The organism is Mesorhizobium sp. PUT5, from assembly GCF_052216645.1.
GTDB lineage: Bacteria > Pseudomonadota > Alphaproteobacteria > Rhizobiales > Rhizobiaceae > Mesorhizobium.
The window spans coordinates 4020001-4132770 of sequence record NZ_JBQOSO010000003.1 but is presented as its reverse complement, the minus strand read 5'-3'; the positions used below and the strand labels follow the sequence as shown (position 1 = coordinate 4132770).

Below are 112770 nucleotides of genomic sequence, written 5' to 3'. Positions count from 1 at the left end.
TTCTTGTTTCGCCCCGGCGAAAGGATCATAGATCGGCACGATGAAGCCGTATCCGAAATATTTCGAGAAAATCCGCGTGCGCCCGGACCCCGACGCGGAGGTGAAGTCGCACGCGCCGGTCTGCCAGTGGGACGGCTGCAACCAGCCCGGCACGCACCGCGCGCCGGTGGGGCGCATGAAGGAAGGCGAATATTTCCGCTTCTGCTTCGACCACGTGCGCGAATACAACAAGGGCTTCAACTATTTCTCCGGCCTCGCCGAGGGCGACATCGCCCGCTTCCAGAAGGAGGCGCTGACCGGGCACCGCCCGACCTGGAAGATGGGCACCGCCTCGAGCACGCGCTCTTCGCCGGACTTCGCCCAGTACCGGTCGGGCCGGGCCGGCTACTACCGGAGCATGGGCGACCCCTTCAACCTGTTCGGCGACGACCAGCCCGCGCCGCGCCAGCGCAAGGCCAAGCCCCTTGAGGCCAAGGCGCTGGAAACGCTTGGCCTTGACGCGAAGGCGACTGGCCAGGACATCAAGGCACGCTATAAGGAACTAGTGAAGCGCCACCACCCCGACGCCAATGGCGGCGACAGGGGCTCGGAGGACCGGTTCCGCGACGTGCTGCAGGCCTACCGGGTGCTCAAGCAGGCCGGTTTGTGCTGAGCCGGCCATGACCCGGGCTTTTTTCCAACTTTCATCCGGTTGGAAAAGGTCTTAAAGACCGCCCCGGACACATTCGATTGCAGGCGAGGCTTCCGCTTCGCCCCGGAGACGTTGAGACGCATGAACAAGGTCGAACGCGATATCGCCAATCTGCCCGACACGACCGTGTCGGTGAAGGAGACCTTCGGCTTCGAGTCGAAGATGGTCGTGCCCGCCTATTCCGTGGCCACCGAGCATGTGCCGGACATCGATCCGGACTATCTGTTCGACCAGCACACGACGATGGCGATCCTGGCCGGCTTTGCCTACAACCGCCGCGTCATGGTGTCGGGCTATCACGGCACCGGCAAGTCCACCCATATCGAGCAGGTGGCCGCGCGCCTCAACTGGCCCTGCGTGCGCGTCAACCTCGACAGCCATGTCAGCCGCATCGACCTCGTCGGCAAGGACGCCATCGTGGTCAAGGAGGGCATGCAGGTCACCGAATTCCGCGACGGCATCCTGCCCTGGGCGTACCAGCGCAACGTCGCGCTCTGCTTCGACGAGTACGACGCCGGCCGCCCGGACGTGATGTTCGTCATCCAGCGCGTGCTGGAATCGTCCGGCCGGCTCACCCTGCTGGACCAGAGCCGCGTCATCCGCCCGCACCCGGCGTTCCGCCTTTTCGCCACCGCCAACACGGTGGGCCTGGGCGACACCACCGGCCTCTATCACGGCACGCAGCAGATCAACCAGGCGCAGATGGACCGCTGGTCCATCGTCACCACGCTGAACTACCTGCCGCACGACAACGAGGTGGCCATCGTTCTGGCCAAGGCCAAGCACTATCGCGACGCCAAGGGCAAGGAGATCGTCAACAGGATGGTGCGGGTGGCCGACATGACCCGGCAGGCCTTCATCAACGGCGACCTGTCCACCGTCATGAGCCCGCGCACGGTCATCACCTGGGCCGAGAACGCCGAGATCTTCAGCGATGTCGGCGTGGCCTTCCGGCTGACCTTCCTCAACAAGTGCGACGAGCTGGAGCGTCCGCTGGTGGCCGAATTCTACCAGCGCGCCTTCGGCGAGGATCTGCCCGAGAGCGCGGTCAACGTGGTGCTGGGCTGAACAGGAGAAAAGCGTGCGCTATCAGGGCGGCTGCCATTGCGGGAAGGTTCGTTTCAGCGTCGAGGTCGACCTGTCGAGCCCCATCACCTGCAATTGCTCCTACTGCGCCAAGCGGGGCAGCATCCTTGCCTTCACGCCGGCCGAGAACTTCGCGCTGGCGAGCGGGGCGCATGATCTGAGCGAATACCGCTTCAACTCCAGGACCATCGAGCACCTGTTCTGCTCCGGCTGCGGGATGGAATCCTTCGCGCGCGGCACGAAGCCGGACGGCACCAGCATGGTCGCGGTGAACGTGCGCTGCCTCGACGGCGTCGACCTCGATGCGCTGCGGCCGCATCAGGTGGACGGTCGCTCGCGCTGACGGCTGACAGGCAGGCATCATGGCAGGTCCCGGCGACAACACGCGCAACAGGCAAAAGACGGGCTCGGAAGCCGACAGCTTCAAGCGCGCCCTGACGGTCGCCATGCGCGCCATCTCCGGCGACAAGGAGCTGGAGGTCGGCTTCGCCAAGGACAAGCCGGCGCTGGCCGGCAGCCGCGCCCGCCTGCCCGAACTGCCGAAGAAGGCGACGAGGGCGGACGTGGCCGTTTCGCGCGGCATCGGCGATTCCATGGCGCTGAAGCGCGCCTGCCACGACATGCGCATCCACGCCCGGCTGGCGCCGGAGGGCCGGCAGGCGCGCGCCGTGTTCGATGCGGTCGAGCAGGCCCGCGTCGAGGCGATCGGCTCGCGCGCCATGGCCGGCATCGCCGACAATATCGGCTCCATGCTGGAGGACAAATACGCCCGCGCCAACCTGGCCGAGGTGCGCGAGCAGGAGGAAGCCCCGCTGGAAGAGGCGCTGGCGCTGATCGTGCGCGAGAAGCTGACCGGCCGCCCGGTGCCCAAGAGCGGCGAGAGGCTGGTCGAGCTGTGGCGCCCCTTCATCGAGGAGAAGGCCGGCGCGGGGCTGTCGCACCTGGCCGAGAACCTGACCGACCAGAATGCCTTCGCCCGCGTCGTGCGCGACATGCTGGCCTCCATGGAGATGGCCGAGGAACTGGGCGACGACCAGGATACCGAAGAGACCGAAGACGAGGAGAACCAGCCGCAGGGCGAGGAGCAGAGCGAGGACGGCGGCGAGGACGATTCCGGCTCCGACCAGGCCCAGCCCGAGGACGCCGAGGCTTCCGACGACGACCAGACCCAGGCCGAGGCGGAAGCCGCAGACGCCACCTCCGAGGACATTTCCGACGAGGAGGCCGACGACGCCGAGACGCCCGGCGAGGCCAAGCGCAACGACAACCCCTTCGCCAACCTGGCCAGGGACGTCGACTACAAGATCTACACCACCGCCTTCGACGAGACGGTCGGCGCCGAAGACCTATGCGAGGAGGAGGAGCTGGACCGGCTGCGCGCCTTCCTCGACAAGCAGCTCGCCAATCTCTCGGGCGTCGTGGGCCGGCTGGCCAATCGCCTGCAGCGCCGCCTGATGGCGCAGCAGAACCGCTCCTGGGACTTCGATCTGGAGGAAGGCTATCTCGATCCGGCCCGTCTGGTGCGCGTCATCATCGACCCGATGCAGCCGCTGTCGTTCAAGCAGGAGCGCGACACCAAGTTCCGCGATACGGTGGTGACCCTGGTGCTCGACAATTCGGGCTCCATGCGCGGCCGTCCGATCACGGTGGCGGCCACCTGCGCCGACATTCTGGCGCGCACGCTGGAACGCTGCGGCGTCTCGGTCGAGATCCTCGGCTTCACTACCCGCGCCTGGAAGGGCGGGCAGGCGCGCGAGAAATGGCTGAAGGACGGCAAGCCGCCCAATCCCGGCCGGCTCAACGATCTGCGCCACATCATCTACAAGAGCGCCGACATGCCCTGGCGCCGCGCCCGCCGCAATCTCGGCCTGATGATGCGCGAAGGGCTGCTGAAGGAAAACATCGACGGCGAGGCGCTGTTGTGGGCGCACCAGCGCCTGATCGCGCGGCCCGAGCAGCGCAAGATCCTGATGATGATCTCGGACGGCGCGCCGGTCGACGACTCCACGCTGTCGGTCAATCCGGGCAACTATCTGGAGCGGCACCTGCGCGCGGTCATCGACCTGGTCGAGACGCGCTCGCCGGTGGAGCTTCTGGCCATCGGCATCGGCCACGACGTCACCCGCTACTATCGCCGCGCGGTCACCATCGTGGACGCCGAGGAGCTTGCCGGCGCCATGACCGAGCAGCTCGCCTCGCTGTTCGGCGAGGAAACGGCCCGCGACCTGCGCCGCGGCGGCCTCAGGCGCGCATCGTAAGCCGCAGGCCGCTGGCAGCCCCGGGAAAAACCCCGGACAGGAAGCGGGTTCCGGCCGGCCCTTCCGCCACGGCGGTGCGACGGCTTTGATGTTGTCGATCGGCCTGCGGGCAGGTATGGCCTGCAACGAGTCATCAATCGGGACGGCAGCCGCCCATCCCCTTCGAAGCGCCGGCACGGGCCGGTGCAGCAAACCACGATTCCGCAAAGGAGACCGCAATGACGACGCTGCACAAGAACCTCATCGACGGGGAGTGGGTCGGCTCGGACGGGTCGCAGAACGTCAACCCCTCGGACGTTTCGGACATAGTCGGCCTCTACGCCCGCGCCACGGCCGCCGACACGCTTCAGGCGATCGCGGCGGCCAAGGCCGCGTTTCCGGCGTGGTCGCGCTCCGGCATCCTGGAACGGCACGCCATCCTGCGCAAGGCCGCCGACGAGATCCTGGCGCGCAAGGCCGAACTGGGCGAGCTTCTGAGCCGCGAGGAGGGCAAGACGCTGGCCGAGGGCATCGGCGAGGCCACCCGCGCCGGCCAGATCTTCGACTTCTTCGCCGGCGAGGTGCTGCGCCTGTCGGGCGAGCTTGTGCCCAGCGTGCGGCCCGGCGTCGGCGTGGAGATCACGCGCGAGCCGGTCGGCGTGGTCGGCATCATCACCCCGTGGAACTTCCCCATCGCCATCCCGGCCTGGAAGATCGCCCCGGCGCTGGCCTACGGCAACACGGTGGTCGTCAAGCCGGCCGACCTGGTGCCGGGATCGACCTGGGCTATCGTCGACATCCTCGTGCGCGCCGGCCTGCCCAAGGGCGTGCTGAACCTGGTCATGGGCAGGGGCTCCGTCGTCGGCCAGACCCTGCTCGACAGCAAGGACGTCAACGCCATCTCGTTCACCGGCTCAGTCGCCACCGGCAAGCGGGTCGCCGCCGCCTCGATCGAGCACAACCGCAAGTTCCAGCTCGAGATGGGCGGCAAGAACCCGGTGGTGGTGCTGGACGATGCGGACCTGGACGTCGCGGTCTCGACCATCGCCCAGTCGGCCTTCTTCTCGACCGGCCAGCGCTGCACGGCCTCCTCGCGCATCATCGTCACCGAAGGCATCCATGACAAGTTCGTGGAGGCGCTGGCGCAGAAGACGAAGAGCCTGAAGGTCGGCCACGCCCTCGACAAGGCGACCGAGATCGGCCCGGTGGTCGATGCCGGCCAGTTGAAGCAGGACACCGACTACATCGCCATCGGCAAGGCCGAGGGCGCGAAGCTGGTGGCCGGCGGAGAGTTGCTGAAGAAGGACACGGAAGGCTTCTACCTGCAGCCGACGCTGTTCACCGAGGCGACCAACGACATGCGCATCAGCCGTGAGGAAATCTTCGGGCCGGTGGCCAGCGTCATCCGCGTCAGGGACTACGACGAGGCGCTTTCCGTGGCCAACGACACCGAGTTCGGGCTTTCGGCCGGCATCATCACCCAGTCGCTGAAGCACGCAACGCATTTCAAGCGCAATGCGGAAGCCGGCATGGTGATGGTCAACCTGCCGACCGCGGGCGTCGATTTCCACGTGCCGTTCGGCGGGCGCAAGGGTTCCAGCTACGGCCCGCGCGAGCAGGGCAGGTACGCGGCCGAGTTCTTCACCGTCGTCAAGACTGCCTACACCGCCGCGTAGCTTTCCTCTGCCGGGGCGGATCGCTTCCGCCCCGGCTCCTATCGGATCGGCCGAGAGCCGGAACCGCTACTTGCCGAGGCAGGTGGCGGCGTTGTCCCAGTCGCAACTGTCGAGCCCGGTATGGATCACCGGGTCGACCTTCTGGCCTTCGGCCAGCTTCATCATGGTCATGGCCGCCTCATAGCCCATCTGCTCGGGGCGCTGGCCGACCAGCGCGTTGACCTGATGGTCCTTCAGCGCCTGCATCTCCGGCGCCAGCGTGTCGGCCGAGACGATGACGAATTTTCCGCTGGCGATCTTGTCCTTGATCGGGGCGATCACCTGGGCATAGGCCTGCGGCGCGAAGAGCGGCCATCCGCCTTCCAGCACGAAGGCGTCGAGGTCGCTGTTGGCCGTCACCGTGTCGGCCATCATCTGGTTTGCCTTGGCTGCATCGTCGTTCGAATAGAGCGGACATCCACTGATCTCGGTCCAGCCATTCTGTCCGGTCAGCTTTTCGGTCCCCTTCTTGCCGGAAAGTTCGTCGCGGGTGCCGGCGGCGCGTTCGTTGATGTTGGCGGCGGCGGGATTGCCGAGCATGAGGCAGATCTTGCCGCCCTTGGGCATGCGCTTCTTCAGTTCCTGGGCAAGCTTCACGCCCAGTTCGCGGTTGTCGGTGCCGACGAACGCCTTGCGCAGGTCGGCGTCCTGCTGCAGGAGGTCCGCGTCGGCAGTGATGATCGGGATCGTCGGCTTGCGCCGCCGGATGACCTGCGCGATGGCCGGGGCGTTGGACGGCGAGATGGCGATCGCGGCCACCCCCTTGGTCAGCAGATCGTCGACGATCTGCACTTCGGCGCTCTCGTCGGCAGCCGTCGCGGGGCCGGTATAGTAGCACTCGTAGCCCTTCGGCTGGAGTTCCTTGTTGGCGCGCTCGCAGCCTTGATGCATCAAGTCGAAATACGGATTATCGAGTCCCTTGACCACAAGGGCCAGGGTCTTCGTGTCCGCCGCCGTGCCGCTGCCGCAGGTCAGCGCCAGAAGAGCGAGAGCCGCGGCACCTGACAGGAATTTCTTCATGATTTTCCTCCCATGAGTGATGACGGTGCGAAGATTCCGATCCTGTCGGACCGGTGCTCACATCGGGCTATATTTGCAAGTTTCCTTCCGAAGGCGTCGAAACGTCCTTTCAGCACGCAATCGGGAAAGTCGACAATTGCGCAGATGGCCGTGATTTAACGGGCCATCGGCCTTTGGTGTCAATTGCGATCGATCACGCTCACAGTATGTTTATCCGGCGTTCGATTGAAACAGCATCATTATGTCTAGATACTGTGTGGTGACGCCGCCGACGTTTACTTCCGTTGTGCTGATGAATTTCAGGGTAATCTAATATAGAGATCGACCGCGGGCCACCCTCTGCGCGATTTCACGCCCGCACGAAAGAGCCGATGCGGGGTTGCCGGATGCGTTGACCGTGATTGGCGAACATGGCAGCTTTTCACGGTTCGGCCGGCAAACGGCGGCGGCACAAGGGCTCGGCTCGGGAGGAGATCGACCTTGTCAGTGCTGGAACTTGAAGGCGTCTCGAAGCATTTCGGCGCGATAAGGGCGCTGGATGACGTGTCGCTGTCGCTTCAGGCCGGAGAGGTGCTGGGGCTGATGGGCGACAACGGCGCCGGCAAGTCGACGCTGGTCAAGATCATCGCCGGCAATTTCCCGCCGTCGCATGGCGAGATCCGCGTGGACGGCAGGCAGGTGCATTTCCATCGCCCGCTGGATGCCCGCCACAGCGGAATAGAGGTCGTCTACCAGGACCTTGCGCTTTGCGACAACCTGACGGCGGCCGCCAATGTCTATCTGGGGCGCGAATTGCGCAAGGGCGTCTGGCCCCTCCGCATCCTCGACTACAACGCCATGTACCAGCGCTCGCGCGAGCTTTTCGCCGAGCTGAAGTCGGAGACGCGGCCGCGCGATCTCGTGCGCCAGATGTCCGGCGGCCAGCGCCAGGCCGTGGCGATCGCCCGCACGCGGCTGTCGAATGCGCGCATCGTGCTGATGGACGAGCCGACGGCCGCCATCAGCGTGCGGCAGGTGGCGGAGGTCCTGCAACTGATCGAGCGGCTGCGCGAGCAGGGCATCGCCGTCATCCTGGTCAGCCACCGCATGCCCGACGTCTTCGACGTCGCCGACCGCATCGCCGTGATGCGGCGGGGCCGCAAGGTCGCGGACAAGAAAATAGCGGCCTCCTCGCCCGAGGAAGTCACGGCGTTGATCACAGGAGCGATCGAGGCGGCGTGACCCAGGGACAACGAACGATGCTTCTCGTCAAGCCGGATGCCATGGTCGAGCGGAGCCACACGCGATGGTCGGCGCTTTTGTCCAGCCAGGTGTTCTGGGTGGTGGTGGCCACCGTGGTCGCCTGCGTCGGGCTTTCATTGGCCACCACCTCGTTCGCGACCTCGCAGAACCTCTTCAACGTGACGCGCAACTTCGCCTTCGTGGCGATCGTGGCGCTGGGCATGATGGCGGTCATCATCACCGGCGGCATCGACCTGTCGGTAGGCTCGACCATCGGCGTCAGCGGCATCGTGCTGTCCGTCGTCATGCATGCCGGCTATTCCATCTGGGCCGGCGTGGGCATGGCCCTGTTGACCTCCGTCGCCGTCGGGGCGGTCAACGGCTTCTTCATTGCCTATCTCGGCATGCAGCCCTTCGTGGTGACGCTCGGCATGCTCAGCATCGGCCGCAGCCTGGCCATGGTGATCTCGCAGAACCGCACGATCTTCGAATTCGGCCCGGACGGCTCGACCCTGCTGGCGATCGGCGGCGGCTCGACCTTCGGCGTCGCCAATCCGGTGCTCGTGCTCATCGTCCTGGCACTGGTCTTCGGATTCGTCTTCCGCTGGACGCGCTGGGGGCGCTATGTCTACGCCATCGGCGGCAACGAGCACGCCGCCAATCTGACCGGCGTTCCGGTCCGGCGCATAAAGTGCTCGGTCTATGCGGTCGCCGGGCTGATGTGCGGCGTTGCAGCCGTGCTGGAGGTCGGCTGGCTCGGCGCGGTGACGACAGGCCTCGGCACGGGCGACGAATTGCGCGTCATCGCCGGCGCCGTCATCGGCGGCGCCAACCTCATGGGCGGCGTCGGCAGCGCTTTCGGGGCGGTCATCGGCTCGGCGCTCATCGAGGTCATCCGCAACAGCCTCATCCTGCTCGGCGTCGACTCGTTCTGGCAGGGCACGTTCGTGGGCTCGTTCATCATCGTCGCCGTACTCTTCAATCGCCTGAGCGGCGAGCGCAGGGAGTGACGACGACCGCGCGCCGCCCACCAGGCTTGCCGGCGTCGCCGCCGCTGGGCGCCAAAAACACGAAAGCCGCGGAATTCCGCGGCTTTCCTGTTTGTCCGGGGCGGCCGGAGCGTCTTCGCATTTCTCCGAAACACGAAGACGCTGCGCCTTTCGGCTTGCAGACGATTCCGGATGGGAAGCGTGTTCCCGCTTTTCCGGTATCGCTCCGGATCAGTCGATCTGGAAGTAGTTGTACTTGCCGTCGTCGCCCTTCTTCCACTGGTAGATGACGTAGTCGGCGTCGGTGCGGTCGCCCTTCTCGTTGAAGGAAAGCTCGCCCAGAACGGTCTTGAACGGACCCTTTTCCTTGATGGCCTTGGCCACTTCCTGCGGATCGTTGGTGCCGGCGGCGGCGGCCGCCTGCGCGATCACCTGCGTGGCCGCATAGGAGTAGAGCGTGTAGGCTTCCGGCTCGAAGCCGGAGGCGCGGAACTTCTCCACCACTTCCTTGGCGGCCGGGTTCTTGCGCGGATCGGGGCCGAAGGTGTTGTAGGTGCCGGCAACGGCGTCGCCCGCGATGGAGGCCAGTTCGTTGGACACGATGCCGTCGCCCGAGAACAGCGGCGCCTTCAGGCCCTGGTCGGCCGACTGGCGGATGATGAGGCCGGCTTCGGTGTGCAGGCCGCCCCAGTAGATCAGGGTGACGCCGGCTTCCTTCATCTTGGCGATGAGGGCCGAGAAGTCCTTGTCGCCGACATTGACGCCTTCATACATGACTTCCTTCATGCCATGGTCGTTCAGCGCCTTCTTGGTGGCGTCGGCGAGGCCCTGGCCATAGGGGGTCTTGTCATGGATGACGGCGATCTTGGCGTCCTTGAAATGCTCGGAGATGTAGGCGCCGGCGACGTCGCCCTGCTGGTCGTCGCGACCGCAGACGCGGATGGTGTTCCACAGGCCCGCATCGGTGAACTGCGGGTTGGTGGCGGCCGGCGTCACTTCCAGGATGCCGTTCTCGGCATAGACCTCGGAGGCCGGGATCGACACGCCCGAGTTGAAGTGGCCGACCACGAACTTGACGCCGTCGGCGACGAACTTGTTGGCCACCGAAATGCCCTGCTTCGGGTCGGACTGGTCGTCGCCGATCGAGAGCTTGATCTGCTCGCCGTTCATGCCGCCGGCCGCGTTGATATCGGCCACGGCCTGCTCCGCGCCCTTCTGCAACTGCGCGCCGAAGGCGGCGTTAGGACCAGTGATCGGGGCGCCCACACCCATCAGAACGTCGGCCCAGGCCGAACCGCTGAACGCCAGGATGGCCGTCAGGGCCACAGCCGACAAAAGTGACTTTCTCATTGAACACTCCCATTTACGAGTGGGCCGGAGGTTGCCTTCGTGCGATGCCCACCCATCTCGCAGAAGGCGTAGTTTGCCCATTTTCGGGACCTTGTCACGCCGATTCCGACTCCGGCGCCGCGTCCGCCCGCCTCAGCTTTTCGGTTTCCAGCTCAGCGGGGACGTCTTTTCGTAGAGCCAGTTGTACTGCGTCACCATCTGCCTGGTGCGGGTGTACTGGAAGCCGAGGAAGCCCAGCACCATCAGCACGATCGTGTCCACCGCATAGTATTGCAGCGAAAACATCGTGCCGTTGAACAGGGCGTGATGGATGAAGCGCACGCCGATGCCGAGCCCCAGCAGATAGAAAAACAGGGTGGTCGGCGGCCGCCAGGTCTGGGCGCAGGCCCGGCCCGTCATCCAGGCCGCCCAGCCGCCCAGCAGGCAGGTGACGAAGAAGAACTGCCAGATCGAGGGTTCTTCGTGGAGAATGCCTTGCATGGATAAGACTCCCGATATCAGTGGTGGCCGCCTTCGAGATAGGCGGCGCGCACTTCCGGATTGGCCAGCAGCTCCTTGCCGGTGCCGCTCATGGTGATGTTGCCGTTGACCATGACGTAACCGCGCGTGGCCAGCTTGAGCGCGCCGAAGGCGTTCTGCTCGACCAGGAAGACGGTCAGCCCCTGCGTGCGGTTCAGCTCGCGGATGGCGTCGAAGATCTGCTTGACGATGAGCGGAGCGAGGCCGAGCGACGGCTCGTCCAGCAGAAGCAGCTTCGGCCGCGCCATCAGCGCGCGCCCGATGGAGAGCATCTGCTGCTCGCCGCCGGAAAGCGTGCCGCCGCGCTGGCCGATGCGCTCCTTGAGCCGCGGAAACAGCGCGAACACCTTCTCGACGTCCTCGTCGAAATGCTTGAGGTTGTCGAGGCTGGCGCCCATCTGCAGGTTTTCCATCACCGTCATGCGCGGGAAGATGCGCCGGCCTTCCGGCGACTGCGCGATGCGCATGCGCGCGATCTGGTGCGTGGGCAGGCGGGTAATGTCGACACCGCCGAAATGGATGGTGCCGGAACGTGCGCGCGGCGCGCCGAAGATGGTCATCATCAGCGTCGACTTGCCGGCGCCGTTGGCGCCGATCAGGGTGACGATCTCACCCTCGTTGACGCTGACATTGACGCCGTTCAGCGCCCGGATGTTGCCGTAGTAGGTGTGGACGCTCTTGATGTCGAGCAAGGCTGCACCGGTCATCACTTGCCCTCCCCACGCTTGCCGGAAGCCGGCCGGGCCGTTCTTTTCGGCGCCGTCTCAGGTGCTGCCTTGGGCGCGGCCGAGCTGTGGCTGGACGCGACCTTGCCCGCGTCCACCCGGCGCGAGAATTCGGTTTCCTTGCCCTTGGCGAGCAGCCTGGCCTGCTTGATCCATTCCTCGCGGGCGATGCGCCCGTCGAAGGCCAGATAGGCTTCGACAGCCGCCACGTCCGCCTTCTTCCAGGCGGCGATCTGGTCGAAATGGAAGATGCCGTGCTCGTTGAGCTTCTTCTCGTTCACCGTTCCGATGCCCTTGACGCGGGTGAGATTGTCGGGACGGCCGCCGCGCGGGGCCGGGAGACGGTTGGAGATGCCGGCGGACTGGCCGCCGGAAGTCCTGCCCTTGCCGGCGGCATCGGCCTGCGCGGGCGCGGCCTTTGCGGAAGCGGACCTCGCAGGGGCGGGCTTGGTAGAGGCGGCCTTGGCGGCGGGCGCGCGCTTCGCCCGCGGGGCAGAAGCGGGTTCGGCCGGGCCCGTCCGGGCCTGCGTGCGCATGCGCGCCTCAACCTGATCGGCTTTCGAAGCGCCCCTGGACACGGTGACCCGCTCGCCCTCGTCGCCATGGCCGATCGTCTCGCCGATCGGACCGGCTAGCATGGAGGCGGAAGGCTCCGGCCCCTGGTCGGCAGCGGGCCCGGTGTCGAGCTGCTCGATGACGTCCTCGTCGCCGACCGCCGTCAGCACCTCTTCCACCTCCTCGTCGTCGACGCCCAGATAGGCGGCGATGACGCGCGGATCGGTGCGCACCGCCTCGGGGTTGCCGTCGGAGATCTTGCGGCCGTATTCCAGCACCACGATATGGTCGGAGATCTGCATGACAACCGACATGTCGTGTTCGATCAGCAGGATCGAGGTGCCGGTGTTGTTCTTGATGTCCATCAAGAGCGTGTTGAGCGCCAGCGATTCCTTCGGGTTCAGGCCAGCGGCGGGTTCGTCGAGGCACAGAAGCTCCGGGCCGGTGCACATGGCGCGCGCGATCTCCAGCCGCCGCTGCGCGCCGTAGGGCAGGTCGCCGGCGGGATCGTCGGCGCGCTCGGTGAGGTCGGCCTTGTCCAGCCAGTATTTGGCAAGCTCGATGGATTCGGCCGACGCCTTGCGGTAGCCGCTGAAGCCGAGCAGGCCGAGGAAGGTGTAGCCCGAGGCCTTCATGAGCTTGTTGTGCTGGGCCACCAGCAGGTTCTCCAGCACCGTCATGCCCGAGAACAGGCGGATGTTCTGGAAGGTGCGGGCCACCTTGGCCCTGGCGGTGATCTGGAAGTCGGGCAGGCGCTCCAGCAGGAACTCCTGGCCGCCGCTGTTGGTGAAGCGGATCATGCCCTCGGAGGGCTTGTAGAAGCCGGTGATGCAGTTGAACACCGTGGTCTTGCCGGCGCCGTTGGGGCCGATCAGTGCGGTGATCTCGCCGCGCTTCGCCTCGAAGGACAGGTCGCCGATGGCCACGAGGCCGCCGAACTTCATCGACAGGTGCTCGACCTGGAGCAATGCGTTGTTCATGGTGGTGTTCGCGTCCATCAGCCGTGGCCCTCCTTGGTGAAGGAGCCGGCAACGGCCTTGCGTTCTTTCAGGAATGCGGTGGGTTGTCGGCTGGCCACGAAGCCGCGCGGTTTCCAGACCATGACGATGACCATGGCCAGGCCGAACAGCAGCATGCGGTAGAGTTCCGGCGTGAAGTCCGGCCCGAACACGGCTTTCAGGAAGCTCAGCTCGCGCAGGATCTCGGTGCCCCCGATCATCACCACGGCCGCGACCGCGATGCCGCCGAGCGAGCCCATGCCGCCCAGCACCACGATGGCCAGGATGATGGCCGATTCCAGGAACACGAAGGATTCGGGGCTGACGAAGCCCTGGCGGGCGGCGAAGAACGAGCCGGCGAAGCCGCCGAACATGGCGCCGGTGGCGAAGGCCGTCAGCTTGGTGGTGGTGGTGTTGATGCCGAGCGAGCGGCAGGCGATCTCGTCCTCGCGCAGCGCCTCCCAGGCGCGGCCGACGGGCATGGCCCGCAGCCGCATGGTGACGAAGGCCGTCAGCAGGCACAGAAGCACTGCCAGATAGTAGAGGAAGATCTTGTAGTAGGCGCCCGACTGCGCGATGCCGAACACCTTGGAGATATAGTTCGGGTCGGAGACGTTGAACGATATCAGCCCGAAGAAGCTGACCTTGGGAATGCCGGAAATGCCGGCCGAGCCGTTGGTCACCTCACGCCAGTTGATCAGCACCAGGCGGATGATCTCGCCGAAGGCGAGCGTGACGATCGCCAGATAGTCGCCGCGCAGGCGCAGCACCGGGAAGCCGAGCAGGATGCCCCAGAAGGCGGCCATGCAGCCGGCGGCCGGCAGCAGGATCCAGAAGGACAGGCCGTAATGCGTGCCGAGCAGCGCATAGGCATAGGCCCCCACCGCATAGAAGGCGACATAGCCCAGGTCGAGCAGCCCGGCCAGGCCGACGACGATGTTGAGGCCCCAGGCCAGCATCACGTAGATGAGAATCTGGATGCCGAAATTGTCGACCCATTTCAGCGAGCCCTGGAAACCGACCAGCGAGACGATGACGACGGGATAGAGGAACAGGATCGCGATGCCGATCTTGTTGGCGTTGCGGCGGATGAAGCCGGCTTCGGCGACCGTGACGGGCTTGGTCGCCTTGGTGGCGCGGGCGCGCGCCATGGCCGGCTGCAGAAAGCCGACATAGGCGAAGCGCCCGGCCATGGTGATCGCCACCACGATGGCGAGAAGGCCCCAGCGCTGGACCAGGATCAGTTCGTTGTGGATGTTCTGGTCGGTCTTGAGGCCGATGAACAGGACGAACAGGCCGAAGGAGATGACGCCGGCATAGAGCGCCTCGCGCACGGCCCGGGTGACCAGGCTCGCCTCCGAGGCGGCGCCTTGGGTGGATGCGGTAACGGCCATGGCGTCAGACCTTTTCGACTTCTGGCCGGCCGAGGATGCCGGAGGGCAGGAAGATCAGCACGATCGCCAGGATGGAGAAGGCGGCGACGTCCTTGTAGTCGATCGAGAAATAGGCCGACCACATCGATTCGATGAAGCCGATCATCAGCCCGCCGATCACCGCGCCGGGGATCGAGCCGATGCCGCCGAGCACCGCGGCGGTGAATGCCTTCACGCCGGGCACGAAGCCGTCGGAGAACACCACGACGCCGTAATACATCAGGAACAGCGTGCCGGCGACGGCGGCCAGTGCCGCGCCCATGATGAAGGTCAGCGACACCGTGCGGTCCACGTCGATGCCGAGCAGGGCCGCCATCTTCTGGTCCTGCTCGCAGGCGCGCTGCGCGCGGCCGAGCGAGGTGCGGTTGACCACGTACCAGAAGATCGCCAGCAAGGCCGCCGTGACGATGACGATGACGATCTGCTTCAGCGAAATCGAGATGCCGTAGATGTTGTAGACCTGGCTGACCATGGGCGGGATCGGCTTGTTGCGCGGCCCCTGCGTGACCTGCACGAAGTTCGACAGCGCGATCGACATGCCGATGGCGGTGATCAGCGGCGCCAGGCGGAAGGAGCCGCGCAGCGGGCGATAGGCCACCTTCTCGATCACCCAGTTGTAGAGGCCGGTGAGCAGCATGGCCACGATCATCATGATGAGCAGCGCCACCACGACCGGCACGGAATAGAACAGCGCTCCGAGAAGCAGGAAGACGATCAGCGCGGTGAAGGCGCCGACCATGAAGATGTCGCCATGGGCGAAGTTGATCATGCCGATGATGCCGTAGACCATCGTGTAGCCGATCGCGATCAGCCCATAGATCGATCCCAGCGTCAGCCCGTTGATCACTTGCTGAACGAAGTATTGCATATTTGCGAGGCTCCCCTGAGGCGTCGCCCCAAGAGCGCGCCTCTTTTCGTATTTCCCCTAGTGGTACGGCTTTGAGACCGGATTGCAATGCGTTTTTCGTATCAGGCCGGGCGTTTCCCGCTTGCCGGTTCCCGGCCTCTGCTTCATGCCATCCGCTCTATGGATCATGGCGGAACCTATCATTGGCCCAACGCAATGTCTTTGACGATTGCGGTCGATAATGCGCCCTTCTTCGAAGATTTCCCGGTCAAAAGAATTTGATGAGACGGATCGTTGCGTCAGCGATGGTGAATGTTTCGCGCAAAATTCCTCCCGCAGCCCGTCCCGCGGCTATTTGACGACGAAGCCGTGGGCGAACGGGTCGCGCTCGTCGATGAAGATGGTGTTCAGGCCCGTCATGCGCGCCCAGCCGCCGATCGAAGGCACGATCGCCGGCTTGCCGGCCACCGTCGTCTCCTTTTCCACCCGGCCCTTGAACAGCGAGCCGATGATCGATTCATGCACGAAATCGTCGCCGGCCTTGAGCCTGCCCTTGGCGTGGAGCTGGGCCATGCGCGCCGAGGTGCCGGTGCCGCAGGGGCTGCGGTCGATGGCCTTGTCGCCGTAGAAGACGGCATTGCGCGCATGGGCCTGCGCGTCGCGGGGCGCGCCGGTCCACAGCATGTGCGACAGCCGGTTGATGTCCGGGTTCTCCGGATGCACGAAGGAATATTTCTCGTTGAGCCGCTGGCGCACCACCGGGCTCCAGGCGATCAGGTCGCCGGCCGAATGATCGGCCATGTCGGAAAAGTTCTCCTGCGGTTCGACGATGGCGTAGAAATTGCCGCCATAGGCGACATCCACCCGGATCTCGCCGAGCTGCGGGCACTCCACCGTCAGCCCCTCGGCATAGAGGAAGGACGGCACGTTGGTGATGCGCACCTCCTCGACATATTCGCCGACCTGCCTGTATTCGGCCACCACCAGCCCGGCCGGCGTGTCGAGCCGCAGCACGCCCGGCGTCTTCGGCTTCACCAGTCCCTGCTCGATCGCCATGGTCACGGTGCCGATGGTGCCGTGGCCGCACATGGGCAGGCAGCCCGAGGTCTCGATGAACAGGATCGCCACGTCGCAGTCCGGCCGCGTCGGCGGATACAGGATCGAGCCCGACATGACGTCGTGGCCGCGCGGCTCGAACATCAGGCCGGTGCGGATCCAGTCGTACTCGGCCAGGAAATGCGCGCGCCGCTCCATCATGGTCGCACCTTCGAGCCGGGGGCCGCCGCCCGCCACCAGTCGCACCGGATTGCCGCAGGTGTGGCCGTCGATGCAGAAGAAGGATTTTTTTGCCATGATGGCCTCCGGTGATCAGAAACGCTTGGGGCTGAAGGGAGAAAGATCGGTCGCGGGAGCGTGGCCCGCAACCAGATCGCGGATCAGGCGTCCGGTGGCCGCCGCCTGGGTAAGCCCGAGATGGCCGTGACCGAACGCATAGAAGACGCCGGATGTGCGGGCGCTGCCGATGACGGGCAAAGAATCGGGCAGGGACGGACGGAAGCCCATCCACTCGCGGCCGCCGGACGCGTCGAGCCCCGGCAGGAATTGTCTCGCTTTCGCCAGCATCGCTTTCGAGCGCCTATAATCGGGCGGCCGGTCCAGTCCGGCAAGCTCCACGGCGCCGCCGACGCGCAGGCCAGTCGACAGCGGCGTGACGACGAAGCCGTGGCCCGAGAAGATGAGCTGCCGCTTCACGTCGAACGCGCCTGCAGGCAGCGTGGTATTGTAGCCGCGCTCGGTCTCCAGCGGGATCCTGTCGCCCAGCGCGGCGGCGAGCCTGTGGGACCATGCGCCGGCGGCGACGATCACCTGCCTGGCGCGGACCGTCCTGGAGCCGGAGCCGCCGACGACTTCGAGATTGAAGCCGGACGGGCCGTCGGCGCCGATGTTGCGCACGGTCGCCGGTTCGAAGCGCGCGCCCTTGCGCTCGGCATAGGCCCATACCGCCTTGCCCAGCAGCTTGGGGTCGGCGACCGTTTTCCAGCCCGGCACGAAGGTGCCCTTGACGAAGCGCGGCGACAGGCCGGGCTGGAGGGCGGCCAGCTCCTGCCCCTCGACATGGCGGTAGGCGATGCCGAAACGGTCGCGCGCGGCCCAGCCGGGCAGGGCGGCGGAAAATTCGGCAGCGCTTTCGTAGAGTTCCAGCGAGCCGTCCTCGCGCAGCATCGTTGCGGTTCCGGAACGGTCCATCAGGCCGGCCCATTCGCTTTCGGCCAGCTTCATCAGCTCCGCCTGCGCGGCCAGGGCGCCCTCATACCTTCCGGGTGCACCGGCGCGCCAGAAGCGATAGAGCCAGGGCAGCAGCCGCGGCAGATAGGCCGGCGGGATCGCCAGCGGCCCGAGCGGGTCGGCCAGCCATTTCGGCAAGTTCTTCATCATGCCCTTCTGGGCGAGCGGCAGCACGTCGGAAAAGGCGAAGGCGGCGGCGTTGCCGGAACTCGTTTCCTCGCAGATGCCGGTGCGGTCGAAGACGGCGACGTCGTGCCCCGCCTCGGCCAGATAGGCCGCCGCGCAGATGCCGACGATGCCGCCGCCGACGATGGCGATGTCCGGCGCGGATGCTGCTGTCATGGATGGCCTCGTCCCTGCCGTCGGCTTCGGCCGATCTGGTTGCGGCGACCTGGGATGCGATCGGCGCAGGTCTCCACAGGCTGATATATCAGGCATATATCTTGGCGCGAAAGCGGTTGTCAATCGGCTTTTCGGCTTGATATATCAAAGCCAAATCAATGGGGAACGCTGATATTGGACAAGAGCGGCAACGAGAGGCAGCGTGTCGAGCAGCCGGTCGAGCCGGTCAGCCTCAAGGCCTATCACGCCCTGGAGAGGATGATCGTCACGCTGGAACTGGCGCCGGGCGGCGTCACCACCGAGCGCGCTTTGATCGAGAAGCTTTCGCTCGGCCGCACGCCGGTGCGCGAGGCCATCCAGCGGCTTGCGTGGGAGGGGCTGATTTTCGTGCGCCCGCGCGCGGGCCTGGAAATCGCGCCGCTGCTGGCGGCCGACTGGCTGCGCGTGCTGGATGCGCGGCGCGGCGTCGAGATCGTGCTTGCCTGCTCGGCGGCGCGCGCCCTTACCCCCGAGACGGCGGCGCTTTTCCATGCCAACGCCGTGGCCATTCACGAGGCCGTTCTGGCCAAGGACGTGCTGGGTTTCCTGGCGGCGGACAAGGCGCTGGACGAGGCGCTCGCCCGCGCCGCCGACAATGAATACGCCGCGCGGGTCGCCGCGCCCCTGCAGACGCACAGCCGCCGTTTCTGGTTCCGCTTCCAGAGCGGCACGGGGCTGGCCGAATCGGCCGGCAATCACGTCGCGCTGATCCGCGCCATCCTCGAGCGCGACGAGGCGCAGGCGGGCGAGGAGGCTGACCGGCTGATGTCGCTGCTGCGCCTGCATGCCCAGGCCGCAGCCATGCGGTAGCTGCCGGAATTGATGCCGCTAGCTTATGCCGCCAGGGCGGGCTGGCTCCAGCGCGCGGCGATCAGCCGGTAGGGGATCAGCGCGAAGACGGCGATGGCGAGCTTGACCGAAAGGTCGCCCAGCGCCCACGACACCCAGCGCATCGTCTCCACGGGCGCCACCCCCATCAAGGGCGCGGCCTCCAGCGCGAAGGGTTCGTTCGGGCCGGCAAAGGCGAAGGCGGCGGAAAAGGCGATGGAGAAGAACACCGCCGTGTCGAACACCGAGCCGACGAGCGTGCCGAAGATCGGCGCGCGCCACCAGCTCTGCCGGCGCAGCCGGTTGAACACGGTGACGTCGAGGAGCTGTGCGGTCAGGAAGGCGGCGCCCGAGGCCATGGCGATGCGCGCCAGCCTCGCGGCCTGCGTCTCGAAGCCGACCAGGCCTGCGCGGAACAGCAGGGGCGGCACCACGATCGAGCACACCACCGCCGTCATGAAGCCGATGAAGACGATCCGGCGCGCGACGGCCGGCCCGTAGCGGCGGTTGGCGAGATCGGTGACGAGGAAGGAGAAGGGATAGGTGAAGGCGCCCCAGGTCAGGATATCGGCCAGCGAGAGACCGCCGACCGTGCCATGCATGGGAAATTGCACCAGCACGTTGGAGGCCACGACGACGATCGCCATGGCCGCCACGAAGGGCATGTATCTTTTCAGGAAATTCATTTTTTTAACCTGGGTGATGGAACCAGTGAAACGCCCTGGAGGGCGCTCCGGCAAGGCGGTCGTCCCCCGCCTGTATTTCCTAAGGCTTCAGGCCGCGGCCTGCTCGGCCAGCTTCTTGGCGATCTGCTTCTTGAGCAGGCGCGCGCGCGGCGACAGCTCGTCGGCGTCGGCCTTGGCCAGGAAGCCGTCGAGGCCGCCGCGATGCTCGACCGAGCGCAGCGCCGCCGCCGAGATGCGCAGGCGCACGTTCTGGTTCAGCGCTTCCGAGATCAGCGTGACGTTGACGAGGTTGGGCAGGAAGCGGCGACGCGACTTGTTGTTGGCGTGGCTGACATTGTTGCCGCTCATGACCGCCTTGGCGGTGAGTTCGCAGGTGCGGGACATTTTGCTACCTTCAGGTCTGCGGCCAAAACCTTCGTGCCCGCGCTGGACGGCGCGCGAATGGCGGAAGCGGCCTCATGGAAAAGTCGGGGGTTCCATAGTGGCATTTCTCGCAAGCGTCAAGCGCAAGCTGCCCGCAGCGGACGGCGATACCATATTAACGCCGGAATCGGGCCGGATGGAACCGCCGAGGGACATGGAAGGCCGCGTCGGCCGCAAAGATGCGCCGACGGCCGCAGACAGGGATTGCTTTCACGAATGTTCCTCCGCCGTTTCCTGATCGCGGCCCTGGCCGCCGCCGCCCTGCCCGGCGGTGCCCGCGCCGCCGGCCCCGAAGCCTTCCGCGGCGACTACACCGTGTCCTTCCTCGGCCTCACGGTGGCCCGCGCGAATTTTTCCAGCCGCTATGAGGGCGCCGGCTACGCCATTTCGGGCAGCGTCGCGGCCGCCGGGCTGGCGCGCATCTTCGACGACACCGAGGGCACGGTCACGGCTTCGGGGCGTCTGACCGGCAAGGGGCTGGAGCCGCGCGCCTTCCGCGCCGACTACACGTCGGGAAAAAAGTCTTCACTGGTCGCCATCCAGTTTTCGCGCGGCGCGGTCGCCTCCACCAAGGTGCTGCCGCCGCCGAAGAAGCGCGGCGACGACTGGCTGCCGCTCGGTGCCGGCGACCTGAAGGGGGTGACCGACCCGATCGCGGCCACCGTGGTGCGCGCGGCAAGCCTGGACGAGGTCTGCGGCCGCACCGTGAAGATGTATGACGGCGAGATGCGCGCCAACCTCAACCTTTCCTTCGTCGAGAAGGGGGCCATCGCGGTGACGGGTTATCGCGGCCCCACAGTCACCTGCCGGCTCGCCTTCCAGCCGGTGTCCGGCTATGCGCGGGAGCGCAAGGCGCTGAAATTCCTGCGCGACCGCAGCCGCATCATGGTGACGTTTGCGCCGGTCGGGCAAAGCGGGGTATATGCGCCCGTCCGCGCCACCATCGGCACCGAGATCGGCACCGTCACGGTCCGGGCGCGGCTGTTCGAGGCACTGGAATAGGCGCGAGGCGCGCCGGCAGGAGGAAAGCTTGGCGCGCGCGACCCTCATCGGCTTCTCGGCAGTGGCGATGTGGGCGCTGCTGGCGCTTTTCACCGACGCCTCCGGCACCATGCCGCCCTTCCAGCTCTCGGCCATGACCTTTGCCATCGGCACCTGCGTGGGGCTTGCCGCGCGCCTGTTCGTGCCGGCCGCGGCCGCACCGCAGAAGATTCCGCCGCAGGTGTGGGCGATCGGCATTCTGGGCCTGTTCGGCTACCACTTCTTCTACTTCACCGCGCTGCGCAACGCGCCGCCGGTGGAGGCGAGCCTGATCGCCTATCTGTGGCCGCTGCTGATCGTGCTGGGATCGGCGCTGATGCCGGGCGAGCGGCTGGCCTGGAACCATGTCGCCGGCGCGCTGCTGGGCCTGGCCGGCACCTTCCTGATCGTCACCAAGGGCGGCGTGCTCGCCTTCGACGCGCGCTACGGCTTCGGCTACGCCATGGCGGCGGTGTGCGCGCTGGTGTGGTCTTCCTATTCGCTGCTGTCGCGGCGCTTCCCCTCCGTGCCGACCACGATCGTCACCTGGTTCTGCCTGGCCACCTCGGTGCTGTCGCTGGCCTGCCATCTCGTGCTGGAGGAAACCGTCTGGCCCGGTTCGGCCGGGCAATGGCTGGCGGTGCTGGGCCTGGGCCTGATGCCGGTGGGCGCGGCCTTCTATGCCTGGGACATCGGCGTCAAGCGCGGCAACATCCAGGTGCTGGGCGCGGCAAGCTATGCGGCGCCGCTCCTGTCGACGCTGGTGCTGATAGCCTTCGGCTTCGCCGAGCCGTCCTGGCGCATCCTGGCCGCCTGCGTGCTGATCACCGGCGGCGCCGTGCTGGCGGCGAAGTCGCTGCTGTTCGCCCGCCGCCGCAGCGTGCCGGGCGAGGCCGGCGCGTGAGGCGCCGCCCCCCTCAAGCGTCCTTGTATTTGACGCCGGGCAGCACGCACAGCATCTCGTAGAGCAGGTTGGCGGCGGTGATGGCCGTGGTGCCGGTGGTGTCGAAGGGCGGGCTCACTTCGACCAGGTCGCAGCCGACCAGGTCGAGGCCGCGGCAGCCGCGGATCAGCTCGATGCCCTGGATGACGGTCAGCCCGCCGATCTCCGGCGTGCCGGTGCCGGGTGCATAGGCCGGGTCGAGGCTGTCGATGTCGAAGGACAGATAGGTCTTGTGGTTGCCGATGCGCTTCCTGATGTCGGCGATCAGCGGCGCCAGCGACTTGTGCCAGCACTCCTCCGCCGGCACGACGGTGAAGCCCTTGTCGCGCGACCAGTCGAAATCCTCGGCCGTGTAGCCGGTGCCGCGCAGGCCGATCTGGAACACCAGGTCGGGTTTCAGGCAGCCGTCCTCGTAGGCGCGGCGGAAGGGCGTGCCATGGGCGATCTTCTCGCCGAACATGGTGTCGTTGATGTCGGCATGGGCATCGACATGGATCAGCGCCACCGGCCCGTGTTTTGCGGCCATGGCCTGCAACACCGGATAGGTCAGCGTGTGGTCGCCGCCGATGGTCAGCGGGATGCAGTCATGCGCCAGGATGCGGGCGATGCCCTCGCGGATCAGGCCGACGGTGGCGGGCAGGTTGAAGGTGTTGATGGCGATGTCGCCGACATCGGCCACCTGCAGGCTCTCGAAGGGAGCGGCGCGGGTGGCCATGTTGTAGGGGCGGATCATCACCGATTCGGCGCGCACCTGGCGCGGGCCGTAGCGGGTGCCGGAGCGGTTGGAAGCGCCGATGTCCATGGGGATGCCGACGAAGCAGGCGTCCAGGCCCGCGGCGGTGGCCGCCTGCGGCAGCCGCATCATCGTGCCCGGGCCGCCGAAGCGGGGCATCTCGTTGCCGCCCATGGGCTGGTTGAACTGCCTGTCTGCCATGTCGGTCTCCCTGCGGCGCCGTCCGGGCGCCGAACAATTCACTACCCCTGTCGTCCCGGCGCGTCCATCGAACGCGCAGGAACGGCAGGCAAGAATCAGAAATTATCCTTGCGCTTGCGGATCTCGGCAAAGACCTCGGCGTCCGTGGCGTTCTCCATGCCGAGATTGCGGCGGATCGCCGGATCGGCCCAGCGCAGGAACGGATTGGTGGCCAGTTCCTCGCCGATCGTGGTCGGCAGCGTCGGCTTGTCGTCGGCCCGCAGCGCCTCGATCTTCCTGGCGCGCGCCTGCAGGGCGGCGTTGTCGGGGTCGATGGTCAGGGCGAACCTGGCGTTGGACAGCGTGTATTCGTGGCCGCAATAGACCGTGGTGTCGGCGGGCAGCGCGGCAAGCTTCTTCAGCGAATCGTGCATCACCTCGGGCGGCGCCTCGAACAGCCGCCCGCAGCCCAGCGCAAACAGCGTGTCGGCGGTGAACACCACCTTCGACCCGGGGAAGTGATAGGACACGTGGCCCGCCGTATGGCCGGGCGTGGAAATGACCTCCACCGTCTCGGAGCCGAACGGCACCGTCGAGCCCTGCCCGACCGTCTCGTCGATGCCGGGAATCTTGTCCTTCTCCGCCTCGGGGCCGACGATGCGCAGGCCGAAGCGCTGCTTGAGCGCCAGATTGGCCTCGACATGGTCGACATGATGATGCGTGGTGAAGATCAGCTTCGGCGTCCAGCCCGTGCGCTTGACCGCGGCGAGGATCGGAGCCTCCTCGGGGGCGTCGACCAGCGCGACGTCGCCCGTCGCCGGATCGCGCAGCAGCACGCCGAAATTGTCGCTCAGGCACATGAACTGTTCGACCTGGATCGCCATACTGAAACTCCTTGTCCGGTTGTCTTTTGCGGCAGACATAGGATGGCGGACGGTGGATGTCACGCGTCGGGGCGCAAGAACGCCCGCGGCCCTTTGCTGCGCCGCGGGCGATGCCCCGTGCCGCAGGGCGGGACCGTCAGGTCGAGATCATCTTCTTCTCGATGCCGACGCCGGCGGCGACCGCGCGCTCGTATTCCAGCGGCACCGTCGCCGAATCCTGCAGCGCTATGCCCGTGGAATCGAACAGGGTGATGTCGTCGTCGGAGGTGCGCCCCTTCTTGCGGCCGGTGATGACTTCGCCGATCTCGCCGGCGACGTCGTCTTCCGTGATGAAGCCTTCCGAAAGCGGCACGTTGATCTCGCCGTCCGTGCGGCACTGGCGGATGTCGTCGACGAAGATGCGGGCGCGCTTGAGGATCTCGCGCTCCAGCTCCTGGTCGCCCTTCTTGTCGGCGCCGACGGCGGCGATGTGGGTGCCCGGCGCGATCCATTCGTTCTTGACGATGGGACCGCGCGCCGGGGTGATGGTGACGACAACGTCGGCGCCGCGAACGGTCTCTTCCAGGTTTGTCGAGGGCCTGATCTCGAAGCTGTCGTATTTCGGCTGCTGCTCCTTGACGAAATGGTCGAGCGTGTCCTGGCCGCGGCTCCAGATGCGCACCTCCTTCCAGGGCCGCACGACATTGCATGTCGCCAGCGCGCCCTCGGCCATGTGGCCGGCGCCGACGATGGCCAGCGTGCGCGCATCCTCGCGGGCCATCCATTTGGTGGACACGGCGGCCGCGGCCCCGGTGCGCATGACGGTGTGGTAGCTGCCGTCGACGATCGCCAGCGGAAAGCCGGTCTCAGGATGCGTGTAGATCAGGATGGAGAACACCGTCGGCAGATTGAAGCGCTCGCGGTTCCACTCGCGTATGGAAACCCATTTGCAGGCGGCGGCGTGGGGCTCTTCGATGTAGGAAGGCATGGCTTCCCATTCGCCCGGGAAGCGGTCCAGCACGATATGCCCCTTCGGGTCCATGTAGTAGCGGCCCTCGCCATGCATGCGATAGGCCTGCTCGACGCAATCGTTGTATTCCTTCGGCGTCACGAGCCCGATCATCTCGCTGCGGCCGAGAATCAAGGTCTTTCGGTTGGCCCAGTTCTCCATCTGTACTTCCTCCCTGTTGGCAAGATGGTTCCCGGTCGAAGCCGGGGTTCAGTTGATCATGTAGCTCTTGCCCACCTGCATGCTGGTGTTGATGAAGCGCTGCATGGGCGCGGACAGGCTGGAGCGGCGCCAGGCCAGATGGGTTTCCACCAAAAGGTCCGTGGCGATGGGGCGGGCGACCACCGAGCCGCCGCCGCAGAAGCGCGGCAGGCCGCAGAACACGGTGACGCCGACGCCCGCCGTCACCAGCCCGAGAAGGCCGGTGAGGCTGGAGGCCTCCTGGCCGACGGTCATCATGCGGCCGTTGCGCTGGAAGAGATCGGTCATGATGCGCCGGAAGGTGGGCCACTCCGAGGTGGTGCCCATGACCAGCTCCTCGCCGGCCAGGTCCTCGACGGTGACCTCGGCCCTGGCGGCGAGCGGATGGTCCACCGGCATGAGCGCGACGAGACGGTGCTGGGCCACGGCGCGGGACTCGATTTCGGAACTGTTGAACGAGCCCTCGATGAAGCCCAGGTCGATCTCGCCCTGCAGGATGCGGTCGCGCTGCATGGGCGCGGTCATGTAGGTGAGCTCCAGCCGCACGTCCGGATCGGAGCCGCGGAATTCCCGCGTGATGTCGGGCACCAGCGAATGTCCGGTGATGGTCGTGTATCCCACCCGCAGGATGGCCTTCATGCCCGAGGCGAGAAGCTGCACGGTGTTCTCGGCCACGTCGATGCGGCCGAGGATCTCCTGCGCCTCCTCCAGCATGTAGCGGCCGCATTCGGTCAGCCGCACCTTGCGCGTGGTCCGCTCCAGCAGTTGCACCCCCAGCCGGTCCTCCAGTTCCAGGACGATGCGGCTGACGGCTGGCTGCGCCATGGCGAGGCGTGCGGCGGCACGGTGAAAATTGAGTTCCTCGGCTACGGCCACGAATGTGGCGAGATGCTTCACATCCGATTTCATCTTTAATGCCAATTCTATATCAAAATAGTAAGCAATAATTATTTCACAATCATTGGCTGAATGTCTAGCACATATGGCTATTGAGAGATTTCCCCTTGACGGGCGATGTTCTCTACGGATTAATGTAGGCGAAACAGGGCGGGACGGCGTGGTTTTCGGCGTCGTGCCCTGCTGGCGGAACCGCAGCTCGGGAGGCGGCGCAATCGCGCCGGACGCGCGGCGGAGTTTGGTATAGTGCCCTGCGTCCGGGGCGGTGCCAATCCGGTTTCGCCTGCATTTCGGTTCATGCCAGGCACTGGAGGGTGCCGCTGAATTCAGGGAGGATTGATGAGATCGAGGATCGTAGCGATGTAGGCGGCCCGTGGCCGGCCGCGGCCTGCAAAGGCCGTGCCCGGACGGTGCGTGTCCGTCGCTCGTGACGCTGGTTTTTGGCAGTGGTTCGTTCCGGTCGCCTTGGCGCGGCCCGGGGAGCTGTTTCCGTCACGGGCCTTCATGGGATTTGCGGCCGGCCTGCGGCCGCCGCGCGTTCCCGGCATAGACACCGTCCATATCCGGCGCGTACGCTCCCGGTTCGATACGATCAGCATGGTTCGAGGGAGGTCGGGCCGATCGGTGGCGACGGGCGCCGCCCGGCTCTCCCGCACTCAGGTTGCCGAACCGGTATCGGCAGATGGCCGGACCGTCGGGTCAACGCATATGCGGAAGGCTGCAAAAAATGGGAGAGAGAAAATGACGAAATCATCCGGGACTATTTCTGACAGGAAAGTAACGCGCAGGTCCGTGCTCAAGGGCGGCGCGGCGCTGACCGGCATCACCGCGGTCACCGGCTTCCCGATGGTCTGGGCGCAGAACCTGAAGGACATCACGCTCAACCACACGGGCATGTCCTATTCCACCATCGCCGACATCGCCCGCCAGGCGAGCCAGGACCTGGGCTTCAAGGTGGAGATGTCGGTCGTCGACCATCCGGGCCTGCTCAACCGCATGGTCAACGACCCGAAGTCGATCGACATCGCCGACATGGAAATCTGGCAGAGCAAGGCGGCCGTGCCGCAGGGCGTCACCCAGGCCGTCGAGATCGCCAAGATCAAGAACTGGGGCCAGTTGACGCCGCTCTATACCGAGGGAACCTTCGACGGCAAGGAAGTGTCGCGCGAAGGCGACGCGCCGATCGAGTTCATCTACCGCGACGCGATCGACTCCACGACCTTCGCCAGCGGCAAGACCGATTTCGCCTCCTTCGTGCCGAGCGTCTTCAACGCCGACACGCTGGGCATCCGCCCCGACCTGGTCGGCCGCGACATCACCACCTGGGCCGACCTGATCTCGCCGGATTTCAAGGGCAAGGCCGCGATCCAGAACATTCCCACCAACGGCATCATGGACGCCATGATGGCGCTGGAGGCGGCCGGCGAGGTCAAATACGGCGACAAGGGCAACCCCACGCAGGACGAGATCAGCCAGACCATCGCCCGGCTGATCGAGCTGAAGAAGGCCGGTCACTTCCGCGCCCTGTGGAGCACGTTCGACGAAAGCGTGAACCTGATGGCCGCCGGCGAGGTCGTCATCCAGTCGATGTGGTCGCCGGCGGTCACCGCGGTTCAGACCCAGGGCATCAAATGCACCTACCAGCCGCTCAAGGAAGGCTACCGCGCCTGGGGCAACGGCCTGGCGCTGATGTCGCATCTGGACGGGCTGCGCCGCGACGCGGCCTACGAATATCTGAACTGGTTCAACTCCGGCTGGGTCGGCGGCTTCATCGCCAAGCAGGGCTACTACAGCGCCAATGTCGAGACGGCGAAGGCGGCCCTGTCCGAAAACGAGCGCGGCTTCTTCTACGAGGGCAAGGCGGCCACGGCCGACATCACCAGCCCGACCGGCGAGAAGACCAACTCCAAGGGCGACGTGCGCGACGGCGGCTCGTTCGAGGATCGCTTCTCCAAGGTGGCCGTGTGGAACAACCTCATGGACGAGGCCGAGTTCCTCTACGCGAAGTGGAACGAGTTCAACGCCGCCTGAGCAGGCGCGGTCTCGCAAGAAACATCCGGCGGCCACGGCCGCCGGATCCCTCCGGCGGAAACAGGAAAATGGCCACAAGCGGCAGTTCTAACAACAGCAAGGTCGGCTTGCTGACATATCTCCAGGTGGCGCCACTGACCGTGGTGCTGGCCCTGTTCTTCGTGGTGCCGATCGCGCTCGTGGTGACGGTGAGCTTCTTCCGTTACCAGATGCTGGTCGGGATCGTGCCGACCTTCACGCTGAAGAACTACATCGACATCATCAACAACCCGACCAGCTGGACGCTGTATCTGTCGACGCTGAAGTTCACGCTGATCGTGCTGGCCATCACCTTCGTGCTGGGCTTCTGGATCTCCTACTTCCTGGTCTTCCATGTACGCAGCCTCATGGTGGCGATCGGGCTGTTCCTGGTCTGCACGGTGCCGTTCTGGACCTCCAACATCATCCGCATGATCTCGTGGCGGCCGGTGCTGGGCAAGGAAGGGCTGATCAACAGCGCCCTCATCAATGCTGGGGTCATCGACCAGCCCTATACCTGGCTGCTCTATTCGGACTTCTCGGTGGTGGTGGCCTATGTGCACCTGTTCACGCTGTTCATGATCGTGCCGATCTTCAATTCGATGGCCCGCATCGACAAGTCGCTCCTGGAAGCGGCGGTGGACGCCGGCGCCAGCCGCTGGGGCACCGTGTGGAACGTGGTGCTGCCGCTGTGCAAGACCGGCATCGCGCTCGGCTCCCTCTTCGTGGTGACGCTGGTCATGGGCGACTTCTTCGTCGTCACGGTGATGAGCGGCGGCCTCTCCGGCTCGGTCACGTCGGGCATGTTCAACGACCTGCAATTCCTCAACTACCCGCGTGCGGCCGCCAATGCGGTGATCCTGCTGATCGTGGTGCTTCTGATAGCGACCGCGATCTTCCGGCTGGTCGACGTGCGCAAGGAACTGGTGAGATAAGATGTCGGCTTCTCCTTCCTACGGCAGCCGGCCGTGGACCTTCTACGTGCTGGCCCTGCTGTTCACGCTCTTCGTGATATTCCTCTACGGGCCGATGCTGTCGGTCCTGATCCTGTCGTTCCAGGGGCCGTCGGCGTCGCTGGTCTTCCCGCTGCGCGATCCTTCGCTGATGTGGTTCGACGAGCTGTTCAGCCCGCGCCGGACCGGCGACGTGGTGGGGGCCTTCAACCGCTCGCTGCCGCTGGCGCTGATCGTCATGGTGGCGACGGTGCTGATCTCGGTGACGGCGGGCTTCGGCTTCCGCCGCCGCTTCCGCGGCTCGTCGGTCATCTTCTATGCGGCGATCGCCAGCCTGATCGTGCCGGGCCTGGTGCTGTCCATCGGCATCCTGGTGACCTTCCGCTATCTCGGCCTGCCGGCGAGCTGGTACGGCTCGGCGCTCGGCGCGCATCTGAGCTGGTCGCTGCCGTTCGGGCTGCTCATCATGTTCTCGGTGCTGGGCCGGCTCAATCCCTCCTACGAGGAGGCTGCCTTCGACCTGGGCGCGACCAAGTGGCAGGCGGTGAAGAACGTCGTCGTGCCCATCGTGTTCCCGGGCATGATCGCGGTGGCGCTGTTCGGGTTCACGCTCTCCTATGACGAGTTCCCGCGCAGCTGGCTGACGGTCGGCACCAAGAACACGCTGCCCCTCGAGATCTGGACGATGACGACCAACGTCACCTCGCCCGCGCTCTATGCGCTGGGAACGGTGACCACCGTGGTCTCCTTCATCGTCATCGCGCTGGCCCTCGGGTCGATCCTCTTCATCCAACGCAAACGGTCCCGATAATGAACATGACGAACACCAACCCCAGCGCGACCGCGAGCCGTTCCTCCCAGCAGGGAACGGGCGAGATCCGCCTCGTCAACGTCGCCAAGAAGTTCGGGGCCTTCGACGCGGTCAAGAACATCAACCTGACCATCCCGCACGGCTCCTATTGCTGCCTGCTCGGCCCCTCGGGCTGCGGCAAGACGACGATCCTGCGGATGATCGCCGGCCACGAATCCCCCTCCTCGGGCGAAATCTACATCGGCGACGACATGGTCGTGGGCAAGGCGCCGGTGGAACGGGGCACGGCGATGATGTTCCAGAGCTATGCGCTCTTCCCGCATCTGTCGATCCTCGACAACGTCGCCTTCTACCTCAAGATGCGCGGCGTCGGCAAAACCGAGCGGCGCCAGCGCTCGCTGGAGATGCTGCAGCGCGTGCAGCTCGACCACCTGAAGGACCGCATGCCGGCGCAGCTCTCGGGCGGCCAGCAGCAGCGCGTGGCGCTGGCGCGCTCGCTCATCACCAACCCGAAGGTGCTGCTGCTGGACGAGCCGCTGTCGGCGCTGGACGAGTTCCTGCGCCTGAAGATGCGCGGCGAGCTGAAAAGCCTGCAATCCGAACTCGGCATCACCTTCGTCCACGTCACCCATACGCAGCCCGAGGCCATCGCGCTGGCCGATCTGGTGGTGGTCATGGACACCGGCCGCATCGACCAGGCGGCCTCGGCCAGCGAGATCTTCAACCGGCCGACCACGCCCTATGTGGCGCGCTTCATGGGCGGACAGAACGTGCTTACCGGCAGGGTTTCCGGCGACGGTGCGGGAGGGCTGGCGCTCTCGAGCGCGGAAGGCTGGGTATTCCGGGCGAACGCCGATGGCGGGACGCACCGCAAGGACACGCCGCTTTCGATCACGGTGCGGCGCGACCGGGTGGCGCTGACCAGGGCAAACGGCCAGCCGGCCGGCTCCGCCGTCAACACCATCGACGGGGTGGTCGAGGCGACCGAATATCAGGGCAGCTACGTCAAGGTCACCATCGACATCGGGCCGAGCGGCCCGTTCGTGGCCCATGTCTCGGACGCCGCCTATTTCGCCGAGCCCGTCGGTCCCGGCGACCGGGTGTCGGTGAGCTGGGACGCCAACGACGTGCATCTGCTGAGTGAAGTCGATGCCGCCACCGGCAAGGATCGCTACACGGCTTCTCCGCATTGAGCGCGCATTGACGGGAAGCGGGCGCGAGCTAAACCAGGCATTCCGCTGCCGCATCGCTGACGGGCAACCGATGGCGATGCGGGGTGGGACCGGGTCCGACCGACCGCCGGAGCGGGCGGCAAGGCGGGGTGTCCTGCGTCGGGACCGGGCGTGATGGCCGCGGGATTGCGCCCGCATCAAAGACAGGTTGGACGTAACGTGACGGACATAGACAAGATCGCGGACCAGACCGCCGCCGAGATCGGCCTGGCGTACCGGGCCGGCAAGGCCGATCCGGTCGCGGTGACCGAATGTTTCCTCGACCGCATCGAGCGGCACTGGAGCGGCAACGCCTTCATCTCGCTGTCCCGCGACCGCGCCCTGGCGGAGGCGCGCGAGGCCGCAGCCCGCTATCGCGACGGCAGGCCGCTCTCGCCGCTGGACGGCGTGCCGATCGCCTGGAAGGACAATATCGACGTGGCCGGCACGCGCACCACGGCCGGCTCCGACCTGCTGCGCGACAGCGGGATCAAGCGCCAGGACGCGCCCTGCGTGGCCAATGCCACGGCGGCTGGCATGGTCAGCCTGGGCAAGCTGAACATGACCGAGTTCGCCTATTCGGGCCTCGGGCTCAACCCGCATTTCGGCACGCCGGCCAATCCGAACGACCCCAAGGTGGAGCGCGCGCCGGGCGGGTCGTCGTCGGGGGCGGGCGTGGCGGTGGCCGCAAGGCTTGCGCCCTGCGCGATCGGCTCCGACACGGGCGGTTCCGTGCGCGTGCCGGCCGCCTTCAACGGCATCGTGGGTTTCAAGACCAGCGAAGGGCGCATCGACAAGACCGGCGTCGTGGCGCTGTCGCGCACGCTCGACACGGTCGGGCCGCTGGCGCGCTCCGTGGGCGACTGCGTGCTGCTGGACGCGGCCCTGCGCGGCAAGCCTGCCAGCGATGTGCGCCGCGCCGGCCTGGAAGGGCTGACGATGGTCGCTCCCGACGAGATCGTGCTCGACGAGGCCGAGCCGGCGGTGCTGGCCAACTTCGAGCGTTCGCTCGATGCGCTGCGCGAGGCGGGCGTCGCCATCGTGCGCCGCAATCCCGCAGCCCTTGCCGGGGTGGCGGCGCTCGCCGCCCGCTACGGCACGCTGACTGCGGCCGAATCGTTCCACGACTTCCGCAAGCTGGTCGAGAGCGACGACGTGAAGCGCATGGACCGCCGCGTGGTCTCGCGCATCATGGGCGGCCGCAACATGACGGCCGATGCGGTGCTTGCCCTCCAGTCGGGCCGGCGGGAACTGGCCGCGCAACTGACGCAGGACCTGGACGGCGCGCTGCTGGTCATGCCGACGACGGCGATCGTGGCGCCCGAGGTGGCGCCGCTGGATGCAGACGATGCGCTCTTCTACCGCATCAACCTTCTGACGCTGCGCAACACCATGTTCGGCAACGTCCTCAACCTGTGCGGCCTGGCATTGCCGAACGGCAGCGACGGCAACGGCATGCCGACCAGCATCCTGTTCTCCGCGACCGGCGGCGAAGACGAGCGCCTGCTCGGCTACGGCCTCGAAATAGAGCGCGTGCTGACCGAAGCCGGCGCGTGAAAGTCCCGACCGCCTGCCGGTCCGAAACAAGGAAGACGAACATGTCGAGCAGCCGCCCCAGATCGGAAAAATTCGAACGCGGCGTCGTCACGCGCAAGGCGGTGCTCGGTTCGGACTATGTCGAGCGCTCGATCGACCAGGCCGACGACTTCAATTGGCCGATGCAGCAGCTCACCACCGAATGGTGCTGGGACGAGATCTGGAACCGGCCGGGCCTCGACCGCCGCAGCCGCAGCATCCTCAATCTCGGCATGCTGTCGGCGGCGAACCGGCCGCACGAGCTGAAGCTGCACATCCGCGGCGCGCTGAACAACGGTTTGAGCAAGGACGAGCTGAAGGAGATATTCCTCCAGGTGGCGGTGTATTGCGGCGTGCCGGCGGGCATAGACTGCTTCCGCACGGCGCGGGAAGTGTTCAAGGAGATGGGCATTGACTGACGCACCGGCTCCGGTCGCGTTCATCGGCCTCGGCATGATGGGGCTGCCGATGGCCGCGCGGCTGGTGCAGGCCGGCTTCGAGGTGCGCGGCTGCGACCCTTCGGGACAGGCGCGTGCGGCTTTCGAGGCGCGCGGCGGCAAGGCGTTCGCCAGCGCGGCCGAGGCGGCGGCCGGCGCGGGATATGCCGTCGCCATGCTGCCCAATAGCGACGTGGTGCGCCGGGCGCTGCTCGGGCCGGACGGCGCCGCCGCAGCGCTTGCGCCGGGGGCACTGGTCATCGACATGAGCTCGTCCGCGCCGCTGGCGACCCGCGCGCTCGGCGCGGAGCTGGAAGGGCTCGGCCTTGCCATGATCGATGCGCCGGTGTCCGGCGGCGTGCGCAAGGCGGCCGACGGCTCGCTTTCCATCATCGCCGGCGGCGATCCGCGCGACATAGAGCGTGCGCGGCCGCTGCTTGCCGCCATGGGCACGACGATCTTCGAGGTGGGTGCCGTCGGCGCCGGCCACGCGGTGAAGGCCCTCAACAATTTCGTCTCGGCCGCCGGACTTGCGGCCGCCTGCGAGGCGCTGATCGTCGGCGAGGCCTTCGGCGTCGAGCCGGGCGTGCTGGTGGACGTTCTCAACGCCTCCACCGGGCGGAACAATTCCACCGAGGTCAAGCTCAAGCCGTTCGTCCTGTCCGGCAGCTTCGCCTCCGGCTTCTCCATGGAGCTGATGGCCAAGGACCTGGCCACGGCGGCCGACCTCGTGGCGTCGCTGGATGTGGACCTGGCCGGCCCGGGCCGGGCGGCCGCGCTGTGGAAGGAGGCTTCGGCCAGCCTCGGCAAGGGCGCCGACCATACCGAAATCCATCGTTTTCTCGGCGGAGGGAAGGCGACGGCATGAGGCCTCTCCCGGGGCCCGCTCCGGGAAGGACCGCGAAATCGAGGCGCTGCAAGGCCGCCATCCGGCAGGCTCGCGCCGTTCCGAAGAGGAGGAGGAAAAACCATGTCCCGCATCGTGAAAGCGGCGTCCGCGCAAATGGGGCCGATCCCCAAGTCGCAGACCCGCAAGGATACCGTCGCCCGCCTGATCGCCATGATGCGCGAGGCCAAGGGCAGGGGCGCCGAGCTGGTGGTGTTCCCGGAACTCGCCTTCACCACCTTCTTCCCGCGCTGGCTGATCGAGGACGAGGCCGAGCTGGACAGCTATTACGAGAAGGAGATGCCCGGCCCGGAGACCATCGCCCTGTTCGAGGAGGCCAGGAAGCTGGGCGTCGGCTTCAACGTCAGCTATGCCGAGATGGTCATGGAGGGCGGCAGGAAGCGGCGCTTCAACACCTCCATCATCGTGGAACGCAACGGCGACATCGTCGGCAAGTACCGCAAGGTGCACCTGCCCGGCCATTCCGAGCCGCAGCCGGGCCGCACCCACCAGCATCTGGAAAAGCGCTATTTCGAGCCGGGCAATCTCGGCTTCGGCGTCTGGCGCGCCTTCGGCGGCGTCATGGGCATGTGCATCTGCAACGACCGGCGCTGGCCCGAGACCTATCGCGTCATGGGCCTGCAGGGGGTCGAGATGGTCATGCTGGGCTACAACACGCCCTTCGACCATACGGGCCATCCCGACATCGACGGGTTGACCAGCTTCCACAATCATCTTTCCATGCAGGCGGGCGCCTACCAGAACGGCACCTGGGTGATCGGCACCGCGAAATGCGGCAAGGAGGAAGGCTCCAGCATGGTCGGGCAGAGCGTGATCGTGGCGCCGTCGGGCGAGATCGTGGCCATGGCCGCCACGCTCGAAGACGAGGTCATCACGGCCAATTGCGATCTCGACATGGGCAAGCGCTACCGGCAGACCATCTTCGACTTCGCCCGGCACCGCGAGCCGGAGGCATACCGGCTGATCGTGGAGCGCAAGGGCGCGGTCCCGCCGCCGGAGAATTGAACGCCACGGGAGCGGGCGGGCCGTCCGCTCCCTTTTCCACCATCCACGCAAGTTGACAGGGAGAGGCAGCAGCATGTCGAAGGTTATCAAGGGCGGCACGATCGTCGCCGCGGATCGCAGCTACGAGGCGGATGTGCTGATCGAGGGCGAGACGATCGCCGCGATCGGGGAAAATCTTTCGGGCGACACGGTGATCGACGCCGAGGGCGCGCTGATCATTCCCGGCGGCATCGATCCGCACACCCACCTCGAAATGCCGTTCATGGGCACCACGACGGCCGAAACCTGGGAAAGCGGCACCTATGCCGCGCTGTCGGGCGGCACGACCCTGGTGGTCGATTTCGTCATTCCGGGCGAGGACGGCATGGTGAAGGCGCTCGATGTGTGGGAGGAACGGGCGGCGCGGCAAGCCTGCGGCGACTATTCCTTCCACGTCTCCATCACCGGCTGGTCGAAGCAGATCTTCGACGACATGGAAAAGGTGATCGGCCGCGGCGTCAACACCTTCAAGCACTTCATGGCCTACAAGGGCGCGCTGATGGTGAACGACGACGAGATGTTCGCCTCCTTCCAGCGCTGCGCCGCGCTCGGCGCGCTGCCGCTGGTGCATGCCGAGAACGGCGACCTCGTCGCGGCGCTGCAGCAGAAATACATGTCGTCGGGGATTTCCGGCCCGGAGGCGCATGCCTATTCGCGCCCGCCGGAGGTGGAGGGCGAGGCGGTCAACCGCGCCATCACCATCGCCGACGCCGCGGGCGTGCCGGTCTATATCGTGCATGTCTCGTGCGAACAGGCGCATGAGGCGATCCGGCGCGCGCGGCAGAAGGGCATGCGCGTCTTCGGCGAACCTCTGGTCCAGCACCTCACGCTCGACGAGGGCGAGTATTTCAACCAGGAATGGGACCATGCCGCCCGGCGGGTGATGAGCCCGCCCTTCCGCGACGCCGCACACCAGGCCTCGCTGTGGGCGGGGCTGCAGTCCGGCTCGCTGCAGGTGGTGGCGACAGACCATTGCGCCTTCACCACCGAGCAGAAGCGTTTCGGCCTCAAGGACTTCACCAAGATCCCCAACGGAACCGGCGGGCTGGAGGACCGGCTGTCTGTGCTGTGGACGAAGGGCGTGGAGACGGGGCGCCTGACGCCGAACGAGTTCGTGGCGGTGACGTTGACCAACATCGCCCAGATCCTCAACATCTACCCGCGCAAGGGCGCCATCCTGCCGGGCTCCGACGCGGACCTGGTGGTGTGGGACCCCAAGGCGTCCAAGACGATCAAGGCCGCCACGCAGAAGTCGATCATCGACTACAACGTCTTCGAAGGGGTGCAGGTGTCGGGCCTGCCGCGCTACACGATCTCGCGCGGCGACGTGGTGTGGGGCGACGGCGCCAACGAACCGCGCCCGGGTCGAGGCAAGCACGTCAAGCGGCCGGCCTTCCCGGCGGTCGCCAAGGCGCTGTCGACCTGGAAGGAACTGACCGCGCCGCGCGCCGTCAACCGCTCGCCCGAGCACATGCCGATCGGCGTGTGAGGACTGAATCGGCAGAGGGCGGGTGCATGGCGCCCGCCCTCTGCGCCGATCGTTTCGCCTCTCATCTGGAGCGGAGCAGGCCAGCCAGACTGTTGGCCGAGGCGATCGACCACAGGCGCGGCAGCAGCGCGTCCAGTTCGGCCGGGCCGACCGTCTTGCCGTAGAGCGCCAGCCGGCGCGCCTTGGCGTCGATCTCGTCGCGGCTCAGCGTGTTGCCGGGGTCGCCCTTGGGCTCGTTGACCCGCCCGCTCAGGCGCTCGCCCGCCGCCGTCGTCACCGACACCTTGCCGATCCAGCGCACCGGATAGGCCGCGTCCACCTCGGCGTCCAGTTCCATGCCGACGCGGTCGAGGAAGGTGCGCGCCACCGGGTCGGACAGAAAACCGTCGAACTCGGCCATGCCGGCGCGGCGATGCGCAGCGATCAGGCCGAGGGTGGCCGGCATGGAGAACTTCGCCTGGTGGACGCTGACCGGGTTCGTCACCGGACCCAGCACGTCGAGCGCGCCCTGGTGCACATGCGCGGTGACGCGGGCGATGTCCTGCGGCTTCAGATCGTGGGCCTCCACCACCGCCAGCAGCGCGTCGGCGGCCGGATGGGTGTGGCGGCAGGAGGCATGGAACTTGAAGGAGGTTTCCAGCACCGTCCAGCGGCTGCCCAGCCGGTCGGTGAGCCTGGCCGGATCGGCATCCGACGACATGCCGGCGGCCATGCCCTGCGCCCCTTCCAGGATGCGCCTTGCGCCGGTGAAGCCGTCGCGCGCCAGATAGGCGGCGCTCAGCCCGTCGGCGGCGGCCTTGGCGGTGTGCAACTGCTTGGAATCGGCGGCGTCGCGCAGGAACTCCCACAGCCCGGCGGCCTGCGTGCCGGCCGAGCCGAGCGCGTTCAGCATGGCCTGCGCATCCAGCCCGAGGATGCGGCCGGCGGCGACGGCGGCGGCGATGGTGCCGGCCGTGCCGGTGGTGTGGAAGACGCGGTAGTGCGAGCGGCCGAGGAATTCGCCGACGCGGATGCCCACCTCGTAGCCGGCGACGCAGGCGGCGGCGAAGTCGCGTCCCGAGGCGCCCTCGGCCTGGGCCGCGGCGAGCGCGGCCGGGAAGACGACCGCGGCGGGGTGGAAGACCGAGCCGTTGTGCACGTCGTCCTGCTCGGAGATGTGCGAGGCGGCGGCGTTGACCAGCGCGGCGAACAGCGGCGAGGTGGTGCGGCCGCTGGTCAGGATCTCGGCGGGGCCGGAGGCCGGGCCCATGCGCCCGGCGAAGCTTTCGAGCGCGGCGATGGCGCGCTGGCCGGCGCCCGAAAGCGCCGAGCCCGCCCAGTCCACGAAGAAGTTGACGCAGCGGTCGACGACCTCGGCGGGGATGTCCTCGAAGCGCAGGTTAGCGGCGAAGGCGGCCAGATCGGCGCTTTCATGGCCGGTGGCCCGGCTCATCAGCGGATTGCGGGTCTCGGTCATGGGGTGCCTCAGAACGAGCGCGGCAGGCGCAGAATGTGCTCGGCCACGTAGGACAGGATGAGGTTGGTGGAGATGGGCGCCACCTGGTAGAGCCGCGTCTCGCGGAACTTGCGCTCGACGTCGTATTCGGCTGCGAAGCCGAAGCCGCCGTGGAACTGGATGCAGGCGTTCGCCGCTTCCCACGAGGCGTCGGCGGCGAGCAGCTTGGCCATGTTGGCCTCGGCGCCGCAGTCCTCATGCGCGTCGAACTTGCGCGCCGCCTCGAAGCGCATCAGGTTGGCCGCCTCGACATTGACATAGGCGCGCGCGATGGGGAATTGCACGCCCTGGTTCTGGCCGATCGGGCGGTCGAAGACGATGCGTTCCTTGGCGTAGTTTGCCACCTTGTCGATGAACCAGTAGCCGTCGCCGATGCATTCGGCCGCGATCAGCGTGCGCTCGGCATTGAGCCCGTCGAGGATGTAGCGGAAGCCGCGCCCTTCCTCGCCGATCAGGCTGTCGGCCGGGATTTCCAGGTTCTCGAAGAACAGCTCGTTGGTCTCGTGGTTGACCATGTTGCGGATGGGATTGACGGTGAGGCCGTTGCCGATGGCCTGGTGCAGGTCCACCAGGAAGATCGACAGGCCTTCCGACTTGCGCTTGACCTCGGCCAGCGGCGTGGTGCGGGCAAGCAGGATCATCAGGTCGGAATGCTGGATGCGGCTGATCCACACCTTCTGGCCGTTGACGACATAGCGGTCGCCCTTCTTCACCGCCGTGGTCTTGAGCTTGGTGGTGTCGGTGCCGGTGGTGGGCTCGGTCACGCCCATGGACTGCAGCCGCAACTCGCCCGAGGCGATCTTCGGCAGGTAATAGTCCTTCTGGGCCTTGGAGCCGTGGCGCAGCAGCGTGCCCATATTGTACATCTGGCCGTGGCAGTGGCCGGCATTGCCGCCGGAGCGGTTGATCTCCTCCATCACCACGGTGGCTTCGGTAAGACCAAGGCCTGAGCCGCCATATTCTTCCGGGATCATGGCGGCGAGCCAGCCCGCCTCGGTGAGCGCGTCGATGAACTCGACCGGATAGGTGGCCTTCTCGTCGTGAGCGCGGTGATATTCGGCGGGGAAGCGGCTGCACAGGTCGCGCAGCGCCTCGCGCATTTGCTGGTGGCGGTCGGGTCTGGGGATCATGCGGGTCTTTCGTCCTTGAAAGCTGAAAGGTCGTCCGGCGCGATGCCGAGTTCGGCCAGGATGGCTTGCGTGTGCTCGCCCAGCGCCGGCACCGGGTCGAAGCGCGGTTCCCAAGCCGCGCCGCTGACCGGCTTCAGGCCCGGCAGCGTTCCGGCCGGCGAGCCGAACTCGCCCCAGCGGTTGCGTGCGGCAAGCTGCGGATGTTGCCAGAGCGCGGCCATGTCGCTGACCTGGGCGGTGCCGATGCCGGCCTTTTCGAGCCGCGCCATCGCCTCGGCGCTGGCAAGGGCCGACAGCACCTCGACCAGCACCGGCTCGATCACCTCGCGATGGCCGGCGCGGCCGGCATTGCCCTTGAAGCGGGGATCGGCGGCCATGTCCGGCCTTTGCAGCACGATCTCGGCAAAGGCCGCCCATTCACGGTCGTTCTGCAGGCCGAAGAACACCATGCCGTCGGCGGTTTCGTATGGCCCGTAGGGGTAGATGGTGGCATGGCCGGCGCCGGCGCGCGGCGGGGGCGGGGCGCCTTCGAAGGCGAAATACATGGGAAAGCCCATCCATTCGGCCATGGCCTCCAGCATCGACACCTCGATGTGGTCGCCCTTGCCGGTATTGGCGCGGTGGAGCAGCGCGGCAAGGATGGAATGGTAGGCGGTGACGCCCGAGGCTATGTCGGCGATGGAGATGCCGGCCTTGGCCATCTCGGCGGACGAGCCCGTCACCGAAAGGAAGCCGGCCTCGGCCTGCACGAGAAGGTCGTAGGCCTTGCGCTGCGCGTGCGGGCCGCCGGGGCCGTAGCCGGAGATCGAGCAGGTGACGAGGCGCGGGTTCGCGGCGCGCAGATCGGCGGGCGCCAGGCCGAGCCGGTTGACGGCGCCGGGGGCCAGGTTCTGCACGAGGATGTCGGCGCGCGCCACCAGCTTGCGCAGGGCCTCGACCGCCTCGGGCTGCTTCAGGTCGAGCGCTAGGCTTTCCTTGGAACGGTTGGTCCAGACGAAATGGCTGGAGAGGCCGCGCACGCGGGTGTCGTAGGCGCGGGCGAAGTCGCCGCCGTCCGGCCGCTCCACCTTGATGACGCGGGCGCCCTGGTCGGCCAGCAGGCGGGTGCAGTAAGGGGCGGCGATGGCCTGCTCCAGCGAGACCACCAGCAGGCCGTCGAGCGGGCGGCTCATCGGCGCTCTCCCGCCATGTCGAGTTGCACCTGAGCCGTCATGCAGGTCCGCCCGGCGGCATCCGCCGCCCATAGCTTTATCCTGCCGTCGGCATCGGGAAGGTCTGCGTTCACGCTCATCGGCCGGCCGTCGAACAGGGGCGACGCGGCGCGGAAGGAAAAGGCGGCGATGCGGCGTTGCGGCAGGTTGCGGCGCACCAGGTCGACCAGCAGCGTGGCGATGAGCGGCCCGTGCACGATGAGGCCGGGATAGCCTTCCTCCTTCGTCACGTAGTCGCGGTCGTAGTGGATGCGGTGGCCGTTGAAGGTCAGCGCCGAATAGCGGAACAAGAGCACGGGGTCGGGTGTCAGCGTGCGGCGCCACTCGCCCTTCGGGGCGGCGGCCGTGTCCGGCAGCGTCTTGGCGGCCGGCCCCTGAAGGCCGCGATAGACGATGTCGTGCTCGTCCACGATCGCCACCGGGCCGCCCTTACCGGAAATCTCGTGGCGCACGGTGACCAGCACCAGCGGCCCGGACGCACCCTGCTTGCGGGTCGCCGCGGCGATGGTCGAGCGGCGGTGGATCGTGGCGCCGACCGGGATGTCGTGGGCGAAGGTAATGCGGCTGCCGGCCCACATGCGGCGCGGCAATTCATGCACCGGCGGCAGGAAGCCGCCACGCATGGGATGGCCGTCGGCGCCCAGGCCCGATTGCGGCGCGTCGGGAAGGAAATAAAGCCAGTGCGCCAGCGGCGGCAGCGCCGTGCCCGGGGCATGCGGCGGGTCGTTGCGGTCCAGCGTCGCCGACAGGCGGTTGAGCGGGCTGGGCGTGACGATGTCCTCGGCCTCTTCGCTGCGGCCGATCCAGGCGGAATAGTCGGTTTCTTCCACGGTCAATCACCTTGCGGGTTCGCTTGCGCTTCCTCTTATCGCATGAAGTATATGCGCGCGTAGACGTATTTGCCGGCATCAGCGTTCGGCAATGGAGAAAGCCCGTGAACTATGACCTGATCGACCTGCGGCTGCTCGTGCTGATTGCCGAGACCGGCGGCTTCGCGCCGGCCGCGCGGGCGGCGAACATGTCGGTGTCGGCGCTGTCGGAACGCGTGAAGGCGCTCGAAACCCAGGCCGGCACGCCCTTCTTCGAGCGCAGCGCGCGCGGCTCGCGGCCGACGCGCGCCGGCATCGAGCTGGCCGGGCATGCGCGCGCCGTGCTGCTGCAAGCCGAGCGGCTGAACGGCGCGGTCGCCTCGTGGCGGCATCGCCAGAGCGGCACGATCCGGCTGCTGGCCAATTCCAACGCCATCATCTCCTTCATGCCGGACCTTCTGGCGGCGTTCATGGCGCGCTATCCCGACGTGGTCGTCGACCTGCACGAGGACACCTCCGACAGCATCGCCCGGGCGCTCCGCGCCGGCGACGCCGATGTCGGGATCGCGGCCGGCAACGCCAAGCTCGACGGCCTCGACCTCGTGCCCTTCCGGCGCGACCGGCTGGTGCTGCTGGTGCCGGCCGGGCATCGGCTCGCGGACGCCCGCTCCGTCGGCTTCGCCGAACTGCTCGACGAGCAGTTCATCGGCCTGGACGAGCATTCGGCCATCCACGTCTATGTCGGCCAGCAGGCGCAGAAGCTGGGCCGCGAGCTTGGCGTGCGCCTGAAGCTGCGCAGCTTCGAGGGCGTGTGCCGCATGGTGGTGGCGGGCGCCGGCGTGGCGATCCTGCCGTCGACGACGGTGGGAACGGGAACGCTGGAGGCGGGCGCGCATGTCGTGCAGCTCGCCGACGCCTGGGCGGAGCGCAAGCTCGTCATCTGCCTGCCGCGCGACCGGCCGATCCCGGCGCTGGTGCGCCTTCTGGTCGACGAGATCGCGCAGGGCCCCTCGAGCCGATTCGAGGGTGTCGGCCGGCGCGAGCGCGTCGCAAAGATGCAGGGCGCGTAGAGCCGGCCGCCTTCGCGTTCGATCCGGCCCCGCGATCCTGTCTGGCCGGCCCGCTATTCCATCTGGAACGTGATCTTCTGCGCGCCCTGCCACAGGGTCCGCTTGCCGATCTCGGCGAGCCGGTCGAGGTTCGAGGTCAGGGTGATGAAATGATTGCCGGCAAGCTGGCCCAGCTTGGAGGCGAAATGCACGCCGCCATAGGCGAGCAGGATCTCCGTTTCGCTGATGCCGCCGGGATAGAGCACGATCTGGCCCGGCGCAGGATAGCTGGTGTGGTTCTCGTAGCCCACGCCGAAATTGTAGTCGCCCAGCGGAATCCATACCCCCTCGCCGCTCCAGCGCACATGCACCACCTGGCTCTCGAAAGGCAGCCTCTCGACGAAGGCCGCGCATGTGGCCGGCGCGGCCTCGCGCTCCAGCCTTGCGTCGAACGCGACATCCGCGATGACGACCTTCAACCTGTCCATGCAATCCTCCTCCTGATCGATAAGTCCGGTAAGAGCAGGTGCCGACAGGCCGATGTCAAGCCGTCGCAACGGCTTGGGGGCCGCAATCAACCGGCCGATGCAGGCTTGATCGGAAATCGGATTTTTATTGATATCGATTTCATATCTATTGTGGCCGTATCCGGGCTAACGCCTTGTCGTGGTAAAATATTTATCCTCATTGCCATGAGGCTTCCCACTGATATAGTCGGCGTCCGGGTCCTGGCGCGCGACGGGTTGCACCCGCGCGCGAGGGGAGGGTCCGCCCGCGGATGCGGGACGACAGCCGCCTTCGATTTTGTTGGTGCGGGCTGTCATGCGAAATCGAAAGAGCCGCGTTGCGGTCCAAAGGAGGAACTGAGAATGGCGAAGAAGGAAATCATCTGCGCGTTCGGCACGGACATCGATTCCGTGGCCGGCTGGATCGGCTCCTATGGCGGCGGGGATTCGCCGTCGGACATCCAGCGCGGCATCTTTGCCAGCGAGGTCGGCAACATCCGGCTGCTGCGCCTGTTCAAGAAATACGGCCTGAAGACCACCTTCTTCATTCCCGGCCACTCGATCGAGACCTTCCCCGACCAGGTGAAGCAGATCGTCGACGAGGGCCACGAGATCGGCGCGCACGGCTACCTCCACGAGAACCCGATCGCCATGACGCGCACGCAGGAGGAGGCCGTGCTGGTCAAGAGCATCGAGCTGATCGAGAAGCTCTCCGGCAAGGCGCCGCGCGGCTATGTGGCGCCGTGGTGGGAAATGTCGAACTCCACCGCCGAACTGCTGCTGAAATACGGCTTCGAATACGACCACAGCCAGGGCTATCGCGACTTCCAGCCCTTCTACGCCCGCGTCGGCGACGAGTGGAACGTGATCGATTATTCCAAGAAGGCCGAGGAGTGGATGAAGCCGCTCAAGCACGGCAAGGAGATCGACCTGGTCGAGATCGGCGCCAACTGGTATGTCGACGACCTGCCGCCGATGATGTTCATGAAGAAGGCACCCAACAGCCACGGCTTCGTGAACCCGCGCGACATCGAGGAACTGTGGCGCGACCAGTTCGACTGGGTCTATCGCGAGATGGACTATGCGGTGTTCGCCTTCACCATCCATCCCGACGTCAGCGGCCGCCCGCAGGTGTTGCTCATGCTGGAGCGGCTGATAGAGTACATCAACGGCCATGACGGCGTGAAATGGATGACCTTCGAGGAGATCGCCGCCGACTACCGCAAGCGCTTCCCGTTCGACGGCAAGGCGCGGCCCGAGGTCATCTGATCCCGATTCATTCTCGGCGGGGACGGCAACGCCCCCGCCGCAGTCCTGGAGGCGACGATGTGCGGCTTTTGCGGGTTTCCTTCCGCGCCGGGCCACTGGACCGAGGCCGGCTCCTCGGCCACGGCACATGATCGGCTGCGCGCCCGCTACCGCCGGGCCGATCTGCTGAAATCCATCCTGCCGGCCCAGGGGCTGACCGCCCATGACGACATGCAGACGCCCGGCATCTGCGTCGGCACGTTTTCGGGCAACCAGGTGATCGCGGCCAACCTGGCCGAGGTCTGGGAGGCGGCCGAAAGGCTTTCGGGCAGGGCCTTCGATCCGCTCGATCCCGCCTTCCTGGACGGCGGGACGCAAGACGGCGGCGAAAGATGATCCGCGACGGCGCCGAAGGGCGCATGAAGCTGACGATACTGGGCGGCTTCCTGGGGTCGGGCAAGACCACATGGCTGCGCCATCAGCTTCACGCCGATGCCTTCGGCGAAGCCCTCGTCATCGTCAATGAAGCGGCGGCGGTGCCGGTCGACGATGCCCTTCTCTACCGCTCGACGCGGCTTGCGGTGCTGCCGGACGGCTGTGCCTGCTGCGCGGGAAAGGAAGGCTTCCTGCGCCTGATGCGCGGGATCGCCGAAGACCGCGTCGACGGCAACGGCACGCGCGGCGCGCGGCTGCGGCTGGAGCAACTGGTGCTGGAAACGAGCGGGCTCGCCGATCCCGGCGCGATCGTCGACGCGCTGCGCAGCGACCCGGTGCTGGTCCACCATGTCGTGGTCGGCGAGATCGTGGTGGCCGTGGACGCCCTCAACGGCCTGGTGCAGATGCGCGGCGAGCCGCTCAGCCGCCGGCAGGTCGAGACGGCGGACCGCCTCGTCGTCACCAAGGTCGACATGGCCGATCAAGCGGAGCTGAAACGGCTTCTCGCCACCTTGCGGCAGCTCAACCCCGGCGCCGCGATTGCGGGGGCCGCCCTGGGCTCCACGGCCGCGCTTCCGGACTATGCCGACGCCGGGGCCGAGCCGCTGCCGGACCTTTCCGGCCGACCACAGGCGCCGGTCATCGCCACAACGCTGCATGTCGACCCAGCGATCGACTGGACCACCTTCAGCACCTGGATGAGCGCCTTGCTCCACGCCAGGGGCGACGACATCCTGCGTGTCAAGGGCGTGGTGCCGACGCCCGCCGGGCGGCTGCTGCTGCAGGGCGTGCGGCGGGTGGTGCAGCCGCCCGAAATCCTGCCTGGCGGGGCGGCCAATGTCGGCGGCACCGACAACGAGATCGTGGTCATCGGCCGCAGCTTCGATCCGGCCGACCTGCCGCGGTCGCTGCGCCGTTTCGTCGAGATCGCCTCCTAGAGCATGTTGCAACCAAGTGGAATCACTTGGCGTCGCACACATGCGGCAAAATCAATCGGATAGACCATGATGTCGTCCGAAAACCGCCTCACACTTTTCGGCATCATGGTCTAGAGCGTTTCCGCTTTTCTCCGAATCGCGGAAACGCTCTAACCCTTTGTTTTGACGCAATTCCGAACGCAAAACCGCTTCGCACTTTTGCTGGAATTGCTCCAGGGCGCCAACCCATCAAAAGTCTGCCCGGGCCTGGAGACCGGGCCGTGCCGCCGGCTATTCGCAATCGACGCGGACGCGGCCATCCCGGGCGGTCGCGTCGCGGCAGGTCAAGGCCTGCCCCGGCGCCATCGGGGCCGCCGGCGCCGGTGCCTGGGCCCGCGCATGCCTCGGCGTGCCGACGCGCCTTGCCGCGGCTTTCTGCACCTGGGGCGCCACCGGGAATATGGCGGCCTCGCTGCCCAGAAGCGTCCGAGAGGTTGACGGGCCCGGGTCCCATATGCGCCGGTAATCGACCTGTTTCGGGATCACCACCGTGCCGTCGCCGGTGCGCGCGCATCCGCCCGCCGCCAACGGCAGACATACGAGCAGGCCTGGCATCCACAATATCCGCATCATGATGCCTATCTGATATCGCGGGGGGCGTCAGGCCCACAAGACCCCGGCATGCAAATGGCCGCCGGCGATTCGTTTCCCGAAGGTTCGGTTCCGTTAAGGTTAGCAGATCGTTAAGCCTTGTGGTGCACAGTTCGCCCGCGGATTGCGGAGGGGGAAGCCGCGCAAGCGTTCGGGGGCACGAAGGGATGACTGCAGAGGAAGAGGTGGCCGCGGCCCGTGATGCTGCGGAGCGGGGGGAGCCGTTTGGGGGCCGGTTTTCCGCCGGGGACCTGGAGATGCTTGTCGCGGCCGGAGCCGACTGGCTGTGGGAAACCGACGCGGATCTGCGCTTTTCCTGGCTTTCCGACGATTTCGAGGCCGCGACGGGCACTGCCCCTTCGAGCGTGCTTGGCCGGATACGTTTCGACTTCCTCGCCCAGGGCCCGCGGGGCGGCCAGGCCGCCCGCCATCTGGACGACCTCGGTTCGCGGCGTCCGTTCCGCGACTTCGTCTACGAGATGAAGGGCAGCGACCCAGGCTGCCGCTGGGTCTCCATCTCGGGCTTCCCGCGCTTCGACGCGGCGGGCACCTTCCTCGGTTATCGCGGACTGGGACGCAACATCACCCAGGTGATGGACGCATGGGGCGGCGAAAGCCTGCTCTACGATCTCAAGCGGACGATCAATTCGCTCGACATGGGCGTCGTCATCCTCGATGCGGACCTGAACACCGAGATCATCAATCGCGCCTTCTACGAGATCTGGGATGCGGACCCCGAGGAGATCGCCGTCGGCTGCCCGTTCCGGGCCCTGCTGGAATTCAACCGCCATGACGGGCTGGAGGAGGTGGACGACGAGGGGTGGGAGAACTATGTGGCCAGCCGCCTGGCAGAAATCAGCGCCGGCGACGTGCCGCCGCGCGAAATGTCGCGCGAAGGGGGCCGTACCGTCATCTATTCGGTCACCGCGCTGTCCGGCGGCAAGCGGCTGATTTCCTATTACGACGTGAGCGAGCTGAAAAGACGCGAGAAGGCGCTGCGCGAGAGCATGCAGCAGACCGATCTTTTCCGGCACGTCATGGACGAACTGCCGGTGGCGGCCTTCACCAAGGGGGCCGACCTCAGGATCGAGTTCGTCAACAAGGCCTGGTGCGCGATCACCGGCGTGCCCAAGGAGGAAGCGGTAGGGCGCACCGACCGCGAACTGTTCGGCGGCGCCGAGGGGGACGGCTTCTTCCAGTGCGATGCCGAGGTCGCCCAGACCGGCAGGGTGCTAGAAGTCGAGGAGGCGGTGACCCACCGCGACGGCACGCTGCGGCAACTGATGACGCGCAAGAGCCGGCTCATGGCCAGCGACGGTTCGGTGCATCTCGTGGGATCTTCCACCGACATCACCGAGGTCAAGGCGCGCGAGCACGCCCTCCAGGAGAGCATGCGCGAGAACGAGGTATTCCGCAGCCTGATCGACAACGTGCCGGTGTCCATCTACGCCAAGCGTTCGGACCTGCGGCAGTTCTACGTCAACAAGGGCTGGTGCGACCTGACCGGCATCTCCGAGGAAGACGCGATCGGCAAGACCGACATCGAGATCTTCGGCGAGGAGGGCGAAGCCTTCGTGGAAGGCGACCTCGCCGTGCTGCGCACCGGCCAGACCCAGGAGATCGAGGAAGCCATAACCGCAGCCGACGGAAGCGTGCGCCACCAGTTCGCGCGCAAGGGCGCCATGATCGCCTCGGACGGCTCGCTCTACCTGATCGGCTCGACGACCGATATCACCGAGCTGAAGCAGCGCGAGGCGGAACTGCGCGAGGCACGCCAGCGCGCGGTGCTGGCCGACCGCGCCAAGTCGGAATTCCTGGCCAATATGAGCCACGAGATCCGCACGCCGATGAACGGGGTTCTGGGCATGGCGGAGCTGCTGGCCAAGTCGGACCTCGACCCGAAGCAGAAGACCTTCACCGACATCATCGTCAAGTCGGGCAACGCGCTGCTCACCATCATCAACGACATCCTCGACTTCTCCAAGATCGACGCCGGCCAGCTCGTGCTCGATCCGGCCCCCTTCAACCTGGTCGAGGCGATCGAAGACGTGGCCACGCTGGTGTCCACGCGCGCCAAGGAGAAGGACCTGGAGCTGATCGTGCGAGTGGCGCCCGGCCTCGACGGACTGTTCGTCGGGGATGTCGGGCGCGTCCGCCAGATCGTCACCAACCTGGTCGGCAATGCGGTGAAGTTCACCGACGAGGGCCATGTGCTGGTGGACGTCGCCGGGCAGGGCATGCCGACCGGCACCAAGCTCACCATCTCCATCACCGACACCGGCATCGGCATCGCCGAGGACAAGCTCAGGCTCGTCTTCGACAAGTTCAGCCAGGTGGACACCTCCTCCACCCGGCGCCACGAAGGCACGGGGCTGGGGCTTGCCATCACCTCGCGGCTGGTGGACATGATGGGCGGCGATATCGGCGTCGAAAGCGCGGAAGGCAAGGGCTCGACCTTCTGGTTCTCGGTGACCCTGCCGCGTGCGCAGGAAAGCGGCGTCCCCCGCGTCATGCCGATCGACGTGACCGGCGCGCGCGTGCTCATCGTCGACGACAACGCCGTCAACCGCGCGATCCTGACCGAGCAGATGAAATCGTGGACCTTCGATTCCTGCGCGGCCGCCAGCGGGGCGGAAGGGCTGAAGGTGCTGACGGCCGCCGCCGCCTACGGCGTGCCGGTCGATTGCGTGGTGCTGGACTACCAGATGCCGGGCATGACGGGCGCGGAGATGGCGCGGATCATGCGCAATACGCAGGGGCTGGCCGACATCCCCATCATCATGCTGACCTCGGTCGACCAGAGCATGGCCAACGCCGCCTATCGCGACCTCGGCATCGATGCCCAGCTCATCAAGCCGGCGCGATCCTCCGCGCTGCTGGAGGCGCTGGTGGCGACCGTCCAGAAGCACCGGTCGGCGGGCATGCCCGATTGGCGCGAGCCGCCGCCGGTGCTGGAGGATGCGGCGGTGCCCGCGCGCCAGCAAGCGCAGGTGCAGGCCGCGCCCGCCCGCCCCCCCGATGCCGACGCGGCGCAGAAGGACCTGAACCGGCTGGACATCCTGGTGGCCGAGGACAATGAGGTGAACCAGCTCGTCTTCACGCAGATCCTCGGCGAGACGGGATACAGCTTCTACATCGTCAGCAACGGGCGCAAGGCGCTGGAGATGGCGGTCAGGATGAAGCCGCGCATGATCCTGATGGACGTGTCGATGCCGGAGATGAACGGGCTGGAGGCGACCGCGGAGATCCGCGAGCGCGAAGTCCTGGAGGGCAGGCATGTGCCGATCGTCGGCGTCACGGCGCATGCGCTGAAGGGCGACCGCGAGCGCTGCCTGGAGGCCGGCATGGACGACTACCTGCCGAAACCGATCAGCCCGAAATCGCTGCTGGAGAAGCTGGAGCGCTGGCTGGGCGCGGGCGATATCCTGCGGCGCGAGGCCATGTAGGGGGGCGCAGCGCCTCGATTTTCTTCTGGAAAGCGCGGGTCTGCGGCGCGACCGCTTTTCCCGCCGGGCCGCGTGCGCCGCCCCGCGGGCCTGCCTGCACGCGTCGATCGTTACCGAAGCGACACGAAACTGTCATGCGACTGTAATAAAGCGGGCTTAAGGCCACGCCCGACGCCGAAGGAAAGGCGTCGAGAGACCACTTCCGAACAGGAGCAGGCCACATGAGACATTTCATCCGCTCGGCGGCTGTTGCGATCGCAATGGCTGCGGCGTCCGCGATGACCGTTCCCGCCGCGCTCGCCGCGGATATTTCCGGCGCCGGCGCTACCTTCCCCTATCCGATCTATGCCAAGTGGGCCGACGCCTACAAGAAGGAGACCGGCATCGGCCTCAACTACCAGTCGATCGGCTCGGGCGGCGGCATCAAGCAGATCAAGGCCAAGACGGTGACCTTCGGCGCCTCCGACGCGCCGATGAAGGGCGAGGACCTGGAGGCCAACGGCCTTGCCCAGTTCCCCATGGTGATGGGCGGCATCGTGCCGGTCGTGAACCTCGAAGGCGTCAAGCCGGGCGAACTGGTGCTCGACGGCACCACGCTGGCCGACATCTTCCAGGGCAAAATCGCCAACTGGAACGACGAGGCGATCCAGAAGCTCAACCCCGACGTGAAGCTGCCCGATCAGGCCATCGCCGTCGTGCATCGCTCGGACGGCTCGGGCACGACCTTCAACTTCTCCTACTACCTCGCCGAAGTGAATGCCGACTGGAAGGACAAGGTCGGCGTCAACACCGCGCTGGAATGGCCCGTCGGCATCGGCGCCAAGGGCAATGAGGGCGTGGCCAACAACGTCGCCCAGACCGGCGGCTCGATCGGCTATGTCGAATATGCCTATGCCAAGCAGAACAAGCTGACCTATGCCGACATGATCAACAAGGACGGCAAAAAGGTCGAGCCGACCGCCGCCGCCTTCTCCGCCGCGGCCGCCAATGCCGACTGGTCCTCGCAGCCCGGCTACGGCGTCATCCTGGCCAACCAGCCCGGCGCCGAGTCCTGGCCGATGACGGCCGCGACCTGGATCCTAGTCTACAAGAACCCGGACGATGCGGCCGCCACCGCCGAAGCGCTGAAGTTCTTCGCCTGGTCCTATGAGAAGGGCGCCGAAATGGCCGGCGAACTGGACTACGTGCCGATGCCGGAAAACGTGGTCAAGAGCGTCGAGGACATGTGGGCCAAGGACATCGTCGGCTCCGACGGCAAGCCGCTCTATTCCGCCATGTAATGCAGGCGGGGAGGGCGCCGCGGGCGCTCTCCCCTCTCCTTTCCACAGCGAGGGCGTTCGATGACCGTCGTTTCCGAAGCCATGCCCCGGCATGCCGGCGCCGCAGCGCGTGCGGCCACAGTGCGGCGTTTCGCGCTCACCGATGCGGTCTTCCACGCCCTTACGCGTGCCTCCGCCATCCTGGTGCTGGTCATCCTGGGCGGTGTCGCCGTCTCGCTGGTGGTCGGCGCCTGGCCGGCATTGTCGGCGTTCGGCCCCTCCTTCCTCACCACCCAGTCGTGGAACCCCGTGACGGAGAAATTCGGCGCGCTGGCGCCGATCTACGGCACCCTCGTCACCTCCGCCATCGCCATCCTGATCGCGGTTCCCATCGGCATCGGCATCGCCGTGTTCCTGACCGAATTGTGCCCGCGGCCGCTGCGCCGGCCGATCGGCATCGCCGTCGAACTGCTGGCGGGCATTCCCTCCATCATCTACGGCATCTGGGGCCTGTTCGTCTTCGCCCCGTTCCTCCAGGTCTATCTCCAGCCCTTCGTGATCGGCCTGTTCAAGGGCGTGCCGGTGCTGGAGAACCTGTTCGCCGGTCCGCCCTACGGCATCGGCCTGCTCACCTCGGCGCTGATCCTGGCCATCATGGTGCTGCCCTTCATCACCTCCATCACCAAGGACGTGTTCGACACCGTGCCGGCCGTGCTCAAGGAATCGGCCTACGGCATCGGCTGCACCACATGGGAAGTGACGCGACGCATCGTCATTCCCTACACCCGCGTCGGCATCATGGGCGGCGTCATGCTGGGCCTCGGCCGCGCACTCGGCGAGACCATGGCGGTCACCTTCGTCATCGGCAACGCCCACCGCATTAGCGCCTCGCTGTTCGCGCCGGGCACGACGATCTCGGCCTCCATCGCCAACGAATTCACGGAAGCCGACGGCGCCCTCTACACCTCTTCGCTGGTGGCGCTCGGCCTCATCCTGTTCGTCATCACCTTCCTGATCCTCGCTGCGGCGCGCTTCATGCTGCTGCGGATCGACCGCCGCGCCGGAGCCTGAGCCATGTCCGTGCCTTCCTCCTCGCTTCACCGCCGCCGCAAGGCCAGGAATGCCGTCATGATGGGGCTGTGCACATGCGCGGCCGGCATCGGCCTGGCATGGCTGGCGCTGATCCTCGGCGCGCTGGTCTACAAGGGACTGGCCGGCCTGTCGGTCTCGGTGTTCACGCAGATGACGCCGCCGCCGGGCGACGCCGGCGGTCTCGCCAACGCCATCGCCGGCTCCATCGTCATGACGGTGATCGCGGTGGCCGTCGGCACCCCCATCGGCGTGCTGGCCGGCACCTACATGGCCGAATACGGCCGCTTCTCAAAGCTGTCGACGGTGGTGCGCTTCATCAACGACATCCTTCTTTCGGCGCCCTCCATCATCATCGGCCTGTTCGTCTATGAGCTGATGGTGCGGCCCATGGGCCACTTCTCGGCCATCGCCGGTGCCATCGCGCTCGCCATCCTGGTCATTCCCGTGGTGGTTCGCACGACGGAGGACATGCTGAACCTGGTGCCCAACGCGCTGCGCGAGGCCGGCACGGCCATCGGTGCGCCGCGCTGGGTGGTGATCCGGTCCGTCGCCTACCGCGCCGCCCTTTCCGGCATCGTCACCGGCATCCTGCTGGCGATCGCCCGCATCTCCGGCGAGACGGCGCCGCTGCTGTTCACCGCGCTCAACAACCAGTTCTGGTCGAGCAATCTCAACGCGCCGATCGCCAGCCTTCCGGTCACCATCTTCCAGTTCGCGCTCTCGCCCTACGAGGAGTGGCAGCAACTGGCCTGGACCGGCGCGCTCATCATCACCATGACGGTTCTGGGCCTTTCCATCTTCGCCCGCAGCCTCACCGGACGCAGAGAGGACAGATGAAACCGATGTTGTCCCCCGAAACAGTCGTGGCCGAGCCCGTGCTCGGCAAGGCCAAGATCGAGGTGAAGAACCTCAATTTCTACTATGGCGAGTCCAGGGCGCTGAAGGACATCGGTCTGGAGCTGCCGGAGCGCAGCGTCACCGCCTTCATCGGCCCGTCAGGCTGCGGCAAGTCAACGCTGCTGCGCGTGCTCAACCGCATCTATGAGCTTTACCCGAAGCAGCGGGCCGAGGGCCAGGTGCTGCTCGACGGCGAGAACATCCTCGACCGCTCGCAGGATCTAAATCTTCTGCGCACCAAGATCGGCATGGTGTTCCAGAAGCCGACGCCGTTCCCCATGTCGATCTACGAGAACATCGCCTTCGGCATCCGGCTCTACGAGAAGCTGTCGAAGGCCGAGATCGACGTGCGGGTGGAGGAGGCGCTGGTGCGCGCAGCGCTCTGGGGCGAGGTCAAGGACAAGCTCCATGCCAGCGGCCTTTCGCTGTCCGGCGGCCAGCAGCAGCGCCTGTGCATCGCCCGCACCGTGGCGGTGAAGCCGGAGGTTATCCTGCTCGACGAGCCGGCCTCGGCGCTCGATCCGCTCTCGACGGCCAAGATCGAGGAACTGATCGACGAGTTGCAGGCCGACTACACCATCGTCATCGTCACCCACAACATGCAGCAGGCGGCGCGCGTCTCCAGCCAGACCGCCTTCATGTATCTGGGCGAACTGATCGAGTTCGACCGCACCGAGAAGATCTTCACGTCGCCGCGCGAGAAGCGCACGCAGGACTACATCACCGGCCGGTTCGGCTGACGGCCCACGCAGACGAGGACACGACCATGATGGAACATACCGTCGCCTCCTTCGACGAGGACCTGAAGCAGATCGGCGGCCTGATCCGCGGCATGGGCGAACTCGCCGGCACCATGGTGGCCGACGCCACGCGGGCGCTGACCCATTCCGACACCGCGCTGGCCCAGCGCGTCGTCTCCGACGATGCCGTCATGGATGCGCGCCAGCGCGAGCTGGATACGCGCGCCATCACCCTGATCGCCAAGCGCCAGCCGATGGCCCACGACCTGCGCGCGGTGATCGGCGCCATCCGCATGGCCGGCGACCTCGAGCGCATCGGCGACCTCGCCAAGAACATCGCCAAGCGGATCGACGCGGTCGGGCAGGGCGCCGTGCCGCGCGAGCTGTCGCATTCGATCGATTCCATGGCCGATCTCGTGCTGGCGCAGGTCGGCGGCGTGATCGAGGACTATGTGGCGGGCGACGCGCCGGCGCTTGCCCAGTTGCGCGACGACGACGAACGCATCGACGAGAAGTACACCTCCGTGTTCCGCGAGCTGTTGACCTATATGATGGAGGACCCGCGCAACATCACCGCCTGCACGCATCTTCTGTTCTGCGCCAAGAATTTGGAGCGCATCGGCGACCATGTCACCAACATCGCCGAGAATGCCTATTATGTGCTGACGGGCGAGCAACTGCCGCCGAACCGGCCGAAGCTCGACGAGACGGCCATGTCGGTGCCGGCGAGCTGAGACGCGAGGACGGAGAGGCGCATGATCGCACCACGCATCATGGTGGTGGAGGACGAGGAGCCGCTTGGCGTCCTGCTCCGCTACAATCTGGAATCGGAAGGCTATCAGGTCGAGGTGGTGACGCGCGGCGACGAGGCGGAGATCCGGCTCCAGGAGCACGTGCCGGACCTTCTGGTGCTCGACTGGATGGTGCCGGCCGTCTCCGGCATCGAATTGTGCCGCCGGCTGCGCATGCGGCCCCAGACCGAGCGGCTGCCGGTCATCATGCTGACGGCGCGCGGCGAGGAAAGCGACCGCGTGCGCGGCCTGTCCACCGGCGCCGACGACTATCTGGTCAAGCCCTTCTCGATGCCGGAGTTCATGGCGCGGGTGAAGGCGCTGCTGCGCCGCGCCAAGCCCGAAGTGCTCTCGTCCGTGCTGAAGGTCGGCGACATCATGCTCGACCGCGAGCAGCACCGCGTCTACCGCAAGAAGAGCGAGATCAGGCTCGGGCCGACCGAATTCCGCCTGCTGGAGTTCATGATGCAGCATCCGGGGCGCGTCTTTTCGCGGGCGCAACTGCTCGACAATGTCTGGGGCGAGACGATCTACATCGACGAGCGCACGGTGGACGTGCATGTCGGACGGTTGCGCAAGGCGGTCAATGACGGCCGGCTGCCCGACGTCATCCGCACCATCCGCGGCGCAGGCTACGCCATAAAGGAAGACTGAGGGGCTGTTCGCGCCGCTTCGCCCGTTGCCGGGCCCGGGGCCGGGCCGGGCGCGAAGATCTCGTTGTCCACGAAGGTCAGCGCGCGCATGGCGCACCCTTCGCGGATCAGCGCCAGCTCGTCCGGCTCGGTGTCGAAGGAGATCGATTCCGAATGCTGGCCGCCCGCCGTCTGGGCGATCGCCCGGCGCAGGGCCGGCTCGATGAGGTCGAAGGCGCGCGCGCCGACGCCCACCATGGTGACGGGCGCCGGGTCGATCAGCGCGAACAGGTTGCCCAGGCCGAATCCCAGCGCCGTGCCGGCCTTGCGGTAGGCCTCGCGTTCCGGCCCGTCCGCCGCGCGCGCCCGCTGCGCCAGCGCCAGCATGTCCGCCTCGGCGATGTCGGCGGCCGGCGGCGTGTCCTCGCCCAGGCCATGGGCGTTGCGCCAGATCGCGTAGTTGCCGGCATAGGCCTCCACGCAGCCGCGCCGTCCGCAGCGGCACAGCGCGCCGCCCGGGCGGTGGATCATGTGGCCGAACTCGCCGCCGGAGGAATGGGTGCCGGCGAACAGTTCGCCGTTGAGCACGATGCCCATGCCGATGCCGTGCGACAAAAGCATGGCGATGAAGTCGTGCCTATAGCGGTCGGTGCCGCGCCAGCGCAGCGCCACGGCCATCATGTTGCAGTCGTTCTCGATCGTGGTCGGAATGCCGAAGGCCGTCTCCAGCGCGTCGGCGAGGGCGATGTCGGTGTGCGGCGTGATCGGCGACCACAGCATGGTGCGGGCGTGCGAATCCGTGATGCCCTGCACCGCCAGCGCGATGCGCAGCACCCGCCTGCCGGAAAGCGCCGGGTCGCCGAGATGCCGGCGCATGATCGCGACGCATTCGCCCACCAGTTCCTCGCGCGGCAGGGCCAGCGTGTCCAGCCGCCGCTGTTCCTCGGAAATGATGCTGCCGGCGTAGTCGATGACGGCGACGGCCAGGAAATTCAGCGACAGCACCGCGGTGACCACGGCCGCGGCCGCCGCATCCAGCTCCAGCCCGATCTGGGGCCGGCCGCGCTTCAGCGGCGCGGGGCCGCTGCCGCGCTGGACGAGGATTCCCTCGCCGATGAGGTCGGAGGAGATCGCCGAGATCGTCGAGTTGCTCAGGCCTGTGATCGAGGCGATCTCGGTGCGCGACGGCTCGCCGCTGCGCCGAACGGCCCCTATCACCATGGCGCGGTTGCGCCGGCGAAGATCGTCATGGCGGATGCCCACCGTCATTGCCTTACCGTCTCCTTGGCCGCGCCCCTGATCCACCAGGGCTGCCGGCGCCGGAGCGAAATAGTGGCAGAAGCAGGCCGTGCTGTCATACATTATTTCGAGACTCGAAAAAAAATTCGCGACATTGTGAACCCCGTTGACAGGCCGCCCGGCTTGCGTCACACTTTTTTCGAAGCTCGAAAAAAAGAGCTTTGGCGTGGACCCGGGATCGGAAGCCCCGGGCCGGTTCACAGGCGCCTTGGGCGCAGGGAGGAAATCATGAGGAAATTCACTGCCGCCATACTTGCCGGCGCGGCGATGTCGCTGACGCTGGTTTCCGTCGCCGAGGCCAAGGACAAGGTCATCGGCGTTTCGTGGTCCAACTTCCAGGAGGAGCGCTGGAAGACCGACGAGGCCGCGATGAAGAAGGCCATCGAGGCCGCCGGCGACAAATACATCTCCGCCGACGCGCAGTCATCCGCCGCCAAGCAGCTTACGGATGTCGAGAGCCTGATCGGGCAGGGCGCCAACGCGCTCATCATCCTGGCGCAGGACGCCTCGGCGATCGGGCCTGCCGTGCAGAAGGCGCTGGACGAGGGCATCCCGGTGGTCGGATATGACCGCCTGATCGAGAACAAGGACGTCTTCTACCTGACCTTCGACAACAAGGAGGTCGGCCGCCTGCAGGCCAAGGGCGTCTTCGCCGTCAAGCCGGAAGGCAATTACGCCTTCATCAAGGGCTCCTCCGCCGACCCGAATGCCGACTTCCTGTTCTCCGGCCAGATGGAGGTGCTGAAGGAGGCGATGGACGCCGGCAAGATCAAGAATGTCGGCGAGGCCTATACGGACGGCTGGCTGCCGGCCAACGCGCAGAAGAACATGGAGCAGATCCTGACCGCCAACGACAACAAGGTCGACGCGGTCGTGGCGTCCAACGACGGCACCGCCGGCGGCGCCATCGCCGCGCTGCAGGCGCAGGGCCTTGCGGGCTCTGTGCCGGTGTCGGGCCAGGACGGCGACCATGCCGCGCTGAACCGCATCGCGCTCGGCACCCAGACCGTGTCGGTGTGGAAGGATGCGCGCGAACTCGGCAAGAACGCCGCCGAGATCGCCTCCGAGATGGCCGACGGCAAGAAGATGACCGACATCGCCAATGTGCAGGACTTCACCACGCCGGGCGGCAACACCGTCAAGTCGGTGTTCCTGAAGCCGGTCGCCATCACCAAGGACAACCTCAACGTGGTGATCGACGCCGGCTGGATCGGCAAGGACGAGGTGTGCTCGGGCGTCAAGGCGGGCAGCGTCGCCGCCTGCGACTGAGGCCGGAGCGCGATCCTGGAGAACATGGGACGCCGCGGCCCTGCAGCCGCGGCGTTTTTCTTCCGGGCGGGCGGCCCGGGCGGGGCTTCTAACGGAGCCGGAAAATCCATAGGATCGGCTGCCGCAACCGCGCCAGACGGCACCGGCGGGAGGAGATCATGACCGACACCACCACCAACGATCCGCTCGACCGGGCGCGCGCGGCCGATATCGGCGCGTTCGGCCGGTTCCTCAAGGCGACCGAACTGGACACGCGCATGCTGGGCATGGTGGCGGCGCTGATCGCCATCTGGGTCGTCCTGCATGTGCTGTCGGGCGGCCTGTTCCTGACGCCGCGCAATCTGTGGAACCTGTCGGTCCAGTCGTCGTCGGTCGCCATCATGGCCACCGGCATGGTGCTGGTGATCGTGACGCGCAACATCGACCTGTCGGTCGGCTCGCTGGAGGGCGTGCTCGGCATGGTCATGGGCGTCATGCAGGCCGAGATACTGATCCGCACCGTCGGCCTGCCGCTCGGCGATCCCTGGATCTGGGTGATCGCGCTGGCCTGTGGCCTGCTGCTCGGCCTCGCCATCGGCGCCTTCCAGGGTTTCGTCATCGCCTATCTGGAGGTGCCCTCCTTCATCGTCACGCTGGGCGGCCTGCTGGTTTGGCGCGGCGCGGCCTGGTGGATCACCAGCGGGCGCACCGTGGCGCCGCTCGACGCCACCTTCCAGCTCATGGGCGGCGGGCCGCAGGGCTCCATCGGCGCGAACTGGAGCTGGATCGTCGGGCTGGTGGCCTGCGCCGCCGTGGTGGGGCTGCTGCTCAACGGCCGCCGGCAGCGCAAGCGCTTCAAGTTTCCGCTGCGGCCGGTCTGGGCCGAAACCTTCCTCGGCGCGGTGGTCTGCGCCGTCATCCTCGGCGCGGTGTGGATCGCCAACTCGTATCCGTGGCCGGTCGGCATCGTCAACAGATACGCCGCCGCCCGCAACATCACCGTTCCCGAAGGCGGCCTGTTCATCGCCCACGGCATCGCCATCCCGGTGCTGATGGCGGTGGCGGTCGGCATCGTCATGACCTTCGTCACCAATCGCACCCGCTTCGGCCGCTACGTCTTCGCCATCGGCGGCAATCCGGAGGCGGCCAACCTGGCCGGCATCAACACGCGCTGGATCACGGTCAAGGTGTTCATGATCATGGGCGTGCTGGCGGCGCTGAGCGCGGCGATCTCCTCGGCGCGGCTCAACGCCTCCACCAACGCGCTGGGCACGCTGGACGAGCTTCTGGTCATCGCGGCGGCCGTCATCGGCGGCACCTCGCTGGCCGGCGGCTCCGGCACGGTGCTGGGCGCCATGCTGGGTGCGCTGCTGATGCAGTCGCTGCAATCGGGCATGGTGCTGCTGGGCATCGATTCGCCGCTGCAGAGCATCGTCGTCGGCACAGTGCTGGTCATCGCCGTGTGGCTCGACACCGTCTACCGCAAGCGCGTCTGAGGCAGGGAGGAACGATCATGGCCCACACCACGCAGGCCCGCACGCCCGACCAGCCGCCGCTGGTGGATCTGCGGAACATATCGATCGCCTTCGGCGGCATCCGCGCCGTGGACGACGCCTCCGTCGACCTCTATCCGGGCGAGGTGGTGGCGCTGCTCGGCCATAACGGCGCCGGCAAGTCGACGCTCATCAAAATCCTGTCGGGCGCCTACAAGCGCGACGCCGGCCAGATCTTCGTCAATGGCGAGGAGGCCACCATCGCCAACCCGCGCGACGCCAAGAAGTACGGCATCGAGACGATCTACCAGACCCTGGCGCTGGCCGACAATGTGGATGCGGCCGCCAACCTGTTCCTCGGACGCGAACTGATGACCGCCTGGGGGACGCTCGACGACGTCGCCATGGAGGCGGAGGCGCGCAAGGTGATGGGCCGGCTCAATCCACGCTTCCAGCGCTTCAAGGAGCCGGTCGTCAAGCTCTCGGGCGGCCAGCGGCAATCGGTGGCGATCGCGCGCGCCATCCTGTTCAACGCCCGCATCCTCATCATGGACGAGCCGACGGCGGCGCTCGGACCCCAGGAGACGGCGCAGGTCGGCGAACTGGTCAAGCAGCTCAAGGCCGACGGCATCGGCATCTTCCTCATCAGCCACGACATCCACGACGTGTTCGACCTCGCCGACCGCGTCTGCGTCATGAAGAACGGCCAGGTCGTCGGCACCGCGCGCACCCAGGACGTCACCAAGGACGAGGTGCTGGGGATGATAATCCTGGGCAAATGCCCGCCGGGGGCGGTTCCCGGACCCGGCGCGCTCAAGATCGCGGCCTGAGCGCCGCCCGCCCCTCCGGGACATCCGCATCGGCCGCCCGGTCATGCCGGCGGCCGGCCGGGCATTGTCTCGGCGCGCAAAATTGCTATGAAAGGCGGGGGATTGTTCTCACAGGTTGCGGCTGCCTTTGAAGAAGCTCTTTCCGATCGTCGCATTTGTCGCCGTCGCGCTGATCAGCCTTGCGATGGCCGGCTTCGCCTATTTCGCCACGCAGGAGGCGACACGCATCAAGTTCGAAGGCACGGCCGACGACGCCCTGAACCGCATCGAAAGCCGCATCGACCTGCAACTGTCGCTGCTGCGCGCGACCAAGGCCTTGTTCGAGGCCAATAGCGGCAAGGTCTCCCTGAAGGAATTCGAGACGTTCTACGATTCCCTGGATGTGGCCGACCATTTTGCCGGCCTGCACGGCGTCGGTTTCGTCCGGTTCGTGAAGGCCGGAGACGAAGCTTCCGTCGAACGGGAAATCAGCCTGAACTTCGGGTTCGAGCGTCCGGTCCATCCGCCGTCGGACCTGCCCTGGCGGGCTCCGGTCGTGCTGCTGGCGCCGTTCGATGCCAACAGCGACGCCGTCATAGGCTTCGACATGATGACCGATCCGGTACGCCGGGAGGCGATCGAGCGAGCCGTCAAGGACGACGCGCAGCATGCCACAAGGCGCCTGCTGATGGGCAAGAACACTGGTGCGGCCCGCAACTTCACCGGCTTTCTGGTCTTTGCCCGACTGGCCCCGGAGGCGAGCCAGGACGGCAGCGGCGCTCCGACGGGCGGGCTCGTCTACAATGCCTACCGCGCCCACGATCTGTTCCAGACCGCGCTCGCCAAGGCGCCGCTGCTGCCGGTGAATGTCGAGGTCTACGACGACGCCGTGGACCCGGACAATCTCGTGTTCCGCTCGGAGACGCCGCCGGCGCCATCCGGCGAATATCTGTCGGCCACGCGCACCGTCCAGATCGCCGATCGGCAGTGGACCATCGTGTTTCGTCCGACGAGCGCGTTTTCGGTGCCGTCCTCGCGCCTCATCCCCATCATGCTGGGCCTGTTCGGGCTGTTGCTGGCCGGCGCCATCGCGCTGGTGGCGCGCTATCAGGAGCGGGCCTACGATGCCGTTTCGCAATTGCACGAGGCGACCGAGAAGAGCCTTCTCGAAAAGGACCTGATGCTTCAGGAAATGAAGCACCGCATCAAGAACTCGATCTCGCGCGTGCTGGCCATTTCCCGCCAGACGGCGGCGGGAGCGACGGACATGAGCGAATTCGCCAGCTCCTTTTCCGCGCGGCTGCAGGCCATGGCCGCCTCGCAGGACATGCTGACCCGCTCGCGCTGGCAGAAGGCCGATCTGGAAGACCTGCTGCGCATCGAGCTCGGGCAGGTGTTCGGCAAGGAACTGCCGGACGGCCTGCTGTCCGGGCCGCAGGTGCTGCTCGACGAGACCACGACCCAGGCGCTGGGGCTGACCTTCCACGAACTTGCCACCAACGCGCTGAAATACGGCGAGGCGGCCAACTCGGTCGGCGCGCTGAAGGTCGACTGGAGGGTCGAGGGTCCGAAGCCGGCGCGGATGCTGGTTCTCAACTGGCGTGAATCGGGCCAGACCGCGCTGACGGCGCCGGCCAAGACCGGCTTCGGCACCAAGCTCATCGACATGAACATCACGCGCGAGCTGAACGGCACCATCAGCCGCGAATTCCGTGCCTACGGCCTGATGGTGACGATCCGGATTCCCCTGCAATCCTGATGCGGGCCGCAATGAAAACGGGGGCCGGCTTGCGCCGGCCCCCGCTCGTTCGCGCCGCCGCCGCTTCAGTTGCAGCGGGCGGTGTAGACCCGGCCCGTGCGCGGGTTCCGGTACTGGCAGTAGCCGTTCCGCAGGTTGCGGACGAGCAGGCCCGAGCCCGCGCCGACGGCCGCGCCGATAGCCGCACCCTTCCAGCCGCCGACCGCGCCGCCGATGACCGCGCCGGCTGCGGTGCCGACGCCGACGTCCTGCTCGGTGGTGGTGCAACCGCTGAGTGCCGCCATCACGGCCACGGCGATCATCATCTTGCGCATCAATTTGATCCTCTCGCTTTTGTCCCTCGCTTTACAGCCCCGTTTCTCTAGCATGAGCCGGAGCGTTTTGCCTGCCCGAATCTGAACTTGGCTAAGATAGTCTTTTCGGCGTAGAGCGCCCGCACCCGACCCCGGGCAGCTCCGGCGGGACAGGAGTGCGGCGCTCGTTCAGTCGGTCTCGAAATTGCCGTGCGGCACGGTCAGGCTGTATTGCAGGCGGTCGCCGGCGATGTCGAGGGTCGCGGCGCCGTTGAGCGAGATCGGCACCACCCGCTCCAGCGCAACCGAGCCGAACCGCTTGCGGCCGCGCTTCCTCTCGCCTTCCGGCAGCCGCTCCGTCCACACCAGCGACAGCGCCGGCTCGCCCGCGCCGTCCAGCCCGGCGGTGACCTCCACGACGCCCTCGGGATGGGAAAGAGCGCCGTAGCTGACGGAATTGACGGCCAGTTCGTGCATGGCCAGCCCGATATGAAGCGCTGCGTTCGGGTTCAGGAACGGGTTGGCGCCCTGGAAACGCAGGTTGCGCTCCGGGTCGGCGCCGTAGCGCCCGACCTGGCCGGTCACCAGTTCGCGCAATTGCGCGCCGCGCCAGTTGGAGGAGGTGACGAGGTCCTGCGAGGAGGCGAGCGACTGCAGCCGTCCGCGGAAGCGCGCCAGGAAATCGGAAATGCTGTCGGAATGCCGGCCGGTCTGGCTGGCGATGCTCTGGATGATGGCGAGCAGGTTCTTGGAGCGGTGGCTGACTTCGCGCAGCAAGGTCTTCAACGTCTGCTCGCGCCGTTTCTGCTCGGTGGTCTCCACCTTGGTGGTCAGCACGCCCTGGATCCCGCCCTTCTCGTCGAAGTCGGGATCGACCCAGATCTCGAACCAGCGCACGCCGTCCTCGCCGGGCAGGCTGATCTCGAAGCGCTCGGAATTGCCGGAGGCGATGACGTTGCGGCGGGCGGCGACGATGCGCTCGGTCTGGGCCTGCGGCAGCAGGCTTTCCTCTTCGTCGTTGCCGGTCCGGGAAATCCATGGCGCGGGCATGTTGCGCGCCCATACGGTCTTCAGGTCGCGGTCCTGGTAGAGGACGGCGACGCCGGCATTGCGCAGCGCATTCAGCAATGCGCGGCCAAGCTGATCGTCCCGCTCGGCCGGCTTCGGGGAGGTCGACTTCCCGCCCTGCCCGTAGCTGTTCTTGTAATTCGCCCCGGATTTCATCTGATAACTTACCGCCCGCCCCTCCCCAGGTGAGATTTCTAGCGGATAAACGGTTCAGAAAAGGTTCCGCCGGGCCGCATTCCTTGCGGAACGCTGCCCGGCGGCGACTGGAAACCGTTTGAGGGGGGCGGTTTCCAGTTTGCCTTGCACCGTGTCCGACGCCTCATGCCCGCCTGAAGATGCCAGCGAGCAGGGAAATCACCAGGAACGCCAGGAAGATGAAGAACAAGATCTTGGCGAGCCCGGCCGAAGCCCCGGCAATGCCACCGAAACCGAGCGCGCCGGCGATGATCGCCACGACAAGAAACACCAGCGCCCAGTATAGCATGGCCAAACTCCTTCAGATGGTACAGCAGAACGCCGCGTGGCCGCGGTTTGTTCCAGACGGTCATGGAAAGTGTGCCGGCCACGGGATGCCGCGTCAGGCCGCGGCCTTGGCCTGGCGGTCGAAGAAGAGCGCCTGGCTGATCAACGCCTTGACCATGTCCGGGTTGAACGGCTTGGTGACCAGGAAGGCCGGCTCCGGCCGCTCGCCGGTGAGCAGGCGCTCGGGAAAGGCGGTGATGAAGATAACCGGCACGGCGGTGGAGGACAGGATCTCGTTGACCGCCTCGATGCCGGAGCTGCCGTCGGCGAGCTGGATGTCGGCGAGCACCATCTTCGGGTGGGTCTTGCCGAACAGGGCGACCGCCTCGGCATGGGTGCGCGCCGTGCCGACCACGCGGTGGCCCAGGCTTTCCACCATCTCCTCTATGTCCATGGCGATCAGCGGCTCGTCCTCGATGATGAGCACGTCCGTGGCCACCTGGCGCGAAATCTCGTCGCTGGCCTCGGCCAGCAGATCGGAGAAGGTCTCCTCGTCCACGTCCAGCACCTCGGCGGCATCGCGCTCGCCGAATCCCTCCACGGCCACCAGCAGGAAGGCCTGGCGCGGCAGCGGCGCCAGCGCGTTCAGATTGGCGGCGGCGCGCTGCTCCCATACCGCCTGCGGCTCTTCCTGGGGCACGCGGATGGCGACGGAGGTGAACAGCCGGGCGAAGACCTTGTAGATGGCGACGCGGTCGCTGGATGCCTCGGGGAAGATACCGGCGTCGGCGATGATTGCTTCCAGCATCGCCGCGACCATGGCGTCGCCGCTTTCCTGCGAGCCGGAGACGGCGCGCGAGAACCGCCGGAGGAAAGGCAGATGCGGCGCGATGGTGGCGGAAAGATTCATGTTGAACGTCTCCCTCAGATGACGTGTAACGGAATATGGCCCGCTGGAACAGCCGGCCCGGAACTTGCAACGCAGGTTGTGCGGAAAAGTTCCGGAACGGCGGAACCAATATGGCACAGCCGCGTTGTGGGCCAGTTCGGGCGACCAGAGGAGGGGCCGCTTGCCGTGCGCAAGTGTCGGGGCACTGGATAGAGGGCGATGTGAAGGAAGCGACAAGAACTGCATCGGCCGGCACCGTCCGGCAACGGGATATTTCCGGCGACCCGCTCGGGACGAATTCGGAAATAGGCAGAAAGCTCAAGCAATATTACGACGAACTGGTTTCTGACGAGGTGCCGGACCGTTTCGCGCAGTTGCTGGCGCAACTGGAAAAGGCCGCGCCCCCAGGCGGGAAAGGCTGAGGCATGGCTGCATCGCAGGGCTTCAAGACCGACCTGCTCGGCACGATCCCGAGCCTGAGGGCATTTGCCGTGTCGTTGACGCAGAACGCCGACAGGGCCGACGACCTCGTCCAGGAAACGCTGGTCAAGGCTTGGGACAAGCAGCAGAGCTTCCAGCTCGGCACCAATCTCAAGGCGTGGCTGTTCACCATCCTGCGCAACGAGTTCTATTCGCAGATGCGCAAGCGCGGCCGCGAGGTGCAGGACAGCGACGGCATCATGACCGCCAGGCTGGCCGTGCATCCGGCCCAGCATGGCCAGCTCGACCTCAAGGACTTCCGCGCCGCGCTGGAAAGGCTGCCGCAGGACCAGCGCGAGGCCATCATCCTGATCGGCGCGTCCGGCTTCTCCTACGAGGAGGCGGCCGAAATCTGCGGCTGCGCGGTCGGCACCATCAAGAGCCGGGTCAGCCGCGCCCGTGCCCGGCTGCAGGAGATCCTCCAGATTTCCGGCGAGGACGAATTCGGCCCCGACGCCATTTCGACCCAGGTCATGGGCTCGTCGGCTGCCTGACCCGGGGCGGCCGGGCGCAGGCCGCGGCCAGCGCCTCCACCAGATCCATGCCGGAATAGGGCTTCTCGACTATGGCGATGCCGGGCAGGAGCGCTTCCATCTCCTGCGCGGAACGGCCGGAAGCGATGATGAAGGGCAGATCCTGCTCGAGGAGGCGCTGCGCGAAGCCGAGCGTGGATTGGCCGCCGAGCATGAGGTCGATGATGGCCGCGTCGAACAGGCTGCGCACCTCGCCTGCGTCGACCTGCGCCAGATGCTGGACGATGGTGACGCTGCGGGCGCCATGATCCGTGCATAGCTGCTCCACATCGATGGCGATGAGGGGCTCGTCTTCGAGCAGCAATATCCGCAAATCGTCCAGCAGCAAGACAGGCACCCGCACATTCGTTTCCGAAGGTGCATTGATGATCGTTATCGGCCCGCCTGTCATTTAAAAATGACATGCCGCAACGTCAGCCGGCAGGAACCCGATCCCGCCGCGGCGCGTTGCAATTCAATTGGTTAACGAGGGGGGCGCCATGCCGAGCAAGAACATACATTCCTTTTCCGGCCGGCGTTTTCCCTGCCAGCAGTGCCCGTTGCGGGCCCTGCCCGCGTTCCGGGAACTGGCGAAGACGGAACTCGCCTTCGTCAACAATTTCAAGAAAGGCGAACTGGCGGTGGAAAAGGGAACCGCCGTGCTGGTGGAAGGCAGCCACAGCGCGCATCTCTACACGGTGCTGTCGGGATGGAGCTTCCGCTACAAGCTGCTGTCGGACGGGCGCCGCCAGATCCTCAACTATGTCATGCCGGGCGATCTGATCGGCCTGCAGGGCAGCGTCATGGGCGAGATGCAGCACTCGGTGGAGGCGCTGTCGGCCATGCTGCTATGCGTGTTCGAGCGCGAGCAACTGCCCGAGCTCTACCGCAAGCATCCGGGCCTTGCCTACGACATCACCTGGCTCGCCGCGCGGGAGGAGCGGATGCTGGACGAGAACCTGCTGAGCGTCGGGCGCCGTTCCGCGCTGGAGCGGGCGGCCTATCTCATCGCCTTCATCGCCGCACGCGCCAAGGGTGTGGGCCTCGACACGCGCCGCCAGGTGCGCATCCCCATCACCCAGCAGCATGTGGCCGACACTCTGGGCCTGTCGCTGGTGCACACCAACAAGACCTTGCGCAAGCTCACGGCGCGGGGTCTTATCGTGTGGCAGGAGGGCGGCTGCGAGGTTGTCGACGCCGCCAAGCTCCAGGAACTGGCCGGCTGGGAAGGCATCGGCGAAGATCGGCGGCCGCTTTTGTGAAAGGCTGCTGCCGATGGCCCGCCTGGCGCATGCCCCGGGGAACCTAAGTTGCCGCAGGGCGTTTGGAAGGCCGAAGAAACACAAGGAGTTGAGAATGGCCGCGAACGAAGGCAAGTCCTTGAAGAACTCGCCGGAGGTTTCCGACCTGGAAGCTGACATCAGGCAGCTGAAGGCGGATATCGAGAAGCTGACGAAGCAACTGGCCGCCACCGGCCAGCAGGGCTACGGCACCGCCAGGCGCGCCGCCGCGGAAGGCGTCGAGCAATTGCGCGTGCAGGGCGAAGCGGCCATGGAAAGCCTGCGAAGCAACGCCAGGGATTTGGAGGAACAGGTCATCGCCAGCGTTCGCGAGAAGCCGGTCACCTCGCTGGCGATCGCCGCCGGGGTGGGCTACCTCTTCGCGCTGCTCTCGCGCCGCTAGCCGCTCATGGGAATGCTGGCATCCCTGCTCGCAGGCCTCGCCTCGGGCGAGACGGCCGCGGCGCTGAAGCGCGCGCGGCTGGCTGCGATCCTCTATTCGCTGGCGGCGCTGGCCGCCCTGTGCGGTGTCGGCTTCCTGGTCGGCGCCGCCTATATCTATGCCGCGCGCCGTCACGGCTTCGTGGAGACGGCGCTGGGCTTCGGCATCGGTTTTCTGGTGCTGGCGGGCCTGCTGGTACTGGCCTTCAGGCTGGGTGCGGGCACCCGCAAGCGCCGCCGCGAGAAACGACTCAAGGCCGACATGACGGCGATCGGCGTCTCGACGGCGCTTGCCCTGCTTCCGGTCCTGGCGCGGGGCAAGGGCGGCCTCGGCTTGCTGCTCGGCCCTGCGGCGGCGCTCGCCGCCTATGCCATCTACCGCGAGAACGCCCGCCCGGGCGGGCGCAGGGACGACGATCAGGACAGGGGCGGCGGCCGGTAGGGCTCGCCGCCGCACCTCCTGCAGACCCTCGCGGAACCTTTGCGGCGGGGCATTGTTTCCCAAACAGCTTCGCGAACCGCGCCGTGCGCGCCAAGCAACGGAGGTTCCCCAATGACCAAGATCATTCCGCAGGACAAGGCCCGCCAGGGGCGCTCGGGCCGCCATCTCCTCGTCATCCTCATCGCCGCGCTGGCGCTCGCCTTCGCCGCATGGGGCGCGGCGGAATTCTACGGTGAGATGATCAAGAGCCCCGCTACCGAGCAAACGCCGGGCGGCTGACCGGCCAGGGCGGATCGGCCCGGGCTTACCCCGCCTCTTCCCCGGCCTCCGGCACCAGCACTTTCAGTGCCGCGGGACGGATCTCGAAGGCGGTGTGCTGCTCCAGCCGCACCAGCTCGCCGTCGGCGACGGCGGGCCATCTGCGCCTGCCGCCGATCTTCAGCGTTGCGCGGGCCGCTTCGTGGACCTCGACATGCGGGCTGTCGCGCCACTTGCCGCGCGCGAGGTCGAAGGCGAAGCGGAGCAGTTCGGATCGCTGCCGCGCCACCGTCACATAGATGCCGAGCGTGCCGCCGGCGGGATCGTCGGCATAGGGCAGGTGGCCCTCGCCGAACAGATTGTTGGTGATGCCGACACCTGTGGCGAGCGTGCTCAGCTCCGCCTCGCCAAGGGTCAGCGTCACCTCCATCGCTCGAGGGTTCTTCAGTGTCATCCAGGCTGAGCGGGCCGAGGCGCGCAGCTTGCCGAGCCGCGAGCCGAATTCCATCTTCTCGCGCAATTGCACCATCCTGGCATGCATGCCGATCGAGAACTGATGGATGAACGGCGCGCCGTTGGCGCTGGCGATGTTGACCCTCTCGATCCTGCCGGAAGCGAAGGCCTGCATGGCGGCGTCCAGCGTCAGCGGAACGCCCAGGCTGCGCGCGAAGAGATTCATCGTGCCGGCCGGCAGAACGGCCAGCGCCTTGTCCGTGTCCATCAGCCGCGCCGCCGCCGCCGAGATCGTGCCGTCGCCGCCGCCCGCCAAGACCACGTCGATGTCGGCGCGTGCGGCCGCGCGGTCCAGCGCTTCGGCAACCGTGTCGCCGCCGGTGATCTCGATGTCGAGCGTGTGGCCGGCCGGCCCAAGCGTTTCCCGCATCCGTGCGGACAAGGCATCCAGGTCGAGCGAACGCAGCGTGCCGCCATCCCCGTTCAGCACCGCCGCAAACCGCATCGCTTCCGTCCCCCCGAGCCGTTGAACATATGCAGGCTGTCACGCCGCCACGGTCCCTGCCGCGAAGCAATGACCGAATGAAGGGAAGGTTCCCGGCCGCAAGCGCAGCACGATCCGGCATCCGCCGCCCGGTTCGGAACAAGACGGCGGTCACGACGTTGTGAACACGTAGGATGCCGCGCCCGGCTTTCCCCGCGACGGTTTCGCCAGGCGCGGCGCGCATGAAAAATCACGCACGAGGAGTAACCTATCATGATCCGCAAGCTCTTGGCCACGACCGCGCTGGCTATGGTCTTTGCCACCGGCGCGCTCGCGCAGGACGCCACGGCGCCAGCGCCTGCGGCGCCCAATTCCAATCCGGCCGCTCCCGTCGCGCCGACCATGCCGGCGGTGAAGGCCGACGGCCAGCTCGCCACCAACATCATCGGCGAGAGCGTCTACAACGGCACCGGCGACAATGCAGAGAGCATCGGCAAGGTCACCGACGTCGTCTTCGACAAGGACGGGCAGGCCAAGTCGGTGGTGATCGGCGTCGGAGGGTTCCTGGGCGTCGGCAGCAAGAACGTCGCCTTCGACTACGACAAGCTGCAATGGGCGGAGAAGAATGGCGACCGCTGGCTGGTGGCGCAGACCAGCAAGGACGAGCTGACCGCACAGCCGGCGTTCGACGACGCGCCCTACAGGCCGGTGGCGCCTGCCCAGACCGCGCAACCGGCAGCGGAGCCCGGCGGGGCCATGGCGCCGGCCGACGGCACCGCCCAGAACGCGCCGGCCCCGGCACCGGTCGAGCCCGCGAAGCCGGCGGAGCTGGACCAGGGCCAGCTCGCCTCGCTCATCATCGGCGAGAAGGTCTATAACGGCACCGGCGACGATGCCCAGAACATCGGCAGCGTGAACGACATCGTGCTGTCGAGCCAAGGCAAGATGAAGTCGCTGGTGATCGGTGTCGGCGGCTTCCTCGGCCTCGGCCAGAAGAACGTCGCCTTCGACATCGACAAGGCCCAGCAGGTGGAACGCAGCGGCGAACGCTGGCTGGTGGCGCAGGCCAGCAAGGAAGAGTTGCAGAACCTGCCCGACTTCGACCGCAAGGCCTATGATCCCGCACCTGCCGCAGCCGCGGCGGGGGCTGATACGCCCGCCATGGTGACACCCACCACCGAGACGGCCGAGGACACCCCTGCGGCAAGCGGCGGCGAGGCCCTGGCGCCGGATGCGACCTCGACGGCGGCGATCGACAAGTCGGCCTTGTCGGAGATGCCGGCCGACAAGATCAGCGCCGACAATCTCATCGGCACCACCGTCTACGGCGCCGACGACGCCAATGTCGGCAAGATCGGCGACGTGGTGCTGAGCGCAGACAACAAGGTGGACGCCGTGGTGATCGACGTCGGCGGCTTCCTCGGCATCGGCTCCAAGCCCATCGCCGTCGGCATGGACAACCTGAAGTTCATGACCGACGGGAAGGACAACACCTATCTCTACACCGCCTTCACCAAGGAGCAGCTCGAAGCGCAGGCCGCCTATGACAAGGGCAGCTATGCCGCCAACCGCGACAAGCAGCGGATGGTCCTGCAGCCCTGATCGCCGCCATTTGCAAGGAAAGCCCCGCTCCGGTGACGGCGCGGGGCTTTTTTCGTGGCGGCGTGCCGATGGAGCAAGCTCGTGAACGGACTTGCAAGGTCGTTCACTATTTCTGAACAGTCCATGCTCCGGTCGGGGTCTTTGCCGGCTCGCGTTTCGTTCGCATATTGGACGCGGATCACGGCAAGAAGCCGGACGAACAAGGGAGCAGGACGATGCTCGACCAGATCAAGGGATTGCACCACGTCACCTCGATGGCGGCGGACGCGCGCCAGAACAACGCCTTCTTCACGCATGGCCTCGGCCTTCGGCGGGTCAAGAAGACCGTCAATTTCGATGCGCCGGACGTCTATCATCTCTACTATGCGGACGAGTTCGGCACCCCGGGCTCGGTGATGACCTATTTTCCGTTTCCCCATATCGGCAAGGGCCGCCCGGGCATCGGCGAGGTGGGCACCACCGTGTTCTCGGTGCCGGAAGGCACGTTGGACTATTGGGAAAGGCGCTTCGCCGAGCAGGGCGTGAGCGGCCTCTCCCGCGAGGACCGGTTCGGCGAGCGGCGGCTGGCCTTTTCCGGGCCGGACGGCGACGGGTTCGCGCTGGTCGAGGACAAGGCCGACAAACGCGCGCCCTGGCTGAAGGGCGGCGTGCCGGCCGACGAGGCGATCCGCGGCTTCCATTCCGTCTCGCTCAGGCTGAAGGATGGCGGCGCCACAGAGGAACTGCTGAAGTTCATGGGCTACGAGGAGATCGAACGGCAGGGCAATCTGCGCCGGCTCGCTGTCGCCAACGGCAACGGCGCGGGCATCATCGACATCGAGACGCTGCCCGGCGCGCGCCTGGCCGGGCTCGGCGCCGGCTCCGTGCATCATGTCGCCTTCGCCGTGGAAGACCGGGCGCGGCAGCTCGAAGTGCGCAAGGCGCTGATGGATACCGGCTACCAGGTCACCCCGGTCATCGACCGCGACTATTTCTGGGCCATCTACTTCCGCACGCCCGGCGGCGTGCTGTTCGAAGTGGCCACCAACGAGCCGGGCTTCGACCGCGACGAAGACACGGCGCATCTGGGCGAGGCGCTGAAGCTGCCGGTGCAGCATGCGCATCTGCGGCCCTATCTCGAACAGCACCTGCAACCGCTGGAGGATTGAGGACCGGCCATGAGCAAGGACGATTACATACACGAGGCGCTGCCCGGCAGGCCGGGTGGGCCGCTGCTGTTCCTCTTCCACGGCACCGGCGGCGACGAGCACCAGCTCGTCGGGCTCGGGCGTGATCTTGCGCCTTCGGCGGCGATCGTGTCGCCGCGGGGCGACGTCTCCGAGCATGGTGCTGCCCGCTTCTTCCGCCGTGCGGCCGAAGGCGTATACGACATGGCGGACCTGGCGCGCGCAACCGGCAGGATGGCCGGTTTCATCGAAGCCCATGTCGCGGCGGCGAAACCCTCGGCCGTGTGGGGGCTCGGCTATTCCAACGGCGCCAACATCCTGGCCTCGGTGGTCTTTGCCCGGCCAGACCTGTTCGACGCGGCGGTGCTGATGCACCCGCTGATCCCCTTCGAGCCGCAGGTGAAGAGCAGCCTGGCCGCAAAGCGCCTGCTGGTCACCGCCGGGCGGCACGACCCGATCTGCCCGCCCGTCCTGACGGACCGGCTGCTGGCCTATCTGCGTGCCGGCGGTGCGGACGTCACGGCGGCGTGGCACGAGGGCGGCCATGAGGTGCGCCCGAACGAGATCGAGGCGGCCCGGACGTTTTTCGGCGCCTCGGAATTTCAGGGAGCCTGAGCGATGACCGACGAACTGCCGCCGATCGAACTGGAGGAAGATGGCGGCAAGGGCCGCTACGTGCTGCGCAGCGCAGGCGGCGCCGAGGCGGAATTGACCTTCACCAGGGTCGGCGCGCACCAGCTCATCATAGACCATACCGGCGTGCCGGAGGCCTTTCGCGGCCAGGGCGCGGGCCTGCTTCTGGTCACGCGTGCGGTGGAGGACGCGCGCCGATCGGGCAGGAAGATCATCCCCCTTTGCCCGTTCGCCGCCGCGCAGTTCCGCCGCCACCCGGAATGGGCCGACGTGCTGGCCCGGTAGAGCGCGCGGCGCGCAGAGGAATTCTTAAGCATGAGGCCGGATCGCCGAGCGCGGCCCCCGGGGCAACCTTTGCGAGCAACCATTCGTTAAATCCGTTCCACCATGCTTCCACCTGAACGTGTGATGCCGCGTTGAAAGTGGAGGCAAGGTGAAAGCGGGGGTAACGGCCGGCCCCAGGTCGGCGGAATACGCAGGCGCGGCGTTGCTGGCGGCCGGCTTCTTCGTCGCCGGTGCGATTTCCATTCTGCTGTCCAGGCTCGGCGAAGGCATTGCCGGGGTCTGGTTCGCCAATGCCTTTGCGTTCGCGCTGATGGCCCGCCGCAACCGCCTGCCGAGCATGGTGGATTGCGCTGCCCTGTTCTTGGGCTCGTTCGTCGTCAACGGGCTGTTGAGCCTGAACATGGTGATGGCGCTTCTGCTGCCGCTTATCAATACCGCGCAGGTGCTGCTGTCACTCCTGCTTGTGCGCCGTTTCGTGGGCGATATTCCGCTCAAGGTTGCAAGCGCCCGCGAGTTCGTCCTGGTCCTGGTGCTGGCGGGCGGCGTCGCCACGGCGGCCGCGGCGCTCGTCTTCGCGCCGATCGCCTCGCTTCTGGACGGCTGGCCGCCTCTGTGGACGGGCTGGACGGTGCTTTCGGGCAATGTGCTGGGATATGCCATCCTGCTGCCGCCGCTGCTGTTCATCTCCAGGCGGAACCTCGCCGCGCTGGCGCATCTGCGTGCGGCGTTGCGCCTGGCGGCGGTCTGCGTCGCCTGCGGCGTGGTCGCCTGCGTGTCGCTGGTGCTGGGCCAGTTCCCGTTCGTGCTCGCCATGCTGCCGCTGATGATCGTGGCGCCGCGCATGGCCGTGTTCGAGCTGGCGCTGACCTGCGCCTTCACCGGGGCGGCGCTGATGGCAGGCGCGATGACAGGGCTGGCTCCCGGGCTGGGCCACGGCATCGGGGCCTTCCGCGGCGGCTTCCAGATCGCGGCCGCCATCACGGTTTCGACGCCCTTCATGGTCGGGCTCTTCGTCCACCAGATCACCGAAGGGCGCCGTCGCATCGCCGATGCCGAGACGCGCTGGAACTTCGCGCTGGCCAGCGCGGGACAGGGCGTGTGGGACCTCGACCTGCGCCGGGGCTGCGTCCGCTATTCCGCCACCTGGGCGAAGATGCTCGGTTACGAGGAACAGGAACTGGACGGCGAGCCCGACCACTGGCTGACCCTGGTCCATCCGGACGACCGGGCCGCCGTCGTAAAGGCGGATAACGCCCATCTGGAGGGGACGACCTCGCATTTCGAGGCCGAGTTCCGCATGCGCCGCAAGGACGGGGAGTGGATCTGGATCCTGGACCGGGGGAAGGTGGTCGAGCGCGACGCGGACGGGCGCATGCTGCGCGCCATCGGCAGCCTCACCGACATCACCCAGCGCAAGGAGGCCGAGCAGCGCCTGATCGTTTCGGCGGCGATGCTGGCCGCCGAGAAGGAGCGGCTGCGGGTGACGCTGCACTCCATCGGCGACGCCGTGATCTGCACCGATGCGGCCGGCTGCATCAGCTTCATGAACCCGGTTGCCGAAAAGCTCACCGGCAGCGCCTCGGGCGACGCGCTGGGGCAGCCGCTCGATCAGGTCTATCGCGCCATCGACGAAGAGACGGGCCGCAGCCTGGGCCCGGGGCGGCCGGCCGACGGTCATCCCGGCCGCCCCGACCAGAACAGCCGTGCCGTGCTGCTCCGGCAGGACGGCACGCGCTGCAGCATCCGCCAGATCGTCTCGCCGATCGTGAACGAGCAGGGCGTGTTCGGCGGCTCGGTGATCGTGTTCCAGGACTTCACCGATGCCCGCACGCTGCAGCGCCAGCTTGCCCATGCCGCCGCCCATGACGCCCTGACCGGGCTGGCCAACCGCTCCAGCTTCATGCGCGCCATGGAGGAGATCGTCGCACAGGTGAAGGCAGGCAGCGCCCCGCGCCAGTTCATGTTCATCGATCTCGACCGTTTCAAGCTGGTCAACGACACCAGCGGCCATGCCGCCGGCGACGCCCTGCTGAAGCGGGTGGGGTCTGCCATCCGCGGCGCGCTCGGGCCGGACGACATCGTGGCGCGGCTGGGCGGCGACGAGTTCGCGGTCGTGCTGGAGAGCGGGGCAGCGGCGCATGCCGAAGCGGCTGCCGCCGCCATCATCGAGGCGGTGCGCACGGCGGATTTCGCCTGGAACGGGGCGGCCCATACGATCGGCGCCAGCATCGGCATCACGGCGATCGGCCCCGGCTGCGGCGAGGCGGACGAGATCATCGCCCGGGCGGACGCTGCCTGCTACGCCGCAAAGGCGGCCGGGCGGGGATGCGCCTTCACCGCCTCACCCGCGCAGCAGGAGGTCGTGCAGGCCGCGGGGCTTGCGGTGCGGACGGCGGCTTCCGGCTCCTGACCGGCCGGCGAAGGCCAAAAAGCCTCAGCGCGTCGGCACCGGATGCTCGCCGCGATAGTCGTAGAAGCCGCGGCCGGTCTTGCGGCCGAGCCAGCCGGCCTCGACATATTTCACCAGCAGCGGGCAGGGGCGGTACTTGGAGTCCGACAGGCCGTCATGCAGTACCTGCATGATCGACAGGCAGGTGTCCAGGCCGATGAAGTCGGCAAGCTGGAGCGGGCCCATCGGGTGGTTGGCGCCGAGCCGCATGGCCGTGTCGATGGCCTCCACCGTGCCGACGCCCTCGTAGAGCGTGTAGATGGCCTCGTTGATCATCGGCAGGAGGATGCGGTTGACGATGAAGGCCGGGAAATCCTCCGAGACGGTGATGGTCTTGTCGAGCCGGCCCACATAGGCCTTGGCGAGCTCGAAGGTCGAGTCCTCGGTTGCGATGCCCCGCACCAGCTCCACCAGCTTCATCAGCGGCACCGGGTTCATGAAATGAATGCCGATGAAGCGCTCCGGCCGGTCGGTCTGCGAGGCGAGCCGGGTGATGGAGATGGACGAGGTGTTGGTGGCCAGCACCGCCTCGGGATTGAGCTGCGGGCAGAGCTGGGCGTAAATCTTGCGCTTGACCGTCTCGTCCTCGGTGGCGGCCTCGATGACGAGATCGGCGCCGGCGAGGTCGGCCATCGCGGCGGCGGGGGCAATGCGCCCCATCGCGGCCTTGCGGTCGTTGTCGTCCAGCTTGCCGGAAGCGACCTGGCGGGCCATGTTGCCGCTGACGGTCGCGATGCCCTTTTCGATACGATCGGCGGAGGTGTCGTGCAGCAGCACCTTGTAGCCCGCCAGGGCCGAGACATGGGCGATGCCGCCCCCCATCTGTCCCGCGCCGATGATGCCGATCGTCTCGATCTTGCTCATTGTCTCCGTGTCCCGTCCGACTGCTTTTGTGCAGTGCAACTATAAAGGGCCAGGCAGGTTCGTCTACCCTGCCGCCGGCAATTTAATACCGGGTCCTCGACCCCGTCAAAGCGCCTTTTCGAGCTGCGGCAAGGGCGAAAAACGGGCTGCGCCGAAGAGGTGCGGGCCGATGATTTCCGCGCAGCGGGTTGCCGATGGCGCGATTATCTGCGCAATGGCTTGTGCCGGCGAACGCTTTCGGGCGAAGCTTGTCGCAACCAGGCGCAAGCCGGCGCCCCACCGCGCCCCACGCAAATTGTGAGACAGAAGAATGGGTTCCTCCATCGAAGCCAAGTTCGACAAGCTCGCCACGGACCATGCGCCGGGCCAGGAAACGCGGCAGAAGGCCGGCAATATCGCCACGCTGCTTCGGGGCGAGCGGATTGACGGGGTGGCGGTCGATTTTTCCCACGGCGACGTGGATGCCTTTGTGCCGGCGCCACGCTCGTTCGAGGCGTTCGGCGCCGGCGTCGAGCGCGGTGGCAGCCAGGCCTATACCGAGTACCGCGGCAGCGCCGAGATCCGCGAGCGGCTGGCGGCAAGGCTGGCCGGCTTCACCGGCGCTCCGGTTTCGGCCGAGCAGGGGCTGATTCTCACCAACGGTTCGCAGGGCGCCCTGTTCCTCGCCGTGGCCTCGACCGTGGCGGCCGGCGACAAGGTGGCGATCGTGCAGCCGGACTATTTCGCCAACCGCAAGCTGGTCGAGTTCTGCGACGGCGAGATCGTCCCCGTCCGGCTCGATTATCTCGGCGCGCGCGGCAGGGCGGGCCTCGACCTTGCAGGACTGGAACAGGCCTTCGCGGCCGGGGCGAAGGTGTTCGTCTTCTCCAACCCGAACAATCCCGCCGGGGTTGTCTATTCGGGCGAAGAGATCGCCGCCATCTCGGCGCTGGCCGAGAGATACGGTGCGACCGTCATCGTCGACCAGCTCTATTCACGCCTGCTCTACGAAGGCCAGCACTATACCCATCTGCGCGCCACCGGGATCGATCCCGAACGGGTCGTCACCATCATGGGGCCGTCGAAGACGGAATCCCTGAGCGGCTACCGGCTGGGCGTCGCCTTCGGTTCGGCGCGTATCGTGGAGCGCATGGAAAAGCTGCAGGCGATCGTGTCGCTGCGGGCCGCCGGCTATTGCCAGGCCGTGCTGGACACCTGGTTCGCGGAGCCGGCGGGCTGGATGGACGAGCGCATCGCGCTGCATCAGGCGATCCGCGACGACCTCGTTTCCAGGATGCGCGGGGTGGAGGGGCTGCAACTGCGCATGCCGGAGGCCGGCAGCTACCTGTTCCCGCGCCTGCCGGAACTGGCCGTCTCGACTGCCGATTTCGTGCGCATCCTGCGCCACCAGGCCGGCGTGACGGTGACGCCGGGCACGGAATTCAGCCCGCATGCGGGCGACAGTGTGCGCCTCAACTTCTCGCAGGACCACAAGGCCGCCGTGCACGCGATCGAGCGCGCCATCGAACTCGTCGGGCGCTACCGCGCGTAAAGGCCGCCCGCCTGCCGCCGCTCGGCGATGCCGACCGGCTCCCCGCGGCATGGCAAGGCGCAAAGCGCCTGGTGACAAGCATCCTTCTTGGGATGGAGCGTGCCGGCTGCCTTTTCCGGCTTGCACGCCCGGCATGCCGGGGCTACCCGGTGAATTGGCGCGGCGCCGCGATTGCCGGCCTGCGCAAATTCGAATAGCTTTGACCGGATGATAAAAATCGGGATCGGACAGCAGATCCGGCCCGCCAACCTGAGGGGTGACCATGTCGACAAGCAGCAAGTTCATGAAAACCGGCAGCCTTTCCCGCCGCGCCGTGCTGAAGGCCGCAGGGGCGGGTGCCGCGCTCGCCGCCGCGGGCCTGCCGACGCGCCTGTTCGCGGCCGATCCGCTCAAGGTGGCCGCCGTCTACACCGTGCCGGTGGAGCAGCAGTGGGTGAGCCGCATCCACAAGGCCGCCAATGCGGCCAAGGAGCGCGGCGAGATCGAGTATGTCTATTCGGAAAACACCTCCAACAACGACTATGAGCGCGTCATGCGCGAATATTGCGAGGCCGGCCACAAGCTGATCCTCGGCGAGGTGTTCGGCGTGGAGGACGCCGCGCGCGCGGTCGCCAGGGACTATCCCGACGTCGCCTTCCTGATGGGCTCGAGCTTCAAGCCGGACGAGGCCGTGCCCAACTTCTCGCCCTTCGACAACTACATCCAGGACGCCTCCTACCTCACCGGCATCATCGCCGGCGCCATGACCAAGTCGAAGAACATCGGCATGGTCGGCGGCTATCCCATTCCCGAGGTCAACCGGCTGATGCATGCCTTCATGGCGGGCGTGAAGGAAAGCGCGCCGGACGCCAAGTTCCAGGTGGCCTTCATCGGCTCCTGGTTCGATCCGCCCAAGGCCAAGGAAACCGCCTTCGCGCAGATCGACGGCGGCGCCGACCTGCTCTACGCCGAGCGCTTCGGCGTTTCCGACGCCGCCAAGGAACGCAAGGTTCTGGCCGTCGGCAACGTCATCGACACGCAGGCCGACTATCCCGAGACGGTGGTGGCTTCGGCGCTGTGGGACTTCCAGCCGACGCTCGACAAGGCGGTGGCCGAGGTCAAGGCCGGCACCTTCAAGGCCGAGGACTACGGCGTCTATTCCTACATGAAGAACGGCGGCTGTTCGCTGGCGCCGCTCGGCACTTTCGACGGCAAGGTGCCGGCGGACGTCATGGCCAAGGTTGCCGAGAAGGAAAAGGCGATCAAGGACGGCTCCTTCACCGTCGAGATCGACGATTCAGAGCCCAAGTCGAACTGACGGCGGCTTGCCTCCCCCTCGGGGGAGGTTGGACGAGAGAGGTCGCAACCGAAACGCGCGGCCTTTCTCGCACCGGTATCGCAAAAGAGGACGCCGAGCCCTGCCGCACCAACACGACCCGGCGGCTTCGCCGCCGCCTTCCCCTCGCGAGGGAGGGGAGCGCTCCGATACGAAGCCGGTGCTGCGCCTTTCCGGCATCACCAAGCGTTTCGGCCCGCTGGTGGCCAATGACGCGATCTCGTTCGACCTGCGGCGCGGCGAGGTGGTCGCCCTGCTGGGCGAGAACGGCGCCGGCAAGACCACCTTGATGAGCATCCTGTTCGGCCACTATGTCGCCGACGAAGGCAGCGTCGAGGTGACGGGAAAGCCGCTGCCTCCGGGCGACCCGCGCGCGGCGCTGGATGCCGGGGTGGGCATGGTGCACCAGCATTTCACGCTGGCCGAGAACATGACCGTGCTGGAGAACATCGCGCTCGGCACCCAGAGCGCGTGGAGGCCGAGGCTCGACCGCGCCGCCGCACGCCGGCGCATTCGGCAGCTTTCGGCCGATTTCGGCCTCGCCGTGCATCCGGACGCGACCGTTTCGTCGCTGTCGGTCGGCGAGCGCCAGCGCGTGGAAATCCTGAAGGCGCTCTACCGCGACGCGCGCATCCTCATCCTCGACGAGCCGACGGCGGTGCTGACGCCGGCGGAGACGGAGGCGCTGTTCCGCACGCTGAAGCTGCTCGTGGCGCAGGGCCTCTCCATCATCTTCATCTCGCACAAGCTCAACGAGGTGATGGCCGTGAGCGACCGGGTGCTGGTGCTGCGCGCCGGCCGGCTGGTGGGCGAGCGGGCCACGCAGGGCAGCAGCCGCGCCGAACTGGCAGCGCTGATGGTCGGCCAGGAAGTGGCGAGCCCGACCGTGCGCGCGGCGAAGGCCGGCGCGGTCGCGCTGGAATTGCGCGACGTCTCTGCCGGGGGCCAGGGCTCCGCCGCGCGCCTTGCCGGCGTGTCGCTGGCGCTGCGGCAGGGCGAGATCACCGGGCTGGCCGGCGTTTCCGGCAACGGGCAGGCGACGCTGGCGGCGCTGATCGCCGGCACGCTGAAGCCCGCCGCGGGGCAGATCGCCATCGGCGGCGCCGAAACGGGCGACTGGTCGCCGCGCGCGGCCCTTGCCCACGGCATCGCCCGCATCCCCGAGGATCGCCACGCGGTGGGCACCATCGGCGACATGAGCGTGACCGAGAACGTCATCTCCGAGCGCTACGGCACGCCGCGCTTCAGCCGCCGCGGCTTCCTCGACTGGAGGGCCGCGCGCGCCTTCGCGCAGGAGATCATCCGCGACTACGACGTCAAATGCCCCTCGCCGGAAGCCCGTATCCGGCTGCTTTCCGGCGGCAACATGCAAAAGCTCATCCTCGGCCGCGCGCTGGATGCCGAACCCGCCGTGATCCTGGCCAACCAGCCGACGCGCGGGCTTGACGTGGGCGCGGTCGCCTTCGTCCACCGCCGCCTGCTCGAAGCGCGCGACCGCGGCGCGGCGATCCTGCTGATCTCGGAAGACCTGGAGGAAATCCTGGCCCTGTCGGACCGCATCCTGGTGATGTCGAAGGGGCGGCTGTCCTCGCCCTCGGCGCGCGGCGAACGCAGCATCGGCGAGCTTGGCGAACTGATGGCGGGGCAGGCGGAGGAAGCGGCGTGACGGCGGCGAATGACAGCGTGACGTTCTCTCTCCCTCAAGGGGCCGTGCGATCGAAAATGAACTTTGGCGGAACGCTACCCCCACCCCTAACCCCTCCCCACAAGGGGGAGGGGGATATCGGCCACGGTCGGCCTCGCCTTGTTCCAAAGTATTTCCGACCGAAAAGCGCAGCGGTTCCGTATTCCCCTCCCCCTTGTGGGGAGGGGTTAGGGGTGGGGGTATCTTCAGATGCAGTCACCTTGCCTCAAGGGGGAGGAAAAGCCGAGCGCGAGGGTACATGCCATGCGGCTTGAGCCGAAGCCCGCGCCCTCGCTCGGCGTTACGCTGCTGTTCCCGGTCGCGGCGATCGCGGTGACGTTTGCCTTCGCCGCACTTCTGGTGCTGGCCGCGGGCGCCTCGCCTTTTTCCGTCTTCTACCTCGTGGCCAAGGGTGCGGCCGGCTCGCAATTCGCCATAGTCGAGACGCTGACGCGCGCCACGCCGCTGATCTTCACCGGCCTTGCGGTCGCCGTCGCCTTTCGCGCGAAACTCTGGAACATCGGCGCCGAGGCGCAGCTCTATATCGGCGGCGTGGTCACCGTCGTGCTCGGCACCGGCGCGCTGCCGCTGCCGTCCTATCTGCTCATCCCCGTCATCATGGTCGCGGCCATGGCCGCCGGCGCGCTGCTGCTCGCCGGCCCTGCCATCCTCAAGACCCGCTTCGGTGTGGACGAGGTGGTGACGACGCTGCTGCTCAACTTCATCGTCATCCTGTTCGTGTCCATGCTGCTGGAAGGCGTGCTGAAGGACCCGATGGGCCTCGGCTGGCCGCAGTCGCAGCGGGTGATCGCCGACGCGCAACTGCCGCGCCTCATCCACGGCAAGCGCCTGCATTTCGGGTTCGTCATCGCGCTCGCCGCGGCCGTCGCCTGCTGGGTCGTCATGAAGAAGACGGTGCTCGGCTACGAGATGCGCGCCGTCGGCCACAACCCGGAAGCGGCCCGCTTCGCCGGCATCCCGGTCAACAGGGTGCTGATGAAGACGGCGCTTCTCTCCGGCGGGCTGGCCGCACTCGCCGGCTTCTCGGAGGTGGCCGGGCTGAAGGGCAACCTGACGCTCGACCTGTCGCCGGGCTATGGCTACACCGGCATCGTGGTGGCGATGCTGGCCATGCTCAATCCGCTCGGCGTGATCGCGTCCGCCATCTTCGTGGCCGGCATCTTCGTCGGCGCCGACGCCATGAGCCGCACCGCCGGCGTGCCGAGCTACATCGCGCAGGTCATGGTGGCCACCGCGCTTCTGACCATGGTCACCGCCATCCTGCTGACGCGCTACCGGGTGAGGTGGCGGTGAATAGAATGCAAACATCCGAGACCCCCACCCCTGCCCCCTCCCCACAAGGGGGAGGGGAACTTTGCTGGACGGATACCCGGCCCCAATCATCGACGTTCTTGGTAGCTAGGGTGACGAAATCGTCCCCCTCCCCCTTGTGGGGAGGGGGCAGGGGTGAGGGTACAACCCCGCTCGGGTCCATCAGGGAACCCTTGGGGATTAGACTTCCCATCAAGGGGAGGGTAGCCGGCGGATCACAGGGGAGCGGTGCCGGAATGAAAGTCCTTTTTCGATGACCGACGCCCTCGACATCCTGCTGCAGACCTCGTTCTGGGTGGCGGCGATCCGCATCGCCTCGCCGCTGATCTTCGCCACCATGGGCGAGCTGATCTGCGAGCGCGCCGGCGTGCTCAACCTCGGCATCGAAGGCATCATGACGGTCGGCGCCTTCGCCGGCTGGTTCACCGTCTATTCGGGCGGCGACCTGTGGACCGGCGTCGCGGTGGCCGCAATCGCCGGCGCCTGCTTCGGCCTGCTGCACGGCACGCTCACCGTGCCGCTCGGCCTGTCGCAGCATGTGGTGGGCATCGGCATCACGCTGCTCGCCACCAGCCTCACCTATTTCACCTACCGGCTGGCCCTGCCCGAAGTGACGACGCCGCCCAAGATCGTGCCGTTCCAGCCTCAGCCTATTCCCGGCCTGTCCGCCATTCCCATCGTCGGCGAGGCGCTGTTTACGCAGACGCCGCTGACCTATCTGGCCTTCGCCACGGTCGCCATCGTCGCCTGGGTGCTCTACCGCACGCCGATCGGCCTTGCCGTGCGCGCGGCGGGCGAGAACCCGGCCGCGGTGGAAGCGCAGGGCATCAGCGTCGCCGGCGTGCGCATCGGCGCCGTCATGGTGGGCAGCGCGCTGATGGCGGTCGGCGGCGCGTTCCTGACCATGTCGGCCTTCAACTCCTTCTTCTTCGAGATGATCAACGGCCGCGGCTGGATCTGCATCGCGCTGGTGGTGTTCGGCTCGTGGCGGCCGGGCAAGGCGCTGCTCGGCGCCATACTGTTCGCCGCCTTCGACGCCTATCAGGTGCGTCTGCAGCAGATTTCCGGCGGCGTCGTGCCCTATCAGGTGTTCCTGATGATGCCCTACGCGCTGTCCATCCTGGCGCTGATCCTGGTGGCGCGCCGCGCCACCTACCCCAAGGCGCTGATGATACCCTACCAGAAAGGCGAGAGATGAGCTTTGACCTGATTGTCCGCGGCGGCATTTTGCCCGACGGGAACGTGGCGGATATCGGCATCCGCGGCGAAAAAATCGCGGCCGTCGAGCCCAAGCTCGCCGCCGAGGCCGGCGAGGTGGTCGACGCCACCGGCAATCTGGTGTCGCAGCCTTTCGTCGATCCGCATTTCCACATGGACGCCACGCTTTCCTACGGCCTCCCGCGCATCAATGCCTCGGGCACGCTGCTCGAAGGCATCGCGCTGTGGGGCGAACTGAAGCCGCTGCTGACGCACGAGGCGGTCAAGCGGCGGGCGCTGGATTATTGCGACTGGGCGGTGTCGATGGGCCTTTTGGCCATCCGCACCCATGTCGACACCTGCGACGACCGGCTGCTGGCCGTCGAGGCGCTGCTGGAGGTGAAGAGGCAAGTCGCGCCCTATATCGACCTGCAACTGGTCGCCTTCCCGCAGGACGGCTTCTACCGCTCGCCTACAGCCCGCGCGAATACCATTCGCGCCCTGGACAAAGGCGTGGAGATCGTCGGCGGCATCCCGCATTTCGAACGCACCATGGCCGACGGCCGCCGCTCGGTGACGGAGCTGTGCGAAATCGCGGCCGAGCGCGGCCTGATGGTCGACATACATTGCGACGAGACGGACGACCCGAACTCGCGCCATATCGAGCAACTGGCCTATGAGACGCAGCGGCTGGGCCTGCAGGGCAGGGTGAACGGCTCGCATCTCAGCTCCATGCATTCCATGGACAACTATTATGTCTCCAAGCTCCTGCCGCTGATCGCCGAGGCCGGCGTCTCGGCCTGCCCGAACCCGCTCATCAACATCGTCATCCAGGGCCGCCACGACACCTATCCGAAGCGCCGCGGCATGACGCGCGTGCCCGAGATGCTGAAGGCCGGCATCAAGGTCGGCTTCGGCCAGGACTGCGTGCTCGACCCGTGGTATCCGCTCGGCACCGCCGATATGCTGGACGTGGCCTTCATGGGCCTGCACGTCGCGCAGATGACCAGTCCGGCCGACATGCGCCAGTGCTTCGACATGGTGACCAAGACCAACGCCGAGATCATGGGCCTCGACGATTACGGCCTCGAAATCGGCAAGACGGCGAGCCTCGTGGTTCTGGATGCCGGCAATCCGGTGGAGGCGCTGCGGCTGCGGGCCGAGCGGCTGTGCGTCGTCGCCAAGGGCAAGGTGGTGGCCACGCGCCGCAAGCAGGAGACGCAGCTTTCGCTGTCCGGCCGCCCTGCCGGCGTCAACCGCCGCCACCGCACGCCTTCGGCGGATTGAGGCAGGCGGCCCGCGCCTCCGGCCCTGCTGCCGGAAAGCGCAACGGAAAGATTATCTTCTGGCGCTTTGGGATGGCGTGTCGTATAGGAGCGCCGCCGCCTTTCGAGCCTCCAGCGGTTCGGGGCGGCATCGTGTGCGGGTGTGGCGGAACTGGTAGACGCGACGGACTCAAAATCCGTTTCTGGTGACAGAGTGTCGGTTCGATTCCGACCACCCGCACCATTTTCCATCTTTCATGCGAGTTCGCTTCGCTCACCGCTCCGATGGGGCAGCCTGGTCAGCCTCGTTTCAGCAATCTTTTCACATGGCTGCGCAGCAGCCGCGCCATGTTGCGCGTCTCGCGGTAGAGATGGAGCTGGGCGGCGGCCTGCGCGGTGATGTGATCGGAATTCGGCGTCAGGCCGACGACGATGGTTCCCATCGCTTTCCGCTCGGTCCATAGCCGGCTCATCACCGGATGGTCCGGCACCGCGCAGGAATCGGTGAGCGCGATATTGGGGTCGTCCAGGTGCTGCCCCGTCACTTCGATGGCCAGCAGCGTGCCCGGCGAATAGGCGGCCAGTTGCTCGTCATAGGCCGTCTTCCAAGTATAGGCGTAGCCGGCTTCCACGAACACGATCAGGCTGGCCACCGGCCGGCCGTCCAGCGTCAGCGTATGGATGCGGCACATGTCCTGCTCGGCCATGCGGTGCACCGCCTCGCGCGCGAAGGCGGCGCGGTAGCGGTCGATGGCCATGGCCGTGCGCTCGCGCCCCTTCCAGCCGGAGGCCTCCAGGGTCAGGAACGCCTCGATGGCGTGGCGGATCTCTTCCTGCGTGCGGGCGATGCCGTGCTCCAGCCTGCCGGTCTCGGCCAGCCGCCGCTTCAGCCGGCGGAACTCGCGGTGGTGATGCGAACGCAGCGACGCCTTCAGATAGGCGTCGCCGTCGAGCGTGCTTTCCAGCACCGGCCGCTCGACCTCGCCGGTGACGACGAGCGGCAGGTTGCGCGCCTCGGCCAGCGTGCGCAGCAGGCCGGCCATGGGGCCGTCCAGCCGCATGTCGGGCAGCACGAACACCTTCGGCAGCTTCAGGTGCGGCCGCGCCAGCATGGCGAAGAAATCCTCGATCACGCCGGCCGGGTCGTCGCGGTCGACCAGCGGCGTGCCCAGCGGTCCGAACGGGCTGGACCATGTGCGCATGATCGGCGTGCCCAGCGGCATGGCCGGGCGCTCCACCGAGAACGGCACGAGGAGCCTGAGCCGGCTGCGGTATTCGTTGCCGTCGCGGATGACCGCCAGCCGCACCTCGCGGTCCTCCAGGCGCGGCATGGCGGGCGCCAGGAAGCGCGGGTGGAAGAAGACGTTGGGCTCGATCGTGCGGGTGGCCAGGTGGTCCAGTTCCTCGACCAGGTCGAAGCCGGCGGAGGCGGGATAGATGGCGAGCCGGCGTTCGGGCCGCCCGCCCGCCAGAAGCTCGAGCTGGGCGAGGTCGGCGCCCTCGTGCGCCAGACCGGCAAGGCCGGACACCATGGCGCCCGCCGGCCCGCCGCTGTTTTCCTCGATCAGGGGAACGGCGGCCATCAGGCTTTCCTCGTTTCGGGAATGAACACGACCATGACGATGCCGAGCCTGCGCCACACCACGAAGGACAGTGCGGCTGCCTCGAACATCATCGCCAGCGCGGTCGAAAGCGCGGTGCCCCACAGGTGGAAATGCGGGATCAACACCACGTTGAGGCCGATGTTGAGCGCCAGCGTCATGGCATAGACGCCGGCGCAGATGTTCTGGTTGCCCGTCATGGTGAGCAGGCTCTCGCAGGGGCCGACCGCGGCGCGTGCCACCACGCCCAGCACCAGCACGAACAGAAGCGGATAGCCGGCGTCGAATTCCGGCCCGAACAGCGTCAGCATCGGCTTGCCGAGCGCCAGGATCACGAACGCCATGGCCAGCGACGGCCAGAAGGTCCAGGATACGGTTTCGCGCGCGAAGGCGGCCAGCCTTTCGGGTTGGCCGTGGGTGAACTCGGCATAGCGCTGGGCCACGCCCGCCTTCACCGCGAAATAGACGAAATGCACCAGCGCGAGTGTCTTGACCGTGGCGAAATAGACGGCGACGTCGGCGGGCTGGAGATAGACGCCCACCATCAGCACGTCGGCATTGGTGAGCAGGAAGAAGAAGCTCTCGACCAGGAAGATCGGCAGCGACACCGCAATCCAGTGACCGAGCCGTATCTTGCGCGGGCCTGCGGGAATACCGGCGTCCACGCGCCTGGTGATGCCGACGAGCTGCGCCACCGCCGTGGCGTAGGTCGCCGCGATCGAGGCCAGGATCGCCGTGGCGGCATCGGCGGGGAAGCCGAGCGCCAGCGCTCCCGCCATGAAGGCCAGGATGAGCACCGGGCGGGTGATGTAGGTGGGCAGCAGCGCCGACAACGCCCAGGAATGGGCGCGCGCGATGCCCTGCAGCACGTCCGTCAGCGCCAGCATCGGCAGGCAGACGATGCCGAGATAGAAGGGGATGACGTAGTAGCTTTCGATCCACGGGGAGAACAGCCACACGCCCAGCATGCCGAGGCCGGCGATCGCGGTCGAGGCGCACAGTACGAACAGCCGGCTGGAAAGCAGCAGGCCGCGCAGCTCGGCCAGACGGCCGTGCTGGCGGTATTCCGGGATGAAGCGGATGACGGAAGTGTGGAAGCCGAGGCAGGCCAGGCTGCCGATGATGATCATCGTCACCCACACCAGCACGAAGATGCCGTATTCGAACGGCCCCATCCAGCGCGCCATCATGACCTGGCTGACGAAGGCGATGACGGCGCTGACCACGCGCACCGCAAACGCGATCAGCGACATGCGCCCGGCCTCGCCGCGCTCGTCGGCGGCGAACAGCGCGGCGTCAATGCTGTCGAGCAAGGGCCGGGCGCGCAGCGCCATGCGCTGCGGCAGGAACCGCTCGGCCGTCGCCGCCGCCGAAAAGCGCACTCCGATACTCTCCGTCTTCCGCATGAGTGTCTCTGGCCCGGTCTAGGCCCAACACCTTAAGAAACGGTTGGGTGCAGGGCGGGAGGCGCTCCGGCGAGCGCGGCCCGCGGTTGCCCGGCCGATCCGCCGGGCTGCGAGATGCTTTCGGAAATGGCGGGTGCGGGGGCGGGCGGCCGACTTGCCGGCCGCGTCACGGGATCAGGCGAAGGCGCCGTGGCAATGCTTGTATTTCTTGCCCGAGCCGCAGGGACACGGCTCGTTGCGGCCGACCTTGCCCCAGGTGGAGGGGTTCTTCGGGTCGCGCTGCTCAGCCGGGACCGTGCGGGTATCGTCCAGCAGCGTCAGCGTGGCGCCTTCGCCGAAGTCGTTCTCGCCGGTGGTCGCGTCGATGTGCTGGCCGAAGGTCTCGGGCGCCTGCAGCGGCGGCGCGTCGGCCGCCTCGCGCACCAGCTCAACGCGCATCAATTGCGCGGTGACCGCCTGGCGCAGGTTGCCCAGCATGGTCTGGAACAGCTCGAAGGCCTCGCTCTTGTATTCCTGGAGCGGGTCGCGCTGGGCGTAGCCGCGGAAGCCGACCACGGAGCGCAGGTGGTCGAGATTGACGATATGCTCGCGCCACAAATGGTCGAGCGTCTGGAGCACGACCGAACGCTCGACATAGGCCGTCACATCCGGGCCGAAGCGGCCGGCCCGGTCGTTCGCCGCCGCCGCCGCCGCTTCGGAGATGCGCTGGCGGATGTCGTCTTCGGCGATCCCTTCTTCCCTGGCCCATTCGTCGACGGGCAGGTCGAGGTTGAGATATTGCTGGACCTCGGCCTTGAGGCCGGCCATGTCCCATTGCTCGGCATAGGCGTTCTCGGGGATGGCCTTGGCGACGATCTCCTCGATGACGCCCTCGCGCATCTCGGTCACGGTTTCGGAGAGTCCTTCGCCGTCCATCAGCTCCAGGCGCTGCTCGAACACCACCTTGCGCTGGTCGTTGGAGACGTCGTCATATTTCAGCAGGTTCTTGCGGATGTCGAAGTTGCGCGCCTCGACCTTGGTCTGGGCCTTTTCCAGCGCCTTGTTGATCCAGGGGTGGATGATGGCCTCGTCTTCCTTCAGGCCGAGCTTCTGGAGCATGCCGTCCATGCGCTCGGAGCCGAAGATGCGCATCAGGTCGTCCTGCAGCGACAGGTAGAATTTCGAGCGGCCGGGGTCGCCCTGGCGCCCGGAGCGGCCGCGAAGCTGGTTGTCGATGCGGCGCGACTCGTGACGCTCGGTGGCCAGCACGTAGAGCCCGCCTGCGGCCAGCGCCTGCTCCTTCAGCCTGGCGACGTCGTCGCGGATGGCCTGCTCGCGCGCTTCGCGCTCGGAGCCGTCCGGCATGTCGGCCAGCTCCTCGGCGATGCGCATGTCGGCATTGCCGCCGAGCTGGATGTCGGTGCCGCGGCCGGCCATGTTGGTGGCGATGGTGACGGCGCCCGGCTTGCCGGCCTGGGCCACGATCGAGGCTTCGCGCTCGTGGTGGCGCGCGTTCAGCACCTCGAAACCCTTCAGCCCTTCCTTGCGCAGCAACTCGGCCAGTTGCTCGGACTTCTCGATCGAGGTGGTGCCGACAAGGATCGGCTGGCCCTTGGCGCGGGCTTCCTTGATCTCCCTGACGATCGCCTTGAACTTCTCCTCGACCGTGCGATAGACCTCGTCGTCCTCGTCGATGCGCTTGACCGGCAGGTTGGTCGGAATCTCGGTCACTTCGAGGCCGTAGATGTTGCCGAACTCCTCGGCCTCGGTCAGTGCCGTGCCGGTCATGCCGGACAGCTTCTTGTACATGCGGAAATAGTTCTGGAAGGTGACCGAGGCCAGCGTCTGGTTCTCGGGCTGGATGGTCACGTGCTCCTTGGCCTCGAGCGCCTGGTGCAACCCTTCCGAATAGCGGCGGCCTGGCATCATGCGGCCGGTGAACTCGTCGATGATGACGATCTCGCCGTTGCGCACGATATAATCCTTGTCGCGCTGGAACAGGCAGTGCGCCTTCAAGGCGTTGTTGACGTGGTGGACCATGGCGACGTTTTCGACGTCGTAGAGCGACTCGCCCTTGAGCAGGCCGGCGCCGCGCAGCATGTTCTCCACGTTCTCGGTGCCTTCCTCGGTGAAGATGGCGGTCTTCTGCTTCTCGTCGACCTCATAGTCCGAGGGCTGAAGCTGCACGATGAAGGCATCGACGGTGTTGTACATCTCCGAGCGGTCCTCGAGCGGACCGGAGATGATCAGCGGCGTGCGCGCCTCGTCGATGAGGATGGAGTCCACCTCGTCCACGATGGCGTAGTTGTGGCCGCGCTGCACCATCTGCGCGCGCTCGTATTTCATGTTGTCGCGCAGATAGTCGAAGCCGAGCTCGTTGTTGGTGGCGTAGGTGACGTCGCAATTATAGGCCGCGCGCCGCTCTTCGTCGTCGATGCCGTGGACGATGATGCCGACGGTGAGGCCGAGGAACTTGTAGACGCGGCCCATCCATTCGGCGTCGCGCCTGGCCAGGTAGTCGTTGACGGTGACGACATGGACGCCCTTGCCGGCAAGCGCGTTGAGATAGACCGGCGCGGTGGCCACCAGCGTCTTGCCCTCGCCGGTGCGCATCTCGGCGATGCCGCCATTGTTGAGCACCATGCCGCCGATGAGCTGCACGTCGAAGGGCCGCATGCCGAGCACGCGGCGCGCGGCTTCCCGCACGGTGGCGAAGGCCGGGACCAGCAGGTCGTCGAGCGAAGCGCCGTTGGCGATGTCCTGGCGGAATTTCTCGGTGCGGGAGGCGAGATCGGCGTCGGACAGCGCCCGCATCTCGTTTTCCATGGCGTTGATGGCTTCGACGCGGGGACGGGTCGATTTCACGCGCCTGTCGTTCGCGGAGCCGAAAACCTTACGGGCGAGACCGCCGAGACTGACCATCAAAGGCCCTTTCGATTGCAATTCACGTCATCACGACAGCCATCTGCCGGGCGCGGCAAATCCGCCATGAACGGATGAAACACCAAAAAGCGCCCAAAAAACGGTTCTGGACGCACTGTCACCGGACAGATAAGAGGGGCTATAAACGATGTCAACGCCGCGCTGAACCCTTGGACCGCGCCAAATTCCGCCACATTCAGGCTGATTTGAAAGCCCGCACATCCTCACCGGAGAATACCCTGATGTTCCTTTCGTCCCGCCGCTCGCCGCTCGCCTGCCTCGGGCTGGCCTTCGGCCTGTCGGTTTTCGCCCTGTCGCCGCTGGCGGCCCAGGAAGCCGCGCCGGCCGCTCCCGCCGAGGCCGCTCCCGTCGCGCCGGCCAATCCCGACGCCGTCGTGGCCACCGTGAACGGCCAGACCATCACCGAGGCGGACCTCGCCCTCGCCGAGGGCGAGCTGTCGCGCCAGTTCGCGCAGCTTCCGCAGGAGCAACGCCGCGCCGCAGCCCTTTCGGCGGCGATCGAGATCAAGGTGCTGGCCGACAAGGCCGTCGCCGACGGGCTCGACAAGGACGCTGACTTCCAGCGCCGCGCCGCCTTCCTGCAGCAGCGCGCCCTGCATGGGGAAATGGTCGAGAAGGAGGTGGTCGGCAAGATCACCGACGCCGACATCCGTGCCCGCTACGACAAGAGCGTCGCCGAGGCGCCGCCCGTAAACGAGGTGCACGCGCGTCACATTCTCGTGAAGACCAAGGAAGAGGCCGAGGCCATCATCAAGCAACTCGACGGCGGCGCCGATTTCCAGAAGCTGGCCAACGAGCACACCAGCGACCCCAGCGGCAAGACCAATGGCGGCGACCTCGGCTATTTCGGCCCGGGCCAGATGGTGCCGGAGTTCGAGAAGGCGGCGTTCGCGCTGGAGCCGGGTGCCTACACCAAGGAGCCGGTGCAGACGCAGTTCGGCTGGCACATCATCAAGGTGGAGGACAAGCGCGCGCAGCAGCCGCCGGCCTTCGACCAGGTCAAGGAGCAGGTGCGCTCGGCACTGATCCGCGACAAATATTTCGAGCTGGTCAAGCAGGCGCGTTCGCAGGCCAAGATCGAGATCCCGGACGAGACGCTGAAGAAGGCCGTCGACGCCGCCGAAGGCGCGGAATAAGGCGCTTCCGCGCCCGGAAGCCGCCGGCGCAGGCGCAAAACGCCTTGCGCGGCGGCGCGGCATCGGGCAAATCGGCCTTTTCCGCCGCATTCCATTGCCCGAGGCCCCGATGTCCGCTGCCGTGTCCCCCCTTGCCCCCAGGAAATACCCGAAGATGCCGGTGGTCGACGGCGTGCGCATCGCCACCGCCGAGGCCGGCATCAAATACAAGGGGCGCACCGACCTGCTCGCCATGGTGTTCGACCCCGGCACCGCGGTGGCGGGCGTTTTCACGAAGTCCAAATGCCCGTCGGCTCCGGTCGATTTCTGCCGGCAGAACCTGCCCCGGGGCAAGGCGCGCATGCTGGTGGTCAATTCCGGCAACGCCAACGCCTTCACCGGCAGGAAGGGGCGCGAATCGACGGCCCTGACGGCGGATGCCGCCGCCAAGGCGGCCGGCTGCGCGGCGGGCGAGGTGTTCCTCGCCTCCACCGGCGTCATCGGCGAGCCGCTGGATACGGGCAGGTTCAGCCACCTGCTTTCCGGCCTTGCGCGCGACGGCAGGCCCGACCAGTGGACCGAGGCCGCCAAGGCCATCATGACCACCGACACCTATCCCAAGGTGGCGACGGCGACCGTGAAGCTGGGCGACGCGGACGTCGTCATCAACGGCATCGCCAAGGGCGCGGGCATGATCGCGCCCGACATGGCCACCATGCTGTCCTTCATCGCCACGGATGCCCCGATCGCCGCTCCGGTGCTGCAGGACCTGTTGTCGCGCGGGGTCGGAAAGACCTTCAACGCCGTGACCGTCGACAGCGACACCTCGACCAGCGACACGCTGCTTCTGTTCGCGACGGGGACGGCGGCCAAACGCGGCGCGCCGGCCATCACCGACCCCAAGGATGCGCGGCTCGGGCAATTCCGGCGCGCGCTCGGCAAGGTGCTCAAGAACCTTGCGCTGCAGGTGGTGCGCGACGGCGAGGGCGCCCGCAAGCAGATCGAGGTGACGGTGACGGGGGCGAAGTCCGCCCGCTCTGCCAAGCGCATCGCGCTGGCCATCGCCAATTCCCCGCTGGTCAAGACCGCGGTGGCGGGCGAGGACGCCAACTGGGGCCGGGTGGTCATGGCCGTGGGCAAGGCCGGCGAGCCGGCCGACCGCGACCGCCTGTCGATCTGGTTCGGGGCCAACCGCCTCGCACATGAGGGCGAGCGCGATCCGGCCTATTCGGAGGAGGCGACCTCGACCTACATGAAGCGCGACGATATCGTCATCCGCGCCGATGTCGGCGTCGGCCGCGGCAAGGCGACGGTATGGACCTGCGACCTCACCAAGGAATATGTCGCCATCAACGGCGATTACCGGAGCTGATGGAGGGCGCCGTGCCGCATCCCGCCACCGTGCTGGCGAAGGTGCGCCGCTTCGAGGCGGCGGGCTTTCGCGCCTGGCCGGCGGCGGCGGTGCATTATGACGGCACCTGGGTCGTCCGGCTCACGGCGGGCCATCCGGCCAAGCGGCTGAACTCGGTCAATCCGCTCGACCCCGGCGACGTGGGGCATCTGGCCGAGCGCATCGCGCGCGCCGGGCGCCGCTTCGAGGCCTACGGGCGGCCGCTGACCTTCCGCATCTCGCCGCTGTCGGGAGCGGCCTTGTCGGCCCATCTCGATGCCGAGGGCTGGTCGCGCTTCGACGAATCGCTGGTCATGCGCCTGCCGCTGGCGCAGGCGCCCGTGGACGACGCCATCGACCACATCCCGCTGAAGGACATCAGCCGCTTCGTTTCCGCCTCGCTCAAGGTGCACGACGCCGACGCCTCGCTGCGGCCCGGCCTGTCGGAGATCATCGGCGCCATCCAGCCCGAGGCGGGGCTGTTTGCGCTGGAGCGGGGCGAGGAGGCGCTGGCCACGCTGATCTGCGTGCATGACGGCGACCTCGCCGGCCTGTTCGAGATCGCCACCGACAAGGCCGTGCGCAAGCAGGGCCTCGGCCGCCAGCTCATCCTGTCGGCGCTGAAATGGGCCCGGCTGCGCGGCGCGCGCGAAGCCTGGCTTCAGGTCGAGGCGGCCAACGCGCCGGCGCTGGCGCTCTACCATTCGCTCGGCTTCGAGGAAGCCTATCGCTATCACTATCGCCGGCCGCCCGGCAGCAAGGTCGACCAGGCATGACGGGCAAGCGCCTCCTTCTGGTCGCGGCCTGCGCGCTGGTGGATGCGGACGGGCGCGTGCTTCTGGCGCAGCGCCCCGAGGGCAAGCAGCTTGCCGGGCTGTGGGAATTCCCCGGCGGCAAGGTGGAGCCCGGCGAGACGCCCGAGCAATGCCTGATCCGCGAATTGCGCGAGGAGATCGGCGTGGAGACGAAGGCAGCCTGCCTGGCGCCGCTCACCTTCGCCAGCCATTCCTATGAAGATTTCCACCTGCTGATGCCGCTCTATGTCTGCCGCCGCTATTCCGGCATTCCGGTGGCGAAGGAGGCGCAGGTGCTGAAATGGGTGAGACCCCGCCAGATGCGCGACTACCCGATGCCGCCGGCCGACGCGCCGCTCATCCCGTTCCTGATCGACCTTCTGTAAGGGCCTGGCCGGCCGCATCTCAGCGTTAATGAAAGATTTATCTTGGCGCGGCAAATTGAATGAAGCCCGCCGCCCGGCCGCGCTATCGATTCGCCGAGGGAGCGACCGCATGAGCCTCGACAAGGACCTGGATGCCATCCGCGACTGGGAAACGGTGCGCCCGGCGCGGCCTTTCCGGGCGAGCGATGCGGGCATGGGCCTGCTGCGGCTGACGCTGCTGTTCGGATCGGCGGCCGTGGCGCTGGCCATGATCGCCACCCCCTTCCTCGACGAGCACACGCGGCAGCGCGGCATTGCCGGCTATCCGGCCGGGCTCGACATGACGGTGACGGGCTCGATCGGCGCCAACACCTACACGGTGCGCCGCAGCGTGCTGCAACGCTCGCCCGACGCCGTGTGCATCATCCGCACCGACGGCCGGCGCTCGGGGGATTGCTGAACGCCGGCGGCTTCACCGCCCGTTAAGCCTGAGGCGTTAACCTTCCTTAACATGTTGGGGCTACCATGGAACGCAATGAGGGGTAAGCGACCATGATGCTGGTACAGCGTTTCCTGAACGACGAAGGCGGCGCCACGGCCATAGAATACGGCCTGATCGTGGCCGTGCTTTCGCTGGCCATCGTCAGCGGGGTGGGCAAGGCGGCCGATAGCATACAATGGCTGTGGAGCAGCAACGAAAGCAAGCTGGCGGAGGCCTTCGCCTCGCACGGCGAGTAGCCCGGGCCGCACGCCTCCCGTTCAGCGCTGCTTGCGCTCTTCCAGTATCCTGGCCATCGAGACCGTAGCCGAGCCGCGGCGCGCGGGCTGCTGCTGCGAGGCGTGCGGCGCCCAGCCCGACAGCCACACCACGCAAAAGGTTGCCCTGACGCGGCCGTCCGGATCGGCGAAACGTTCGGCGTAGATCTCGGCTGCCCGGCCAAACAGCGCGCGCCGTGTACCCGCGCGCGGCCGGTCGGCAAGCGGGCTGGTCTCGCCCATGGCGCGCAGGTCGGCCATGAGGTGGAACATGGAATCGTAGCGCACCGTTTCCGTCTCGACGTCCGCCACCGGCAGGGCAAGCCCCGCCCGCTGCAGCAACGCGCCGGCGTCGCGCACGTCGGTGAAGGGCAGCACGCGCGCGGCGGCCCCGCCATAAAGCTCGGTTTCGGCGGCCAGCAGGCTTTCGCGCAGCTCGCCCAGCGTGCCGGCGCCGGCCATGGCGCCGAGGAACAGGCCGTCCGGCTTCAGCGCGCGCCTGATCTGCGCCAGCATGCCGGGAATGTCGTTCATCGCCTGCAGCGACAGCAGCGAGACGACGAGGTCGAGGCTTTCAGGCTCGAAGGGCACGGTCTCGAAGGCGGCGACGACACCGTCGGCCGCGCCGGGAAAGGCGACGTCCGCCTCGACGCGCAAGGTCTCGGCGACCTTGCCGCTTTCGGCGAGCGCCCGGGCGGCGTCCCCGGTCTGGCAGAACAGCGCGGCGCCCTTGTCGAAATTTCGGCCCACGGCGCCCAGCCGGTCGGCGAGGTCCTCGGCGGCGCGCCGCATGAGGAAATCCGCGCCCGGGATCGGGCGCGCGCCCGCGCGGCGCTTGTGCGCAAGCCAGAGCCGGGTGTCTATGATGGTCTGCAAGGGACTGGTCCTGTCTGCGGCATTCTTCTGATAGGATGCGGCGAAACTCAGGTGGCCGATCCGATGGCGGATATCAAGAGCCTTGCCGAGACGACGTTGAAATGGCCGGCGCGGCTGCTGTTCCCGCCGGTCTGCGCCGGTTGCCGCCGCCAGGTCTCGCGACCCGGCGTGCTGTGCGCCGCCTGCTGGCCGCTGCTGCGCCTGCTGGAGCGGCCATGGTGCCCGGTGATGGGCACGCCCTTCGGCCACGACATGGGCGAGGGCTTCCTCTCGGCCGAGGCGATCGCCGATCCGCCGCCCTTCGAGCGCGCGCGGGCCGCCGTGGCCTATTCGGGCATCGCACAGCAGATGGTGCAGGGGCTGAAATACCGCGACCGCACCGACCTGGCGCCGTGGATGGCGCGCTGGATGGCGCGCGCCGGGGCCGAACTGGTCGCCGAGGCCGACCTGGCCGTTCCCGTGCCGCTGCACTGGCGACGGTTCCTGAAACGCCGGTTCAACCAGTCAGCAGAGCTTGCGCGGGCGCTTGCGGGCCTGACCGGGCTTGCCTTTTCGCCCTCCGTGCTGAAGCGCGTCAAGGGCACGCGCCAGCAGGTGGGGCTGGAACGGGCCCAGCGCGAGGAGAACGTGCGCGCCGCCTTCCGCGTGCCGGCCGAGGCGGAGATCGGCATCGCCGGCCGCCGCGTGCTTCTGATCGACGATGTCTATACCACCGGCGCCACGGTGCGGGCGGCCGCCAGGGCGCTGAAGAAGGGCGGCGCCGGCGCGGTCGACGTCCTCACCTTCGCGCGCGTGCTTCCCGCAGACGCCATCGGGGACTTCCGGGCCGGGACAAGCGCGACTATATAGACGGCAACGGATACGAGCAGGGATCGTCCATGGTCGACGTCACCATCTATACGCGCATGATGTGCGGCTATTGCACGGCCGCCAAGCGCCTTCTGGACAGGAAGGGCGTGGCCTATGCCGAGCGCGACGCCTCCTTCTCGCCCGAGCTGCGCCAGGAGATGATCGCGCGGGCCAACGGCCGCTCCACCTTTCCGCAGATATTCGTCGGCGACGTGCATGTCGGCGGCTGCGACGATCTTCACGAGCTGGAAGCGGAAGGCCGTCTCGACGGGCTTCTGTCCACCGGTGCGCTCAAGTGACATCAATCGAGGACGCAACCATGAGTGCTTTCAAGGCGGCGGCGGTGCAGATGCGTTCGGGCACGAGCCTCGAGCGCAATGCGGCCGATATGGAACGGCTGGTGCGCGAGGCGGCCGCGCAGGGCGCCACCTATGTGCAGACGCCCGAGATGACCGGTGCGATGGTGCGCGACAAGCAGGCGCGCGCGGCCGCCTTCACCACCGAGGACAAGGACGTGGTCGTGGCCGCCGCCCGGCGCCTGGCCCGGGAACTCGGCATCTTCCTGCATCTCGGCTCGACGGCGATCCTGCGCGCCGACGGCAAGCTGGCCAACCGCGCGCTGCTGTTCTCGCCGCAAGGCGAGACGCTGGCCAGCTACGACAAGATCCACATGTTCGACGTCGACCTCGACAATGGCGAAAGCTGGCGCGAATCCGCGGCCTACGAGCCCGGCGCGCAGGCGGTGGTGGTCGATGCGGCCGGCGCCAGGCTCGGCTTCGCCATCTGCTACGACCTGCGCTTCCCGCAGCTTTTCCGCGCCGAGGCGCTGGCCGGGGCGGACCTTTTGTCGGTGCCCGCGGCCTTCACCCGCCAGACCGGCGAAGCCCATTGGCACGTGCTGCTGCGGGCCCGCGCCATTGAGAACGGCGCCTTCGTCGTTGCGGCCGCCCAGGGCGGCCTGCACGAGGACGGCCGGGAGACCTATGGCCACTCGCTGATCGTCGATCCGTGGGGCCGTGTGCTGGCCGAGGCCGCGCATGACGAGCCCGGCGTTATCGTGGCCGAAATCGACCCGGCGCAATCCAGGGCCGCGCGCGCAAAGATCCCCAACCTGAAGAATGCGCGCGAGTTTGCGCTGAAGGCGGCCGCCCCGGCCGCCCTCAAGGGAGCAGCGTCTTGATCCGTTTCTCGCTGACCTGCGAGCATGAGCACGAATTCGAGGCCTGGTTTCGCAGCAACGACGATTTCGACACGCAGAGAAAGCGCGGCTTCGTGGAGTGCCCGTCCTGCGGCTCGCGGGAGGTGGGCAAGGCGCTGATGGCGCCGGCCGTCTCCACCGGCAGGAAGCAGGAGAAGATGGCGCTCGCCATGGGCGAGGCGCAGCGCCGCGCCATGGCCGAGTTGAAGGCGCTGTCGCAGAAGATGCGCGAAAATTCCGACTATGTCGGCGACAAGTTCGCCGAGGAAGCGCGCAAGATCCATTTCGGCGAGAGCGAGACGCGCGGCATCTATGGCGAGGCGACGCTGGAGGAGGCGAAAGGCCTGGCCGAGGACGGCGTGTCGTTCATGCCCCTGCCGGTGTTCCCCGACGACCGCAACTGAACGGGGCGGACGGGCCGACCCGAGCCGGGCGGCCGTCCCGTCGGTTCGATGCCCTCAGGCGGCCGCCTTTTCGGCCAGCACCATGTAGTTGACGTCCATGTCGCGCGATTTCTGCCAGCGGTCCGCCAGCGGGTTGTAGATGACGCCGGTGCGGTCGGCCACGGCGAGGCCCGCGCCGCCCAGCGCCTTCTCCAACTCCTCCGGGCGCACCAGCTTGCCGAACTGGTGGGTGCCGCGCGGCAGCCAGCGCAGCACATATTCGGCCCCGATGATGGCCAGCCCCAGCGCCTTCAGCGTGCGGTTGATGGTGGCCACGAACATGATGCCGCCGGGCTTGACCATCTCGCCGCACTTGGCCACGAACAGGTCGATGTCGGCCACGTGCTCGACCACTTCCATGTTGAGGATGACGTCGAATTTCTCGCCGGCCTCGGCGAGGTCCTCGGCGGTGGTGGCGCGATAGTCCACCTGCACGCCGCTCTCGGCGGCATGCAGCTTCGCCACCTCGATATTGGTCTCGGATGCGTCGGCGCCCACCACTTCGGCGCCCAGCCGCGCCATCGGCTCGCACAGCAAGCCGCCGCCGCAGCCTATGTCGAGAAAGCGCAGGCCCTCGAAGGGACGTGCCGCGCGCGGGTCGCGGCCGAAACGCTCGGCCACCTGGTCGCGGATATAGGCCAGCCGCACCGGATTGAACTTGTGCAGGGGGCGGAACTTGCCGTTGGGGTTCCACCATTCGGCGGCAAGCGCGGAAAAACGCTCCACCTCGCCGGCATCTATGGTCGATCGTCGAGACTCTGGCATGTCTTGGGTCTCCTCGGATTTTCTCGCCGCGAGCGTAAGGAAGTCGGGCCTCGGGACGAGATTGTCAAGACTGGGAGGCAGCCGGGGGCGCGGATGCCGCCATGACGCATCCTGCCGCGCTTGCGAAGCAGGGCGGTTTTGGCTAAGGAGGCCGCAAATCCAGAGGTTCGGGAAGCCGGGCCTGAAATTCCGTTCCGGCTGTCCGGCATTCAAAGGCATTTCGCTCCCATGGCGCGCATCGTGATGAAATTCGGCGGGACGTCCGTCGCCGACATCGCCCGCATCCGCAATGTGGCGCGCCACGTCAAACGCGAGGTCGATTGCGGCCACGAGGTGGCGGTGGTGGTTTCGGCTATGGCCGGCAAGACCAACGAGCTGGTTTCCTGGACGCGCGAAGCCTCGCCCATGCACGACGCCCGCGAATACGACGCGGTGGTGGCTTCCGGCGAGCAGGTGACGGCCGGGCTTCTGGCCATCACCTTGCAGAACATGGGCGTCAACGCGCGCTCCTGGCAGGGCTGGCAGATCCCCATCCGCACCGACAACGCCCATGGCGCGGCGCGCATCACCGACATCGACGGCTCCTTCCTCATCAAGCGCTTCCAGGAAGGGCAGGTGGCGGTCGTCGCCGGCTTCCAGGGCCTTGCGCCCGACAATCGTATCGCCACGCTCGGCCGCGGCGGTTCCGACACCAGCGCCGTGGCCATCGCCGCCGCGGTGAAGGCCGACCGCTGCGACATCTACACCGACGTGGACGGCGTCTACACCACCGACCCGCGCATCGAGCCCAAGGCCCGCCGCCTCGACCGCATCTCCTTCGAGGAAATGCTGGAGATGGCCTCGCTGGGCTCCAAGGTGCTGCAGGTGCGGTCTGTCGAGCTTGCCATGGTGCACCGGGTGCGCACCTTCGTGCGGTCGTCCTTCGTCGAGCCGGACGCGCCCGGCATGGACGATTTTGTCAATCCGCCCGGAACCCTCATTTGCGACGAGGAAGAAATCGTGGAACAGCAGGTCGTCACCGGAATTGCCTATGCCAAGGACGAGGCGCAGATCTCGCTGCGCCGCGTCGCCGACCGCCCGGGCGTCGCCGCCGGCATCTTCGGGCCGCTGGCCGAAGCCAATATCAACGTCGACATGATCGTCCAGAACATCTCCGAGGACGGCAAGTCGACCGACATGACGTTCACCGTGCCTTCGGGCGACGTCGCCAAGGCGCTGGCGGTGCTGGAAAAGGTCAAGCAGACGGTGGGTTTCGACGCCGTCCAGCACGACGAGGGCATGTCCAAGGTTTCCGTCATCGGCATCGGCATGAGAAGCCATGCGGGCGTGGCGGCCACCGCCTTCGAGGCGCTGGCGTCCAAATCCATCAACATCCGCGCCATCACGACTTCCGAGATCAAGATTTCCATCCTGATCGACGGGCCCTATACGGAACTTGCAGTTCGTACTTTGCATTCCGTTTACGGTCTGGATAAGCAATAGTCTGACGAGTCGGTTGTTGCGTGATGCCGGAGCGGGGCCGTCCGCTTCGGCCCGGACGCCATTGGAGAAGAAGCCGCGATGCGTGATACGGCCTCCGGCCCGCGCGTTCTTCTGAAACGGCTGCGCGAGCTCATGCAGGAGCCGCTGGAGCCGCAGGAGCGGCTCGACCGGATCGTGCGCGACATCGCCTCCAACATGGTGGCCGAAGTCTGTTCGCTCTATGTGCTGCGCTCCGACTCCGTGCTGGAACTTTATGCCACCGAGGGCCTGAACCCGAACGCGGTGCACCTGGCGCAATTGCGGCTGGGGCAGGGCCTGGTCGGCACCATCGCCGCCAGCGCGCGCCCGCTGAACCTGTCCAACGCGCAGGAGCATCCCGCCTTCGCCTACCTGCCGGAGACCGGAGAGGAGATCTACAACTCCTTCCTCGGCGTGCCGGTGCTGAGGGCCGGGCGTTCTCTCGGCGTGCTCGTCGTGCAGAACAAGACCATGCGCCACTACCGCGACGACGAGGTCGAGGCGCTGGAAACCACGGCCATGGTGATTGCCGAGATGATCGCCACCGGCGACCTGGCGCGGCTGACCCGGCCGGGCGTGGAGCTGGACCTCAAGCGCCCGGTCTCCTTCACCGGCCTTTCCTTCAACGAGGGCATCGGGCTCGGCCATGTCGTGCTGCACGAGCCGCGCATCGTCGTCACCAACCTGTTCAACGAGGACAGCGAGGAGGAGGTGCGGCGGCTGGAAGCCTCGCTCGGCTCGCTCAGGCTGTCCATCGACGACATGCTGTCGCGCCGCGACGTCGCCTTCGAGGGCGAGCACCGCGAGGTGCTGGAAGCCTACCGCATGTTCGCCAACGACCGCGGCTGGGTGCGGCGGCTGGAAGAGGCGATCCGCAACGGCCTGACCGCGGAGGCGGCGGTCGAAAAGGTGCAGTCGGACATGCGCGCGCGCATGATCCACATGACCGACCCCTACCTGCGCGAGCGGATGAGCGATTTCGACGACCTGGCCAACCGGCTGCTGCGGCAGCTCATGGGGCGCGGGCCGGAGGACGTGGCGGCCGCCCTGCCCAAGGACGCCATCATCGTCGCCCGCTCCATGGGCGCGGCCGAACTGCTCGACTATCCGCGCGACAAGCTGCGCGGCCTGGTGCTGGAGGACGGCGCCCCCACCAGCCATGTGGTGATCGTGGCCCGCGCCATGGGCATTCCCGTCGCCGGCCAGATGAAGGGCGCCGTCTCCATGTCGGAGAACGGCGACGCCATCATCGTCGACGGCGACGAGGGCGCCATCCATCTCAGGCCGCAGGCCGACCTGGAGGCGGCCTATGCCGAGAAGGTGCGCTTCCGGGCCCGCCGGCAGGAGCTTTACCGCGAGTTGCGCAAGAAGCCCTCGCTCAGCAAGGACGGCGTGCGCGTCGACCTTCTGATGAATGCCGGGCTGGCCGTGGACCTGCCGCAGCTTGCCGAATCGGGGGCCGCCGGCATCGGCCTGTTCCGCACCGAACTGCAGTTCATGGTGGCCTCGACCTTCCCGCGCGCGGAGGCGCAGGAGCGGCTCTACCGCGACGTGCTCGACACCGCCCGCGGCAAGCCCGTCACCTTCCGCACCATCGACATCGGCGGCGACAAGGTGCTGCCCTATTTCGACAATGCCGCGCAGGAGGAGAACCCGGCGCTGGGCTGGCGGGCCATCCGCCTCGCCCTCGACCGGCCCGGCCTGCTGCGCACCCAGATCCGCGCGCTTTTGAAGGCGGCCGGCGGGCGCGAGCTGAAGCTGATGCTGCCCATGGTGACCGAACTGGGCGAGATCGCGCAGACGCGCGAGATCATCGACCGCGAGGTCCGGCACCTGTCGCGCTTCGCCCACCACCTGCCCACCAGCCTGAGGCTCGGCGCCATGCTGGAGGTGCCCTCGCTGCTGTTCCAGCTCGACGAGCTGATGAAGGCGGTGGACTTCGTCTCGGTCGGCTCCAACGACCTGTTCCAGTTCGTCATGGCTGTGGACCGCGGCAACACCAAGATCGCCGACCGCTTCGACCCGCTGTCGGTGCCGTTCCTGCGCGTGCTGAAAAAGATCGCGGATGCCGGCCATCGCAACCGCACGCCGGTGACATTGTGCGGCGAGCTTGCCGGCAAGCCGATCTCGGCCATGGCGCTGCTCGGCCTCGGCTTTCGTTCGATTTCCATGTCGCCGGCCGCGATCGGGCCGGTCAAGGCCATGTTGTGCGAATTGCCGCTGGCGGAACTTGAGGCCTTCTTCGAAGACAACCTGTCCGCGCCGGCAACCGGCATGCCGATGCGCGCGTTGCTGCAGGCGTTCGCCGACGACCGCGGCATCCCATTGTAAAGTGCCATCATGATCAGCCTGCCCCGCGACCGCATGGACCAAGTCGTCAAGCGTTTCGACATGCTCGAAGCGCAGATGGCGGCCGGGCCTGCGCCGGAAGCCTATGTGAAGATGGCCTCCGAATATGCCGACATCCAGGACATGGTCGGCAAGATCCGGGCGCTGCGCGCCGCCGAGCACGAGCGGACCGACCTGGAGGCGATGCTCGCCGACAAGGGGACCGACGCCGAGATGCGGGCGCTGGCCGAAGCCGACCTGCCGCAGGTGGAGGAGAGGATCGAGGCGCTGGAACAGGAAATCCAGATCCTGCTGCTGCCCCGCGATGCCGCCGACGAGCGCAACGCCATCCTCGAAATCCGCGCCGGCACCGGCGGCGACGAGGCGGCGCTTTTCGCCGGCGATCTCTTCCGCATGTACGAGCGCTACGCCGCCGCGCGCGGCTGGCGCTTCGAGGTGGTGTCGGCCAGCGAGGGCGAGGTCGGCGGCTTCAAGGAAATCATCGCCACGGTGTCGGGCAAGGGCGTGTTCGCGCATCTGAAGTTCGAATCGGGCGTGCACCGGGTGCAGCGCGTGCCGGAAACGGAAGGCGGCGGGCGCATCCACACTTCCGCCGCCACCGTGGCCGTGCTGCCCGAGGCGGAGGACGTGGACATCGAGATCCGTACCGAGGACATCCGCATCGATACGATGCGCGCTTCCGGCTCCGGCGGTCAGCACGTCAACACCACCGATTCGGCCGTTCGCATCACGCACATTCCCACCGGCATCATGGTGGTGCAGGCGGAAAAGTCGCAACACCAGAACCGGGCACGCGCCATGCAGATCCTGCGCGCGCGCCTTTACGACATGGAGCGCAGCCGCGCCGACGAGGAGCGTTCCTCGTCGCGAAAGTCGCAGGTGGGGTCCGGCGACCGCTCGGAACGCATCCGCACCTACAATTTCCCGCAGGGGCGCGTCACCGACCATCGCATCAACCTCACCCTCTACAAGCTCGACCGGGTGATGGAGGGCGAGTTGGACGAGATCGTCGACGCGCTGATCGCCGACCACCAGTCGAAGCTCCTGGCGGATATGAAGGAAGGCTGAGGTCGGGGCCGATGATGCAGGACCCTCGGCGCGCGCCTCCGACGCTGGCGGGACTGCTTGCCGCCGGACGGCGCCGCCTGGCCGAGGCGGGCATCGAAGACGCCGCGCTCGATGCCCGGCTGATCGTGGAGCATTTTTCGGGCACCACCCGCGCCGACGCCATCGCACGGCCGGACCAGCCCGTGCCGGCCACGGCGGCGGCGGCCGTCGAAGACGCGCTGAAGCGCCGCCTGGCGGGCGAGCCGGTGCACCGCATCCTCGGTTTCCGCGAATTCTACGGATTGCGGCTGGCGCTGTCGAAGGAGACGCTGGAGCCGCGTCCGGATACCGAGACCCTGGTGGATGCCGTGCTGCCCTTCGCGCGCGCAACCGTCGCGCGCGCCGGCGACTGCCGCATCCTCGACCTGGGCACCGGCACGGGCGCCGTCGCGCTGGCGCTGCTCTCGGCCGTGCCGCAGGCTACCGCCACCGGCGTGGACATTTCCGACGATGCGCTGGCGACGGCCCTGCGCAATGCCCGCGACCTCGGCCTGGCGGACAGGTTCTCGGCAAGAAAATCGGACTGGTTCGCGGAAATTTTCGGCCGCTACCATGTAATTGTCTCAAACCCTCCCTACATACCGGCAGACGACATCGGCATCCTGCAACGCGAAGTGCGAGATCACGATCCGGTCCGCGCCCTCGACGGCGGTGCAGATGGGCTCGATGCCTATCGCGAGATCGCCGCCGCAGCCGCCATGCATCTGGAAATCGGCGGCATCGTGGCCCTGGAGATCGGCAGCACGCAGGGTGCGCAGGTCACGCGGATTTTCGCCGGTCGCGGGTTCGCCCTTTCCGAATCGCTTCGCGACCTGGGCGGAAACGAGCGGGCGCTGGTATTCAGGGCTGCGGAATAGCTCGGACCGGCGCCGGAAAGCGGAAAAAACGCTTGGCAAGGCTAGGGAATGCGTCTAGGGTCGCCCGCAGCCGGATGAGACGAAGCAGGCAGTGCTCTTAGCGATTCGGTTCCCTTGGAAATAGCTGCCTTCTTGCGAAACGACGCTCTAGCTTCGTGCGGGAATCATCCGGCAAGTGATGTAACCGGAACGGGACGGTACGTGGCGCCAACGCAAGCGATGCGGGCGAGCACCGGTGGGGCAGCGGAACGGCAGGCTGAATGAGCGCCTCCGCGCGGACGGATTTTTCGAGCTTCCAACACTGAAGAGAGTCGGATGAGGCCACAACAGCAGAACAGGCGCATGCGCGGTCGTAATGGCGGCGGCGGCAACAATAACAACAACAACAACCGCAAGGGGCCGAATCCGCTCAACCGCAACTACGAGAGCAACGGGCCGGACGTGAAGATCCGCGGCTCCGCCCAGCAGATCGCCGAGAAATATGCAACTCTTGCCCGCGATGCGATGAGTTCGGGCGATCGGGTCATGGCGGAGAACTATCTCCAGCACGCCGAGCACTACAACCGCATCATCGCCGCCGCACAGGCGCAGATGCCGATCCAGCACACCCAGCACCGCAACGACGAGTTCGACGACGAACTCGACGAGGAGTTCGAGGGTGGCGCGGAAGCGCAGGCGCCGTCCGTCAACCATGGCACAGGCCCGCAACCGGTGATCGAAGGCGTGCCGGCCGAAGTGGCGCTGAACGCCGAGAGCGGGCGCGAAAGCCGGGACGGCAACGGCCAGGGACGCCACCGCGACCGCCGCCACCAGAACGGCCGGCGCAGCGAGTTCGGCCAGAACGGCCCGCGCGACGAACAGCAGGCGAAGCAGGACGGCGGCAGCCACGACAATGTCGGTCATGACAATGCCGTTCAGGACAGCGCGCCCCAGGACCAGGGCGGTCACGATCAAGGCGGCGAACAGGCCGAAGCCGCGCAGGCGCCCGAGCCGGTAGCCGTGGAGGCTCCGCCGGCGGCGGTGGCTGCGGCTTCCGCTCCGGCGCCGGAGGCCGCTTCGCCTGCCGCTTCGGAATCGGACGAAAAGCCGGCCGAGGAAGCCGCGCCGCGCCGCGCGCGCCGCCCCCGGCGTCCCCGGGTGAGCGCGGACAAGGCTGGCGAAACCGCCGAGGCCGCCGAGGAAGCGGGCGTCACCGCGGAAGGGTGAGCCCGATCGTAATTTCAGGTTGCCGGACGGCGGGGAGAGATCCCCGCCGTCCTGTTTTTTGCGTGCCCGCGCACTATTCTGTTTTGACCGGCATCAACGCGTCTTGAGGGCTGGTAGGCTACGCCCCATATCTGGCTGGAACTGGACCCGGCCCGGCAGGGCGGGTCCGTCACCGTAATCTGATCCGGTGCCGCCAAGCGGGCCGGTGATGGAAGGAGACAGATATGAATCTCGAGAAGTATTCCGAGCGCGTGCGTGGTTTCATCCAGTCCGCGCAGCAATATGCGCTCAACCGCAACAATCAGCAGTTCACCCCCGAACATATCCTCAAGGCGCTGATCGATGACGACGAGGGCTTCGCCTCGTCGCTGATCGAGCGCGCCGGCGGGCGCCCGGGCGACGTCGAACTGGGCGTGGACGCCGCGCTCGAAGCCCTGCCCAAGGTCGAGGGCGGCAACGGGCAACTCTATATGGCGCAGCCGCTCGCCAAGGTGTTTTCCACCGCCGAGGACCTGGCCAAGAAGGCGGGCGACAGTTTTGTCACGGTGGAGCGCCTGCTGCAGGCGCTGGCCATGGAAAAGTCGGCCAAGACTTCGGAAATCCTGGCCAAGGCGGGTGTGACCCCGCAGGCGCTCAACCAGGCGATCAACGATATCCGCAAGGGCCGCACCGCGGATTCGGCTTCGGCCGAACAGGGCTATGACGCGCTGAAGAAATATGCGCGCGACCTCACCGCCGATGCGCGCTCGGGCAAGCTCGATCCGGTCATCGGGCGCGACGACGAGATTCGCCGCACCATCCAGGTCCTGTCGCGCCGCACCAAGAACAATCCGGTGCTGATCGGCGAGCCCGGCGTCGGCAAGACCGCGATCGCCGAAGGCCTGGCGCTGCGGATCGTCAATGGCGACGTGCCCGAATCGCTGAAGGACAAGCAGTTGATGGCGCTCGACATGGGTGCGCTGATTGCCGGCGCGAAATATCGCGGCGAGTTCGAGGAGCGGCTGAAGGCGGTGCTTTCGGAGGTCACGGCGGCGGCCGGCGGCATCATCCTGTTCATCGACGAGATGCACACGCTGGTCGGCGCGGGCAAGGCCGACGGCGCGATGGACGCGTCGAACCTGCTGAAGCCCGCTCTGGCGCGCGGCGAACTGCACTGCGTGGGCGCCACGACGCTCGACGAATACCGCAAATATATCGAGAAGGATGCCGCCCTTGCCCGCCGCTTCCAGCCGGTGTTCATCGACGAGCCGACGGTGGAGGACACCATTTCCATCCTGCGCGGGCTGAAGGAGAAGTACGAGCAGCACCACAAGGTCCGCATCTCGGATTCCGCGCTGGTTTCGGCCGCGACGCTGTCGAACCGCTACATTTCCGACCGCTTCCTGCCCGACAAGGCGATCGACCTCGTGGACGAGGCCGCCTCGCGGCTGCGCATGCAGGTCGATTCCAAGCCCGAGGCGCTGGACGAGGTCGACCGGCGGATCATGCAGCTCAAGATCGAGCGCGAGGCGCTGCGGGTGGAAAAGGACGAGGCTTCGAAGGACCGGCTGGTACGGCTCGAAAAGGAGCTGGCCTCGCTGGAGGAGGAATCCGATGCGCTGACGGCCAAGTGGCAGGCCGAGAAGCAGAAGCTCGGCCTTGCCGCCGATCTCAAGAAGCAGCTCGACGAAGCGCGCAACGAACTGGCGATCGCTCAGCGCAAGGGCGAATTCCAGCGCGCCGGCGAACTGGCCTATGGCAGGATCCCCGAACTGGAGAAGAAGCTGAAGGAAGCCGAGGCGCAGGACGGCCAGGGCGGCGGCATGGTCCAGGAGACCGTGACGCCGGACAACATCGCGCACATCGTCTCCCGCTGGACCGGAATTCCGGTCGACAAGATGCTGGAAGGCGAGCGCGAGAAGCTGCTGCGTATGGAAGACGAGATCGCCAAGCGGGTCGTCGGCCAGGGCGAGGCGGTGCAGGCGGTGTCGAAGGCCGTGCGGCGTGCGCGCGCCGGCTTGCAGGACCCCAACCGGCCGATCGGCTCGTTCATGTTCCTCGGCCCCACCGGCGTCGGCAAGACCGAACTGACCAAGGCGCTCGCCTCCTTCCTGTTCGACGACGAGACCGCCATGGTGCGCATCGACATGTCGGAGTTCATGGAGAAGCACTCGGTCGCCCGGCTGATCGGCGCGCCTCCCGGCTATGTCGGCTATGAGGAAGGCGGCGTGCTTACCGAGGCGGTGCGCCGCCGACCCTACCAGGTGATCCTGTTCGACGAGATCGAAAAGGCGCATCCGGACGTCTTCAACGTGCTGCTGCAGGTGCTGGACGACGGTCGCCTGACCGACGGCCAGGGCCGCACGGTGGACTTCCGCAACACCCTGATCATCATGACCTCCAACCTGGGGGCCGAATATCTGGTCAATCTCGGCGAGGACCAGGATGTCGATGCCGTCCGCGACGAGGTGATGGCCGTGGTCAAGGCGTCGTTCCGGCCCGAATTCCTCAACCGCGTCGACGAGGTGATCCTATTCCACCGCCTGCGCAGGCAGGACATGGACAAGATCGTCGCAATCCAGCTCAAGCGGCTGGAAAAGCTGCTGGCCGACCGCAAGATCAGGCTCGACCTCGACGCCGAGGCGATCGACTGGCTGGCCGCCAAGGGCTACGATCCGGCCTATGGCGCGCGGCCGCTGAAGCGGGTGATGCAGAAGGAACTGCAGGACCCGCTGGCCGAGAAGATCCTCATGGGCGAAATCCGCGAAGGGTCGACCGTGAAGATCACGGCCGGTTCGGATCGGCTCAACTTCCGCGCGCGGCCCGGCGTGGTCGAGGCGGAAGAAGCTGCCTGACGATATGGCGGCGGGCGCGGCGAGGGTGCCGCGTCCGCCGTCCTCCTTTTCCCGAAGCAGCCGGCTTTCGAAACCGCCGGACTTGCGCGAAAGGATGCCGATGCGGCACGCTGGACGTGCGAGCACATGGGCGGTACGCCATCTTCATGCCCGGTTCATGTTGAAACCTCTATCCGGGTGACCGAGGGTGAAGCGCCTTTTGCGCTTCGCGGAACCGGTCGGGACGGCGACCAGAGTACCGGAGAATTTGACCTGCATGTTGCGCAACATCCGTTTCCCGTCGGCATTGGCCGTGCTGCTTTTGTCGTCGGGCGCCTTTGCCGCGCCCGCAACGGAAGTGCCTGATGCTGTGCCGCGCGACGCCGGCGGCATCGTTCTTGCGCAGGGCGGCGACTACGACGTCTTCTACGACGGGCACGGAAACCGCGTCATCGTGGACACCTACACCGGCAAGGTGGTGGCGGTGCAGCCGCCGCAGACGCGCTTCGACCGCCGCGCGCTGAGGCTGCGGGAGCGGCAGCAGCGCCTCGACGACGGCTATTCCGACGACCGCTATTATCTGGACGACCCCGAGGACATGGCCCGCTTCCGGCGCCGTCAATTGCAGGACGAGGAAAATTACCCTTCCTGGGACAGCGGCGGCTCCGACGGCAGCGGCGAATTTCCGCCCGCGCCGCGCAGCGACGACGGCTATGCCGGCGCCTATCCGGACGAACCGGCGCCGCCGCCCGCCGTCGACGGCCCGCCGATCCAGCGCCAGCCTTTGAAGGAAGCCTCCATCGGGCCGGGCCAGCCCGATGATTCGACGGCCGCGCCGGCACCCGGCATCGGCAGCTCCGACATGGGCGGCCCCGATATAGGCGGCAAGGCGGCCATCGATTCCTCGCTCGGCCTCGGCGCACGCGAGGACATCGCGGCGCTCCAGGTGCTGCTCGACCGCGCGGGCGCCTCGCCGGGCGTGATCGACGGCCGATTCGGCTCGAATGTCGACAAGGCGCTGGTGGCCTATCGCGAGATCACCGGGGTCAACCTGAAGTCCACCGATACGCAGGCCATCAAGGAGGCGTTGGCGGCGACCGGAGGCGACGCCCTCGCTGCATACACGATCACGCCGGAGGACGTGGCCGGCCCCTATGTCGCGTCCATCCCGGAAGACTACAGCCAGAAGGCCAGGCTGGAGCGGATGAGCTTCACCTCCGTGACCGAGGCGCTGGCCGAGCGGTTCCACATGGACGAGAACTATCTCAAGGCGCTCAACCCCGGCGTCAACTTCAACCGGCCGGGCACCATCGTCAAGGTCGTCAATTTCGGCCGGCTCGTCTCGATCCCGGTGGCGCGGATCGTCGCCGACAAGAGGAAAAAGCAGGTGTTCGCCTATGACGCCGGAGGCGAACTGGTGGCGGCCTATCCCGCGACCATCGGCTCGTCCGACACGCCGTCGCCCACCGGCGTGCATGCGGTGTCGCGCATCGCCTTCGATCCGAACTACACCTACAATCCCAACCTCAACTTCAAGCAGGGCGACAACGACAAGATCCTGACCATCCCGCCCGGGCCGAACGGGCCGGTGGGCTCGATCTGGATCGCGCTCGACAAGCCGACCTACGGCATTCACGGCACGCCCGAGCCGTCCAAGATCGGCAAGACGGAAAGCCATGGCTGCGTGCGCCTGACCAACTGGGACGCGGCCGAACTGGCCAGGCTGGTGAAGCCGGGTGTGAGCGTGGAATTCGTGGACTGACGGACGGCCTGACAGGCGGCAGATCTGACGGCCTCGGTTTCCGGGCGCCGTTTCCGCAAAACCAGCAGGCCCAGATCGAAGCAAGCGCATGCGGTCCTTGAAGGAAATGGGCGTGAAGCAGGTTGGCGGGGCGGGCCCCGAGGCCCGCACGTTCTGTCCGCGCCCCAACCGCCGCTTCGTGCTGGTGGCGGCGATACTGGCATCCGCGCTCGGCTTCATCGACGGTTCGATCGTGGCGATCGCCATGCCCGCGATCCGGGTCGACCTGGGTGCCAGCCTGGTCGAGGCGCAGTGGATATCGAACGCCTATGCGCTGATGCTGTCGGCGCTGATCCTCGTCGGCGGCGCGCTGGGCGACCGATTCGGCCTGCGCAGGGCCTTCGTCTTCGGCATTGCGCTGTTCGTGGCGGCTTCGCTCGCCTGCGCCATGGCGCCGGATCCTGCAACGCTCGTCATGTTCCGCGCCATACAGGGCATCGGCGCGGCCGTCATGGTGCCCGGCAGCCTGGCGATCATCGCAAAGGCCTATCCAAAGGCCGAGCGGGGCAGGGCCATCGGCATCTGGGCCGCCGCTTCGGCGCTGACCACCGCGCTCGGGCCGGTCCTGGGCGGATTGGTGCTTTCGGCATTCGGCGATGGCGTCTGGCGGGCGATCTTCGCCATCAACCTGCCGCTCGGCGCCGTCTCCATCTACCTTCTGCTGGCCAAGGTGCCGGCGGACGCGCCTTCGCGGCGGCGGGCTCTGGATCTCGGCGGCGGCCTGCTGGCCACGCTGGCCTTCGGGGCCATCGCCTACGGATTGACCTCGATGAGCGCGGAAGGCGGCGGCGCCGTGGCCGGCCGAAGCCTCGGCGCGGTGGCGGTCGGCTTTCTGCTCCTGGTCGCCTTCATCGCCTGGGAATGGCGGCAGAAGGAGCCGATGATCGACCTCACGCTGTTTCGCAACCGGGCCTTCTCCGGCGCCAACATCGCCACTTTCTTCCTCTATTTCGCATTGTCGGCCAATCTGTTCTACCTGCCGATGCTGCTGATTGCCGGTTGGGGACTGAGCACGGCGGAGGTTGGTTTCATCTTCCTGCCCCTGTCGGCGTCGATCGCACTTCTGTCGGGTCCGGTCGGGAAGTTTTCCGACGCCGTCGGGCCGCGCTTTCCGATCGCCGCCGGCAGCATGCTGGTGGCCTTCGCCTTCGCCGGACTGGGAGCGATGGCGAGTGCCGGCTTCCACAACTTCTGGGCGGGCGTGTTCCCGTCGATGATGCTGATGGGGCTCGGCATGGCGCTGGTCGTGTCGCCGCTGTCGACGGCGATCATGACCGTGGTGGAAGACAAGGACACCGGCGCGGCCTCGGGCATCAACAACGCGGTTTCGCGGATCGCCGGGCTGATCGCCGTCGCGGCCATGGGCTCGCTGGCGGCATGGGTCTATGCCGGATTTCTCGGAAACGACGCTGCCGGCGTCCCGGGCTTCGGCGAGCCGCCGCCGACCGGCTTGGCGGCGGCTGTCGATCTCGTCCGGCGTTCGGCGAGCGACGCCGCTTTCGCCGCGATCGCCTGGGCGACCGCGGCCCTGTGCGTGCTTTCGGCGCTCACCGCCTGGACCACCATACCGGGCAGCGGCCTGCCATGGCCGGGCGAGACGCAAACGCCGAAGGACTGACGCAATGGCCTGATTCGGCCCAGGCTGGCCGGGGGCGAATCAGCCGCCCACTTTGGCGCTGGCCACCTTCAGCGAATTGCCGTCCTGCTGCCTGAGCAATTCATCGATGCGGTCGCGCTCGCGCACGAAAGCGACGAGATTGTCGCCGTCGAGCGTCCGGCCGGTGGGCAGGCGCACCCGCATCGGATCGACCTTGGTGCCGTTGACCATCAGCTCGTAGTGCAGGTGCGGGCCCGTGGCCAGGCCGGTCTGGCCGAGATAGCCGATGACCTGGCCCTGGCGCACGCGCATGCCCTCGGTAATTCCCCGGGCGAAGGCGCTCTGGTGGTTGTAGGAGGTCTCGTAGCCGTTGGCGTGGCGGATGATGATCTGTTTGCCGTAGCCGCCGGCCCAGCCGGCCTTTTCGATGACGCCGTTGCCGGCCGCGATGATCGGCGTGCCGACGGGGGCCGCCCAGTCGACGCCGGTATGCATGCGCACATAGCCCAATATCGGGTGTCGCCGCGCACCGAAGCCGGAGCGGAACTTGCCCGACGGCAGCGGGTTGCGCAGCAGGAATTGCTGGGCGCTGCGGCCGTCGCGGTCGAAATAGTTGACGGTGCCGTCCTGCATCTGGAAACGATAGAGGGTCCGGGTGGCCGATCCGATATTGGCCGAGACGTAGAGGAGCTGCGAATCGTCGGAGGCCTCGTCGTCGCCGCCGGGTTGCGAGAACAGCACTTCGAGCCGGTCCGAGGGGGTGAGCCTGGACTGGAAGTCGACATCGGACGCCAGCAGCCGCACGAGCTGCCGGGTCATCGTCTTCGACATGCCGTAGGAATAGGCCGCGCGGTAGATGCCGTCATAGATGTTGGGCAGGTTGCCGCGCACCGCCACGGGCGGCGAATCGTCGAAGGCGGTCAGAAGCTCGGGGTTGGGTTCCGGCTCCTGAGCCGGCACGTACTGGCCGCGGTCGTCCAGCGCGATGGTCACGATGTGCTGGGTCTTGTTGTAGACGCCGGTGCGCACCACGGTCGCGCGGTCGCCGCGCACTTCCAGCCCGACGCGCAGCACGGTGCCGGCCTTGAGCGCGGTGGCGTTGAGCAGCTTGCCGATCGCCTCCGCCATGCCGGCGGCGTCCTGGCCGTCATAGCCCGAATCGGCAAAGGCCTCGGCGATGTTGCGGTCCTTGGTGAAAGGGATGATCTCTTCCGCGAAGGTGGCCGCCTGGTCTTCCGTCTCGGAGCGCGACGCCACCGACACGTTCTCCGGCACGATCCTGACGTCGTAGGAACCGGCGATGGGCTGGGCGAACTGGTCGCCGAATCGCTGCGGGTCCACATAGTGCAGCGCCGCCACCTGCACGGCGCCGTCGTCCAGCTTGGCGCCGGCCTCGCGCACCACCTTCTCCACCTCGTCGGCGGACAGGTCGCTCTTTTCGTCGAAC

Annotated in this window: 104 protein-coding genes and 1 tRNA gene (1 of these 105 only partly in view); 70 read left to right on the top strand and 35 right to left on the bottom strand. The window is 67.1% G+C overall.

Annotation, left to right across the window (positions count from 1 at the left end; translation table 11 throughout):
- The first annotated feature begins 40 nt into the window (after window positions 1-40).
- The 5 genes from ACTDI4_RS21680 to ACTDI4_RS21660 all read left to right on the top strand — a co-directional run bounded on the left by ACTDI4_RS21680 (window position 41) and on the right by ACTDI4_RS21660 (window position 5690).
- Window positions 41-652, top strand: coding sequence for a DnaJ domain-containing protein (locus ACTDI4_RS21680; RefSeq protein WP_442843112.1), 612 nt, complete (start codon window positions 41-43; stop codon window positions 650-652).
- Window positions 653-772: 120 nt separating this feature from the next.
- Window positions 773-1759, top strand: a complete 987-nt coding sequence (cobS, locus tag ACTDI4_RS21675) for a cobaltochelatase subunit CobS (protein WP_442843111.1) — start codon at window positions 773-775, stop codon at window positions 1757-1759.
- A gap of 13 nt (window positions 1760-1772) precedes the next feature.
- Window positions 1773-2120: a GFA family protein gene (locus tag ACTDI4_RS21670; protein WP_442843110.1), complete on the top strand. Its 348-nt coding sequence runs from the start codon at window positions 1773-1775 to the stop codon at window positions 2118-2120.
- A gap of 19 nt (window positions 2121-2139) precedes the next feature.
- Complete coding sequence (gene cobT, locus ACTDI4_RS21665; protein WP_442843109.1) at window positions 2140-4035, top strand: cobaltochelatase subunit CobT; 1896 nt, start codon at window positions 2140-2142, stop codon at window positions 4033-4035.
- Between the two features lie 218 nt (window positions 4036-4253).
- On the top strand, window positions 4254-5690 hold the full coding sequence (locus tag ACTDI4_RS21660; RefSeq protein WP_442843108.1) for an aldehyde dehydrogenase family protein: 1437 nt from the start codon (window positions 4254-4256) through the stop codon (window positions 5688-5690).
- A gap of 66 nt (window positions 5691-5756) precedes the next feature.
- Here the strand turns inward: ACTDI4_RS21660 and ACTDI4_RS21655 are convergent, their stop codons facing one another.
- Window positions 5757-6749 (bottom strand): sugar-binding protein, encoded by a 993-nt coding sequence (locus ACTDI4_RS21655; protein ID WP_442843107.1) that lies wholly within the window; start codon window positions 6747-6749, stop codon window positions 5757-5759.
- Between the two features lie 480 nt (window positions 6750-7229).
- Here ACTDI4_RS21655 and ACTDI4_RS21650 point away from each other — a divergent pair, with 480 nt between their 5' ends.
- Both ACTDI4_RS21650 and ACTDI4_RS21645 read left to right on the top strand, forming a co-directional pair.
- Window positions 7230-7970, top strand: coding sequence for an ATP-binding cassette domain-containing protein (locus ACTDI4_RS21650; RefSeq protein ID WP_442843106.1), 741 nt, complete (start codon window positions 7230-7232; stop codon window positions 7968-7970).
- Window positions 7971-7987: 17 nt separating this feature from the next.
- Complete coding sequence (locus tag ACTDI4_RS21645; protein ID WP_442843105.1) at window positions 7988-8980, top strand: ABC transporter permease; 993 nt, start codon at window positions 7988-7990, stop codon at window positions 8978-8980.
- A 210-nt stretch (window positions 8981-9190) separates the two neighbouring features.
- Here the strand turns inward: ACTDI4_RS21645 and ACTDI4_RS21640 are convergent, their stop codons facing one another.
- The 8 genes from ACTDI4_RS21640 to ACTDI4_RS21605 form a co-directional block, all read right to left on the bottom strand.
- Complete coding sequence (locus ACTDI4_RS21640; protein ID WP_442843104.1) at window positions 9191-10309, bottom strand: branched-chain amino acid ABC transporter substrate-binding protein; 1119 nt, start codon at window positions 10307-10309, stop codon at window positions 9191-9193.
- Between the two features lie 132 nt (window positions 10310-10441).
- Window positions 10442-10789, bottom strand: coding sequence for a DUF6867 family protein (locus ACTDI4_RS21635; RefSeq protein ID WP_442843103.1), 348 nt, complete (start codon window positions 10787-10789; stop codon window positions 10442-10444).
- A gap of 17 nt (window positions 10790-10806) precedes the next feature.
- The gene (locus ACTDI4_RS21630) at window positions 10807-11535 is read right to left on the bottom strand and encodes an ABC transporter ATP-binding protein (RefSeq protein WP_442843102.1); all 729 of its coding nucleotides are present in this window, start codon (window positions 11533-11535) and stop codon (window positions 10807-10809) included.
- Entirely contained in the window at window positions 11535-13106 is a 1572-nt protein-coding gene (locus ACTDI4_RS21625) for an ATP-binding cassette domain-containing protein (protein ID WP_442843101.1), read from the bottom strand. Before ACTDI4_RS21625 ends, ACTDI4_RS21630 begins: the two co-directional genes overlap by 1 nt.
- On the bottom strand, window positions 13106-14500 hold the full coding sequence (livM, locus tag ACTDI4_RS21620) for a high-affinity branched-chain amino acid ABC transporter permease LivM (RefSeq protein WP_442843100.1): 1395 nt from the start codon (window positions 14498-14500) through the stop codon (window positions 13106-13108). Before livM ends, ACTDI4_RS21625 begins: the two co-directional genes overlap by 1 nt.
- Before the next feature lie 4 nt (window positions 14501-14504).
- On the bottom strand, window positions 14505-15407 hold the full coding sequence (locus tag ACTDI4_RS21615) for a branched-chain amino acid ABC transporter permease (RefSeq protein WP_442843099.1): 903 nt from the start codon (window positions 15405-15407) through the stop codon (window positions 14505-14507).
- Window positions 15408-15737: 330 nt separating this feature from the next.
- On the bottom strand, window positions 15738-16739 hold the full coding sequence (locus ACTDI4_RS21610; RefSeq protein ID WP_442843098.1) for a 4-hydroxyproline epimerase: 1002 nt from the start codon (window positions 16737-16739) through the stop codon (window positions 15738-15740).
- 15 nt (window positions 16740-16754) lie between these two features.
- The gene (locus ACTDI4_RS21605; RefSeq protein WP_442843097.1) at window positions 16755-18014 is read right to left on the bottom strand and encodes an NAD(P)/FAD-dependent oxidoreductase; all 1260 of its coding nucleotides are present in this window, start codon (window positions 18012-18014) and stop codon (window positions 16755-16757) included.
- A 174-nt stretch (window positions 18015-18188) separates the two neighbouring features.
- Here ACTDI4_RS21605 and ACTDI4_RS21600 point away from each other — a divergent pair, with 174 nt between their 5' ends.
- On the top strand, window positions 18189-18863 hold the full coding sequence (locus ACTDI4_RS21600; protein WP_442843096.1) for a GntR family transcriptional regulator: 675 nt from the start codon (window positions 18189-18191) through the stop codon (window positions 18861-18863).
- Between the two features lie 23 nt (window positions 18864-18886).
- On the opposite strand, the gene ACTDI4_RS21595 is transcribed toward ACTDI4_RS21600, so the two are convergent.
- Both ACTDI4_RS21595 and rpmB read right to left on the bottom strand, forming a co-directional pair.
- The gene (locus tag ACTDI4_RS21595) at window positions 18887-19567 is read right to left on the bottom strand and encodes a queuosine precursor transporter (protein ID WP_442843095.1); all 681 of its coding nucleotides are present in this window, start codon (window positions 19565-19567) and stop codon (window positions 18887-18889) included.
- Between the two features lie 87 nt (window positions 19568-19654).
- Complete coding sequence (gene rpmB, locus ACTDI4_RS21590; protein WP_442843094.1) at window positions 19655-19951, bottom strand: 50S ribosomal protein L28; 297 nt, start codon at window positions 19949-19951, stop codon at window positions 19655-19657.
- A 255-nt stretch (window positions 19952-20206) separates the two neighbouring features.
- On the opposite strand from rpmB, the gene ACTDI4_RS21585 reads away from it, so the two are divergent.
- Together ACTDI4_RS21585 and yddG are read left to right on the top strand one after the other, a co-directional pair.
- Entirely contained in the window at window positions 20207-20992 is a 786-nt protein-coding gene (locus ACTDI4_RS21585) for a DUF3108 domain-containing protein (RefSeq protein WP_442843093.1), read from the top strand.
- A gap of 28 nt (window positions 20993-21020) precedes the next feature.
- Window positions 21021-21914 (top strand): aromatic amino acid exporter YddG, encoded by an 894-nt coding sequence (yddG, locus tag ACTDI4_RS21580; RefSeq protein ID WP_442843092.1) that lies wholly within the window; start codon window positions 21021-21023, stop codon window positions 21912-21914.
- 13 nt (window positions 21915-21927) lie between these two features.
- Here yddG and speB read toward each other — a convergent pair whose 3' ends face one another.
- The 4 genes from speB to ACTDI4_RS21560 all read right to left on the bottom strand — a co-directional run bounded on the left by speB (window position 21928) and on the right by ACTDI4_RS21560 (window position 25848).
- Complete coding sequence (gene speB / locus ACTDI4_RS21575) at window positions 21928-22887, bottom strand: agmatinase (protein WP_442843091.1); 960 nt, start codon at window positions 22885-22887, stop codon at window positions 21928-21930.
- Window positions 22888-22982: 95 nt separating this feature from the next.
- On the bottom strand, window positions 22983-23750 hold the full coding sequence (gene gloB, locus ACTDI4_RS21570; protein ID WP_442843090.1) for a hydroxyacylglutathione hydrolase: 768 nt from the start codon (window positions 23748-23750) through the stop codon (window positions 22983-22985).
- 136 nt (window positions 23751-23886) lie between these two features.
- A complete protein-coding gene (locus ACTDI4_RS21565; protein ID WP_442843089.1) occupies window positions 23887-24900 on the bottom strand; it encodes an ornithine cyclodeaminase family protein in 1014 nt (337 codons plus the stop codon).
- 48 nt (window positions 24901-24948) lie between these two features.
- Complete coding sequence (locus ACTDI4_RS21560) at window positions 24949-25848, bottom strand: LysR substrate-binding domain-containing protein (protein WP_442843088.1); 900 nt, start codon at window positions 25846-25848, stop codon at window positions 24949-24951.
- Window positions 25849-26577: 729 nt separating this feature from the next.
- Here ACTDI4_RS21560 and ACTDI4_RS21555 point away from each other — a divergent pair.
- The 9 genes from ACTDI4_RS21555 (at window position 26578) to hydA (ending at window position 36312) form a co-directional block, all read left to right on the top strand.
- A complete protein-coding gene (locus ACTDI4_RS21555; protein WP_442843087.1) occupies window positions 26578-27867 on the top strand; it encodes an ABC transporter substrate-binding protein in 1290 nt (429 codons plus the stop codon).
- 68 nt (window positions 27868-27935) lie between these two features.
- Window positions 27936-28820 (top strand): ABC transporter permease, encoded by an 885-nt coding sequence (locus ACTDI4_RS21550; protein ID WP_442843086.1) that lies wholly within the window; start codon window positions 27936-27938, stop codon window positions 28818-28820.
- Window position 28821: 1 nt separating this feature from the next.
- Window positions 28822-29649 carry an ABC transporter permease gene (locus ACTDI4_RS21545; protein ID WP_442843085.1) on the top strand — a complete coding sequence of 276 codons (828 nt, stop codon included), beginning with the start codon at window positions 28822-28824 and terminating at the stop codon, window positions 29647-29649.
- Window positions 29650-29654: 5 nt separating this feature from the next.
- Window positions 29655-30842 (top strand): ABC transporter ATP-binding protein, encoded by a 1188-nt coding sequence (locus ACTDI4_RS21540; protein ID WP_442843084.1) that lies wholly within the window; start codon window positions 29655-29657, stop codon window positions 30840-30842.
- Window positions 30843-31040: 198 nt separating this feature from the next.
- Window positions 31041-32417, top strand: a complete 1377-nt coding sequence (locus ACTDI4_RS21535; protein ID WP_442843083.1) for an amidase family protein — start codon at window positions 31041-31043, stop codon at window positions 32415-32417.
- A gap of 41 nt (window positions 32418-32458) precedes the next feature.
- Window positions 32459-32854 carry a carboxymuconolactone decarboxylase family protein gene (locus ACTDI4_RS21530; RefSeq protein WP_442843082.1) on the top strand — a complete coding sequence of 132 codons (396 nt, stop codon included), beginning with the start codon at window positions 32459-32461 and terminating at the stop codon, window positions 32852-32854.
- Window positions 32847-33740 carry an NAD(P)-dependent oxidoreductase gene (locus ACTDI4_RS21525; RefSeq protein WP_442843081.1) on the top strand — a complete coding sequence of 298 codons (894 nt, stop codon included), beginning with the start codon at window positions 32847-32849 and terminating at the stop codon, window positions 33738-33740. The genes ACTDI4_RS21530 and ACTDI4_RS21525 overlap by 8 nt, the downstream gene beginning before the upstream one ends.
- Window positions 33741-33842: 102 nt before the next feature.
- Window positions 33843-34784 (top strand): N-carbamoyl-D-amino-acid hydrolase, encoded by a 942-nt coding sequence (locus tag ACTDI4_RS21520; protein WP_442843080.1) that lies wholly within the window; start codon window positions 33843-33845, stop codon window positions 34782-34784.
- A 73-nt stretch (window positions 34785-34857) separates the two neighbouring features.
- Window positions 34858-36312, top strand: coding sequence for a dihydropyrimidinase (gene hydA, locus ACTDI4_RS21515; RefSeq protein WP_442843079.1), 1455 nt, complete (start codon window positions 34858-34860; stop codon window positions 36310-36312).
- A 61-nt stretch (window positions 36313-36373) separates the two neighbouring features.
- On the opposite strand, the gene ACTDI4_RS21510 is transcribed toward hydA, so the two are convergent.
- From ACTDI4_RS21510 to ACTDI4_RS21495, 4 genes are read right to left on the bottom strand one after another with little or no spacing between them, the layout of a single operon-like run.
- Entirely contained in the window at window positions 36374-37768 is a 1395-nt protein-coding gene (locus ACTDI4_RS21510; RefSeq protein ID WP_442843078.1) for an MmgE/PrpD family protein, read from the bottom strand.
- Between the two features lie 8 nt (window positions 37769-37776).
- Complete coding sequence (locus ACTDI4_RS21505; RefSeq protein WP_442843077.1) at window positions 37777-38937, bottom strand: acyl-CoA dehydrogenase family protein; 1161 nt, start codon at window positions 38935-38937, stop codon at window positions 37777-37779.
- The gene (locus tag ACTDI4_RS21500; RefSeq protein ID WP_442843076.1) at window positions 38934-40109 is read right to left on the bottom strand and encodes a CaiB/BaiF CoA transferase family protein; all 1176 of its coding nucleotides are present in this window, start codon (window positions 40107-40109) and stop codon (window positions 38934-38936) included. Before ACTDI4_RS21500 ends, ACTDI4_RS21505 begins: the two co-directional genes overlap by 4 nt.
- Entirely contained in the window at window positions 40106-40978 is an 873-nt protein-coding gene (locus ACTDI4_RS21495) for an FAS1-like dehydratase domain-containing protein (RefSeq protein ID WP_442843075.1), read from the bottom strand. The genes ACTDI4_RS21500 and ACTDI4_RS21495 overlap by 4 nt, the downstream gene beginning before the upstream one ends.
- A gap of 104 nt (window positions 40979-41082) precedes the next feature.
- On the opposite strand from ACTDI4_RS21495, the gene ACTDI4_RS21490 reads away from it, so the two are divergent.
- Window positions 41083-42027, top strand: a complete 945-nt coding sequence (locus ACTDI4_RS21490) for a LysR substrate-binding domain-containing protein (protein WP_442843074.1) — start codon at window positions 41083-41085, stop codon at window positions 42025-42027.
- A 53-nt stretch (window positions 42028-42080) separates the two neighbouring features.
- On the opposite strand, the gene ACTDI4_RS21485 is transcribed toward ACTDI4_RS21490, so the two are convergent.
- Window positions 42081-42494, bottom strand: coding sequence for a DUF3830 family protein (locus ACTDI4_RS21485; protein ID WP_442843073.1), 414 nt, complete (start codon window positions 42492-42494; stop codon window positions 42081-42083).
- Between the two features lie 381 nt (window positions 42495-42875).
- Between ACTDI4_RS21485 and ACTDI4_RS21480 the strand changes: the two genes are divergently transcribed.
- From ACTDI4_RS21480 to ACTDI4_RS21470, 3 genes are read left to right on the top strand one after another with little or no spacing between them, the layout of a single operon-like run.
- Window positions 42876-43781, top strand: coding sequence for a polysaccharide deacetylase family protein (locus ACTDI4_RS21480; RefSeq protein WP_442843072.1), 906 nt, complete (start codon window positions 42876-42878; stop codon window positions 43779-43781).
- A 57-nt stretch (window positions 43782-43838) separates the two neighbouring features.
- A complete protein-coding gene (locus ACTDI4_RS21475) occupies window positions 43839-44156 on the top strand; it encodes a hypothetical protein (protein WP_442843071.1) in 318 nt (105 codons plus the stop codon).
- On the top strand, window positions 44153-45133 hold the full coding sequence (locus ACTDI4_RS21470; RefSeq protein ID WP_442843070.1) for a CobW family GTP-binding protein: 981 nt from the start codon (window positions 44153-44155) through the stop codon (window positions 45131-45133). Before ACTDI4_RS21475 ends, ACTDI4_RS21470 begins: the two co-directional genes overlap by 4 nt.
- A 270-nt stretch (window positions 45134-45403) precedes the next feature.
- Here the strand turns inward: ACTDI4_RS21470 and ACTDI4_RS21465 are convergent, their stop codons facing one another.
- Window positions 45404-45727 (bottom strand): hypothetical protein, encoded by a 324-nt coding sequence (locus ACTDI4_RS21465; protein ID WP_442843069.1) that lies wholly within the window; start codon window positions 45725-45727, stop codon window positions 45404-45406.
- 293 nt (window positions 45728-46020) lie between these two features.
- Here ACTDI4_RS21465 and ACTDI4_RS21460 point away from each other — a divergent pair, with 293 nt between their 5' ends.
- The 7 genes from ACTDI4_RS21460 to phoB all read left to right on the top strand — a co-directional run bounded on the left by ACTDI4_RS21460 (window position 46021) and on the right by phoB (window position 54642).
- Window positions 46021-49209, top strand: a complete 3189-nt coding sequence (locus ACTDI4_RS21460) for a response regulator (protein WP_442843068.1) — start codon at window positions 46021-46023, stop codon at window positions 49207-49209.
- A 221-nt stretch (window positions 49210-49430) separates the two neighbouring features.
- Entirely contained in the window at window positions 49431-50489 is a 1059-nt protein-coding gene (gene pstS, locus ACTDI4_RS21455; protein ID WP_442843067.1) for a phosphate ABC transporter substrate-binding protein PstS, read from the top strand.
- Window positions 50490-50549: 60 nt separating this feature from the next.
- Window positions 50550-51539: a phosphate ABC transporter permease subunit PstC gene (gene pstC / locus ACTDI4_RS21450; RefSeq protein ID WP_442843066.1), complete on the top strand. Its 990-nt coding sequence runs from the start codon at window positions 50550-50552 to the stop codon at window positions 51537-51539.
- 3 nt (window positions 51540-51542) lie between these two features.
- Window positions 51543-52397, top strand: coding sequence for a phosphate ABC transporter permease PstA (gene pstA, locus ACTDI4_RS21445; protein ID WP_442843065.1), 855 nt, complete (start codon window positions 51543-51545; stop codon window positions 52395-52397).
- On the top strand, window positions 52394-53197 hold the full coding sequence (gene pstB, locus ACTDI4_RS21440; RefSeq protein WP_442843064.1) for a phosphate ABC transporter ATP-binding protein PstB: 804 nt from the start codon (window positions 52394-52396) through the stop codon (window positions 53195-53197). Before pstA ends, pstB begins: the two co-directional genes overlap by 4 nt.
- Window positions 53198-53223: 26 nt before the next feature.
- Complete coding sequence (gene phoU, locus ACTDI4_RS21435; protein WP_442843063.1) at window positions 53224-53931, top strand: phosphate signaling complex protein PhoU; 708 nt, start codon at window positions 53224-53226, stop codon at window positions 53929-53931.
- Window positions 53932-53952: 21 nt separating this feature from the next.
- Entirely contained in the window at window positions 53953-54642 is a 690-nt protein-coding gene (gene phoB / locus ACTDI4_RS21430; RefSeq protein WP_442843062.1) for a phosphate regulon transcriptional regulator PhoB, read from the top strand.
- On the opposite strand, the gene ACTDI4_RS21425 is transcribed toward phoB, so the two are convergent.
- Complete coding sequence (locus ACTDI4_RS21425) at window positions 54621-55889, bottom strand: ROK family protein (protein ID WP_442843061.1); 1269 nt, start codon at window positions 55887-55889, stop codon at window positions 54621-54623. The genes phoB and ACTDI4_RS21425 overlap by 22 nt on opposite strands.
- Before the next feature lie 258 nt (window positions 55890-56147).
- Between ACTDI4_RS21425 and xylF the strand changes: the two genes are divergently transcribed.
- From xylF to ACTDI4_RS21405, 4 genes are all read left to right on the top strand, one after another.
- Window positions 56148-57188 (top strand): D-xylose ABC transporter substrate-binding protein, encoded by a 1041-nt coding sequence (gene xylF / locus ACTDI4_RS21420; RefSeq protein WP_442843060.1) that lies wholly within the window; start codon window positions 56148-56150, stop codon window positions 57186-57188.
- A 158-nt stretch (window positions 57189-57346) separates the two neighbouring features.
- Window positions 57347-58663, top strand: coding sequence for a sugar ABC transporter permease (locus ACTDI4_RS21415; RefSeq protein ID WP_442843059.1), 1317 nt, complete (start codon window positions 57347-57349; stop codon window positions 58661-58663).
- A 17-nt stretch (window positions 58664-58680) separates the two neighbouring features.
- Window positions 58681-59490 (top strand): ATP-binding cassette domain-containing protein, encoded by an 810-nt coding sequence (locus ACTDI4_RS21410; RefSeq protein ID WP_442843058.1) that lies wholly within the window; start codon window positions 58681-58683, stop codon window positions 59488-59490.
- A 127-nt stretch (window positions 59491-59617) separates the two neighbouring features.
- Window positions 59618-61228 (top strand): CHASE domain-containing protein, encoded by a 1611-nt coding sequence (locus tag ACTDI4_RS21405; RefSeq protein ID WP_442843057.1) that lies wholly within the window; start codon window positions 59618-59620, stop codon window positions 61226-61228.
- A 65-nt stretch (window positions 61229-61293) separates the two neighbouring features.
- Here ACTDI4_RS21405 and ACTDI4_RS21400 read toward each other — a convergent pair whose 3' ends face one another.
- The 4 genes from ACTDI4_RS21400 to ACTDI4_RS21385 all read right to left on the bottom strand — a co-directional run bounded on the left by ACTDI4_RS21400 (window position 61294) and on the right by ACTDI4_RS21385 (window position 63961).
- The gene (locus ACTDI4_RS21400) at window positions 61294-61542 is read right to left on the bottom strand and encodes a YMGG-like glycine zipper-containing protein (protein WP_442843056.1); all 249 of its coding nucleotides are present in this window, start codon (window positions 61540-61542) and stop codon (window positions 61294-61296) included.
- 168 nt (window positions 61543-61710) lie between these two features.
- Window positions 61711-62745: a sensor histidine kinase gene (locus ACTDI4_RS21395; protein WP_442843055.1), complete on the bottom strand. Its 1035-nt coding sequence runs from the start codon at window positions 62743-62745 to the stop codon at window positions 61711-61713.
- Between the two features lie 163 nt (window positions 62746-62908).
- Window positions 62909-63073, bottom strand: a complete 165-nt coding sequence (locus ACTDI4_RS21390) for a DUF1328 domain-containing protein (RefSeq protein WP_348998477.1) — start codon at window positions 63071-63073, stop codon at window positions 62909-62911.
- A 93-nt stretch (window positions 63074-63166) separates the two neighbouring features.
- The gene (locus tag ACTDI4_RS21385; RefSeq protein ID WP_442843054.1) at window positions 63167-63961 is read right to left on the bottom strand and encodes a response regulator; all 795 of its coding nucleotides are present in this window, start codon (window positions 63959-63961) and stop codon (window positions 63167-63169) included.
- A gap of 200 nt (window positions 63962-64161) precedes the next feature.
- Between ACTDI4_RS21385 and ACTDI4_RS21380 the strand changes: the two genes are divergently transcribed.
- Together ACTDI4_RS21380 and ACTDI4_RS21375 are read left to right on the top strand one after the other, a co-directional pair.
- Entirely contained in the window at window positions 64162-64362 is a 201-nt protein-coding gene (locus tag ACTDI4_RS21380; RefSeq protein ID WP_442843427.1) for a NepR family anti-sigma factor, read from the top strand.
- Window positions 64363-64365: 3 nt separating this feature from the next.
- Window positions 64366-64914 carry a sigma-70 family RNA polymerase sigma factor gene (locus tag ACTDI4_RS21375; RefSeq protein WP_442843053.1) on the top strand — a complete coding sequence of 183 codons (549 nt, stop codon included), beginning with the start codon at window positions 64366-64368 and terminating at the stop codon, window positions 64912-64914.
- Here the strand turns inward: ACTDI4_RS21375 and ACTDI4_RS21370 are convergent.
- Window positions 64892-65296 carry a response regulator gene (locus tag ACTDI4_RS21370; protein WP_442843052.1) on the bottom strand — a complete coding sequence of 135 codons (405 nt, stop codon included), beginning with the start codon at window positions 65294-65296 and terminating at the stop codon, window positions 64892-64894. The genes ACTDI4_RS21375 and ACTDI4_RS21370 overlap by 23 nt on opposite strands.
- Window positions 65297-65432: 136 nt before the next feature.
- Here ACTDI4_RS21370 and ACTDI4_RS21365 point away from each other — a divergent pair, with 136 nt between their 5' ends.
- The 4 genes from ACTDI4_RS21365 to ACTDI4_RS21350 all read left to right on the top strand — a co-directional run bounded on the left by ACTDI4_RS21365 (window position 65433) and on the right by ACTDI4_RS21350 (window position 67374).
- Window positions 65433-66194, top strand: coding sequence for a Crp/Fnr family transcriptional regulator (locus tag ACTDI4_RS21365; RefSeq protein ID WP_442843051.1), 762 nt, complete (start codon window positions 65433-65435; stop codon window positions 66192-66194).
- Window positions 66195-66288: 94 nt separating this feature from the next.
- Entirely contained in the window at window positions 66289-66615 is a 327-nt protein-coding gene (locus ACTDI4_RS21360; RefSeq protein ID WP_442843050.1) for a DUF883 family protein, read from the top strand.
- 6 nt (window positions 66616-66621) lie between these two features.
- On the top strand, window positions 66622-67095 hold the full coding sequence (locus ACTDI4_RS21355) for a hypothetical protein (protein ID WP_442843049.1): 474 nt from the start codon (window positions 66622-66624) through the stop codon (window positions 67093-67095).
- 111 nt (window positions 67096-67206) lie between these two features.
- A complete protein-coding gene (locus ACTDI4_RS21350; RefSeq protein ID WP_442843048.1) occupies window positions 67207-67374 on the top strand; it encodes a hypothetical protein in 168 nt (55 codons plus the stop codon).
- Between the two features lie 25 nt (window positions 67375-67399).
- Here ACTDI4_RS21350 and ACTDI4_RS21345 read toward each other — a convergent pair whose 3' ends face one another.
- Window positions 67400-68311, bottom strand: coding sequence for a diacylglycerol/lipid kinase family protein (locus ACTDI4_RS21345; RefSeq protein ID WP_442843047.1), 912 nt, complete (start codon window positions 68309-68311; stop codon window positions 67400-67402).
- A 252-nt stretch (window positions 68312-68563) separates the two neighbouring features.
- Here ACTDI4_RS21345 and ACTDI4_RS21340 point away from each other — a divergent pair, with 252 nt between their 5' ends.
- The 5 genes from ACTDI4_RS21340 (at window position 68564) to ACTDI4_RS21320 (ending at window position 74386) form a co-directional block, all read left to right on the top strand.
- Window positions 68564-69892: a PRC-barrel domain-containing protein gene (locus ACTDI4_RS21340; protein WP_442843046.1), complete on the top strand. Its 1329-nt coding sequence runs from the start codon at window positions 68564-68566 to the stop codon at window positions 69890-69892.
- 215 nt (window positions 69893-70107) lie between these two features.
- Window positions 70108-71040: a VOC family protein gene (locus ACTDI4_RS21335; protein WP_442843045.1), complete on the top strand. Its 933-nt coding sequence runs from the start codon at window positions 70108-70110 to the stop codon at window positions 71038-71040.
- Window positions 71041-71049: 9 nt separating this feature from the next.
- A complete protein-coding gene (locus tag ACTDI4_RS21330) occupies window positions 71050-71673 on the top strand; it encodes an alpha/beta hydrolase (protein WP_442843044.1) in 624 nt (207 codons plus the stop codon).
- Window positions 71674-71676: 3 nt separating this feature from the next.
- On the top strand, window positions 71677-71976 hold the full coding sequence (locus ACTDI4_RS21325; protein WP_442843043.1) for a GNAT family N-acetyltransferase: 300 nt from the start codon (window positions 71677-71679) through the stop codon (window positions 71974-71976).
- A gap of 148 nt (window positions 71977-72124) precedes the next feature.
- The gene (locus ACTDI4_RS21320) at window positions 72125-74386 is read left to right on the top strand and encodes a diguanylate cyclase domain-containing protein (RefSeq protein ID WP_442843042.1); all 2262 of its coding nucleotides are present in this window, start codon (window positions 72125-72127) and stop codon (window positions 74384-74386) included.
- Window positions 74387-74410: 24 nt separating this feature from the next.
- On the opposite strand, the gene ACTDI4_RS21315 is transcribed toward ACTDI4_RS21320, so the two are convergent.
- A complete protein-coding gene (locus tag ACTDI4_RS21315; protein ID WP_442843041.1) occupies window positions 74411-75289 on the bottom strand; it encodes a 3-hydroxybutyryl-CoA dehydrogenase in 879 nt (292 codons plus the stop codon).
- A 310-nt stretch (window positions 75290-75599) separates the two neighbouring features.
- Between ACTDI4_RS21315 and ACTDI4_RS21310 the strand changes: the two genes are divergently transcribed.
- From ACTDI4_RS21310 to ACTDI4_RS21280, 7 genes are all read left to right on the top strand, one after another.
- A complete protein-coding gene (locus ACTDI4_RS21310) occupies window positions 75600-76820 on the top strand; it encodes a pyridoxal phosphate-dependent aminotransferase (RefSeq protein ID WP_442843040.1) in 1221 nt (406 codons plus the stop codon).
- Window positions 76821-77082: 262 nt separating this feature from the next.
- Complete coding sequence (locus ACTDI4_RS21305; RefSeq protein ID WP_442843039.1) at window positions 77083-78117, top strand: BMP family protein; 1035 nt, start codon at window positions 77083-77085, stop codon at window positions 78115-78117.
- A 178-nt stretch (window positions 78118-78295) separates the two neighbouring features.
- On the top strand, window positions 78296-79801 hold the full coding sequence (locus tag ACTDI4_RS21300) for an ABC transporter ATP-binding protein (protein WP_442843038.1): 1506 nt from the start codon (window positions 78296-78298) through the stop codon (window positions 79799-79801).
- Between the two features lie 282 nt (window positions 79802-80083).
- Window positions 80084-81133 (top strand): ABC transporter permease, encoded by a 1050-nt coding sequence (locus ACTDI4_RS21295; protein ID WP_442843037.1) that lies wholly within the window; start codon window positions 80084-80086, stop codon window positions 81131-81133.
- A gap of 271 nt (window positions 81134-81404) precedes the next feature.
- Window positions 81405-82349, top strand: coding sequence for an ABC transporter permease (locus ACTDI4_RS21290; protein ID WP_442843036.1), 945 nt, complete (start codon window positions 81405-81407; stop codon window positions 82347-82349).
- Entirely contained in the window at window positions 82346-83635 is a 1290-nt protein-coding gene (locus ACTDI4_RS21285) for an amidohydrolase family protein (protein ID WP_442843035.1), read from the top strand. Before ACTDI4_RS21290 ends, ACTDI4_RS21285 begins: the two co-directional genes overlap by 4 nt.
- 135 nt (window positions 83636-83770) lie before the next feature.
- Window positions 83771-83857 (top strand) — tRNA-Leu (locus ACTDI4_RS21280).
- A gap of 55 nt (window positions 83858-83912) precedes the next feature.
- Here ACTDI4_RS21280 and ACTDI4_RS21275 read toward each other — a convergent pair.
- The 3 genes from ACTDI4_RS21275 to secA all read right to left on the bottom strand — a co-directional run bounded on the left by ACTDI4_RS21275 (window position 83913) and on the right by secA (window position 89521).
- On the bottom strand, window positions 83913-85196 hold the full coding sequence (locus ACTDI4_RS21275) for a GNAT family N-acetyltransferase (protein ID WP_442843034.1): 1284 nt from the start codon (window positions 85194-85196) through the stop codon (window positions 83913-83915).
- Entirely contained in the window at window positions 85196-86596 is a 1401-nt protein-coding gene (locus ACTDI4_RS21270; RefSeq protein WP_442843426.1) for a lipopolysaccharide biosynthesis protein, read from the bottom strand. The genes ACTDI4_RS21275 and ACTDI4_RS21270 overlap by 1 nt, the downstream gene beginning before the upstream one ends.
- A gap of 198 nt (window positions 86597-86794) precedes the next feature.
- The gene (gene secA / locus ACTDI4_RS21265) at window positions 86795-89521 is read right to left on the bottom strand and encodes a preprotein translocase subunit SecA (RefSeq protein ID WP_442843033.1); all 2727 of its coding nucleotides are present in this window, start codon (window positions 89519-89521) and stop codon (window positions 86795-86797) included.
- A 242-nt stretch (window positions 89522-89763) separates the two neighbouring features.
- Here secA and ACTDI4_RS21260 point away from each other — a divergent pair, with 242 nt between their 5' ends.
- The 6 genes from ACTDI4_RS21260 (at window position 89764) to ACTDI4_RS21235 (ending at window position 93944) form a co-directional block, all read left to right on the top strand.
- Window positions 89764-90678 (top strand): peptidylprolyl isomerase, encoded by a 915-nt coding sequence (locus ACTDI4_RS21260; protein WP_442843032.1) that lies wholly within the window; start codon window positions 89764-89766, stop codon window positions 90676-90678.
- A 109-nt stretch (window positions 90679-90787) separates the two neighbouring features.
- Window positions 90788-92029 (top strand): bifunctional glutamate N-acetyltransferase/amino-acid acetyltransferase ArgJ, encoded by a 1242-nt coding sequence (gene argJ / locus ACTDI4_RS21255; protein WP_442843031.1) that lies wholly within the window; start codon window positions 90788-90790, stop codon window positions 92027-92029.
- A gap of 29 nt (window positions 92030-92058) precedes the next feature.
- Entirely contained in the window at window positions 92059-92823 is a 765-nt protein-coding gene (locus ACTDI4_RS21250; RefSeq protein WP_442843425.1) for a GNAT family N-acetyltransferase, read from the top strand.
- Window positions 92820-93227, top strand: coding sequence for an 8-oxo-dGTP diphosphatase MutT (gene mutT, locus ACTDI4_RS21245; protein ID WP_442843030.1), 408 nt, complete (start codon window positions 92820-92822; stop codon window positions 93225-93227). The genes ACTDI4_RS21250 and mutT overlap by 4 nt, the downstream gene beginning before the upstream one ends.
- A 109-nt stretch (window positions 93228-93336) precedes the next feature.
- Entirely contained in the window at window positions 93337-93666 is a 330-nt protein-coding gene (locus ACTDI4_RS21240) for a hypothetical protein (protein WP_442843029.1), read from the top strand.
- A 92-nt stretch (window positions 93667-93758) separates the two neighbouring features.
- On the top strand, window positions 93759-93944 hold the full coding sequence (locus ACTDI4_RS21235) for a Flp family type IVb pilin (protein ID WP_442843028.1): 186 nt from the start codon (window positions 93759-93761) through the stop codon (window positions 93942-93944).
- Between the two features lie 21 nt (window positions 93945-93965).
- Here the strand turns inward: ACTDI4_RS21235 and ACTDI4_RS21230 are convergent, their stop codons facing one another.
- Entirely contained in the window at window positions 93966-94838 is an 873-nt protein-coding gene (locus ACTDI4_RS21230) for a methyltransferase domain-containing protein (protein ID WP_442843027.1), read from the bottom strand.
- Window positions 94839-94889: 51 nt separating this feature from the next.
- On the opposite strand from ACTDI4_RS21230, the gene ACTDI4_RS21225 reads away from it, so the two are divergent.
- Genes ACTDI4_RS21225 through ACTDI4_RS21210 form a run of 4 tightly spaced genes read left to right on the top strand, consistent with a single transcriptional unit; the run spans window position 94890 to window position 97289 of the window.
- Complete coding sequence (locus ACTDI4_RS21225; RefSeq protein ID WP_442843026.1) at window positions 94890-95687, top strand: ComF family protein; 798 nt, start codon at window positions 94890-94892, stop codon at window positions 95685-95687.
- A gap of 29 nt (window positions 95688-95716) precedes the next feature.
- Window positions 95717-95986: a glutaredoxin 3 gene (grxC, locus tag ACTDI4_RS21220; protein ID WP_442843025.1), complete on the top strand. Its 270-nt coding sequence runs from the start codon at window positions 95717-95719 to the stop codon at window positions 95984-95986.
- A 20-nt stretch (window positions 95987-96006) separates the two neighbouring features.
- Window positions 96007-96867: a carbon-nitrogen hydrolase family protein gene (locus ACTDI4_RS21215; protein WP_442843024.1), complete on the top strand. Its 861-nt coding sequence runs from the start codon at window positions 96007-96009 to the stop codon at window positions 96865-96867.
- A complete protein-coding gene (locus tag ACTDI4_RS21210; RefSeq protein ID WP_442843023.1) occupies window positions 96864-97289 on the top strand; it encodes a DUF1178 family protein in 426 nt (141 codons plus the stop codon). Before ACTDI4_RS21215 ends, ACTDI4_RS21210 begins: the two co-directional genes overlap by 4 nt.
- Before the next feature lie 54 nt (window positions 97290-97343).
- Here ACTDI4_RS21210 and ubiG read toward each other — a convergent pair whose 3' ends face one another.
- On the bottom strand, window positions 97344-98093 hold the full coding sequence (ubiG, locus tag ACTDI4_RS21205; RefSeq protein WP_442843022.1) for a bifunctional 2-polyprenyl-6-hydroxyphenol methylase/3-demethylubiquinol 3-O-methyltransferase UbiG: 750 nt from the start codon (window positions 98091-98093) through the stop codon (window positions 97344-97346).
- Between the two features lie 228 nt (window positions 98094-98321).
- On the opposite strand from ubiG, the gene ACTDI4_RS21200 reads away from it, so the two are divergent.
- The 8 genes from ACTDI4_RS21200 (at window position 98322) to ACTDI4_RS21165 (ending at window position 111344) form a co-directional block, all read left to right on the top strand.
- Window positions 98322-99575 (top strand): aspartate kinase, encoded by a 1254-nt coding sequence (locus ACTDI4_RS21200; RefSeq protein ID WP_442843021.1) that lies wholly within the window; start codon window positions 98322-98324, stop codon window positions 99573-99575.
- A gap of 78 nt (window positions 99576-99653) precedes the next feature.
- Window positions 99654-101924: a phosphoenolpyruvate--protein phosphotransferase gene (ptsP, locus tag ACTDI4_RS21195; protein ID WP_442843020.1), complete on the top strand. Its 2271-nt coding sequence runs from the start codon at window positions 99654-99656 to the stop codon at window positions 101922-101924.
- A gap of 9 nt (window positions 101925-101933) precedes the next feature.
- Window positions 101934-103010 carry a peptide chain release factor 1 gene (gene prfA / locus ACTDI4_RS21190; protein WP_442843019.1) on the top strand — a complete coding sequence of 359 codons (1077 nt, stop codon included), beginning with the start codon at window positions 101934-101936 and terminating at the stop codon, window positions 103008-103010.
- Window positions 103011-103024: 14 nt separating this feature from the next.
- Window positions 103025-103906: a peptide chain release factor N(5)-glutamine methyltransferase gene (gene prmC / locus ACTDI4_RS21185; protein WP_442843424.1), complete on the top strand. Its 882-nt coding sequence runs from the start codon at window positions 103025-103027 to the stop codon at window positions 103904-103906.
- A gap of 342 nt (window positions 103907-104248) precedes the next feature.
- The gene (locus ACTDI4_RS21180) at window positions 104249-105112 is read left to right on the top strand and encodes a DUF4167 domain-containing protein (RefSeq protein ID WP_442843018.1); all 864 of its coding nucleotides are present in this window, start codon (window positions 104249-104251) and stop codon (window positions 105110-105112) included.
- Between the two features lie 224 nt (window positions 105113-105336).
- Complete coding sequence (clpB, locus tag ACTDI4_RS21175; protein ID WP_442843017.1) at window positions 105337-107946, top strand: ATP-dependent chaperone ClpB; 2610 nt, start codon at window positions 105337-105339, stop codon at window positions 107944-107946.
- 256 nt (window positions 107947-108202) lie between these two features.
- Complete coding sequence (locus tag ACTDI4_RS21170) at window positions 108203-109687, top strand: L,D-transpeptidase family protein (protein WP_442843016.1); 1485 nt, start codon at window positions 108203-108205, stop codon at window positions 109685-109687.
- Between the two features lie 106 nt (window positions 109688-109793).
- Window positions 109794-111344: an MFS transporter gene (locus tag ACTDI4_RS21165; RefSeq protein WP_442843423.1), complete on the top strand. Its 1551-nt coding sequence runs from the start codon at window positions 109794-109796 to the stop codon at window positions 111342-111344.
- Window positions 111345-111383: 39 nt separating this feature from the next.
- Here ACTDI4_RS21165 and ACTDI4_RS21160 read toward each other — a convergent pair whose 3' ends face one another.
- Window positions 111384-112770, bottom strand: the 3' portion of a protein-coding gene (locus tag ACTDI4_RS21160) for a M23 family metallopeptidase (RefSeq protein WP_442843015.1). Its footprint extends 566 nt past the window's final position; 1387 of the gene's 1953 nt are visible here — the last part of the coding sequence; its start codon lies beyond the right edge, outside the window; the stop codon is at window positions 111384-111386.

Coding starts and splice junctions, on each gene's coding strand:
- ACTDI4_RS21375 (WP_442843053.1), top strand. CDS start 64,366: ATGGCTGCATCGCAGGGCTTCAAGACCGACCTGCTCGGCACGATCCCG.
- ACTDI4_RS21565 (WP_442843089.1), bottom strand. CDS start 24,900: ATGGAGAACTGGGCCAACCGAAAGACCTTGATTCTCGGCCGCAGCGAG.
- ACTDI4_RS21550 (WP_442843086.1), top strand. CDS start 27,936: ATGGCCACAAGCGGCAGTTCTAACAACAGCAAGGTCGGCTTGCTGACA.
- cobS (WP_442843111.1), top strand. CDS start 773: ATGAACAAGGTCGAACGCGATATCGCCAATCTGCCCGACACGACCGTG.
- ACTDI4_RS21200 (WP_442843021.1), top strand. CDS start 98,322: ATGGCGCGCATCGTGATGAAATTCGGCGGGACGTCCGTCGCCGACATC.
- ACTDI4_RS21630 (WP_442843102.1), bottom strand. CDS start 11,535: ATGACCGGTGCAGCCTTGCTCGACATCAAGAGCGTCCACACCTACTAC.
- ACTDI4_RS21615 (WP_442843099.1), bottom strand. CDS start 15,407: ATGCAATACTTCGTTCAGCAAGTGATCAACGGGCTGACGCTGGGATCG.
- pstB (WP_442843064.1), top strand. CDS start 52,394: ATGAAACCGATGTTGTCCCCCGAAACAGTCGTGGCCGAGCCCGTGCTC.
- ACTDI4_RS21425 (WP_442843061.1), bottom strand. CDS start 55,889: ATGACGGTGGGCATCCGCCATGACGATCTTCGCCGGCGCAACCGCGCC.
- ACTDI4_RS21560 (WP_442843088.1), bottom strand. CDS start 25,848: ATGAAATCGGATGTGAAGCATCTCGCCACATTCGTGGCCGTAGCCGAG.
- ACTDI4_RS21460 (WP_442843068.1), top strand. CDS start 46,021: ATGCTTGTCGCGGCCGGAGCCGACTGGCTGTGGGAAACCGACGCGGAT.
- ACTDI4_RS21260 (WP_442843032.1), top strand. CDS start 89,764: ATGTTCCTTTCGTCCCGCCGCTCGCCGCTCGCCTGCCTCGGGCTGGCC.
- ACTDI4_RS21340 (WP_442843046.1), top strand. CDS start 68,564: ATGATCCGCAAGCTCTTGGCCACGACCGCGCTGGCTATGGTCTTTGCC.
- phoB (WP_442843062.1), top strand. CDS start 53,953: ATGATCGCACCACGCATCATGGTGGTGGAGGACGAGGAGCCGCTTGGC.
- ACTDI4_RS21505 (WP_442843077.1), bottom strand. CDS start 38,937: ATGATCCCCAGACCCGACCGCCACCAGCAAATGCGCGAGGCGCTGCGC.
- rpmB (WP_442843094.1), bottom strand. CDS start 19,951: ATGTCCCGCACCTGCGAACTCACCGCCAAGGCGGTCATGAGCGGCAAC.
- speB (WP_442843091.1), bottom strand. CDS start 22,887: ATGGCAGACAGGCAGTTCAACCAGCCCATGGGCGGCAACGAGATGCCC.
- pstA (WP_442843065.1), top strand. CDS start 51,543: ATGTCCGTGCCTTCCTCCTCGCTTCACCGCCGCCGCAAGGCCAGGAAT.
- phoU (WP_442843063.1), top strand. CDS start 53,224: ATGATGGAACATACCGTCGCCTCCTTCGACGAGGACCTGAAGCAGATC.
- ACTDI4_RS21325 (WP_442843043.1), top strand. CDS start 71,677: ATGACCGACGAACTGCCGCCGATCGAACTGGAGGAAGATGGCGGCAAG.
- ACTDI4_RS21335 (WP_442843045.1), top strand. CDS start 70,108: ATGCTCGACCAGATCAAGGGATTGCACCACGTCACCTCGATGGCGGCG.
- ACTDI4_RS21315 (WP_442843041.1), bottom strand. CDS start 75,289: ATGAGCAAGATCGAGACGATCGGCATCATCGGCGCGGGACAGATGGGG.
- ACTDI4_RS21165 (WP_442843423.1), top strand. CDS start 109,794: ATGGGCGTGAAGCAGGTTGGCGGGGCGGGCCCCGAGGCCCGCACGTTC.
- ACTDI4_RS21655 (WP_442843107.1), bottom strand. CDS start 6,749: ATGAAGAAATTCCTGTCAGGTGCCGCGGCTCTCGCTCTTCTGGCGCTG.
- ACTDI4_RS21290 (WP_442843036.1), top strand. CDS start 81,405: ATGACCGACGCCCTCGACATCCTGCTGCAGACCTCGTTCTGGGTGGCG.
- ACTDI4_RS21540 (WP_442843084.1), top strand. CDS start 29,655: ATGACGAACACCAACCCCAGCGCGACCGCGAGCCGTTCCTCCCAGCAG.
- xylF (WP_442843060.1), top strand. CDS start 56,148: ATGAGGAAATTCACTGCCGCCATACTTGCCGGCGCGGCGATGTCGCTG.
- ACTDI4_RS21480 (WP_442843072.1), top strand. CDS start 42,876: ATGGCGAAGAAGGAAATCATCTGCGCGTTCGGCACGGACATCGATTCC.
- ACTDI4_RS21470 (WP_442843070.1), top strand. CDS start 44,153: ATGATCCGCGACGGCGCCGAAGGGCGCATGAAGCTGACGATACTGGGC.
- ACTDI4_RS21680 (WP_442843112.1), top strand. CDS start 41: ATGAAGCCGTATCCGAAATATTTCGAGAAAATCCGCGTGCGCCCGGAC.
- ACTDI4_RS21180 (WP_442843018.1), top strand. CDS start 104,249: ATGCGCGGTCGTAATGGCGGCGGCGGCAACAATAACAACAACAACAAC.
- ACTDI4_RS21605 (WP_442843097.1), bottom strand. CDS start 18,014: ATGACAGCAGCATCCGCGCCGGACATCGCCATCGTCGGCGGCGGCATC.
- cobT (WP_442843109.1), top strand. CDS start 2,140: ATGGCAGGTCCCGGCGACAACACGCGCAACAGGCAAAAGACGGGCTCG.
- grxC (WP_442843025.1), top strand. CDS start 95,717: ATGGTCGACGTCACCATCTATACGCGCATGATGTGCGGCTATTGCACG.
- ACTDI4_RS21660 (WP_442843108.1), top strand. CDS start 4,254: ATGACGACGCTGCACAAGAACCTCATCGACGGGGAGTGGGTCGGCTCG.
- ACTDI4_RS21410 (WP_442843058.1), top strand. CDS start 58,681: ATGGCCCACACCACGCAGGCCCGCACGCCCGACCAGCCGCCGCTGGTG.
- ACTDI4_RS21555 (WP_442843087.1), top strand. CDS start 26,578: ATGACGAAATCATCCGGGACTATTTCTGACAGGAAAGTAACGCGCAGG.
- ubiG (WP_442843022.1), bottom strand. CDS start 98,093: ATGCCAGAGTCTCGACGATCGACCATAGATGCCGGCGAGGTGGAGCGT.
- prfA (WP_442843019.1), top strand. CDS start 101,934: ATGATCAGCCTGCCCCGCGACCGCATGGACCAAGTCGTCAAGCGTTTC.
- argJ (WP_442843031.1), top strand. CDS start 90,788: ATGTCCGCTGCCGTGTCCCCCCTTGCCCCCAGGAAATACCCGAAGATG.
- ACTDI4_RS21350 (WP_442843048.1), top strand. CDS start 67,207: ATGACCAAGATCATTCCGCAGGACAAGGCCCGCCAGGGGCGCTCGGGC.
- ACTDI4_RS21355 (WP_442843049.1), top strand. CDS start 66,622: ATGGGAATGCTGGCATCCCTGCTCGCAGGCCTCGCCTCGGGCGAGACG.
- ACTDI4_RS21645 (WP_442843105.1), top strand. CDS start 7,988: ATGCTTCTCGTCAAGCCGGATGCCATGGTCGAGCGGAGCCACACGCGA.
- mutT (WP_442843030.1), top strand. CDS start 92,820: ATGACGGGCAAGCGCCTCCTTCTGGTCGCGGCCTGCGCGCTGGTGGAT.
- ACTDI4_RS21235 (WP_442843028.1), top strand. CDS start 93,759: ATGATGCTGGTACAGCGTTTCCTGAACGACGAAGGCGGCGCCACGGCC.
- clpB (WP_442843017.1), top strand. CDS start 105,337: ATGAATCTCGAGAAGTATTCCGAGCGCGTGCGTGGTTTCATCCAGTCC.
- ACTDI4_RS21360 (WP_442843050.1), top strand. CDS start 66,289: ATGGCCGCGAACGAAGGCAAGTCCTTGAAGAACTCGCCGGAGGTTTCC.
- ACTDI4_RS21385 (WP_442843054.1), bottom strand. CDS start 63,961: ATGAATCTTTCCGCCACCATCGCGCCGCATCTGCCTTTCCTCCGGCGG.
- gloB (WP_442843090.1), bottom strand. CDS start 23,750: ATGGCGATCCAGGTCGAACAGTTCATGTGCCTGAGCGACAATTTCGGC.
- ACTDI4_RS21295 (WP_442843037.1), top strand. CDS start 80,084: ATGCGGCTTGAGCCGAAGCCCGCGCCCTCGCTCGGCGTTACGCTGCTG.
- ACTDI4_RS21345 (WP_442843047.1), bottom strand. CDS start 68,311: ATGCGGTTTGCGGCGGTGCTGAACGGGGATGGCGGCACGCTGCGTTCG.
- ACTDI4_RS21305 (WP_442843039.1), top strand. CDS start 77,083: ATGTCGACAAGCAGCAAGTTCATGAAAACCGGCAGCCTTTCCCGCCGC.
- ACTDI4_RS21240 (WP_442843029.1), top strand. CDS start 93,337: ATGAGCCTCGACAAGGACCTGGATGCCATCCGCGACTGGGAAACGGTG.
- ACTDI4_RS21275 (WP_442843034.1), bottom strand. CDS start 85,196: ATGGCCGCCGTTCCCCTGATCGAGGAAAACAGCGGCGGGCCGGCGGGC.
- ACTDI4_RS21310 (WP_442843040.1), top strand. CDS start 75,600: ATGGGTTCCTCCATCGAAGCCAAGTTCGACAAGCTCGCCACGGACCAT.
- ACTDI4_RS21635 (WP_442843103.1), bottom strand. CDS start 10,789: ATGCAAGGCATTCTCCACGAAGAACCCTCGATCTGGCAGTTCTTCTTC.
- ptsP (WP_442843020.1), top strand. CDS start 99,654: ATGCGTGATACGGCCTCCGGCCCGCGCGTTCTTCTGAAACGGCTGCGC.
- ACTDI4_RS21585 (WP_442843093.1), top strand. CDS start 20,207: ATGTTCCTCCGCCGTTTCCTGATCGCGGCCCTGGCCGCCGCCGCCCTG.
- pstC (WP_442843066.1), top strand. CDS start 50,550: ATGACCGTCGTTTCCGAAGCCATGCCCCGGCATGCCGGCGCCGCAGCG.
- ACTDI4_RS21595 (WP_442843095.1), bottom strand. CDS start 19,567: ATGAATTTCCTGAAAAGATACATGCCCTTCGTGGCGGCCATGGCGATC.
- ACTDI4_RS21330 (WP_442843044.1), top strand. CDS start 71,050: ATGAGCAAGGACGATTACATACACGAGGCGCTGCCCGGCAGGCCGGGT.
- livM (WP_442843100.1), bottom strand. CDS start 14,500: ATGGCCGTTACCGCATCCACCCAAGGCGCCGCCTCGGAGGCGAGCCTG.
- ACTDI4_RS21485 (WP_442843073.1), bottom strand. CDS start 42,494: ATGGACAGGTTGAAGGTCGTCATCGCGGATGTCGCGTTCGACGCAAGG.
- ACTDI4_RS21465 (WP_442843069.1), bottom strand. CDS start 45,727: ATGCCAGGCCTGCTCGTATGTCTGCCGTTGGCGGCGGGCGGATGCGCG.
- ACTDI4_RS21475 (WP_442843071.1), top strand. CDS start 43,839: ATGTGCGGCTTTTGCGGGTTTCCTTCCGCGCCGGGCCACTGGACCGAG.
- pstS (WP_442843067.1), top strand. CDS start 49,431: ATGAGACATTTCATCCGCTCGGCGGCTGTTGCGATCGCAATGGCTGCG.
- ACTDI4_RS21625 (WP_442843101.1), bottom strand. CDS start 13,106: ATGGACGCGAACACCACCATGAACAACGCATTGCTCCAGGTCGAGCAC.
- ACTDI4_RS21520 (WP_442843080.1), top strand. CDS start 33,843: ATGTCCCGCATCGTGAAAGCGGCGTCCGCGCAAATGGGGCCGATCCCC.
- hydA (WP_442843079.1), top strand. CDS start 34,858: ATGTCGAAGGTTATCAAGGGCGGCACGATCGTCGCCGCGGATCGCAGC.
- ACTDI4_RS21400 (WP_442843056.1), bottom strand. CDS start 61,542: ATGCGCAAGATGATGATCGCCGTGGCCGTGATGGCGGCACTCAGCGGT.
- prmC (WP_442843424.1), top strand. CDS start 103,025: ATGCAGGACCCTCGGCGCGCGCCTCCGACGCTGGCGGGACTGCTTGCC.
- ACTDI4_RS21395 (WP_442843055.1), bottom strand. CDS start 62,745: ATGAAATCCGGGGCGAATTACAAGAACAGCTACGGGCAGGGCGGGAAG.
- ACTDI4_RS21545 (WP_442843085.1), top strand. CDS start 28,822: ATGTCGGCTTCTCCTTCCTACGGCAGCCGGCCGTGGACCTTCTACGTG.
- ACTDI4_RS21365 (WP_442843051.1), top strand. CDS start 65,433: ATGCCGAGCAAGAACATACATTCCTTTTCCGGCCGGCGTTTTCCCTGC.
- ACTDI4_RS21170 (WP_442843016.1), top strand. CDS start 108,203: ATGTTGCGCAACATCCGTTTCCCGTCGGCATTGGCCGTGCTGCTTTTG.
- ACTDI4_RS21215 (WP_442843024.1), top strand. CDS start 96,007: ATGAGTGCTTTCAAGGCGGCGGCGGTGCAGATGCGTTCGGGCACGAGC.
- ACTDI4_RS21530 (WP_442843082.1), top strand. CDS start 32,459: ATGTCGAGCAGCCGCCCCAGATCGGAAAAATTCGAACGCGGCGTCGTC.
- ACTDI4_RS21415 (WP_442843059.1), top strand. CDS start 57,347: ATGACCGACACCACCACCAACGATCCGCTCGACCGGGCGCGCGCGGCC.
- secA (WP_442843033.1), bottom strand. CDS start 89,521: ATGGTCAGTCTCGGCGGTCTCGCCCGTAAGGTTTTCGGCTCCGCGAAC.
- ACTDI4_RS21285 (WP_442843035.1), top strand. CDS start 82,346: ATGAGCTTTGACCTGATTGTCCGCGGCGGCATTTTGCCCGACGGGAAC.
- ACTDI4_RS21640 (WP_442843104.1), bottom strand. CDS start 10,309: ATGAGAAAGTCACTTTTGTCGGCTGTGGCCCTGACGGCCATCCTGGCG.
- ACTDI4_RS21610 (WP_442843098.1), bottom strand. CDS start 16,739: ATGGCAAAAAAATCCTTCTTCTGCATCGACGGCCACACCTGCGGCAAT.
- ACTDI4_RS21390 (WP_348998477.1), bottom strand. CDS start 63,073: ATGCTATACTGGGCGCTGGTGTTTCTTGTCGTGGCGATCATCGCCGGC.
- ACTDI4_RS21510 (WP_442843078.1), bottom strand. CDS start 37,768: ATGACCGAGACCCGCAATCCGCTGATGAGCCGGGCCACCGGCCATGAA.
- ACTDI4_RS21500 (WP_442843076.1), bottom strand. CDS start 40,109: ATGAGCCGCCCGCTCGACGGCCTGCTGGTGGTCTCGCTGGAGCAGGCC.